This is a genomic window from Xanthomonas sp. WHRI 6106, assembly GCF_040202405.1.
Taxonomy (GTDB): Bacteria; Pseudomonadota; Gammaproteobacteria; order Xanthomonadales; family Xanthomonadaceae; genus Xanthomonas; species Xanthomonas cannabis.
Window position 1 is genome coordinate 485894 of the sequence record NZ_JBEGFC010000001.1, and the last position, 113156, is coordinate 599049.

Annotated in this window: 103 protein-coding genes, 1 tRNA gene and 1 other RNA gene (2 of these 105 running past the window's edge); 62 read left to right on the forward strand and 43 right to left on the reverse strand. The window is 63.4% G+C overall.

Going from position 1 to position 113156, the window contains the following annotated elements:
* The 6 genes in view from ABQZ09_RS02185 to ABQZ09_RS02210 are tightly spaced (at most 48 nt apart) and all read right to left on the reverse strand, a layout consistent with a single transcriptional unit that may run on beyond the window.
* Positions 1–100 carry the start of a fimbrial biogenesis chaperone gene (locus ABQZ09_RS02185; RefSeq protein ID WP_349776000.1) on the reverse strand. Its footprint begins 608 nt before the window's first position, so 100 of the gene's 708 nt are visible here — the first part of the coding sequence; its start codon is at positions 98–100; its stop codon lies off the left edge, out of view.
* A gap of 2 nt (positions 101–102) precedes the next feature.
* Positions 103–429, reverse strand: coding sequence for a hypothetical protein (locus tag ABQZ09_RS02190; RefSeq protein ID WP_184554025.1), 327 nt, complete (start codon positions 427–429; stop codon positions 103–105).
* 48 nt (positions 430–477) lie between these two features.
* Positions 478–1512, reverse strand: a complete 1035-nt coding sequence (locus ABQZ09_RS02195; RefSeq protein ID WP_349776001.1) for a Csu type fimbrial protein — start codon at positions 1510–1512, stop codon at positions 478–480.
* Entirely contained in the window at positions 1509–3857 is a 2349-nt protein-coding gene (locus ABQZ09_RS02200; RefSeq protein ID WP_349776002.1) for a fimbria/pilus outer membrane usher protein, read from the reverse strand. Before ABQZ09_RS02200 ends, ABQZ09_RS02195 begins: the two co-directional genes overlap by 4 nt.
* A gap of 16 nt (positions 3858–3873) precedes the next feature.
* Entirely contained in the window at positions 3874–4638 is a 765-nt protein-coding gene (locus ABQZ09_RS02205; protein ID WP_349776003.1) for a fimbrial biogenesis chaperone, read from the reverse strand.
* Positions 4639–4646: 8 nt separating this feature from the next.
* On the reverse strand, positions 4647–5171 hold the full coding sequence (locus tag ABQZ09_RS02210; RefSeq protein WP_039410351.1) for a Csu type fimbrial protein: 525 nt from the start codon (positions 5169–5171) through the stop codon (positions 4647–4649).
* A 317-nt stretch (positions 5172–5488) separates the two neighbouring features.
* Between ABQZ09_RS02210 and map the strand changes: the two genes are divergently transcribed.
* From map to dapE, 5 genes are all read left to right on the forward strand, one after another.
* Positions 5489–6265, forward strand: coding sequence for a type I methionyl aminopeptidase (map, locus tag ABQZ09_RS02215; protein WP_039410342.1), 777 nt, complete (start codon positions 5489–5491; stop codon positions 6263–6265).
* Entirely contained in the window at positions 6262–8871 is a 2610-nt protein-coding gene (locus ABQZ09_RS02220; RefSeq protein WP_349776004.1) for a [protein-PII] uridylyltransferase, read from the forward strand. The genes map and ABQZ09_RS02220 overlap by 4 nt, the downstream gene beginning before the upstream one ends.
* A gap of 17 nt (positions 8872–8888) precedes the next feature.
* The gene (gene dapD, locus ABQZ09_RS02225) at positions 8889–10034 is read left to right on the forward strand and encodes a 2,3,4,5-tetrahydropyridine-2,6-dicarboxylate N-succinyltransferase (RefSeq protein WP_349776005.1); all 1146 of its coding nucleotides are present in this window, start codon (positions 8889–8891) and stop codon (positions 10032–10034) included.
* Positions 10035–10431: 397 nt separating this feature from the next.
* Complete coding sequence (locus ABQZ09_RS02230; RefSeq protein ID WP_349776006.1) at positions 10432–10788, forward strand: arsenate reductase; 357 nt, start codon at positions 10432–10434, stop codon at positions 10786–10788.
* Positions 10789–11029: 241 nt separating this feature from the next.
* Entirely contained in the window at positions 11030–12157 is a 1128-nt protein-coding gene (dapE, locus tag ABQZ09_RS02235) for a succinyl-diaminopimelate desuccinylase (RefSeq protein ID WP_349776007.1), read from the forward strand.
* Between the two features lie 158 nt (positions 12158–12315).
* On the opposite strand, the gene ABQZ09_RS02240 is transcribed toward dapE, so the two are convergent.
* Positions 12316–13185 (reverse strand): tetratricopeptide repeat protein, encoded by an 870-nt coding sequence (locus tag ABQZ09_RS02240; RefSeq protein ID WP_349776008.1) that lies wholly within the window; start codon positions 13183–13185, stop codon positions 12316–12318.
* A 351-nt stretch (positions 13186–13536) separates the two neighbouring features.
* Between ABQZ09_RS02240 and asnB (ABQZ09_RS02245) the strand changes: the two genes are divergently transcribed.
* On the forward strand, positions 13537–15231 hold the full coding sequence (gene asnB, locus ABQZ09_RS02245) for an asparagine synthase B (RefSeq protein WP_349776009.1): 1695 nt from the start codon (positions 13537–13539) through the stop codon (positions 15229–15231).
* A 54-nt stretch (positions 15232–15285) separates the two neighbouring features.
* On the opposite strand, the gene hpaM is transcribed toward asnB (ABQZ09_RS02245), so the two are convergent.
* The 3 genes from hpaM to ABQZ09_RS02260 form a co-directional block, all read right to left on the reverse strand.
* A complete protein-coding gene (hpaM, locus tag ABQZ09_RS02250; protein WP_349776010.1) occupies positions 15286–16338 on the reverse strand; it encodes a type III secretion-associated outer membrane-bound protein HpaM in 1053 nt (350 codons plus the stop codon).
* A gap of 296 nt (positions 16339–16634) precedes the next feature.
* On the reverse strand, positions 16635–18773 hold the full coding sequence (locus tag ABQZ09_RS02255) for a TonB-dependent siderophore receptor (protein ID WP_349776011.1): 2139 nt from the start codon (positions 18771–18773) through the stop codon (positions 16635–16637).
* A gap of 485 nt (positions 18774–19258) precedes the next feature.
* Positions 19259–21652 carry a penicillin acylase family protein gene (locus ABQZ09_RS02260; RefSeq protein ID WP_349776012.1) on the reverse strand — a complete coding sequence of 798 codons (2394 nt, stop codon included), beginning with the start codon at positions 21650–21652 and terminating at the stop codon, positions 19259–19261.
* Between the two features lie 257 nt (positions 21653–21909).
* Here ABQZ09_RS02260 and bfr point away from each other — a divergent pair, with 257 nt between their 5' ends.
* Positions 21910–22395: a bacterioferritin gene (bfr, locus tag ABQZ09_RS02265; RefSeq protein ID WP_068835680.1), complete on the forward strand. Its 486-nt coding sequence runs from the start codon at positions 21910–21912 to the stop codon at positions 22393–22395.
* Between the two features lie 86 nt (positions 22396–22481).
* Here the strand turns inward: bfr and ABQZ09_RS02270 are convergent, their stop codons facing one another.
* The 3 genes from ABQZ09_RS02270 to ABQZ09_RS02280 all read right to left on the reverse strand — a co-directional run bounded on the left by ABQZ09_RS02270 (position 22482) and on the right by ABQZ09_RS02280 (position 26773).
* Positions 22482–23138, reverse strand: coding sequence for a thiopurine S-methyltransferase (locus ABQZ09_RS02270; RefSeq protein ID WP_349776013.1), 657 nt, complete (start codon positions 23136–23138; stop codon positions 22482–22484).
* Positions 23139–23617: 479 nt separating this feature from the next.
* Positions 23618–25861, reverse strand: coding sequence for a DNA topoisomerase IV subunit A (gene parC, locus ABQZ09_RS02275; RefSeq protein ID WP_349776014.1), 2244 nt, complete (start codon positions 25859–25861; stop codon positions 23618–23620).
* A 60-nt stretch (positions 25862–25921) separates the two neighbouring features.
* Complete coding sequence (locus ABQZ09_RS02280) at positions 25922–26773, reverse strand: AraC family transcriptional regulator (protein WP_039563972.1); 852 nt, start codon at positions 26771–26773, stop codon at positions 25922–25924.
* Positions 26774–26895: 122 nt separating this feature from the next.
* Between ABQZ09_RS02280 and ABQZ09_RS02285 the strand changes: the two genes are divergently transcribed.
* The 4 genes from ABQZ09_RS02285 to ABQZ09_RS02300 are packed head-to-tail and all read left to right on the forward strand — an operon-like array spanning position 26896 to position 31638.
* The gene (locus ABQZ09_RS02285) at positions 26896–27336 is read left to right on the forward strand and encodes a MarR family winged helix-turn-helix transcriptional regulator (protein WP_039410307.1); all 441 of its coding nucleotides are present in this window, start codon (positions 26896–26898) and stop codon (positions 27334–27336) included.
* The gene (locus ABQZ09_RS02290) at positions 27333–28847 is read left to right on the forward strand and encodes an AdeC/AdeK/OprM family multidrug efflux complex outer membrane factor (RefSeq protein WP_349776015.1); all 1515 of its coding nucleotides are present in this window, start codon (positions 27333–27335) and stop codon (positions 28845–28847) included. The genes ABQZ09_RS02285 and ABQZ09_RS02290 overlap by 4 nt, the downstream gene beginning before the upstream one ends.
* A 10-nt stretch (positions 28848–28857) precedes the next feature.
* Positions 28858–30051 carry an HlyD family secretion protein gene (locus ABQZ09_RS02295; RefSeq protein ID WP_184386946.1) on the forward strand — a complete coding sequence of 398 codons (1194 nt, stop codon included), beginning with the start codon at positions 28858–28860 and terminating at the stop codon, positions 30049–30051.
* A gap of 6 nt (positions 30052–30057) precedes the next feature.
* Positions 30058–31638, forward strand: coding sequence for a DHA2 family efflux MFS transporter permease subunit (locus tag ABQZ09_RS02300; protein ID WP_047693582.1), 1581 nt, complete (start codon positions 30058–30060; stop codon positions 31636–31638).
* Positions 31639–31857: 219 nt separating this feature from the next.
* Here ABQZ09_RS02300 and ABQZ09_RS02305 read toward each other — a convergent pair.
* From ABQZ09_RS02305 to ABQZ09_RS02315, 3 genes are all read right to left on the reverse strand, one after another.
* A tRNA-Leu gene (locus ABQZ09_RS02305) sits at positions 31858–31944 on the reverse strand.
* A gap of 140 nt (positions 31945–32084) precedes the next feature.
* On the reverse strand, positions 32085–34331 hold the full coding sequence (locus tag ABQZ09_RS02310) for a beta-glucosidase family protein (protein WP_349776016.1): 2247 nt from the start codon (positions 34329–34331) through the stop codon (positions 32085–32087).
* A 123-nt stretch (positions 34332–34454) separates the two neighbouring features.
* Positions 34455–36224 carry a M14 family metallopeptidase gene (locus ABQZ09_RS02315; RefSeq protein ID WP_349776017.1) on the reverse strand — a complete coding sequence of 590 codons (1770 nt, stop codon included), beginning with the start codon at positions 36222–36224 and terminating at the stop codon, positions 34455–34457.
* 282 nt (positions 36225–36506) lie between these two features.
* Here ABQZ09_RS02315 and ABQZ09_RS02320 point away from each other — a divergent pair, with 282 nt between their 5' ends.
* A complete protein-coding gene (locus ABQZ09_RS02320; RefSeq protein WP_349776018.1) occupies positions 36507–38072 on the forward strand; it encodes a POT-type proton-dependent oligopeptide transporter in 1566 nt (521 codons plus the stop codon).
* Positions 38073–38079: 7 nt separating this feature from the next.
* Complete coding sequence (locus ABQZ09_RS02325) at positions 38080–38688, forward strand: rhomboid family intramembrane serine protease (protein WP_039414461.1); 609 nt, start codon at positions 38080–38082, stop codon at positions 38686–38688.
* Between the two features lie 142 nt (positions 38689–38830).
* On the opposite strand, the gene ABQZ09_RS02330 is transcribed toward ABQZ09_RS02325, so the two are convergent.
* Positions 38831–39037: a hypothetical protein gene (locus tag ABQZ09_RS02330; protein WP_039414464.1), complete on the reverse strand. Its 207-nt coding sequence runs from the start codon at positions 39035–39037 to the stop codon at positions 38831–38833.
* Positions 39038–39247: 210 nt separating this feature from the next.
* Between ABQZ09_RS02330 and ABQZ09_RS02335 the strand changes: the two genes are divergently transcribed.
* The 3 genes from ABQZ09_RS02335 to ABQZ09_RS02345 all read left to right on the forward strand — a co-directional run bounded on the left by ABQZ09_RS02335 (position 39248) and on the right by ABQZ09_RS02345 (position 40985).
* Entirely contained in the window at positions 39248–39532 is a 285-nt protein-coding gene (locus ABQZ09_RS02335) for a GNAT family N-acetyltransferase (RefSeq protein WP_349776019.1), read from the forward strand.
* Between the two features lie 40 nt (positions 39533–39572).
* Positions 39573–40418, forward strand: coding sequence for a DUF3298 and DUF4163 domain-containing protein (locus ABQZ09_RS02340; protein WP_039414470.1), 846 nt, complete (start codon positions 39573–39575; stop codon positions 40416–40418).
* 66 nt (positions 40419–40484) lie between these two features.
* Positions 40485–40985, forward strand: coding sequence for a MarR family winged helix-turn-helix transcriptional regulator (locus ABQZ09_RS02345; protein WP_039414474.1), 501 nt, complete (start codon positions 40485–40487; stop codon positions 40983–40985).
* Positions 40986–41076: 91 nt separating this feature from the next.
* Here ABQZ09_RS02345 and ABQZ09_RS02350 read toward each other — a convergent pair whose 3' ends face one another.
* Positions 41077–43275 carry a M3 family metallopeptidase gene (locus ABQZ09_RS02350; protein ID WP_184552202.1) on the reverse strand — a complete coding sequence of 733 codons (2199 nt, stop codon included), beginning with the start codon at positions 43273–43275 and terminating at the stop codon, positions 41077–41079.
* A 475-nt stretch (positions 43276–43750) separates the two neighbouring features.
* Between ABQZ09_RS02350 and ABQZ09_RS02355 the strand changes: the two genes are divergently transcribed.
* On the forward strand, positions 43751–44239 hold the full coding sequence (locus ABQZ09_RS02355) for a glutathione peroxidase (protein WP_039414480.1): 489 nt from the start codon (positions 43751–43753) through the stop codon (positions 44237–44239).
* Between the two features lie 129 nt (positions 44240–44368).
* On the opposite strand, the gene ABQZ09_RS02360 is transcribed toward ABQZ09_RS02355, so the two are convergent.
* From ABQZ09_RS02360 to ABQZ09_RS02370, 3 genes are all read right to left on the reverse strand, one after another.
* Positions 44369–45148: a ferredoxin--NADP reductase gene (locus ABQZ09_RS02360; protein ID WP_039414483.1), complete on the reverse strand. Its 780-nt coding sequence runs from the start codon at positions 45146–45148 to the stop codon at positions 44369–44371.
* A 201-nt stretch (positions 45149–45349) separates the two neighbouring features.
* On the reverse strand, positions 45350–47230 hold the full coding sequence (locus tag ABQZ09_RS02365) for an ABC transporter ATP-binding protein (protein ID WP_349776020.1): 1881 nt from the start codon (positions 47228–47230) through the stop codon (positions 45350–45352).
* A 91-nt stretch (positions 47231–47321) separates the two neighbouring features.
* The gene (locus ABQZ09_RS02370) at positions 47322–47711 is read right to left on the reverse strand and encodes a MarR family winged helix-turn-helix transcriptional regulator (protein ID WP_349776021.1); all 390 of its coding nucleotides are present in this window, start codon (positions 47709–47711) and stop codon (positions 47322–47324) included.
* Positions 47712–47839: 128 nt separating this feature from the next.
* Here ABQZ09_RS02370 and ABQZ09_RS02375 point away from each other — a divergent pair, with 128 nt between their 5' ends.
* The 5 genes from ABQZ09_RS02375 to ABQZ09_RS02395 all read left to right on the forward strand — a co-directional run bounded on the left by ABQZ09_RS02375 (position 47840) and on the right by ABQZ09_RS02395 (position 52276).
* Positions 47840–48211 (forward strand): VOC family protein, encoded by a 372-nt coding sequence (locus ABQZ09_RS02375; protein WP_228313673.1) that lies wholly within the window; start codon positions 47840–47842, stop codon positions 48209–48211.
* A 276-nt stretch (positions 48212–48487) separates the two neighbouring features.
* Positions 48488–50005, forward strand: coding sequence for a fumarate hydratase (locus ABQZ09_RS02380; RefSeq protein WP_184552192.1), 1518 nt, complete (start codon positions 48488–48490; stop codon positions 50003–50005).
* Between the two features lie 218 nt (positions 50006–50223).
* Complete coding sequence (locus ABQZ09_RS02385) at positions 50224–50661, forward strand: hypothetical protein (RefSeq protein ID WP_349776022.1); 438 nt, start codon at positions 50224–50226, stop codon at positions 50659–50661.
* 153 nt (positions 50662–50814) lie between these two features.
* Positions 50815–51450, forward strand: coding sequence for a glutathione S-transferase family protein (locus tag ABQZ09_RS02390; protein WP_349776023.1), 636 nt, complete (start codon positions 50815–50817; stop codon positions 51448–51450).
* Between the two features lie 112 nt (positions 51451–51562).
* Positions 51563–52276, forward strand: coding sequence for a carbonic anhydrase (locus tag ABQZ09_RS02395; RefSeq protein WP_039403438.1), 714 nt, complete (start codon positions 51563–51565; stop codon positions 52274–52276).
* A gap of 221 nt (positions 52277–52497) precedes the next feature.
* Here the strand turns inward: ABQZ09_RS02395 and ABQZ09_RS02400 are convergent, their stop codons facing one another.
* Together ABQZ09_RS02400 and ABQZ09_RS02405 are read right to left on the reverse strand one after the other, a co-directional pair.
* The gene (locus tag ABQZ09_RS02400; RefSeq protein ID WP_349776024.1) at positions 52498–53628 is read right to left on the reverse strand and encodes a phospholipase A; all 1131 of its coding nucleotides are present in this window, start codon (positions 53626–53628) and stop codon (positions 52498–52500) included.
* A gap of 286 nt (positions 53629–53914) precedes the next feature.
* A complete protein-coding gene (locus tag ABQZ09_RS02405) occupies positions 53915–54400 on the reverse strand; it encodes a DUF456 domain-containing protein (protein ID WP_039403432.1) in 486 nt (161 codons plus the stop codon).
* 228 nt (positions 54401–54628) lie between these two features.
* On the opposite strand from ABQZ09_RS02405, the gene ABQZ09_RS02410 reads away from it, so the two are divergent.
* The gene (locus ABQZ09_RS02410; RefSeq protein WP_003483561.1) at positions 54629–54844 is read left to right on the forward strand and encodes a cold-shock protein; all 216 of its coding nucleotides are present in this window, start codon (positions 54629–54631) and stop codon (positions 54842–54844) included.
* An 89-nt stretch (positions 54845–54933) separates the two neighbouring features.
* Here ABQZ09_RS02410 and ABQZ09_RS02415 read toward each other — a convergent pair whose 3' ends face one another.
* Together ABQZ09_RS02415 and ABQZ09_RS02420 are read right to left on the reverse strand one after the other, a co-directional pair.
* The gene (locus ABQZ09_RS02415) at positions 54934–55416 is read right to left on the reverse strand and encodes a glycine zipper 2TM domain-containing protein (protein ID WP_039403373.1); all 483 of its coding nucleotides are present in this window, start codon (positions 55414–55416) and stop codon (positions 54934–54936) included.
* A 120-nt stretch (positions 55417–55536) separates the two neighbouring features.
* The gene (locus ABQZ09_RS02420) at positions 55537–55965 is read right to left on the reverse strand and encodes a hypothetical protein (RefSeq protein WP_349776025.1); all 429 of its coding nucleotides are present in this window, start codon (positions 55963–55965) and stop codon (positions 55537–55539) included.
* Between the two features lie 70 nt (positions 55966–56035).
* Here ABQZ09_RS02420 and ABQZ09_RS02425 point away from each other — a divergent pair, with 70 nt between their 5' ends.
* Positions 56036–56866, forward strand: coding sequence for a tRNA threonylcarbamoyladenosine dehydratase (locus ABQZ09_RS02425; RefSeq protein WP_228333039.1), 831 nt, complete (start codon positions 56036–56038; stop codon positions 56864–56866).
* Between the two features lie 3 nt (positions 56867–56869).
* On the opposite strand, the gene ABQZ09_RS02430 is transcribed toward ABQZ09_RS02425, so the two are convergent.
* Together ABQZ09_RS02430 and ABQZ09_RS02435 are read right to left on the reverse strand one after the other, a co-directional pair.
* Positions 56870–57673, reverse strand: coding sequence for a TatD family hydrolase (locus ABQZ09_RS02430; protein WP_349776026.1), 804 nt, complete (start codon positions 57671–57673; stop codon positions 56870–56872).
* Positions 57673–57888 (reverse strand): DUF6116 family protein, encoded by a 216-nt coding sequence (locus ABQZ09_RS02435; protein WP_184552176.1) that lies wholly within the window; start codon positions 57886–57888, stop codon positions 57673–57675. Before ABQZ09_RS02435 ends, ABQZ09_RS02430 begins: the two co-directional genes overlap by 1 nt.
* Before the next feature lie 144 nt (positions 57889–58032).
* Here ABQZ09_RS02435 and ABQZ09_RS02440 point away from each other — a divergent pair, with 144 nt between their 5' ends.
* The 9 genes from ABQZ09_RS02440 to ABQZ09_RS02480 all read left to right on the forward strand — a co-directional run bounded on the left by ABQZ09_RS02440 (position 58033) and on the right by ABQZ09_RS02480 (position 70607).
* Positions 58033–58824: a glycine zipper 2TM domain-containing protein gene (locus tag ABQZ09_RS02440; RefSeq protein ID WP_039403357.1), complete on the forward strand. Its 792-nt coding sequence runs from the start codon at positions 58033–58035 to the stop codon at positions 58822–58824.
* 119 nt (positions 58825–58943) lie between these two features.
* Positions 58944–60119, forward strand: coding sequence for an acyl-CoA dehydrogenase family protein (locus ABQZ09_RS02445; protein ID WP_349776027.1), 1176 nt, complete (start codon positions 58944–58946; stop codon positions 60117–60119).
* A gap of 58 nt (positions 60120–60177) precedes the next feature.
* Positions 60178–62751 (forward strand): DUF3857 domain-containing transglutaminase family protein, encoded by a 2574-nt coding sequence (locus ABQZ09_RS02450; RefSeq protein WP_349776106.1) that lies wholly within the window; start codon positions 60178–60180, stop codon positions 62749–62751.
* Between the two features lie 152 nt (positions 62752–62903).
* Positions 62904–63542: a glutathione S-transferase family protein gene (locus ABQZ09_RS02455; protein WP_047693556.1), complete on the forward strand. Its 639-nt coding sequence runs from the start codon at positions 62904–62906 to the stop codon at positions 63540–63542.
* Positions 63543–63717: 175 nt separating this feature from the next.
* Positions 63718–65658, forward strand: a complete 1941-nt coding sequence (gene asnB, locus ABQZ09_RS02460) for an asparagine synthase (glutamine-hydrolyzing) (RefSeq protein WP_349776028.1) — start codon at positions 63718–63720, stop codon at positions 65656–65658.
* 78 nt (positions 65659–65736) lie between these two features.
* Positions 65737–66291 carry an NADPH-dependent FMN reductase gene (locus ABQZ09_RS02465; RefSeq protein WP_349776029.1) on the forward strand — a complete coding sequence of 185 codons (555 nt, stop codon included), beginning with the start codon at positions 65737–65739 and terminating at the stop codon, positions 66289–66291.
* 221 nt (positions 66292–66512) lie between these two features.
* Complete coding sequence (locus ABQZ09_RS02470) at positions 66513–67943, forward strand: replicative DNA helicase (protein ID WP_039403345.1); 1431 nt, start codon at positions 66513–66515, stop codon at positions 67941–67943.
* A gap of 251 nt (positions 67944–68194) precedes the next feature.
* Positions 68195–69613, forward strand: coding sequence for a cryptochrome/photolyase family protein (locus ABQZ09_RS02475; RefSeq protein ID WP_349776030.1), 1419 nt, complete (start codon positions 68195–68197; stop codon positions 69611–69613).
* Between the two features lie 268 nt (positions 69614–69881).
* A complete protein-coding gene (locus tag ABQZ09_RS02480; RefSeq protein ID WP_039403338.1) occupies positions 69882–70607 on the forward strand; it encodes a YiaD family glycine zipper/OmpA-like lipoprotein in 726 nt (241 codons plus the stop codon).
* Between the two features lie 924 nt (positions 70608–71531).
* On the opposite strand, the gene ABQZ09_RS02485 is transcribed toward ABQZ09_RS02480, so the two are convergent.
* Complete coding sequence (locus ABQZ09_RS02485; RefSeq protein ID WP_039403332.1) at positions 71532–72566, reverse strand: XC_2801 family transcriptional regulator; 1035 nt, start codon at positions 72564–72566, stop codon at positions 71532–71534.
* 129 nt (positions 72567–72695) lie between these two features.
* On the opposite strand from ABQZ09_RS02485, the gene ABQZ09_RS02490 reads away from it, so the two are divergent.
* From ABQZ09_RS02490 to ABQZ09_RS02515, 6 genes are all read left to right on the forward strand, one after another.
* Entirely contained in the window at positions 72696–72923 is a 228-nt protein-coding gene (locus ABQZ09_RS02490; protein WP_228313663.1) for a hypothetical protein, read from the forward strand.
* Positions 72920–73693 (forward strand): SDR family oxidoreductase, encoded by a 774-nt coding sequence (locus ABQZ09_RS02495; protein WP_349776031.1) that lies wholly within the window; start codon positions 72920–72922, stop codon positions 73691–73693. The genes ABQZ09_RS02490 and ABQZ09_RS02495 overlap by 4 nt, the downstream gene beginning before the upstream one ends.
* On the forward strand, positions 73690–74886 hold the full coding sequence (locus ABQZ09_RS02500) for an efflux RND transporter periplasmic adaptor subunit (RefSeq protein ID WP_039403326.1): 1197 nt from the start codon (positions 73690–73692) through the stop codon (positions 74884–74886). Before ABQZ09_RS02495 ends, ABQZ09_RS02500 begins: the two co-directional genes overlap by 4 nt.
* Before the next feature lie 106 nt (positions 74887–74992).
* Positions 74993–78163 (forward strand): efflux RND transporter permease subunit, encoded by a 3171-nt coding sequence (locus tag ABQZ09_RS02505; RefSeq protein WP_349776032.1) that lies wholly within the window; start codon positions 74993–74995, stop codon positions 78161–78163.
* 36 nt (positions 78164–78199) lie between these two features.
* The gene (locus ABQZ09_RS02510; RefSeq protein WP_184385130.1) at positions 78200–78931 is read left to right on the forward strand and encodes an SDR family oxidoreductase; all 732 of its coding nucleotides are present in this window, start codon (positions 78200–78202) and stop codon (positions 78929–78931) included.
* On the forward strand, positions 78925–80349 hold the full coding sequence (locus ABQZ09_RS02515) for an efflux transporter outer membrane subunit (protein WP_228313661.1): 1425 nt from the start codon (positions 78925–78927) through the stop codon (positions 80347–80349). The genes ABQZ09_RS02510 and ABQZ09_RS02515 overlap by 7 nt, the downstream gene beginning before the upstream one ends.
* A 122-nt stretch (positions 80350–80471) precedes the next feature.
* Here ABQZ09_RS02515 and ABQZ09_RS02520 read toward each other — a convergent pair whose 3' ends face one another.
* Complete coding sequence (locus ABQZ09_RS02520) at positions 80472–81446, reverse strand: GGDEF domain-containing protein (protein WP_184552160.1); 975 nt, start codon at positions 81444–81446, stop codon at positions 80472–80474.
* Positions 81447–81540: 94 nt separating this feature from the next.
* Here ABQZ09_RS02520 and ABQZ09_RS02525 point away from each other — a divergent pair, with 94 nt between their 5' ends.
* A complete protein-coding gene (locus ABQZ09_RS02525; protein WP_139051320.1) occupies positions 81541–81846 on the forward strand; it encodes a hypothetical protein in 306 nt (101 codons plus the stop codon).
* Between the two features lie 249 nt (positions 81847–82095).
* Here the strand turns inward: ABQZ09_RS02525 and ABQZ09_RS02530 are convergent, their stop codons facing one another.
* Positions 82096–83811 (reverse strand): sensor domain-containing diguanylate cyclase, encoded by a 1716-nt coding sequence (locus ABQZ09_RS02530; RefSeq protein ID WP_349776033.1) that lies wholly within the window; start codon positions 83809–83811, stop codon positions 82096–82098.
* A 143-nt stretch (positions 83812–83954) separates the two neighbouring features.
* Between ABQZ09_RS02530 and ABQZ09_RS02535 the strand changes: the two genes are divergently transcribed.
* The 7 genes from ABQZ09_RS02535 (at position 83955) to ABQZ09_RS02565 (ending at position 88042) form a co-directional block, all read left to right on the forward strand.
* Positions 83955–84206: a hypothetical protein gene (locus tag ABQZ09_RS02535; protein ID WP_039403307.1), complete on the forward strand. Its 252-nt coding sequence runs from the start codon at positions 83955–83957 to the stop codon at positions 84204–84206.
* 220 nt (positions 84207–84426) lie between these two features.
* Positions 84427–84594, forward strand: a complete 168-nt coding sequence (locus ABQZ09_RS02540) for a hypothetical protein (protein ID WP_184552153.1) — start codon at positions 84427–84429, stop codon at positions 84592–84594.
* Positions 84595–85046: 452 nt separating this feature from the next.
* Positions 85047–85739, forward strand: coding sequence for a toll/interleukin-1 receptor domain-containing protein (locus ABQZ09_RS02545; protein ID WP_349776034.1), 693 nt, complete (start codon positions 85047–85049; stop codon positions 85737–85739).
* Positions 85740–85754: 15 nt separating this feature from the next.
* Positions 85755–86264, forward strand: coding sequence for a TIR domain-containing protein (locus tag ABQZ09_RS02550; protein ID WP_279584353.1), 510 nt, complete (start codon positions 85755–85757; stop codon positions 86262–86264).
* Between the two features lie 15 nt (positions 86265–86279).
* Complete coding sequence (locus ABQZ09_RS02555; RefSeq protein WP_279584354.1) at positions 86280–87134, forward strand: macro domain-containing protein; 855 nt, start codon at positions 86280–86282, stop codon at positions 87132–87134.
* A complete protein-coding gene (locus tag ABQZ09_RS02560) occupies positions 87134–87571 on the forward strand; it encodes an HIT family protein (RefSeq protein ID WP_349776035.1) in 438 nt (145 codons plus the stop codon). Before ABQZ09_RS02555 ends, ABQZ09_RS02560 begins: the two co-directional genes overlap by 1 nt.
* A gap of 66 nt (positions 87572–87637) precedes the next feature.
* Complete coding sequence (locus ABQZ09_RS02565) at positions 87638–88042, forward strand: H-NS histone family protein (RefSeq protein ID WP_279584356.1); 405 nt, start codon at positions 87638–87640, stop codon at positions 88040–88042.
* A 27-nt stretch (positions 88043–88069) separates the two neighbouring features.
* On the opposite strand, the gene ABQZ09_RS02570 is transcribed toward ABQZ09_RS02565, so the two are convergent.
* The 3 genes from ABQZ09_RS02570 to ABQZ09_RS02580 all read right to left on the reverse strand — a co-directional run bounded on the left by ABQZ09_RS02570 (position 88070) and on the right by ABQZ09_RS02580 (position 90104).
* On the reverse strand, positions 88070–89407 hold the full coding sequence (locus tag ABQZ09_RS02570; RefSeq protein WP_349776036.1) for a site-specific integrase: 1338 nt from the start codon (positions 89405–89407) through the stop codon (positions 88070–88072).
* 183 nt (positions 89408–89590) lie between these two features.
* A complete protein-coding gene (locus ABQZ09_RS02575; protein ID WP_349776037.1) occupies positions 89591–89782 on the reverse strand; it encodes a hypothetical protein in 192 nt (63 codons plus the stop codon).
* Positions 89783–89879: 97 nt separating this feature from the next.
* On the reverse strand, positions 89880–90104 hold the full coding sequence (locus ABQZ09_RS02580) for a hypothetical protein (RefSeq protein ID WP_210762126.1): 225 nt from the start codon (positions 90102–90104) through the stop codon (positions 89880–89882).
* Positions 90105–90240: 136 nt separating this feature from the next.
* Here ABQZ09_RS02580 and ABQZ09_RS02585 point away from each other — a divergent pair, with 136 nt between their 5' ends.
* Positions 90241–90951, forward strand: coding sequence for a hypothetical protein (locus ABQZ09_RS02585; RefSeq protein ID WP_349776038.1), 711 nt, complete (start codon positions 90241–90243; stop codon positions 90949–90951).
* 77 nt (positions 90952–91028) lie between these two features.
* Here the strand turns inward: ABQZ09_RS02585 and ABQZ09_RS02590 are convergent, their stop codons facing one another.
* Positions 91029–91421: a hypothetical protein gene (locus ABQZ09_RS02590; RefSeq protein ID WP_349776039.1), complete on the reverse strand. Its 393-nt coding sequence runs from the start codon at positions 91419–91421 to the stop codon at positions 91029–91031.
* A gap of 43 nt (positions 91422–91464) precedes the next feature.
* Positions 91465–91776, reverse strand: coding sequence for a hypothetical protein (locus ABQZ09_RS02595; RefSeq protein ID WP_349776040.1), 312 nt, complete (start codon positions 91774–91776; stop codon positions 91465–91467).
* A 171-nt stretch (positions 91777–91947) separates the two neighbouring features.
* Here ABQZ09_RS02595 and ABQZ09_RS02600 point away from each other — a divergent pair, with 171 nt between their 5' ends.
* From ABQZ09_RS02600 to ABQZ09_RS02615, 4 genes are all read left to right on the forward strand, one after another.
* Positions 91948–92244 carry a helix-turn-helix domain-containing protein gene (locus ABQZ09_RS02600; RefSeq protein WP_349776107.1) on the forward strand — a complete coding sequence of 99 codons (297 nt, stop codon included), beginning with the start codon at positions 91948–91950 and terminating at the stop codon, positions 92242–92244.
* Positions 92245–92412: 168 nt separating this feature from the next.
* On the forward strand, positions 92413–93456 hold the full coding sequence (locus ABQZ09_RS02605; protein WP_349776041.1) for a Fic family protein: 1044 nt from the start codon (positions 92413–92415) through the stop codon (positions 93454–93456).
* Positions 93443–94336 (forward strand): hypothetical protein, encoded by an 894-nt coding sequence (locus ABQZ09_RS02610; protein ID WP_349776042.1) that lies wholly within the window; start codon positions 93443–93445, stop codon positions 94334–94336. Before ABQZ09_RS02605 ends, ABQZ09_RS02610 begins: the two co-directional genes overlap by 14 nt.
* 11 nt (positions 94337–94347) lie before the next feature.
* On the forward strand, positions 94348–95061 hold the full coding sequence (locus ABQZ09_RS02615; RefSeq protein WP_349776043.1) for a hypothetical protein: 714 nt from the start codon (positions 94348–94350) through the stop codon (positions 95059–95061).
* 71 nt (positions 95062–95132) lie between these two features.
* On the opposite strand, the gene ABQZ09_RS02620 is transcribed toward ABQZ09_RS02615, so the two are convergent.
* Positions 95133–95945, reverse strand: coding sequence for a DUF6216 family protein (locus ABQZ09_RS02620; RefSeq protein ID WP_349776044.1), 813 nt, complete (start codon positions 95943–95945; stop codon positions 95133–95135).
* 353 nt (positions 95946–96298) lie between these two features.
* Between ABQZ09_RS02620 and ABQZ09_RS02625 the strand changes: the two genes are divergently transcribed.
* From ABQZ09_RS02625 to ABQZ09_RS02635, 3 genes are all read left to right on the forward strand, one after another.
* Positions 96299–97621 (forward strand): MobA/MobL family protein, encoded by a 1323-nt coding sequence (locus tag ABQZ09_RS02625; RefSeq protein ID WP_349776045.1) that lies wholly within the window; start codon positions 96299–96301, stop codon positions 97619–97621.
* 21 nt (positions 97622–97642) lie between these two features.
* Positions 97643–97978 carry a hypothetical protein gene (locus ABQZ09_RS02630; RefSeq protein ID WP_349776046.1) on the forward strand — a complete coding sequence of 112 codons (336 nt, stop codon included), beginning with the start codon at positions 97643–97645 and terminating at the stop codon, positions 97976–97978.
* A 181-nt stretch (positions 97979–98159) separates the two neighbouring features.
* Positions 98160–98486, forward strand: a complete 327-nt coding sequence (locus ABQZ09_RS02635) for a hypothetical protein (protein WP_349776047.1) — start codon at positions 98160–98162, stop codon at positions 98484–98486.
* Here ABQZ09_RS02635 and ABQZ09_RS02640 read toward each other — a convergent pair.
* The 4 genes from ABQZ09_RS02640 to ssrA all read right to left on the reverse strand — a co-directional run bounded on the left by ABQZ09_RS02640 (position 98483) and on the right by ssrA (position 103469).
* A complete protein-coding gene (locus ABQZ09_RS02640; protein ID WP_150117886.1) occupies positions 98483–99475 on the reverse strand; it encodes a hypothetical protein in 993 nt (330 codons plus the stop codon). The genes ABQZ09_RS02635 and ABQZ09_RS02640 overlap by 4 nt on opposite strands.
* A gap of 27 nt (positions 99476–99502) precedes the next feature.
* Positions 99503–101416, reverse strand: coding sequence for a DUF7380 domain-containing protein (locus tag ABQZ09_RS02645; protein ID WP_349776048.1), 1914 nt, complete (start codon positions 101414–101416; stop codon positions 99503–99505).
* 16 nt (positions 101417–101432) lie between these two features.
* Positions 101433–102965, reverse strand: coding sequence for a tyrosine-type recombinase/integrase (locus ABQZ09_RS02650; protein ID WP_349776049.1), 1533 nt, complete (start codon positions 102963–102965; stop codon positions 101433–101435).
* Positions 102966–103071: 106 nt separating this feature from the next.
* Positions 103072–103469, reverse strand: a transfer-messenger RNA (tmRNA) gene (gene ssrA, locus ABQZ09_RS02655).
* 133 nt (positions 103470–103602) lie between these two features.
* On the opposite strand from ssrA, the gene ABQZ09_RS02660 reads away from it, so the two are divergent.
* Positions 103603–106050 carry a S8 family peptidase gene (locus ABQZ09_RS02660; RefSeq protein ID WP_349776050.1) on the forward strand — a complete coding sequence of 816 codons (2448 nt, stop codon included), beginning with the start codon at positions 103603–103605 and terminating at the stop codon, positions 106048–106050.
* A gap of 209 nt (positions 106051–106259) precedes the next feature.
* Here the strand turns inward: ABQZ09_RS02660 and smpB are convergent, their stop codons facing one another.
* Complete coding sequence (smpB, locus tag ABQZ09_RS02665; protein ID WP_005988385.1) at positions 106260–106763, reverse strand: SsrA-binding protein SmpB; 504 nt, start codon at positions 106761–106763, stop codon at positions 106260–106262.
* A 60-nt stretch (positions 106764–106823) separates the two neighbouring features.
* Here smpB and ABQZ09_RS02670 point away from each other — a divergent pair, with 60 nt between their 5' ends.
* Positions 106824–107255 (forward strand): type II toxin-antitoxin system RatA family toxin, encoded by a 432-nt coding sequence (locus ABQZ09_RS02670; protein ID WP_184552149.1) that lies wholly within the window; start codon positions 106824–106826, stop codon positions 107253–107255.
* Positions 107252–107533: an RnfH family protein gene (locus ABQZ09_RS02675; protein WP_039403296.1), complete on the forward strand. Its 282-nt coding sequence runs from the start codon at positions 107252–107254 to the stop codon at positions 107531–107533. Before ABQZ09_RS02670 ends, ABQZ09_RS02675 begins: the two co-directional genes overlap by 4 nt.
* 141 nt (positions 107534–107674) lie before the next feature.
* Here ABQZ09_RS02675 and ABQZ09_RS02680 read toward each other — a convergent pair whose 3' ends face one another.
* The gene (locus ABQZ09_RS02680) at positions 107675–108070 is read right to left on the reverse strand and encodes an outer membrane protein assembly factor BamE (RefSeq protein WP_039403293.1); all 396 of its coding nucleotides are present in this window, start codon (positions 108068–108070) and stop codon (positions 107675–107677) included.
* A gap of 104 nt (positions 108071–108174) precedes the next feature.
* On the opposite strand from ABQZ09_RS02680, the gene fur reads away from it, so the two are divergent.
* Positions 108175–108585, forward strand: a complete 411-nt coding sequence (gene fur, locus ABQZ09_RS02685; RefSeq protein ID WP_005988392.1) for a ferric iron uptake transcriptional regulator — start codon at positions 108175–108177, stop codon at positions 108583–108585.
* A 503-nt stretch (positions 108586–109088) separates the two neighbouring features.
* On the opposite strand, the gene recN is transcribed toward fur, so the two are convergent.
* Complete coding sequence (gene recN / locus ABQZ09_RS02690; RefSeq protein ID WP_349776051.1) at positions 109089–110753, reverse strand: DNA repair protein RecN; 1665 nt, start codon at positions 110751–110753, stop codon at positions 109089–109091.
* A 137-nt stretch (positions 110754–110890) separates the two neighbouring features.
* Between recN and hrcA the strand changes: the two genes are divergently transcribed.
* From hrcA to dnaK, 3 genes are all read left to right on the forward strand, one after another.
* Positions 110891–111922, forward strand: coding sequence for a heat-inducible transcriptional repressor HrcA (hrcA, locus tag ABQZ09_RS02695; RefSeq protein ID WP_039403282.1), 1032 nt, complete (start codon positions 110891–110893; stop codon positions 111920–111922).
* Between the two features lie 98 nt (positions 111923–112020).
* Positions 112021–112539 (forward strand): nucleotide exchange factor GrpE, encoded by a 519-nt coding sequence (grpE, locus tag ABQZ09_RS02700; RefSeq protein WP_047696740.1) that lies wholly within the window; start codon positions 112021–112023, stop codon positions 112537–112539.
* 142 nt (positions 112540–112681) lie between these two features.
* Positions 112682–113156, forward strand: the start of a protein-coding gene (gene dnaK, locus ABQZ09_RS02705; RefSeq protein WP_166750366.1) for a molecular chaperone DnaK. It continues 1451 nt past the right edge of the window; 475 of the gene's 1926 nt are visible here — the first part of the coding sequence; the start codon lies at positions 112682–112684; the stop codon falls past the right edge of the window.

The following is a 113156-nucleotide window of genomic DNA, read 5'->3' on the forward strand; positions in this document are numbered from 1 at the left end:
TCGGTGCGATGGCGATTTCGGCGCCGGCGGCGCTGCCGCTGGTTGCCAGGATGGTCAGGCCCAGCACCAGCCAGACCCGACGGAAGCAGGACGTGGCCATGGTCAAAACGCAATGGTGGTGATGCGCGCGGCGCCGCTGGGCGCAGGCCCGGCGAGGGCGCTGGCGTCCTGGCCGGTGCTGGCAAGCGGCGGCGTCCCGGCGCTCGGCGCTGGTTGGGCGATCGCGACCGGGGTGCCGCGCGAGCAGCTGGCGCGTGGCGGTGTGGTGCGCAGCTCGCAACCGCTGAGCAGGCGCAGGCCGATGTGCAGGGTGGAGTTTTCAGGGCCGCGGTTGCCGGCCGCGCTCGCGATGGAGGCGCTGCAAGCGAGGGCAAGCAAAAGCACGCACTTCGGCAAGGTGACCGGCATCATGAAGGCAATCGTTTGCAGCGGAGACGTAACAGATAGCGACGTGCCCCAAACGAACTTTATTAACTGTCAGTAAGTGATCGAGACCGTCACCGTGTCGTTGTAGGCGCCCGCGATAGGCAGCTGCGGAGCCGGGGCGCGTCCGTAGACGGTGACGGTTTGCGCCACCCCGTTGCCGGTGCCGGCCAGGGTGTCGACCCCGATGGTGGTGCCCCAGCGGCTGCTGCGGCCGGGGTCCTTGTAGAGCTCGTAGGTGATGTAGTTGGCGCTGCTGGCGTGGCGCATGCGGCGGGTGCTGCCACTGGCGTTGACGCCGACATCCAGGCCGATGTTCCAGGCGGTGCGGTTGGTGCAGGCCAGGCTGATGATGGAGCTGCGGTCGATGGCGGTGGCGATGCTGCCGGCGATGCTGCCGAAATCCAGGTCGGTGGTGACATAGGTATTGCAGCGCGCCGGGACGCTGGCCGACGCGGTGAAGGGGAATGCATTGCTGGCGGTCTTGGCGCCGCTGCCGCCGGTGGTGCAATTGGCCGGAACCGGCGGGACGCCAATGATGCTTTCGTTGTAGGCGTAGCGCAGCACGGTATCGGCACCGCCAAAGTTGCTGGTGTGATTGCCGGTCGACAGGATTTGGTTGGCGGGAATGCGCCCGTACAGCGTGATGCTGGTCGTCTGCGAGCCGCCGGTGATCACCGGAACGCCGTACGACAGCGTCAGCAGGCCCGGCGACGGGCTTGCCGACCCGGTGGCTCCCCAGATCTGGGTGCGTGCGGCGTCCTTGTAGATCTGGAAGTCCAGGCTGTCGCCGGTGGCGTTGAGCATGCGGCGCGGGGCATACAGCCCATTGCTTGCGCTGCCCGGTCCCAGATCCAGGCACAGGCTCACCTGGGCGTACCCCAGAACGCTGAGTGCGGCGGTCGCGCACGTGACGTTGAGCGTGGCAACCGCATCGGTCGTGCCATTGGCCGCGACATTGCCGAAGGCCATGGGCGTTCCCAGCGTGACCGTGCAGGTGGTGTCGGCGCGCGCGTGCTGGCTCGGTGCCAGCCACAGGCTGCAGAGCGCCAATGCAAGCAGGAGTGGCCAGCGCATCGTTGGTGTCATGGCGCGGGCTCTGTCGTGCAGCGCAGCGGGCCGACCCGCGGAATGCCGCCGGCCTCGGCCGGGTACGCGAACTGCGCCACGCAACGGCCCTGCGGCAGATCGACCAGGATGCGGTTGTCGGCCTGCAGATTGTCCAGATAGGTTTCGCCGTCGTAGCCGACCACCACCCGTTCGGCGTTCCCCTCGCGCTGTGCCACGCTGCCCACCGGCAATGCAGCGCCATTGGCATCGTGCAGGACGATCACCGCAGCGCGCACGCGGGTGATGCCGAAGCGCACGGCCACACCGGACTGCTGGCGCGGGGTCACCGTGGTGTCGACGCGGTCCACGCGCAGCTCCGCGGGCAGGTTCAAGGTGTCGATCGACAACTGATTGCGCTGCCACGACTGCAGCGGCGTCACTAGCAAAGTGCCGCGTGCATCGGTGACGCCGATCAGGCGGTTTTCCAGCCGGACTGGAATGCCGGCCTGGCCGTCGGTGGAGACCACCGCAAACGCATCCTGGACGTCGCGCGCCGCAAAGCTCCGTCCATCCATCCAAACCAGGCTGCCGCTGGCGCTGGCATAGCCGAAGGTAGCGCCATCCTGGCTGGCCGCACCGAAGTTGTAGCGGCCGACCCGGTTCAGCCAGCCCAGTTCGGCCAGCCCGCCACTGGCGTCGTCGCCGGCGCGTGCCTGCAGCCGCCAGCCAATGCCGCCCAGGTCGCCGTCGCCAGGCAGCGGCTGGCTGACATCGGCGACAAAGCCGGTGCGGTTGCCATTGCGCTGCATCGAGGCACTGGCCTGGCGCAACTGGCCGAAGGTGGTCGACAGCGACAGATACAGGCTGCGATCGCTGCGCTCGTCCAGATTCTGGTTGCCGGACAGGTTGGCGGCCCAGTTGCGCCCGAAGCTGCGCGACCAGAACACGCTGGCATAGCGCGAGGTGTCGCCTTGCGGGTAGCTCAGGCGCACGTAGCTGGTGCCCAGCGAGCCGATCGGGTCGACATTGACGCCGAACGCGGCGCGGTCGCTGACGCGCGCCGGCAGGCTGCCTTGCAGCGCCCCCAGGTCGCGGTAGTCGCCGTGGGTGCGCTGGGTGCCCAGGTTGACGTTGAAGCGCCGGTTGTTCCAGGCGTAGCCCAGCACGTACTGTCCGCCGCGCACCTCATGCATCCGGCTGTGGGCGTAGGCAGCGTTGACCACCCCGCCTGCACCCAGCAACCACACTCCGCCCGCGCCGGCATTGATCACGCTGCCGCCGGCTTCGGCATGCGCCTCGACGGTGAAATCGTCGCGCACTCCCTTGCGCAAGGTGGCGCTGGCGATCGGCTGCGAGGCATAGGAAAACGAGCGCACCCCGTAGTCGCGACGCAGGTGGCCGATGCCGGCCGACCATTCGGAAATGCCGCGCGCCAGCAGTTGCGGCGTGCCGTAAAACGCGAAATTCAGCTGGCGCACGCGACCGAAGGCGTCGGTCACCACGATCTGCGCCTGGCCGGTGCCGCTGATGCCCGGTTGCGCGGCCAGCTGGAACGGACCGGCCGGCACCTGACCGCTGTATTGACGCAGGCCATCGACGTAGAGCTCCACCGTGGAAGGCACCGCTGCTTCGCCCAGAAAACTGGGCGTCGGCATCAGTACGCGATACGGCTGCAGCGCGTAATTGCGGCCGATCTGCACGCCCCCCAGCCGCAGCGAGCGGCTCCAGTCGACGAAGCCGCTGTAGAAGTCGCCCACCGTCAGGCTGGTGGCGCTATCGGGGAAATCCATTTGCCAGGCGCTGTCCAGACGCACCGCTTCACTGCGCCAGCGTTCGTCCTGCGGGCGGTCGTAGGCCAGAAACACCGCCGTGGTGTCGAACATGCCGCGGCCGATGCCGAAGCCACGCAGTTCGGTTGCCAGCGACACGTTGCTGGCACCGGTGGTGCGCGTGGCATACAGGTCGTAGTTGAGCAGGACGCCGGGCGAGGCGGTGGCGCTGGGTGGGGCGGCTTCTTCGGGCTTGAGCACGGTGGTGGACAGCGCCAGCTGCGCCACCGGCACCTGCAGCGCGAGCCGCTGCAGGGCGGCGTCGTAGCGCACTTCCACGTCGGGCAGGCGATCCAGATCGACCGACTGACCCGGCACGCGGTCGGCCAGGATAAAGCCAAGCTTGCGCAACGTATCCACCGAGGCCCGCAAATGGCCGTCGACCAGCTCGAACGGCGTCAGACCGCGCTCGGCCTGATTCAGGGTGACCTCCAGATACAGCGTCTGCGGCTGCCCGGTGGCGGGTTGTGCGGTCTGGTCGGGCAAGGCGTCGATCTCGGCGAGGTCGCCGGCCGTCGCATCTGCCCACCCGGTGGCGGCCGCCAGCAGCGTCATCGCCAGCCGGGCCACATCACGGCGCTGTCGGCGCGGCCAACAGGGTACGTTCGTCAGCCTCACCATTGATCCTTGCGATGATGGCGCCGCGGGCGAACTGGGCCAGCGGTGCGCCCAGCGACCAGCGCATGGTCTGCCCCGGCAGCACATAGCCGACCAGCCCGTTCAAGGCGGTCTTGGTGGCGCCGTCGACCCGGTGCTGCAGATCGGCGACCTGTGCATGCCCGCTGCCGGTATTGCTGATCTGGATCTGCGCAGTGCCGTCGCTGCCGGCCACCACCTGCGCGCTCAGGGTCGGGGTGGGCGCGGCCTTGCCGGGCGGCAGCACGAAGATTGGTACCGAGTAGCGCAGCACGAACTGCATGCCCTTGCGGTCGGCATCGGCGCCGGGCAGTTCGTCGACGATGATGCGGTAGCAGGCTTCCTGGCTGCCGGGTGCGGGACCGGCACGGATCACCCGGATCAACTGGCGCTCGCCGGCGGCCAGGGTGCGCATCGGCGGGCTGATCAGCAGCTCCTGGGTCGGTGCGAGCTGGTCCTGGCCCTCGCGCTGGGTCCAGCGGTAGGCGCGGGTCTGCACCTGTACCGGCGCGCCGCCACTATTGCTCAGCCACAGTCCATCGGCGTTCTGTTCGGCGCTCAGGGTCAGCGAGGTCGGGGCCAGCTGCAGGCTGGCCGCCTGTGCGGCGGGCAGCGTCCAGGCACTGCCCAACAGGCCCAGGGCCAGTCCAGTCAGGACCAGCCGTGCGCGCACAGGAAACCGCAGGGGAGGCAAGGGCATGCGTGGTCTCAATAGACGATCGTCGCGGTGATCGTGTCCAGGTAACTACCGGTGGCGGCATTGGCGACCGACGGATTGGTCACGCGGCCGTAGACCGGATAGACCTGGTTGAGGCCGGTGGCGGTCCGGCTCAGGGTATTGGTGCCGGTGGTGCTGCCCCACACCGAGCTGCGCGCCAGGTCCTGGTAGAGCTGGTAGGAAATGAAGTTGTTGGTGGTCACCAGCGGGTCGGCGTTCTTCATCCGGCGGGTGGTCACGTCATTGGCGGTGCCGGCGTTGCTGCCTGCGCTCAGCGCGATGTTGTAGGGGGTCAGTGCGGTGCACTGGGCGGTCACGCTGCCGTTGGCGTCGACATTGGCGGTCGAGGTGGACAGCACCGAGCCGAAGTCGACGTCCGTGGCAGAGGCGGCAGTGATCGTGCAGGCCTTGGTCACGGCGATCTTGACGTTGAAGGTGGTGGTGTCTGCAGCAGTCGCCATACCGATGGTCGAGAGCAGGCCGAAGGACAGCAGGACAGGGCGGACAGTACGCATGGACATTTCCTTGACCGGTCGGGTCAGCAGTGACGCGACAACATGTCGCCCTCCCTGCAATGCATCAGCTGTGCCAAACATAACGACGATTGCGCCGGCTATCCAGCTGTTTTCGAAGGCCGATCTGGCGAATATGCGATGTCCTGCGGATGACTCCGTTCACGCCAACTTTGACGCGCCTGGGACTGCGTCACACATGAATGGGCGGGCGGCGGCGGTTTTCTGTTGCCCCGTCCGTTTGTGCGACGGCAATGCGTCCTGAAAAAAGCCGGGCATGGGTCGTTCAGATTCAGCCCGGATCGGCGATAATCCGGGCCATGAGCGTCAATCTGAAAACCAAAGAAGAAATCGAACTGATGCGTATCGCCGGCCGTCTGGCCGCCGAGGTGCTCGATATCGTGGGCCCGCACGTCAAGCCGGGCGTCACCACGGCCGAGCTGGACCGCATCTGCCATGACCATATCGTCAATGTGCAGGGAACCATTCCTGCCAATGTCGGCTACCGCGGCTTCCCGAAGAGCGTGTGCACCTCGGTCAACAACGTGATCTGTCACGGCATCCCGAGCGCGGCCAAGGTCCTGAAGGATGGCGACATCGTCAATATCGATGTCACCGTCATCAAGGATGGCTGGCATGGCGACACCAGCCGCATGTATTACGTGGGCACTCCCTCGGTGATGGCCAAGCGCCTGGTGGACACCACCTACGAGGCCATGTGGCGCGGCATCCGCGCGGTCAAGCCGGGTGCGACGCTGGGCGATGTGGGCCATGCGATCCAGAAGTTCGCCGAGGCCGAGCGCTTCAGCGTGGTGCGTGACTATTGCGGCCATGGCATCGGCAAGGTCTACCACGACGAACCGCAGGTGATGCATTACGGCCGTCCGGGCGAAGGGCTGGTGCTCAAGCCGGGCATGACCTTCACCATCGAGCCGATGATCAACGAAGGCACCTACCACCATAAGACCTTGCCCGACGGCTGGACCGTGGTCACCAAGGATCGCAAGCTGTCCGCGCAGTGGGAGCACATGGTGGCGGTGACCGAGGACGGCGTGGATGTGCTGACGCTGTCGGCCAACTCTCCCGCGCCGGTATGACGGCCACGCCGGCGGATCGACCCGACCCGGGCGTCGCCGGCGACGCGGACTGGGCCGCGCAGGCCCGTCCGCTGTTGGTGCACGCCGACATGCGGCTGTGCAAACGCTTCGATCAGGGCGAGCCGATGGAGCGGCTGGTGGCGCTGCGCGCACGCGCAGTCGATCAACTGATGCGCAATGCCTGGACGCGCTGCATTCCAGCCGACAGTGGCCTGGCGCTGCACGCGGTCGGCGGCTATGGGCGCGGTGAGTTGTTCCCGCGCTCGGACGTGGATGTACTGGTGCTGGGCGACACCGCTGCGCAGCAGGGCCACGAGCAGGCGCTGGCGCGGCTGTTCGCGCTGTTGTGGGATGTGGGCCTGCCGATCAGTCATGCGGTGCGCTCGCCTGCGCAGTGCACGGCCGCAGCGGCCGATCAGACCGTGCTCACCGCGCTGATCGAATCGCGCGCGCTGGTGGCCGATGGCGCGGCGCGCGCGGCGCTGGCAGCGGCCATCGCGCCGCAACAGGTATGGCCGCCGCGCGACTTCTTCCAGGCCAAGCGCGAGGAGCTGCTGGCACGGCACGAGCGCTTCGGCGATACCGCCGACAACCTCGAACCCGACATCAAGGATGGCCCGGGCGGTCTGCGCGACCTGCAGACCCTGGGCTGGATGGCGTTGCGCGCGTTCGGAGTGAAGGATCTGGACGCGCTGGTCGGGCTGGGGCATGTGGGCCTGGACGAAGCGGCGGCGCTGCGGCGCGAACGAGGGGAACTGGCGCGGCTGCGCTTTGGCCTGCATATCGTTGCCAACCGACCCGAGGAACGCCTGCGTTTCGATTACCAGAAGACCCTGGCGCAGCGTCTGGGATTTGCCGACGACCCGGAAAGCCTGGGCGTCGAAAAGATGATGCAGCGCTTCTACCGCAGCGCGGCGCTGATCCGCCGCATCAGCGACCGGCTGCTGCAGCGTTTCGAAGAACAGTTTGATGGCGAAGCGGTGCCGGAGCCGATCGGCGACGGGTTCAGCCTGCGCCGTGGCTATCTTGCCGCCGATGCGCAGACCTGGCCGAATGGCGACGTGCTGCAGATCTTTGCGCTGTTTGCGCAATGGGCGGCGCATCGCGAGGTGCGCGGGCTGCATTCGTTGACCGCGCGTGCGCTGGCCGAGGTCCTGCACGAGCTGCCGGCCTACGAGGTGGCCGACGCGACGGCACGCGAGCGTTTCATGGCGCTGCTGCGCGGCCCGCGCGCGGTGGAAACGCTCAATCGCATGGCGCGGCTGGGCGTGCTCGGGCAGTGGATTCCGGCGTTTGCCAGCGTCTCCGGGCGCATGCAGTTCGACCTGTTCCATGTCTACACGGTGGATCAGCACACCTTGATGGTGCTGCGGAACATCGCGCTGTTTGCGGCCGGCCGTGCCGATGAGCGTTTTTCGATCACCCATGAAGTCTGGCCGCGCCTGCGCAAGCCCGAGCTGCTGCTGCTGGCCGGCCTGTTCCATGACATTGCCAAGGGCCGTGGCGGCGATCATTCCGAACTGGGCGCGGTCGACGCACGTGCGTTCTGCCTGGCGCATCGCCTGAGCGAAGGCGATACCGAGCTGGTGACCTGGCTGGTGGAGCAACACCTGCGCATGTCGGTCACCGCGCAAAAGCAGGACATCTCCGACCCGGAGGTGATCCATCGCTTCGCCACGCTGGTGGGTACGCGTGAGCGGCTGGATTATCTGTACCTGTTGACCTGCGCCGACATCGCCGGCACCAGCCCCAAGCTGTGGAATGCGTGGAAGGACCGGCTGCTGGCAGACCTGTACTTCGCGGCGCGGCGCGCCTTGCGCGAAGGCCTGGAGCATCCGCCACCGCGCGAGGAGCGTCTGCGCGAAGCGCGCGACTCCGCGCGCGCGCTGATGCAGGCGCAAGGGCACGACGACCCCACCATCGACCGCCAGTTTGCCGGCATGCCGGACGAAAACTTCCTGCGCTTCCGCCCCGAGCAACTGGCCTGGCAGGCCGCATCGCTGATCGAAGTGGAGATCGGCCAGACCCTGGTCAAGGCGCGCCGTGCGGTGCCGGACAACGACGCGCTGGAAGTGTTCGTGTATTCGCCCGACCGCGACGGCCTGTTTGCGGCGATCGTGGCCACGCTGGACCGCAAGGGCTATGGCATCCACCGCGCCCGCGTGCTGGACGCTCCGCACGATGCCATCTTCGACGTGTTCGAAGTGCTGCCGCAGGAAAGTTTTGCCGACGGCGACCCGCAGCGGCTCGCCGCGGTGCTGCGCCAGGTGCTTGCCGGCGATCTGCAGAAAGTGCGCCCCTCGCGGCGCGCAGTGCCGCGCCAGTTGCGCCATTTCCGTTTTGCCCCGCGCGTGGAATTCAGCGAAAGTGCCGGCGGCCGGCGCACCCGCATCAGTTTGGTCGCGCCCGATCGCCCCGGCCTGCTGGCCGATGTCGCGCATGTCCTGCGCATCCAGCACCTGCGTGTGCACGACGCGCGTATCGCCACGTTTGGCGAGCGTGCCGAAGATCAGTTCCAGATCACCGACGAGCACGATCGCCCGTTGTCCGAATCCGCCCGGCAGGCGCTGCGCGATGCGCTGTGCGCCTGTCTCGATCCCGCCTAGTCCGTCCGGAGACCCCCATGGCCACCCCCAAGAAGACCACGCGCAAGCCCGGCGCCGTCACTCCCGCCAGCAAGCGTGCAGCCACGCCTGCCGGCAAGCCCGCCAAGGCCGCTGCGGCGGCCAATGCCAAGCCGCCGGCAAGCGCCGCCGGCAGGCGCGATGCCAAGACGGCTGTTGCCAGGAAAGCGCCGGCAAAGAAAGTCGCCAGTGCTGCACGTGTGGCCAAGCAGGCCACCCGCGTGGTCTCGGCACCGGCCGCCAGGAAGGCCGCAGCAGCCAAGAAGTTGCCGATCGCCGAGCAGGCCGTGCAGCGCGCAACGGCGCATGTGAGCAAGGACGAATTGAAGCTTGGTATCGAAAGCGCCTTCGAGCGCCGCGCCAGCCTGACGGTGGACGAGATCGAGGGCTCCACGCGTGCGATCGTCACGCGTGTGATCGACGGCCTGGAAAGCGGCGAATTCCGCGTTGCCGAGCCGGACGGGCAGGGTGGCTGGACGGTCAACGAGTGGTTGAAGAAAGCCGTGCTGCTGTATTTCCGCGTCAACGAGATGGCGGTGATCGACGCGCAGCCGGCGCCGTTCTGGGACAAGGTGGAATCGCGTTTTGCCGATTTCCACGAAGCCGACTTCCGCAAGGCCGGCGTGCGCGTGGTGCCGGGTGCGGTGGCGCGTCGCGGCAGCTATTTCGGCAAGGACGTGGTGCTGATGCCGAGCTTCACCAACATCGGTGCCTACGTGGGCGAAGGCACCATGGTCGATACCTGGGCCACGGTGGGGTCGTGCGCGCAAATCGGCGCGCACTGCCATCTGTCCGGCGGCGCCGGCATCGGCGGCGTGCTCGAACCGCTGCAGGCCAGCCCCACCATCATCGAAGATCACTGCTTCATCGGTGCGCGCTCGGAAGTGGTGGAAGGCGTGGTCATCGGCCATCACAGCGTGATCGGCATGGGCGTGTTCATCAGCCAGAGCACGCGCATCTACAACCGGGCCACCGGCGAGATTTCCTACGGCTACGTGCCGCCGTACAGCGTGGTGGTGTCCGGCCAGCTGCCGTCCAAGGACGGCTCGCATTCGTTGTACTGCGCGGTGATCGTCAAGCAGGTGGATGCGAAAACGCGCAGCAAGACCAGCGTGAACGAATTGCTGCGCGGGCTGGCGGATTGATCCATCGTGCATCGGGACGAGGCTTGCGAGTTGCTCGAGCGCTGGCCGCATGCTTCCCTTCTCCCATCGGGAGAAGGTGGCGCGAAGCGCCGGATGAGGGTACGAGCGAAGCCTGATGCGCGTGCTGTAAGAGGCTTCGCCCGTACCCTCGCCCCAACCCCTCTCCCGGTGGGAGAGGGGCTTTGCAAGATTCTCGCGCTAAAGGAGGCAAGATGCTCGTGCTGTGGGAGAGTACTTGTGCCTTCCTTCTCCCACCGGGAGAAGGTGGCGCAAAGCGCCGGATGAGGGTACGGGCGAAGCCTGATGCGCGTGCTGTACGAGGCTTCGCCCGTAGGCTCACCCCCAGCCCCTCTCCCGGTAGGAGAGGGGCGTTATAGGCCGATTTTCCGGGATACAGATGACGACGCTCTACGGATTGAAGAACTGCGACACCTGCAAGAAGGCCACCAAATGGCTGGACCGCTTCGCTGTCGCCTATACGTTTGTGGATTACCGGGACAACACGCCGTCGCCGGAGACGCTGCTGGAGTGGGCCGGCAAGGCGGGTGGATTCGAGGCCTTGATCAACAAGTCGTCCACCACCTGGCGGCAGTTGCCCGACAACAAGAAGGCGCCCGGTTCGGATGCGGAGTGGAAGCTGCTGCTGCGCGAGTACCCGCAGTTGATCCGCCGCCCGCTGGTGGTGACCGACGACGGCGAGCTGAGTCAGGGCTTTTCCGATAACGGCTTCAAGAAGCGGTTCGGCATCGGCTGAGCGACTGCGGTTCCGATAGCGATGCCGGAGCGCGCTGTAACTGGTGTCGTTACTGCCATTGGTTCGCCGAGCGCCTGTTCGTTCATCCGTCCATCCGCTCGGCAAGCCGGTCGAGGTAGCGTTGGCAATGGCTCCCGGCAGCAAGGCAATCCGACTGCGACCGCGATCGACCACGCCGATCGATGCAAACCCGCTCCATTCCATCAACGCCGCTGATGCGGCTCCACTGCGGTGACGTTTCATGAGCGATGTGCTGGATCTGACCTGTGACCTCATTGCACGTGCCTCGGTAACGCCGGTGGATGCCGGATGTCAGGCAGCGATCGCGCAGCGCCTGGGCGCGGCTGGATTCGCCTGCGAGCACTTGCGCCTGGGCGAGGTCGACAACCTGTGGGCCACGCATGGCAGCGGCGCGCCGGTGCTGGTGCTGCTCGGCCATACCGATGTGGTGCCGCCGGGCCCGCGCGAGGCGTGGACCAGCGATCCGTTCGCGCCGCAGATCCGCGACGGCGTGCTGTACGGCCGTGGCGCCGCGGACATGAAAGGCAGCGTCGCGGCATTTGCAATTGCCGCCGAGCAGTTCGTTGCCGCCCATCCCGGGCATCCCGGCACGCTGGCAGTGTTGCTGACGTCCGATGAAGAGGGCGATGCCATCGACGGCGTGCGCCATGTCGCACGGCTGTTCGCCGAGCGCGGCCAGCAGATCGATTGGTGCATCACCGGCGAACCGTCGTCCACCGAGCGGTTGGGCGATCTACTGCGTGTGGGCCGGCGCGGCAGCCTTTCCTGCATGCTGACGGTGAAGGGCGTGCAAGGGCATGTGGCGTATCCGCACAAAGCACGCAACCCGATCCACCAGGCCGCACCGGCGCTGGCCGAACTGGTGGCGCGGCAGTGGGACGAGGGCTTCGAGAGTTTTCCGCCGACCAGCCTGCAACTCTCCAACATCCACGCCGGCACCGGTGCCAACAACGTGATCCCCGGCGAGCTGCAAGTGGCCTTTAACCTGCGCTACACCCCGCACTGGGATGCGCCGCGGCTGGAAGCGCAGATCACTGCATTGCTGGATCGGCATGCGCTGGATTACACGCTGCAGTGGCATCGCAGCGGCGAACCGTTCTACACCCCGGAAGGCCGCCTGCGCAGCGTCGCGCGCGCGGTGCTGGGCGAGTTCGCCGGTGCGCCGCCGGAAGAGAGCACCGGCGGCGGCACCTCCGACGCGCGCTTCATCGCGCCGCTGGGGGCGCAATGCATCGAAGTCGGCCCGGTCAATGCCAGCATCCACCAGGTCGACGAGCATGTGCGCGTGGCCGATCTGGAAGCACTGCCGGCGCTGTATCGCACCCTGATCGAGCGTTTGCTGACCTGACTTGTGGAATGATCCAGTCAGGCGCCGGCCGGTGGATTGCGAAGCCAGCGCCACCGAGTGCATCGACCAGCGCCTTAGCGATTTTGCTCCGAGCAGCATGCATCGCCGTGCCGTCGGAACCGCATTGCTACATGGCATGACCGAACAGGTAGCGCCGGCTACTCGAACGTCCAGAAGGGTGGTTTGATCGCCTCGCGCCAATATGCTTCGTCGGCCATGTAAAACGTTTGTGCGGAGGCCTTGGCAAACCAGACTGCCGCCGCATCCACATCGCGCGTCACCCCGCTACTGCCGCGCCCGAGCAACAGGCCGGTGAAGTACTGACCATACACATTGCCCTGGTCCGCCGCACGCTGGTACCAACGGAGTGCCTCGGCTCCATCGCTGGCCACACCCAATCCCTTTTCATAGAGCGCGCCAAGATCGACCTGCGCCTCGGCATCGCCCCTGTGCGCGCGCCGCTGGATGTCGCGCACCAACGGGTGCACCTCGCCGTTACGCGGCGCCACCGCATCGGGAAGACCGGAAGAGCCGGACCAATATCGGTGGTAGACGGTAGCGCGTAGATCCCAGCGCAATGCAGCGGCGGCGTTTCCGCGGTCACGGTGGAACTTGGCGAGTTCGGCGATGGCGTAGGGGTTGGCGTGCATGGCGGCCGCCAGGTACCAGCGCTCGGCTTTGGGCGGCGACGCGCGCAGTGCAGCGCGCTGGTCGATATATGGGCTATCGGAGTGGGACAGTGTCCCGCTCGCCCAGATCCGTCCCAGCGCCAGTTCGGCGCGGGTGTTGTGGAACGTCCACGGGGTGGTCGCGGCGGCGCGCTCGTACCAGTGGATGGCTCGCGGATCGTTGCGTGCCTCCAGGCGTTCGGCCGCATTCCACGCGCTGTCGAAACTTCCATCAGATGCCTGTTGTTCCAGCTGTTGCAGGTAGGCGGGATCGGTGCGCGGTGGGTTGCTGCTGCAGGCCTGCAGCAACAAGGCAAGCAACAGGGCCAGGGGCGGCATGCGTCCGATGCGTGGGGTCATTCCAATACTGCCGAGTGCGGGGCGGTCATTATCCTCGCAATGCGCTCGTGCGACCGCGCGGCGTGCTGCGCCGCTGGCTTGGTTGCCATCGCAACAGTTGCGCCACCGGCGAAAGCGGGATACGGTCAGGCCATGACATCGCCCCTGTCCAACGTCAATAACGCCACCCGCAACACGCTGCGCGCGAATAATCGTGTGCGGCCGATGCGGGTCTGCGACTAGGCGAATTTCACCCAAACGCCCAGGAATCAGAGAACCCGCATCGGCCGATGCGGGTTTTTTTATGGGTGTCGTTTCGTGCCGCACGCGTGTCCACCGGCCACCAATCCCGCAGTTCATCAGGAGTTTTCCATGTGTTCCATCTTCGGTATTTTCGGGCTGCAACCCGGTGACGATCTGCAGGCGTTACGCCGGCAGGCTCTGGAATGTTCGCAGCGTCAGCGCCATCGTGGCCCGGACTGGAGCGGCGTGTATGTCGATGGTGGTGCGATCCTGGTGCACGAGCGCCTGGCCATCGTCGACCCGGCCGGTGGCGCACAGCCGTTGCTGTCCGAAGATGGGCAACTGGTGTTGGCGGTGAATGGCGAAATCTACAACCATCGCGAAATCAAGCAGGAACTGCAGCAGGCCTACGCGTTCCAGACCGGCTCCGATTGCGAAGTGATCAATGCGCTGTATCGCGAAGATGCGCCGGCGTCCTATCTCAATCGCCTCAACGGCATCTTTGCCTTTGCGTTGTGGGACAAGGCCGCCGGTCGCGTGATCATTGCGCGCGATCCGATCGGGGTGGTGCCGCTGTACTGGGGCCACGACCGCGAGGGCCGCCTGCGGGTGGCGTCGGAACTGAAGTCGCTGGTGGACGAGTGCGCCGACGCCGCGCAATTTCCGCCGGGGCACTGGTACGACAGCGCCACCGGCGAGCTGAGCCGTTACTACGAGCGTGCCTGGCGCGAATACGCCGAAGTGGAAGGCGTGCAGGTGCAGCTGCAGGAATTGCGCGAAGCCTTCGAGCGTGCCGTGCACCGCCAGCTGATGACCGATGTGCCGTACGGCGTGCTGCTGTCCGGCGGACTGGACTCGTCATTGGTCGCAGCCGTGGCTGCGCGTTATGCACGCCATCGCATCGAAGAAAACGACACCACCGAAGCATGGTGGCCGCGGCTGCATTCGTTTGCGATCGGCTTGAAGGGGTCGCCCGATCTTGCCGCCGCAGAAGTCGCGGCGGCGGCGCTGGGCACGGTGCACCACGGCTTCGAATACACCTTCGAAGAAGGGCTGGATGCGTTGCCGGAAGTGATTCGCCATATCGAGACCTACGACGTCACCACCATCCGGGCATCGACACCGATGTTCCTGCTGGCACGGCGGATCAAGGCGATGGGCGTCAAGATGGTGCTGTCGGGCGAAGGCAGCGACGAAATCTTCGGTGGCTACCTGTATTTCCACAAGGCGCCCAATGCGCGCGAGTTCCACGAAGAACTAGTGCGCAAGCTCGATGCGCTGAACAACTACGATTGCCTGCGTGCCAACAAGTCGATGATGGCCTGGGGCGTGGAGCCGCGGGTGCCGTTCCTGGACCGCGAGTTCCTGGATGTGGCCATGCGCATGGACGCCAGTTTCAAGATGATCGACAAGACCAGCACGGGCGCCACGCGCATGGAAAAGGGCGTGTTACGCGAGGCCTTTGCCGGCTATCTGCCCGACTCGATCCTGTGGCGGCAGAAGGAGCAATTCAGCGACGGCGTCGGCTACGGCTGGATCGACGGGCTCAAGGCGCACGCCGCCTCGCACGTCAGCGATCGCGAGCTGACTGCGGCCGACAAGCGCTTCCCGGTCAATCCGCCGCAGACCAAGGAAGCGTATTTCTATCGCAGTGTGTTCGAGCAGTTCTTCCCGAGCCAGGCGGCGGCGGAGACGGTGCCCGGCGGCAAGTCCATTGCCTGCTCGTCGCCCACCGCGATTGCCTGGGATGCGAGTTTTGCCGCGATGGCCGACCCATCCGGCCGGGCGATCGCAGGCGTGCACGCACAGGCGCTGGCGTCCTGAGGCAGTGGGCTTGCAGCGGCCGGCACGCGCCAACGCGTGGCCGGCCGCCTCGTCTTATTGTTCGTGGCGCACGCAATAACCGTAGCGCTGCGGCTCGATATCCACGCCCGCTACATCGGCCTGGTTGTTGCGCCACAGGTTGGGCTTGAAGTCGGCCGCCGTGCAATTGGCCGCGCGGTCCACGCCGATGGTGTAGGTGAACGGCGTATTGGAGAAGCGGTTGTTCTCGAACACGTTGTCCTGGCTCATGCTGTTGTCCCAGCACAGGATTTCCGGCGTGCGATAGCGGATGGCACAAGCCAGGAATACGCCGGCGACCTTGTTGCCGTCGAACTGGTTGTTGCTGAAGCGGTTGCGCCGCGCATCGGATAGGTAGATGCCCTGGCTGCCATTGCGCTCGAAACGGTTGTTGCGGATCTCGCTGTCTTCCAGATGCTCGGTGGTCAGGCCTGCAGCCACGTTGTCGTGGATGTAGTTGTTGACCATGGTCACCTTGGCGGTGCGGTTGAACGACACGCCGTCCCAGATGGCGCCGGAGACATCGTTGTTTTCGATGGTGATCTCGCGGGTGTCGTACTCGCTCAGCAGGCAGGCACTACGGCATTTATTGACCTGCAGACCGGCGAGCCGGATGCCCTGGCCGGAGCGCACCACCACCGCGCTGTTGCTCAGGTACGGGCGCTCGGGCATGAACTCCTTGTCGCCGGTGCTGGCCACGATCTGCATGTCTTCGATGCTGACGTTGCGGATCACCCCGGTGGGCTGCTGGTTTTCGTAGTCGCCTACTACCAGCACAGGCTGTTGCACGCCGTCGGCCATGCGTAGCACCGTCCCCGGACCCTTGCCGCGCAGGGTCAGGTTGCCACGATGGATCGACACCAGGCCGTTGAGCGGAAATTCGCCTTTTTCCAGACACAGCACGGCCGGCGTGTCGCCCAGCGGCAATTTGTCGATGGCTTTTTGCAGATCCTGCCCTGGCTTCACCTTGGCGGTGCAACTGGCCACAGGCGCGGCTAGTGGGCCCGGAGTGGTTGGTGGCGCGGCCGAACAGGCGGCCGAGAACAGCAGGGGCAACAGGGCGGAAACGGAGCGGGCAAGCTGAGGCATGCGGATTCCGGTCAGTGAGGGGGAGGAGGGCGATGTGCGGTAGCTCTCTACCGATCGCGACGGCCTCTAGTGTGTCCCACCGAACGTTAAGTTCCAGCCCATGCATGCCCGCGCGATTCGGCGCAGGTTCATTGCGCGGCCATCGCTACCGCCGCAACCGTGCGTTGTTGCACAGTTGCCATCGCCGCACGCAGACGCGTGGCAGCGATGGCGATGGCGATGGCGCGGGCTGAATCACAGGATCCGCACTCCGCGCTCCGCACGCATGCAGCAGTGCGCACCACTGCGTGCGGCGATCAGAAGCTGTAGGCCAGTTGTGCGTAGATGCGTCGCGGCTCGCCCGGGAAGTGACCGCCGCGTGCATTGAAACCGCTCACCGCGTACACCTTGTCGAACAGGTTCTTGACGTTGATCTGCAGCTTCCATGCGTCCCACTGCGTTTGCCAGCTGATGTCGTAGATGGCGTACGGTTTGACCCGCTGGCCTTCGAGGCTGACCCGCTCGCCCACGTAGTCGGCGCCGAACGCGACCGCCGAGCGCCATGCCGGCAGGTCGTAGCGGGTCCATAGCCCGAAGGTGTTGCGTGGTGCGTTGGCGAAGCGATCGCCGGAGGCATTGGTGATGCCATTGGTCCCCGCGTCCAGCACGCGTGCATCGTTGTACGCATAGGTCAGGTTGAGCACCCAGCGCTCGGTGAGGTCGGCCAGCAGGTCCACCTCCAGCCCCTCGCTGCGCACCAGTCCAAGCGCAGACAGCTGATTGACCCCATCGACGACAGCCCCGTTGGCCTGCACGATGTTGCTGCGTTCGATGCGATACAGCGCGGTGTTGAGGGTCAGCCCGCCATCGTTGAGCGCGGTTTTCAGGCCAAGCTCCCACTGCGTGCTGCGTTCCGGATCGAATGGCCCGCCCACGCTGGCATCCTGATTGGCCGCATCCTGCGGCAGGAAACCGCTGGCATAACTGGCGTAGGCATTGACGCCATCGCGCAGCACCACGGTGCTGCCCACGCGCCAGCTGAGGTCGTTGCCGGTGATGCGCGAATCGTCCAGCAGGTTGTCGTCCTTGAAGCCGTCCCAGCGCACGCCGGCCATTGCATGCCAGCGCGGCGTCAGCGTGAGTTCGTCCTGCAGGTACGCGCCATAGCGCTGGCTGCGCGTGCTGGTGGCGCGCCAGGGCAGCGTGTCCAGCCCGTAGTCGTAGAAGCCGCTGCGCCCGTACACCGGGTTGAACAGATCGATACCCGGCACCGGCCCGCGCACGCGCCCGGTATCGGCGGTGTTGGCGGTCTGTGCACGGAAATCGGCATCCAGACGGTAGTAATCGGTGCCCATCAGCAGCTTGTGCTCGATCGCGCCGGTGCTGGTGCGGAACACCGCGTTGACGTTGCTGGAAATCGCATCGTTGTCGCGGTACTGGTTGCGCAACTGGCGCGTCATCCACTCGGCCGTGCCGTCGCGATCGCGGTCGATCAGGCCCATCGGCTCGTGATAGATCTGATGTTCGTCGTTTTTGAACCAGCGCACCGCCATGTCCACGTCCCACGCGCTGGATGGCGCAAACCGGTACTGCGCGAACGCCACCTTGGCGCGCATGTCGAGAAAGTCGGTGGGCTCGTTGTGGTTCCAACGGCGGTCGGTGAGGAAGTTGCCGTCGTCATCCACCGGCACCCCGCGCAGGCGGTTGCCGCCCAGGTTCTGGGTGATGTCGGTGTACTGCAGGGTGAGCTCGCCGGTGTCGCCGATATCGAAGGCCACCGACGCATCGCCGATCTGGCTTTGACTGTCGGTGTTCCAGCGAAAGCCGTCCTCGCCATCGGCATAGGCGCCGACGCGGTAGCGGATGCGGCCGTCGGCGCGCGCGGGGCCGGTGGCTTCGAACGAGGCCGCGCCGAAGGACTGATTGCCCACCTGCAACTCGACCCGGCGCTGTGCCTGATGCGCCGGCTTGCGGGTGACATAGTTGATGACACCGCCCGGCTCGCCGCCGCCATACAGCGCGCCCGCCGGACCCTTGAGCACTTCCACGCGTTCGATGTTGAACAGCTGCGGCACCGAGAAGCCGGCGTACGGGTCGCCGCGCAGTCCGTCGTAGAGCACGTTTTCCTGGCGGAAACCGCGCAAGGTCACGCCGGCGTAGCTGAAGAAACTGATCCCGCTGATGCTGCGATACAGATCGGTGATCTGACGCGCGGCCTGGTCGTCGATCAACTCGCGCGGCAGGACCTGCACCGATTGCGGCACCAGTGCCAGCGGTGTGTCGGTCCGCGTGGCCACGGCGGCGTCGTCGGATTTGTAGAGGGTCTGCGCGCGGCCGACGACATTCACGCCATCCAGCTCGGTCAAGGCTGGAGGGGCGCCGTGTTGAGCCAAAGCAGGCAGGGCAGGTAGAGCGAGCGCAGCGGAGAGCGCGGTGACAAGGAGCGTGGGGCGCATTGGTCACTAATGGGAATGGTTATCAAATGCATCTTAGCACGATGTGATTGGCCAATTGCAGAGGTCGCTGCGGAGGGGCGAAGCGTGTGGGCGTGGTTGTGTGATTTGCTTGTGTGCGTGTGAGGATGCGTGCGCGGATGCAGTCACGCGAGCTGCGAGCTGCGAGCTGCGAAGGCAGAAGGCAGAAGACAGAAGACGCCCCGCCGGGGGAGCGGCTTCAGAACATGGCGGCCATGCCCGCATTCCCTTCTCCCACCGGGAGAAGGTGCCCGGAGGGCGGATGAGGGTGGTGCCGCTGGATGCTGCCGGTGGCCGGACTCGCCTCGGCTCTGGCTGATCCATAGGGATGAAGCCCGTGCCCTCACCCCAACCCCTCTCCCGCGGGGAGAGGGGCTTTGCAGCGGGAGAGGGGCTTTGCATGGCGGCGATGCTTGATGGTTCTTGTTTTTCTTCCGTAGCCGCTATGTAGCAGCGTTGCAGCGCTTTTACTGCGGACGCAATTGCAGCGTGTAGCGCGTGGCAGTGGGCAGAAAAGGTGTGGGTCGTCCATGCACCCAATCGTCGTGGCCCGCGCCCCAGTACGGTGACAGCGGGTGGCCGCTCTGGCCGCCGGGCATGTGCACGATGCCGTCCTGCTCGTGCCCGGGAGACACCACCATGCGCTCGGAGGCACCGAACGCCGGGCCTTGCACGCGTGGCATGTCGCGGTCGCCCGGCAGTTGGTCCGGTGGCATGCACAGCCAGCGGCTGGCCAGCGCCGGCAACGCGCGGGCGATCGGATGGCAGATGGCAGCAGTGTTGCGCTCGCCCCAGGTACGCTTGCCCAGTGGTTCGCCGGGCGCTGCCTGTGCGGCCAGCTCACGCTGCGCGCTACGGGCAGCGTCGCCAAGCAACTGGTCCCAGCTCGTGTAGCTTGGTGGCAGCAGAGGCGCCGGGCGCTGTTGCAGAAGCGGCCACACGACGCCTTCCAGTTGCGCGCGACGTGGCGGCAGAAAGTCATCGCCAAGCGCAGCTTTCCCGGGGGCAAGCAGGCCGGCTTGCACCGCAGCGATGGTATTGCTGCGGAACTCGCGCACGATGCGATAGCTGGCCGAATCGGTGGAGGCATGCCCACTCCACCGCCGCGTTGCCACCTCGATTTGCTGCAAGGCCGGGTCGTTGCTGTGCGCGACCACGCCGCGCAGCACCTGCCACCAACGTGTCAGCAACACCGCGCGATCGTCCAGCTGGATCGCCAGCAGATCGCGCTCGGTGAAGCGCTGCCTGGCGAACAGGGCGTCGCGGATTTGCTGGGCACGTGCGCCCAGGTCGTAGCCGGCATTGCCCAGCGTGGCCAGTTGCTGCGCGTCGACAACCCGGCTGTTGGCGGTCCAGAGCCGATGCGAGGGCGGGTCGATCAGCGCGGGCGCTGCGTCGCTGCGCAGCGACCACGGTGTGCAAGCGGCCGGCGGCGTGGTAGCCGGCGCTGGCGGGGCGGTCTGTGGTGAGGCTGCAAGGTCGACAATGCCGGTCGGGCTGCAGCCGGGGGGGCGTGCAGGGCGCGCGCCGATCAGTCGCCAGCCGATGCGCCCGCTGCGGTCGGCGACCACCAGGTTCTGCGCAGGAATGCCGGAGCGGTCCGCTACCGCAAAGGCGTCCTGCAGGTCGCGTGCGCGGCTCATCTGCGCAAAGTCCAGGCGGATGGCGCCGGGCAATTGCGCGGCCCAGCGCAGCGCCAGCACGCTGCCATCTGCATTTTCGTGCAGGATCGGCCCCCATGCCGCTTCGCGCACCTCAAAGCGCACCGGTGCCGCGCCGGCGACGCGGATCGTTTCGACATGCGTGGTCAGTGCCTGCGGGTGATCCGGCGTCGCCGGCGCGAGACGCGCGAAGTCGGCGGTGTCGATGTAGCTGTTGGTGAAGGCCCAGGCCACGTGGCCATTGCTGCCGACCACCACCGCCGGCAGGCCGGGCAGGGTGAAGCCGCTGACATCCACCTTGCCATCGGCTGCGGCCGTGTCGGGGTAGCGCAGCCGCGCGCGGAACCAGATGTTGGGGGCGCGCAGGCCCAGGTGCATGTCGTCGGCCACGATGGCGCGGCCGTCGGCGGTCAGGCGGCCATCCACCGCAAAATTATTGCTGCCCGGCGTGGGCTGCTCGGCCTGCGGTGCGGCGGGTGGATGCGGCAGGCGGCGCAGATCCAGCGTCCCCGCATCCGGCAGCACCGCATCGCCCTGTGCCGGGCCGAACAGCGGCGCATCCCAGCTGGAACCCTGGTGATCGAGCAAGGCCGCCAGTGCCGGTGGCACCACCGTGCGCAGACGCGCGGCGGCCAGTTCGGTCTGGTTGTCGCTGTCCTGCAGGTCGGCGTACATCGCCATGCCGGTCAGGATCGAATCTTCCAGGGTCCAGGCACGCGGCGTCTGGCGCAGCAGCAGGTACGGCCAGGGGCGCACCGGCAGCGCGGCCAGCCCCGCGTTCACACCGTCGGTATATGCCTGCAGCGCGGCACGCTCGCTGCCGGCTGCAATCTGCAGGCTGGCCTGCACGCGTGCGCGCAGCCGGTGGACGCGGTTGCGCTTGTCCAGGTCCACCGCCTTGGCGCCGAACAACTCCGACAGCTCGCCGGCGGGCGCACGGCGCATCAGGTCCATCTCGAAATAGCGCTCCTGAGCATGCACGTAGCCGAGTGCGCGCATCGCATCGATCTGGCTGGCCGCATCCAGCGTGACCACGCCGTTCCGGTCGCGCTGGACGCTCACTGGCGCGCGCAGCCCGGCCAGAGCGGTGCCGCCATCCAGCTGTGGCAGGCTGCCGCGCAGCAGCAGATACAGGACCACGCCGGCTGCCAGGGCCAGCACCACGATTGCCACTGTCAGCCGGCCCAGCCATTTGCGCATTTTCATGTCCCTGAGTGTGGATTGCTGACAGACCGCGATGCCGTGGCGACGGACTGCGCGGCGCGGGGATCATCGCTCCGCAGGCCGGCCGCGCCCGCATCGCGGCATGCAGCGTCGATCTGGTCGCCACTGTCGAGTGTGCCTGTGGCGCATGACCGCGATGGGTCTGGCCGCAAGCGCAACTGAAAGTGATTCCGATTAGATCATTGCCCGCCGGCTTAGGGCACCATGCGCGCATTGCGTCACTGGAGCACAGCATGAAAGGCCATCCCGAAGTCGTCGAATACCTCAAACAGCTGCTACGCGGCGAACTGGCGGCACGCGACCAGTATTTCCTGCACTCGCGCCGCTACGAGGATCAGGGCCTGATGGCGCTGTACGAGCGCATCAATCATGAAATGGAAGAGGAAACCGAGCACGCCGATGCGTTGCTGCGGCGCATCCTGTTCCTGGAAGGCGACCCGGACATGCGGCCGGCCGAGTTTGCGCCGGGCAAGACGGTGGTGGAAATGCTCGAGCGCGATCTGGTCGTCGAATACGAAGTGCGCGCAGCATTGGCTGCCGGCATGAAGCTGTGCGAAGCGCACGGCGACTATGTCAGCCGCGACGTGCTGCTCAAGCAGCTGCAGGACACCGAAGAAGATCATGCCTGGTGGCTGGAGCAGCAGCTCGGCCTGATCAAGCGGATCGGCCTGGAGTTGTACCAGACCTCGAAGATCGACAAGGGCCCTGTGGCCGGTTGATCGCCGCGGCTGCAGGAACGCGCGGTGCAAGGCCGCGCGCAGCAGCCAGCGTGTGTTGCGGCCAGGCGGTGCCTGGCCGGCCGCCATCAGCCGCGTTGCAGGCGATAGACGGCGGTGGTCAGTACGGTGACGCCATCAGCGCGAAAGCGCGGCTCCTGATCGAGGATGTCGCGCCGTTCCAGCACTTCCACCTGCCAGTTGGTGTCCAGCAACGCGTGTACCTGCGCGGCGTCCACCGAAAACGGCGGGCCGGCTTTCTCGGCTTGCGGATACTCCAGCGTGATCAGCAGGCCGCGGCAGTCTGCCGGCAGGCGCGCGTACGTCGTATCCAGATAGCGTTGACGCAGGTCCTCCGGTAATGCGACCAGCGCTGCGCGGTCGTACACCGCCCCGCAGTCGGCGAGCAGGCTCGCCTCCAGGGCAAATGCATCGCCACAAATGATTTCGATGGGACCGGCGACAAAATGCTCGCCGGCAGCGCTGATGCGACGCTGCGGTTGCAGGCCGGCTTCGTCGAAAAACTGCATCACTGCCAGTGGCGACAACTCCACGCCCAGCACCCGATGGCCTTGTGCGGCCAGCCAGTGCATGTCCATCGTCTTGCCGCATAGCGGCACCAGCACGCGGGTGTCGGTGGGCACCTGCAGCGCGGGCCAGTGCTTGCGCAGCAAGGGCATGACCTCCTGCTGGTGGAAGCCGATCTGTCCGTGCTGCCAGCGTTGCAACCAGAAATCTGTGTCCATGGAAACGTCGTGTCCTTGCGCGGCATGCGCAGCGCGCGCCGCTCGATTGATATGTCGATTACAGCGTTGGCACTACAGCTGACGCAGCTCGATCAGCCAACGCGGCGGCGCCGATCGCACCGCCGCGCGGGCATATGGCGAAGCCGCGTTACTGCACTTCCAACCGCGCCTCGGTCGCCTGAGGCGACCGCAGTCCCAGTCGCACCACTGCGCGCCGGATAGGTGAACAACCGTTACTACACTTCCAACCGCGCCTCAGTCGCCTGAGGCGACCGCAGTCTCAGTCGCGCCGCTGCGCGCCGGATGGGTGAACAACCGTTACTGCACTTCCAACCCGCGCCTCAGTCGCCTGAAGCGACCGCAGTCCCAGGCGCGCCGCATGGGTGAACAACCGTACTGCACTTCCAGCCCGCGCCTCGGTCGCCTGAGGCGACCGCAGTTCCAGCCGCGCCGCTGCGCGCCGGATGGGTGAACCCCCGTTACTGCACTTCCAACCCATCCACCTTCTGCCACCCACGCGGCAACAACGACCCACGGCTCGCGCGCGCACCCACATACGTGTCCAGATCCCTGAACGACAGGCTCATGGTGCGGGCGCCGCTGCGCACCAGCAGGGTATTGCCCGGAGCGACCGCCACCACCGCCACCACACGCTCGGTGCCGAGCTTGGCCTTGGGGATCTCGATGATCTTGTTGCCCTTGCCCTTGTCCAGCTCGGGCACCTCGGTCGCCGGCACCGCCAGCAGGTTGCCGGCGCTGGTCACCGCGACAATCCGGTCGGTCTGCGGGTCGCTCACCTGCGCCGGCGTCAGCACGTGCGAGCCGGCGGTGAGGTTGAGCATCGCCTTGCCGGCCTTGTTGCGGCCGGTGAGGTTTTCGAAACGGGTGACGAAACCGTAGCCGTGCGAGGACGCCAGCACGAAGCGGGTGGCGTTGTCCGCACTGGCCATGACCTGGAACGCGGCGCCGGAGGCCGGCGAGAAGCGCCCGGTCAGCGGTTCGCCATTGCCACGCGCGGAGGGCAGGGTGTGCACGGCGGTGGAATAGGCGCGGCCATCGGAATCCAGGAACGCCACCTGGTGGGTGCTGCGGCTGCGCACTGCCGCCCGCAGGCCATCGCCTTCGCGATACGACATGCCGGCCGGATCGACCTCGTGGCCCTTGGCGGCACGCACCCAGCCCTTTTCCGACAGCACCACGGTCATCGGTTCGCTGGCGACCATCTCGGTTTCGTCGATGGCCTGCGCGGCGCCGCGCTGCACCAGCGGCGAACGGCGCGCATCGCCGAACTTCTTGGCATCGGCGGTGAGCTCGTCCTTGATCAGCTTCTTCAGCTTGGGCTTGCTGTCCAGGATGGCCATGATCTGCGCGCGTTCCTTGGCGAGGGCATCCTGCTCGCCGCGGATCTTCATTTCTTCCAGGCGCGCCAGCTGGCGCAGCTTGGTTTCCAGGATGTATTCGGCCTGTTCCTCGCTCAGCGCGAAGCGCGCGATCAGCACCGGCTTGGGTTCGTCTTCGCTGCGGACGATGCGGATCACTTCGTCCAGGTTGAGGAAGGCGATCAACAGGCCTTCCAACAGGTGCAGACGGCGCTCGACCTTTTGCAGGCGATGGTTGAGGCGGCGGGTGACCGTGTCGCTGCGGAAGGTCAGCCATTCGCTCAGCAGGTGCTTGAGGTTCTTGACCTGCGGACGGCCATCCAGGCCGATCACGTTGAGGTTGACGCGATAGCTGCGTTCCAGGTCGGTGGTGACGAACAGGTGGCCCATCAGCTGCTCGGCATCCACGCGATTGGAGCGCGGCACCAGCACCACCCGCACCGGACTGGTGTGGTCGGATTCGTCGCGGATGTCCTCCAGCCATGGCAGCTTCTTGGCGCGCATCTGCTGGGCGATCTGCTCGATCACCTTGGACGGCGACACCTGGTACGGCAGCGCGTCGATGACGATGTTGGCGTGTTCTTTCTTGTAGGTGGCACGTGCGCGCACGCTGCCGTGGCCGGTCTCGTAGATGTTCCGCAGGTCCGCAGCCGGGGTGATGATCTCGGCGGTGGTCGGGTAGTCCGGGCCCAGCACGTGCTCGCACAAGTCGGCGACCGTGGCATCGGGGTCGTCGAGCAGGCGCAGCAGCGCGCTCACGATCTCGTTGAGGTTGTGCGGCGGCACATCGGTGGCCATGCCGACGGCGATGCCGGTGGTGCCATTGAGCAGCAGGTGCGGCAGGCGGGCCGGCAGCCAGGTGGGTTCTTCCAGGGTGCCGTCGAAGTTGGCTGCCCAATCGGTGGTGCCCTGGCTGATTTCGCCCAGCAACACTTCGGCGATCGGGGTCAGCTTGGATTCGGTGTAGCGCATCGCCGCGAACGACTTGGGGTCGTCGGTCGAGCCGAAGTTGCCCTGGCCTTCGATCAGCGGGTAACGGTACGAGAACGGCTGGGCCATCAGCACCAGTGCCTCGTAGCAGGCGCTGTCGCCATGCGGGTGGTACTTACCGATCACATCGCCCACGGTGCGCGCGGATTTCTTCGGCTTGGCGGCGGCATTCAGGCCCAGCTCGCTCATGGCGAAGATGATGCGCCGCTGCACCGGCTTCAGGCCATCGCCCAGGAATGGCAGGGCGCGGTCGAGCACCACGTACATCGAATAGTCGAGATAGGCGCGTTCGGCGTACTCGCGCAGCGGCAGCTGCTCGAAGCCGTGGAAGGTGGGACGGGTCAGATCGGTCATGTAAAGCCAGGTCCTGCGTAAGAGGAACCCGCACCAGGGCGCGGACTCGAAGAGCGCCGATTATCCGGATGCGGCGGGGGATGCCAAGCCGCGCGCATGGCCGGCGGCCAGATAACGGGTGGGCGGGGCACCGAAATGGCGGTGGAACACACTGACGAAGGCACTGGGGCTGCTATAGCCCAGCTGGTCGGCCACCTGCGCCACCGGGCTGCCCTGGCTGAGCCGGCGCAGGCCTTCGGCCAGCCGCGCCTGCTGCCGCCATTGCGCAAAACTCAGCCCGGTCTCGGCACGGAAATGCCGGCTCAGGCTGCGCGGCGATAGCCCGCCCCAGTCGGCCCAGGCTTCGAGCGGGCGCGGGTCGGCCGGGGTGTCGAGCAGCTGGCGGGCGATGCGCAGCAGCCGGCGGTCGGCCGGCATGGGCAGGTGCAGGTGGTCGATCTGCACCTGGCACAGTTCGTCCAGCAGCACTGCGGCCAGCCGTTGCTGGGCAGCGTCTAGCGGCTGATCCAGCGGCCAGCTGGCGGCACGCATGATCGCTTCGCGTGCCAGCCCGGTCAGGCGGATCACGCCGCCCTGTGCGGGCAGGGCATGGCAGGCATCGGGCCGCACCACCACGCCCCATCCGCGCATCGGCCCGGCCAGCTCCACGGTGTGCTGTCGGCCGGGCGGCATCCAGCCGGCGCAGCCGGGTGGCAGCGACAGCGTGCCCTGTTCGGTGTGCACGGTGAGCACCCCCTGTTCGACAAACATCAGCTGGCCGCGCACGTGGGAATGCCAGGCGGTTTCCGGTGCCCACACCGCACGCAGGTCGGCCAGGAACGCGATCAGCACCGGCCCGTGTGCCCACTCGAAACTGGCCCGGATGCCGGGTGGCAACGCATCGATCGTGGTTGGCGGGTTTTCGATAGTCATTGGCGCAATTGTATTACCGGGCCAGCAACCTCGGCGCGTATCGTGGCGATCCTTGCGCGCGGTTTAATACCGTATAAGATATTTGCGTTGACAAATATATTTTTCGGAACAAAATGTCTGGCATGGACCTACCGCCCACCGCCTCGCCGTCGTTCGGCCTGCTGTTGCGCCAGGTGCGCGACGCGCTGATGCGCCAACTCGACGCCGAGATGAAGGGCGAGCTGCCCGACTTCGGCTTCAGCCACTACGTGGGGCTGAAGGTCCTGGCAGTGCGTTCGCCCTGCACGGCCAACGAGTTGGCGCTGGCCCTGGACCAGACCCCGAGCGCGGTCACCCGCCTGCTCGACAAGCTCGAAGCGCTCGGCGCGGTGCGGCGCGAGCCGCATGCGCAGGACCGCCGCGCGCTGCAGATCGTCATGACCGACCAAGGCCTGGCGCTGTGGGAGCGGCTGCGCGCGCGTGGCGAGCGTGCCATCGAGCACGGCCTGCGCGACCTGTCGGCGCCCGAGCGCGAGCAACTCACCTCTCTTCTCATCCGTGTCCGCGATGCACTCAACTCATGAACGCTGCTAGTTCCCTTCTCCAGACGCTGCGCCCGCGCTCGACGCGCCTGGCGCGGCCGCTCGTCCTCACCGCGCTGAGCCTGGCGCTGGCTGCATGTGCCAGCAGCCGTGGCCTGGCACCGCAAGGCACCGTGCTGCAGCCCGGCGACGTGCATGCCGAGCGCACCCTGACGCAGGCCGGCTTGAGTTCCGCCGCATGGCCGGCCAGCGACTGGTGGCGTGCGCTGGGCGATGCGCAGCTGGATGCCCTGATTGCCGAAGGCCTGCAGCACAGCCCCAGCCTTGCCGCAGCCGATGCGCGGCTGCGGCAGGCGCAGGCGCGCATCGGTTCGGCCCAGGCCGACCGTGGCCCCAGCCTGTCGGTGTCCGGCGGCTATACCGGGTTGCAGTTGCCCGAATCGATGGTCGGCGAGGAACTGGGCGGCAGTTACGGCGGCAGCGCGCAGGTGGTGCTGGATTTCCGTTATGGCGTGGATCTGTGGGGCGGCAAGCGCAGCGCCTGGGAAGCGGCGGTGGACCAGGCACATGCGGCCGAGGTAGATGCGCAGGCGGCGCGGCTGAACCTGTCGGCGGCGATCGCCGAAGGCTATGCGCAACTGGCCTATGCGTGGAGCCTGCACGATGTGGCCAACGATGAGCTGGGCCGCGCGCAGAAGACCCTGGAGCTGACCCGGCAACGCCGCAGCGCCGGCATCGATAGCGAGCTGCAGGTGCGCCAGGCGCAGGCGCGCGTGCCGGCCGCGCAGCAGCAGGTGCAATCCGCGCAGCAGCAGATCGATGAGGCGCGCACTGCGCTGGCCGCGTTGGTCGGGCAGGGGCCGGATCGCGGGCTGGACATCGCACGGCCTGCCATCGCCGCATCGATCGCCATGCAGCTGCCGGGCAACCTGCCGGCCGATCTGCTGGGTCGTCGCCCCGACGTAGTGGCCGCGCGCTGGCGCGTGGAGGCCGCCGACAAGGACATCGCGGTGGCCAAGACGCGCTTCTATCCCAGCCTCAACCTCACCGCGCTCGGTGGGGCGGTCAATCCGGATATCGGCAAGCTGCTGGAAAGCGGCTCGGTGTTCGGATTGGTGGCGCCGGCATTGAGCCTGCCAATCTTCGACGGCGGCAAGCTGCGCGCCAATCTGGCCGGCAGCGATGCGCAGTACGACCTGGCCGTGGCCGATTACAACCAGAAGGTGATTGCCGCGCTGCGCGAAGTGGCCGACCAGGTCAACGCGGTGCGCTCGCTGCAGCAGCGCGTGCAGGCGCAGGACGAGGCCGTGCAGACGGTCAACGCCGCGTTCGGGCTGGCGCAGCAGCGTTACCGCGCCGGCATCGGCAGCTATCTGGAAGTGCTCAGCGTGCAGGAGCAGTTGCTCGTCGCACGCCAGCGCATGGCCGGGCTGCAGTCGCAACAACTCCTGGCCTCGGTGAGGTTGCAGCGTGCGCTGGGCGGCGGATTCACGCCGGAGCCCGCACGCGACACCGCACGCACCGCGACCACCTCCGCACAACCGAATTCCTGAGACAGCGACGATGAGCCAGAGCACTCCAACTTCTTCCCAACCCGCGCCGGCTGCGCCCAGCAAGCGCCGTGCGGCGCTGCGCATCGTGGCCATTCTGGTGATCGTGGCGATCATCGGTCTGGTGGCGTGGTACTTCCTGGTCGGCCGTTGGCACGAAGACACCGACGACGCCTACGTGCAGGGCAACCAGGTGCAGATCACCCCGATGGTGGGCGGCACCGTGGTCAGCATCGGCGCCGAAGACGGCATGCGCGTGGAGCGCGGCCAGTTGCTGGTGCAGCTGGACCCGGCCGACACCGCCGTGGCACTGCAGCAGGCCGAAGCCAACCTGGCCAAGACCGTGCGCCAGGTGCGCGGTCTGTACCGCAGCGTGGAAGGTGCGCAGGCCGAAGTGTCTGCGCGCGAAGTGACGCTGCGCAGCGCCCGCGCCGACTTTGCGCGACGCAGGAATCTGGCCGCCAGCGGTGCCATTTCCAACGAAGAACTGGCGCATGCCCGCGAAGAACTGGCGGCTGCCGAGGCCGCGGTGAGCGGCTCGCGCGAGAGCTTCGAGCGTAATCGCGCGCTGGTGGACGACAGCGACCTGGCCAGCCAGCCGGACGTTCAGACCGCCGCAGCGCAGGTGCGCCAGGCCTATCTCAACCACGCGCGTACCGGCGTGGTGGCACCGGTGTCCGGTTATGTCGCGCGGCGTTCGGCGCAGGTTGGCCAGCGCGTGCAGCCCGGCAGCGTGCTGATGGCGGTGGTGCCGCTGGAGCAGGTGTGGGTGGAAGCCAACTTCAAGGAAACCCAGCTCAAGCACATGCGCCTGGGCCAGGAAGTGGAGCTGCGCTCGGATCTGTACGGCGGTGGCGTGGATTACACCGGCCGCATCGAAAGCCTGGGCCTGGGCACCGGCAGCGCGTTCTCGCTGTTGCCGGCGCAGAACGCCAGCGGCAACTGGATCAAGATCGTGCAGCGCGTGCCGGTGCGCATTGCGGTGGACAGCAAGCAGTTGGCAGGCAATCCATTGCGCATCGGCCTGTCGATGAAGGTCGAGGTCAATCTGCACGACCAGCAGGGCAGCGTGCTGCCGACCAAGCCTGCGACCGGCGCGGTGTTCTCCACCGACGTGTATGCGCAGCAGTTGCAGGCCGCCGACGCCGACATCCATCGCATCATCCAGGACAACCTGCCGTCGCAGGCTGCCACCAAGGCGGGCTGAGCCACCATGTCTTCGCAAGCTCCCACCGCGCCCGGCGGCCCGGCGGCGCCAGCGCCCGCCGCCGGCTTTCGCCCGGCCAGCGTGGCGCTGTGCACCGTGGGCCTGGCCATGGCCTCGTTCATGCAGGTGCTGGACACCACCATCGCCAACGTCTCGCTGCCGACCATCGCCGGCAATCTCGGCGCCAGTTCGCAGCAGGCCACCTGGGTCATCACCTCGTTCGCGGTCAGCACCGCGATCGCCTTGCCGCTCACCGGCTGGCTGAGCCGTCGGTTTGGCGAGACCAAATTGTTCGTGTGGTCCACGCTGGCCTTCACCATCGCCTCGCTGCTGTGCGGCCTGGCGCAGAGCATGGGCATGCTGGTGGTGTCGCGTGCACTGCAGGGCTTCGTGGCCGGGCCGATGTACCCGATCACCCAGAGCTTGCTGGTGTCGATCTACCCACGCGAAAAACGCGGGCAGGCGCTCGCCCTGCTGGCGATGATCACCGTGGTGGCGCCGATCGCCGGCCCGATCCTGGGTGGCTGGATCACCGACAACTACAGCTGGGAATGGATCTTCCTGATCAACGTGCCGCTGGGCATCATCGCCAGCAGTATCGTGGGCTCGCAGTTGCGCAATCGCCCCGAGCAACTCGAAAAGCCGCGCATGGACTACATCGGCCTGATCCTGCTGGTGGTCGGCGTGGGCGCGCTGCAGCTGGTGCTGGATCTGGGCAATGACGAAGACTGGTTCTCGTCCGACAAGATCGTGGTGCTGGCCTGCGTCGCTGCGGTGGCGCTGGTGGTGTTTGTGATCTGGGAACTCACCGACAAGGACCCCATCGTCGACCTCAAGCTGTTCCGGCATCGCAACTTCCGCGCCGGCACGCTGGCCATGGTGGTGGCGTATGCGGCGTTCTTCAGTGTCAGCCTGCTGATCCCGCAATGGCTGCAACGCGACATGGGCTACACCGCGATCTGGGCCGGCCTGGCGACCGCGCCGATCGGCATCCTGCCGGTATTGATGACGCCGTTCGTGGGCAAGTACGCGCTGCGTTTTGACTTGCGCATGCTCGCCACCATCGCCTTCGTCTTCATGTCGTTCACCAGCTTCTTCCGCTCCAACTTCAACCTGCAGGTGGACTTCGGCCACGTTGCGACCATTCAGCTGGTGATGGGCGTGGGCGTCGCGTTGTTCTTCATGCCGGTGCTGCAAATCCTGTTGTCGGATCTGGATGGGCGCGAGATTGCTGCGGGCTCCGGCCTGGCGACATTTCTGCGCACGCTGGGCGGCAGCTTTGCCGCATCGTTGACCACCTATCTGTGGGCACGCCGGACCCAGGTGCACCACGCGCACATCACCGAACACATCTCGGTCTACACGCCGGGCATGCAGGAGCAGGTCACCGCAATGGGGCAGGGCGACCTGCAGCGCGGCGCGGCCTCGCTCAACAATATGATCAACCACCAGGCCTCGCAGATGGGCTTCAACGACATCTTCTACCTGCTCGGCTGGACCTTCCTGGCCATCATCTTCTTCCTATGGCTGGCCAAGCCCCCGTTCGGTGCGGGTGCCGGTGGCGCGGCGGCGGCTGGCGGGCATTGAGCGCTGAGCGCGGCAGTGGGCTGAGCATGAAAAACCCCGCTGAAATGCGGGGTTTTTCTTCATTCGGGATTTAGCGTTGGCCGACTGCCGCAGCGCCAAGCAGTTCGATGCGATGCATGGCCTGACGCAGGCCTTGGCAAATGAAGACCTCGCAACACTGATGCCCCAAACGCAAAAAACCCCGCCGAAGCGAGGTTTTTTACGATCTACCGTGAGTCGTGGTGCCCAGGAGAGGACTCGAACCTCCACGAAGTTGCCCCCGCTAGCACCTGAAGCTAGTGCGTCTACCAATTCCGCCACCTGGGCGACTCAGGGGGCGAATTGTGCAAGCTACGTGCGTGGCTGTCAACGCATCTTTTGCAAAATTTTAGCGTCGCTTGCGATGCGCGTGACCAGAGCGGCGGCGGGGCGGCGGATGCGCGCAGCACGCGTCCGCCACGGGCCGCTCACGGCAACTGGGTGGCCTCCAGGGCGACCTCCACGCTCTGCACCGGTTCGCTCGCCGAGCGCGCCAGTTGCACGCGGTAGGTGCCCGCCGCAATCGTCCAGTGACGTGCCTTGGCATCGAAGTCGGCCAACGTCTTCGGCTCGGCCACCACCTGCACGCGGCGCTTTTCGCCTGGCTTGAGCGTGAGCTTCTGCCAGCCGATCAGCCGCAGCGGGGTGGCGTGGCCGTCGGGCAGGGTGACGTAGAGCTGCGGCACCGCGGCACCTTCACGCTGGCCGATGTTTTCCACCTCGAAGCTGGCGGTGAGCTGGCTGCCGTTGGCGTCCACGCGCAGCCCGCCCATGCGGAACTGGGTGTACGACAGGCCGTGGCCGAACGGATAGCGCGGGGTGAGATTGCGCGCGGCGAACCACTTGTAGCCGACGTTGGCGCCTTCGATGGCGTAGTCGATGCTGTCTTCGCCCGGCTTGGCCGGCTTGAAGCCCAGGCCCGGAATCGAGGGGCGCGGCAGCTGCGACTCGTTCACCGGCCAGGTCACCGGCAGGTGGCCGGACGGGTTCACCGCACCGGTCAGCAGGTTGGCGATCGCTTCGCCGCCACCGATGCCCGGGTACCACGCCTGCAGCACCGCCGGCACGCGCTCGGCCCACGGCATGCGCACCGGTCCGTTGGTTTCCAGCACCACGGTGGTCTTGGGGTTGGCCTTGGCCACCGCTTCGATCAAGGCGTCCTGGTTGTCGGGCAGGCGCATGTCCGGCAGATCCACCGATTCGGCGGCCCACTGGGTGGCGAACACGATCGCCACATCGGCGGTCTTCGCCGCGCGTGCGGCCGCTGCACGGTCCTTGCCGTTCACGTAATCGATCTGCGCATTCGGCAACGCGGCGCGCAGCGCCTGCAACGGCGAAGACGGGTGGATGATCACCGGGCCGGGCCACGTGGTCGGCGTGATGCCCGGTACCGCGTTGCCGCCGTTGATGGTGTAGTCCACGCGCGAGGAGCCGCCGCCGGACATCACGCCCTTGTCGGCGTAGCCGCCGATCACGGCAATGCGGCGCACGTCTCTGGACAGCGGCAAGGTGGCCTGCTCGTTACGCAGCAACACGCTGCCTTCCTCGGCCACATGCTGCGCAGCCAAGAGGCCGGCCTTGCCGTCGATCGGCTGGCGCTGGGTCGGGTGATCGAACGCGCCATGCGCGAACAGGCTGCGCAACACGCGCTTGACCATGTCGTCGAAACGCGCGCGCGGCACCACGCCGGCCGACACCGCCATGCGCAACGGCGCATCGAAGAACACCGCCGCGTCGAACACTTCGCCGGCCGATTGCTGATCCAGCCCGGCCAACGCCGCCTTGGAGCCGCTGTGCACGCCGCCCCAGTCGGACATCACGTAACCGGGGTATTTCCATTCCTGCTTGAGCACCTGGTTGAGCAGGTAATCGTGCTCGCAGCCATAGATGCCGTTGATCTTGTTGTACGAACACATCACCGAGGCCGGGTCGCCGACCTTCAATGCGATCTCGAAGGCCAGCAGATCCGATTCGTGCATCGCCTGCTCGCCGATGTCGGCGCTGTGGAAGTTGCGCCGCGTCTCCATGTCGTTGAGCGCGTAGTGCTTCATCGTCGACAACACATGTTCGCTCTGCACGCCGCGGATCGATTCGCCGACCATGGTGCCGGCCAGCAACGGATCTTCGCCGGCATATTCGAAATTACGCCCGTTACGCGGGTCGCGCTGCAGATTGACGCTGCCGGCCAGCAACACGTTGAAGCCCTGCTGCCAGGATTCGCGGCCCATGGTCTTGCCGCCGGCGTACGCCAACTGCGGGTTCCAGCTCGATGCAGTGGACGGACCTGATGGCATGGCGGTGGCGAAGTCGCCCTTGCGGATGCCACCCGGGTTGGTCACGCCCACGCCTGCATCGGCGAGCTGCTGCGCGGGGATGCCCAGGCGCGGAACGCCAGGCACGTAACCGGCCGAGCCCAGCGCACCTTCAGGCTTGGGGATCTTGTCGGTGCCCAGGCCGAAATAGCTGCGCAGCATCTGGAATTTTTCGTCGTCGGTCATCTGCGCCAGCAGGCGATCGGCGCGCTGGTCCGCCGTCAATGCGGTGTCCATCCACGGCTGCGACGACGGCGCGCCTTGTGCGACAACCAGCGGTGCAGCCAGGGCGATGCCCAGGCCCATGACTACCGCCAGGACCAGGGGGCGCGGGCGTTTCTGGTGGTGTGTAAACGTTTTCATATCGAGGTGTGGCACGGGGTGTCCTTGTAGTGCTGGGTCGTAACGAACTTGTGGGCACCGAAGTGCCCGAATCGGGTGGACGCGGCTATGCCGCGCTGCCGCCTGCCGGAATCGGCGTGGCGGTTAGAAGCCGGTCTGCGCGGTGCGCAGGACCGGGTAAAGCTGATAGCGCTCATCCCAGGAAGAATGGCGCTTGGCGAAGAATTCCAGCCGTGCCTGCGGATCCTTGGCAAAGTCCGGGTCGCTGGCGATGCGCTGTTCGAATTGCGCCTTCAATGCGGCATCGCTGGCGAGCATGTCGCGCGCCACCTCTTCGGCGACGTAGGCTTCCATGTATTCCTTGCGCTCGAACGCGGTGTTGAAAAAGCCCCACTGCAGCAGCGAGTCCGGCGCCTGCGGTTCCAGCATCGCCATCACCAGGCGTGCCTTGGGTTGGGCGATTGGCACGAACAGCGAGCCAGCCGGCACATCGCGGCTTTCATCGCGCCATTGCCCAACGAGGTCGAGCGCCTGGTGACCTTCATTCGAGCGCGCGGCAAAGCTGGCCTTGTCGGCGCGGAAGGTTTGCACCGGACGCTTGGCCGCACTGCCGATGGTCTGGAAGTCGATGCCGTGCAGGCGCAGTTTTTCGCCCACCAGGACGGCTTGCGCGGCCGGCACCAGGTAGCCGCCGCGCGGCGCATCCACCACCACATCAGGCTTGATCTGGTCGCGCAGCGGCACTTTCCAGATGTGCGGTGTGCGCTCGTCGTAGTGCGTCATCAACGCGCCGGAAATCGGCGACGGTGTGCGTGTGTATGCATAGCCGCGAAACGCGACCGTGCGCGCCTGCGGGCCGGCGGCAAAGCTCAACGGCTCGGATGTGCCAGCCAGCTGCATGGCGCGTTGGTCGGCGGCCAGTGCATCGGCGCGCCACTGCGCGCCATTGCGTGCAGTCTGCTGCAGCACCGACACGATGGCATTACGGGTCACCCGCACGCGTGTGGGGTAGTCCTTCCACGAATGCGTTTCCACCAGCATGCCGAAGCGGTTGCGCAGCAGGAAATACCCGTGCGAGAAGCGTGGCGGCGAGACATCGTCGGCAAAACCGGAGGCAGGGTCGTCCTCGTGTACGAAGGACGGGTAGTAGGGCAGCGGCAGCGAGCCCTGTTTTTTCAGATCCGCCAGTACCGCGTCGCGCCAGCGCGTGCCGTCGCGCTGCAAGGTCGCATCGCCGGCATGCACCGGCTCCACCTGCACCGACACGTCGTGCTCGAACTTGGCGCCATCGGTGACGTGCAGGTCCACATACATCAGCGGGTCCCACTGCTGCACCAGGCGCAGCATGGCCTGCATCTCGGGTGCGTCGGCCTTGACGTAATCGCGGTTGAGGTTGAGGTTCTGCGCGGTGGTGCGCCAGCCCATCTGCTCGGGGCCGCGCTGGTTGGGCCGGTTCCAGGCGCCAAAGCGCTCATGCCCGTCCACGTTGAACACCGGCACGAATACCCACACCAGTTTGTCGAGCACGCCTTTACCGGCCTTGCCGTCGAGCAGTTCGCGCAATGCCAGGAAGCCCGCGTCCTTGCCGTCGATCTCGCCGGCGTGGATACCGCCCTGGATCAACACCACCGGCAGCTTGCGCTGCGCGGCCGACTGCGCGTCGAGCGCGCCACTGGTGGAGACGACCAAGGCCTTCATCGGCCGGCCTTCCGGCGTGGTGCCGAACTCTTCGCAGCGCACCGCCTGCGGGTAGCGCTGCGCGAAGGCATCGCACAGCGCGATGACTTCGTCATAGCGGCCGGTCTGCACGAACCCGCTGCGCTCGGCCTGCGTGGTCAGTGGTGTGGCGGCAAGCGCGGCAGGGGGGGAAGTCAGCAGCAACAGGCTCAGGGCCAGGCGGGTGAAGCGGGGCATCCAGCGGTCCAGTGTTCCAGGAAAACGTTTGCAATGTAGCCGAGCCGAGCGGGCAGGCCAATCTGCACTGCGGCATGGGCAGCGGTCAGCAGCGAGCGCGAGCGCCCGGTCGGTGCTGCATTTCGCTGCGCCTCCATGCGCAATGCCCAGGCGTTTGATGGCATCGAACGCACCGGTGCCCTGCGCGTTAGCCGTGCGGTGCGCTGCGCACGGCAGGACCATGGCCGGCGACGTCCTGGCGCCGGTACGATAGCGCCTGTCTACCGCTCGACCGGACCGCCTTTGACCACCTCCACCTTGCCGGGCCCTACCGCCGGTGCGCGCCTGCCGCGCCAGATTCCTTTCATCATCGGCAACGAAGCCTGCGAGCGTTTCAGCTTCTACGGGATGCGCAACATCCTGGTGCAGTTCCTGATCACCTCACTGCTGCTGCAGGAGGTTGGCGCGCCGGGCCGCGAGGCCGAAGCCAAGCACATCCTGCACAGCTTCATGATCGGGGTGTATTTCTTCCCGCTGCTGGGGGGCTGGCTGGCCGATCGCTTCTTCGGCAAATACAACACCATCCTGTGGTTCAGCCTGGTGTACTGCGCCGGGCATGCCTGTCTTGCGGCGTTCGAAGGCAGCCGCAGCGGGTTCTTTGTCGGGCTGGGCTTGATCGCGCTGGGCGCGGGCGGCATCAAGCCGCTGGTGGCCTCGTTCATGGGCGACCAGTTCGACCAGTCCAACAAGCACCTGGCCAAGGTGGTGTTCGACGCCTTTTACTGGATCATCAATTTCGGCTCGCTGTTCGCCTCGCTGCTGATTCCGTTGGCCTTGAAAAATCTGGGTCCGTCCTGGGCGTTCGGCATCCCCGGCATCCTGATGTTCGTGGCCACGCTGGTGTTCTGGCTGGGCCGCAGCCGCTACGTGCGGGTGCCGCTGCCGCCGAAAGATCCGCACGGGTTCGGTGCGGTGGTGCGGACGGCGTTGTTGGCACGCGCGGCGGGGCAGGGGCGGCCCGGCCTGGTGCTGGCCGTCCTCTCGGTGGTGGCTGCACTGGCCTGCCTGGCGCTGGTGGCGCCGCTGGGCATCGTGATCTGCCTGTGCATGGCGCTGGTGCTGCTGCTGGCCGGGATCGGCGGCGGTACCTGGTGGCAGCTGGAGCGTGCACGCGGTACGCATCCGGACGCGGCCGTGGAAGGTGTGCGTGCCTTGCTGCGCGTGCTGGTGATCTTCGCGCTGGTGACGCCGTTCTTTTCCCTGTTCGATCAGAAGGCCTCCACCTGGGTGCTGCAGGGACGCGAAATGACCATGCCGGCCTGGTTCACCGCCTCGCAGATGCAGGCGCTCAATCCGTTGCTGGTGATGCTGCTGATTCCCTTCAACAACCTGGTGCTGTACCCGCTGCTGCGCCGTGGCGGCTGGGAGCCGACGCCGTTGCGTCGCATGACCAGCGGCATTGCCTTCAGTGGCGTGGCGTGGATTGCGGTCGGGGCGATCCAGGTGGTCATGGACGGCGGCGAGCCGATGCACATCGCCTGGCAGATCCTGCCCTATGCCTTGCTCACTTTCGGCGAGGTGCTGGTGTCGGCCACCGGCATCGAGTTCGCCTACAGCCAGGCACCGGCATCGATGAAGGGCGTTGTGATGAGTTTCTGGTATCTCACCACCACCGTCGGCAACCTGTGGGTGCTGCTATCGAACGTGGCGGTGCGCAACGCGACGGTGACCTCGCAGATCGCCGATACTGGGCTGAGCGAGGCGGCATTTCTGATGTTCTTCTTCGCGGCGTTTGCGTTTCTGGCGGCGCTGGCCTTCGGCCTGTACGCGCGCCGTTATCGCATGGTCGACAATTACCGTTCTGCCTGAGGTCTGCATGATTACCCTGATCCTGATCGCCATCACCGGCATCGTCTCGTGGATGGCGTTCAACAACCGCAAGCTGGCCGACCGGCTGATCCTGTGGCCGCCGGCGCTGGACAAGAACCGGCAGTACGACCGGCTGGTGACCTACGGTTTCATTCATGCCGACCTGGGCCACCTGGTCTTCAACATGATCACGCTGTTCTTTTTCGGCCGGGTGATCGAGAACGTGATGACACAGCTGACCGGCAGCGTGCTGACTTATCCGCTGTTCTATCTGGCCGCGTTGGTGGTGTCGATCCTGCCCAGCTACCTGAAGAACCAGCACAACCCCAACTATTTGAGTCTGGGTGCGTCCGGTGCGGTGTCGGCGGTGTTGTTCGCCTTCATCCTGCTGCAGCCGTGGACGATCATCCTGGTGCTGTTCATTCCGGCACCGGCGATCATCTATGCGGTGTTCTATGTGGGCTACAGCCTGTGGATGGACCGCCGCGGCGGCGACCGCATCAACCACAGCGCGCACCTGGCCGGCGCGGCGTTCGGGGTGATGTTCATGCTGATCATGGAGCCGCGTGTGTGGCAGGTCTTTCTGGAGCAGCTGTCCAATCCGCGCTTTGGCTGAGTGTCCGGCGGCGGCAGCGAGGCGTCCGCCAGGCGGCGGTAGCCACGCACGTTGCAGCGGTGCCAATCGGCGGATCCCGCGGACGGCGCCAGGGCCGGCACGATGGCGTCGCCAGCCCCGGCAGATGTAGCGACGCTGGCCTTTAAGCCGCGTTGCGTTCCTGATCGGTGGTGCTACCGATCGCTGCACCCGAGGTCGCGCCATAGGCCTGCTGCAGGCGCTGGTAGACGGTATCGTTGAGCTGGGCGAAATCGGGGTTATGGGTGTCGCCGGTGATGGCGAACTGGAACAGGCCCTCGAGCAACGAGCTGTCGCTGTCTGCGGTGTGTCCGGCCGAATCGTTGTGCATGCGGTGACTCCTCGTAGGTAAGAAGGATCTGGCCATGCCGGAGACCGGTTGCAGCGAGCGCCTTCGAGTCAGCTATCGGCGTTGCCTGAGCGAACTTGAGAACAGGTTTGCCAGGCCGCGCGGGCGGTCACAGCGTGGATTCATTTTCACGCAGGCGCGGCGTCGCGCTGGTCACACTGGGCAAACACTTACTGCCAGGCGCAGACCACGATGGAGGCAGCGACAGTGCACGCCGTACACGAACCGGGTCAGCAGCAATTCGTTGTAGACACCGATGGACAACGTGCCGAGCTGATCTATGACCGCGACGGCACGCGCATGACCATTACGCACACGTTGGTCCCGGACGCGATCGCAGGGCGAGGCATTGCCGCCACGCTGGTCGAGGCCGCTTTGAACTTCGCGCGCGAAGACGGGCTGACGGTGGTGCCGGCTTGCAGCTACGCCGCAGCGTATGTCCGCCGACACCAACAATTTCAGGATCTGCTGGCCTGAGTGCCGGCAGCGGATGGTTCGATCAGGGGAGCAGGTGGGAATGGGGCGGTTGCTTGCAGTAAATGGTGTACGGGGCCTGCTGTTGCTGGCGCTGTTGGCGGGTTGTACCCAGCGCGAACCCGCCACGCCCGAACCCGCCGAACCGGCGGCCGATGCGGCCGCGAGCGCAACGCCCGCGCAGGAGCCTTTGCTGGTGCAGAGCGGCCCGCTGGAAGATGTGATCGAGCAAACGCCTGCCTACATGGTGGGCATCAGCTACCCGCGTGGGCTGGATGCGTATCCGGAACTGACCGCACTGATCCGCAACTATGCAAATGCCGCCCGCGGCGAGTTGATGGAGGCGGTGTCCGGCTTGGGTAACGACAAGCCTGCAGCGCCTTACGAGCTGTCGCTGGCTTTCGAAACGCTCGTGCAGACGGCCGATCTGATCGTCGTCTCCGCCGATGGCAGCCGCTACACCGGCGGCGCACACGGCGACCCCTTGGTGGCCCGCTTTGTGTGGTTGGTCAAGGAGCGCAGGCAATTGACGGCGCAGGCCATGGTTCCCGATCCGGCGGGCTGGGAAAAGATCGGCCGCGACGTCGCCGCGCAGCTGCATGCCGCCGCAACCCAGCGCGTGGAAGCCGATCGTGTACCGGTGGAAGAACAGGCCGAGCAGGTGGCCTCTGCCGATCGCATGATTGCCGAGGGCACTGCCGCGCAGGTGGACAACTTCGCGCAGTTCGTGCCGGTGTTGAATGCCACCGGGCAGATCGCTGCAGTGCGCTTCGTGTTTCCGCCGTATCAGGTTGGCCCTTATTCGGATGGCACACAAACGGCCGAGGTGGCTGCATCTACACTCTTGCCGTGGGTCGCGCCGGAATATGCACATCTTTTCGCTCACTGAGCCGTTGCCCTGCAACCGATGTGATTGAATGGCCTGGCCATTCAGTAATGTAATCAAACGGGTGATATGAGCAGTTTCGATCAAACCGCGAACCGCGTGGACCACACCTGCGCGCGCTATCCAGCCTTTCCGCGGGAGCCGGCTGTCCTGGTGAGGTTGATCAAGCATCTCTACAAGCGCCTGCACACGCAGAGTTGCGTGCGGCTCAAGCCCTATGGGATCAGTCCGCCGGAGTACGAGATCCTGATGATGTTGTACGGCACGCCGGAGCAGGCGATCACACCGACCGAAGTGGCCGAGGCGGCCAGCGAAAAGCCTGCCAACATCACGCGCCTGACCGACCAGCTGTGCGAGAAGGGATTGATCGCGCGCGGCAACAGCCCGGACGATCGACGCAAGATCGTGCTGACCCTGCAGCCGGCAGGCCTGGCGCTGATCGAAAGCCTGCTGCCCGACGCATGTACGTTGTTGCATGCAGAAACCGCAGGCATGAGCGAACCCGAACAGGTACGCCTGGAAAAGCTGTTGAAGAAGTTGCTCGATGGAGTGGACGCAGTCGAGCTCTGATCAGGCAGCGTCGCGTTCGCACCCGACATCGCCAGAAACGACAACGCCGCCCGGATCGCTCCGGGCGGCGTCGTTGCCTATGCAGCGGCCATTACGGCTTGGACTGCGGCGCTTCCGGGGTGGCGCCATCGCCGCCTTGCGCGCTCAGGCCACGCTTTTCGAGCAGTGGCTCGATCTGCGGTGCATGGCCGGCAAAGTTCTGGAATAGCTCCATCGCATCCACGCTGCCGCCGCGCGAGAGCAGGGTCTTGCGGAAGCGATCGCCGTTGGCGCGGCTCAGCCCGCCGTGCTGCTTGAACCACTGCTGGGTGTTGGCATCGAGCACTTCCGACCAGATGTAGGCGTAATAGCCGGCCGCGTAACCGCCCATGATGTGGCTGAAATACGGGGTCTTGTAGCGCGGCGGCACCGGCGGATAGGCGATACCGTCCTGCTGCAGTGCCTTGGCCTCGAACGCCATCACGCCGGCGGCGTCCGGCACCTGGTTGGCGCTGACCTGATGCCAGTTCTGGTCCAGCATCGCCGCACCCAGATACTCGGTGGTAGCAAAGCCCTGGTTGAACTTGGACGCGGCGATCACCTTGTCCAGCAGCGCCTGCGGCATCGGCGTGCCGTTCTGATAATGCTTGGCGTAGTTCTTCAGGATCGACGGCTCGTCGGCCCACATCTCGTTGACCTGCGAGGGAAACTCGACGAAGTCACGCGGCACGCTGGTGCCGGAGAAATACGGGTATTTGACGTCGGAGAACATGCCGTGCAGCGCATGCCCGAACTCATGGAACATGGTGGTCACCTCGTCCCAGGTCAGCAGGGTCGGCTGGCCAGCCGGCGGCTTGGGAATGTTGAGGTGGTTGGCCACCACCGGCTTGAACCCGGTCAGCTCGGACTGCGACACGTAGGAGTTCATCCAGGCGCCACCACGCTTGGATTCGCGCGCATACATGTCGGCAATGAAGATCGCCAGCTGCTTGCCGTCGGCATCGAATACGTCATAGACGGTGATGTCGTCGCGATAGGTGGGCAGGTCGGTGCGCTGCTTGAAGGTCAGGCCGTATTCCTGGTTGGCCGCATAGAACACGCCGTTTTCCAGCACGTTCTTCAGCTCGAAATACGGCTTGAGCTGCGACTCGTCGAAGTTGTACTTGGCCTGGCGTACCTTCTCGCTGTAGTAGGCCCAATCCCAGGCTTCCAGTTTGAACGTGGGCTTGCGCGCGGCCTTTTGTTCCTTGTCGATCATCGCCTGCAGATCGGCGGCTTCGCGCTTGGCGTTGGCCACGGCGGCCGGTGCCAGCTTGCCGAGCATCGCGTTGACCGCTTCGGGCGTCTTGGCGGTCTGGTTTTCCAGCGAGTAGGCGGCATAGGTGGGGAAGCCGAGCAGCTTGGCCTTGTCGGCGCGCAGCTTCATGATGCGCGACACCAGCGCGGTGTTGTCGTACTGGCCGCCATGGCTGCCGCGCGATACCGAGGCGTCGTAGATCCTCTTGCGCAGCTCGCGGTTCTTCAACTGGGTCAGCGGTGGCTGGCCGGTCGTGTTGAGCAGGGCGATCACATACTTGCCGTCGAGCTTGCGCGCCTTGGCGGCTTCGGCGGCAGCGGCAATCTGCTCCTCGGACAGCCCGTCGAGCTGCTTGACGTCATCGACGACCACCGCAGCGGCATTCACCTCGGCCAGCACGTTCTGGCTGAAGGTAGTGCCCAGGTTGGCCAGCTCGGCGTTCATCGCCTTGAGCGTGGTCTTGTCCGCGTCCGACAGCTTGGCGCCATCGCGCACGAAATCGCTGTAGTACTTCTCGACCAGGCGCACGCCTTGCGCGTCCAGGCCCAGCTTGGCACGTTGGTCGTACAGGCTCTGGATGCGTGCGAACAGCTTGCCGTTGAGCGAAATCGCATCGCGGTGCGCAGCGAACTTCGCCGAATAGTCGGCCTGCAACTTCTTGCGTGCGTCGTTGGTGTCGGCACCGACCAGGTTGAAGAACACCGTGGTGGCGCGATCCAGCGTGGCGCCGCTCTTTTCCAGCGCAACGATGGTGTTGTCGAAGCTCGGCTTGGCCTTCTGGTTGGCGATCTTGTCCACTTCCTTCAGTTGCTCGGCCATGCCGGCGTCGAAGGCGGGGGCGAAGTCGCTGTCGGTGATCTTGTCGAACTGCGGGTAATGCAGCGGCAGCGTGCTGTCGGCAAAGAAGGGGTTGGCCTGGGTGGCGGCCTGCGTGGTGGCGGGGGCGGCGATGCTGTAGGAGGGCATGGCAAGTCCCAGGGAAGCGGCCAGGGCAAAGGCGAGACGGGTGGTCAAGAGGATGGCTCCAAAGTGCGAACCGCCGAGGCTACCCCAGCCGGGCAGGACAGGCGTGTGACAAAAGGCATGGCCGGCAGGGCCATTGCGCAGTCACTGACGGACGCGGCCGGTTTGAGCCCGCTGGCCAGTCGACGTGATCGCAGGCTCGGCGCCTGGTTGGCGCTGCCGGACCGCGCTCGCAAGGGCGCTGTGCCGGGGCGGCAATCAGTATGCACGCGCCGCAACGCGGTGCGGACCCTGTACTGGTCGGGCGATGACGTGCTAGAGGCTGTGTTCGCTCGCCGGGCTTGTCTGGTGTGGCTGCTCGGGCGCCGATGCGGATCTGCTGAAAGGCCGACACAGGTGCACGGCCCCGCCATCGCGGCGCCGTGCTTCGCACTTGCAAGGGAAGCGCCGAGCCGTCCGTGCCGCTGCCGTGCTGCACAGCCACAGCTGCGCTACGCTGCCGCTTCCCTGCGCATCCGAGCACGCCATGAGCGACCTTGCCACGTTTGAATTCACCGACCTGGACGGTCGCACCCAATCGATGCGCGACTACGTCGGCAGCGTGGTGCTGGTGGTCAATGTCGCGTCCAAATGTGGGTTTACCCCGCAGTACGCGGGCTTGCAGGCGCTGTGGCAGCGGTATCGCGAACGTGGGTTGGTGGTGATCGGCTTTCCGTGCGATCAGTTCGGGCATCAGGAACCTGGCGATGCGGCGCAGATCCGCCAGTTTTGTTCGCTGGATTACGCAGTGGATTTTCCGCTGTCGTCGAAGATCGAGGTCAACGGCAACGGCGCGCATCCGCTGTGGCAATGGCTCAAGCGCGAACAACGCGGCGTGCTCGGGTCCGAGGCGGTCAAGTGGAATTTCACCAAGTTCCTGATCGGCCGCGACGGCCACGTGCTGGAGCGCTATGCGCCAACCACCAAGCCGGAGGCCCTGGCCGCGGACATCGAGCGCGCATTAGTTGAACCGTAGGAGCGCACCTGGGCGCGATGAGGCATTACCGGGAACGCTTCATCGCGCCCGGGTGCGCTCCTACGACCGTGCATGCGGCGTCGCGGCTGCGTAAACGCCGCATCGCGCTGACGTCTCACGCGCGTCGCATCACTTCTCGACGAACGCGCGCTCGAACACGTAATGCCCTGGCGTGCCGATGCGCGGCGAGGTCTGGAAGCCACGTGCATCCAGCAGGGTGCGCAGATCGGCCAGCATCTGCGGGCTGCCGCAGATCATGAAGCGGTCGTTGGCCGGATCCAGGGTCGGCAGACCCAGGGTCTGCTGCATGCGGCCATCGGCCATCAGCTCGGTCAGACGGCCCTGATTGGCGAAGGTTTCGCGGGTCACCGCCGGGTAGTACAGCAGCTTGTCGCGCAGCAGGTCGCCAAGGAATTCGTGCTGCGGCAGCTCGCGTTCGAAGTAGTCGCGATAGGCCAGATCCTGCACGAAACGCACGCCCTGGGTCAGGATCACCTTGTCGAAACGCTCGTAGGTTTCCGGGTCCTTGATGATCGACAGCCACGGCGCCAGGCCGGTGCCGGTGCCCAGCAGGTACAGGTTGCGGCCGGGATGCAGGTCGCTGATCAGCAGCGTGCCGGTGGGCTTCTTGCCGACCAGCACCTTGTCGCCCGGCTGGATGTGTTGCAGGCGCGAGGTCAACGGGCCGTCCGGCACCTTGATGCTGAAGAACTCCAGATGTTCTTCCCAATTGGCGCTGGCGATCGAGTAGGCCCGCAACAGCGGGCGGGTCTCGGTCTCCAGCCCGATCATCACGAACTGCCCGTTCTCGAAGCGGAAACCGGCATCGCGGGTGGTGGTGAAGCTGAAGTAGGCATCGGTCCAGTGACGGACCTCAAGCACCGTTTCGGCGCCGAAAGCGGAAGACATACCGGTGAGTGTCGTGGGAGGAATACCCGGCAATTCTACCTCAAGCCAGCCAAATGAGATGAACTCTCATTTGGCTGGCCGGGATTCGTGAGTCGGGATTGGGGATTCGCAAGAGCAGATCCTGGGTTCTGGAGTCATAGGGGCTTGCGGATGAACCGGCAGCTCTTACCAATCCCCAATCCCGACTCCCGAATCCCGGCCTCATCGATACCCCGCCGCCTGCAGCTCGAACAGCTCCGCATAACGCCCGCCCTGCGCCATCAGCTCGGCATGGGTGCCGGCCGCTTCGATGCGGCCGGCGGCCAGCACCAGGATGCGGTCGGCCATGCGCACGCTGGAGAAGCGGTGCGAGATCAGCACCGCGGTGCGGTTGTCCGACAGCTCCTTGAAGCGCTGGAACACCTCGAACTCGCTGCGCGCATCCAGTGCGGCGGTGGGTTCGTCCAGGATCATCAGCTGCGCATCACGCATGTAGGCGCGCGCAATCGCGATCTTCTGCCACTGGCCCCCGGACAGGTCCACGCTGTTCTTGAAACGGCGTCCGATCAGCTGCTCGTAGCGCTCGGGTAGGCTGTCGATCAGCGCGCCGGCCATCGCGCGCTGCGCAGCCGCACGGATGCGCGGCGCATCGTCCATTGCCTCGACCTGGCCGACGCCGATGTTCTCGCCCACGCTCAGGTGATAGCGCACGAAATCCTGGAAGATCACCCCCAGGTTGGCGCGCACATCGTCCAGGTCGTAGTCGCGCAGGTCCTGGCCATCGAGCAGGATGCGGCCCTCGTCGGGGTCGTACAGCCGCGCCAGCAGCTTGACCAGGGTGGTCTTGCCGGCGCCGTTTTCGCCAACCAGCGCCAGCACTTCGCCGGCACGCAGTTCGAAATCCAGATGCCGCACCGTCCACTGCTCGGCATCCGGGTAGCGGAAGCCCACGTCCTCGAACACGAAGCCCTGGCGGATCGGGCGCGGCACCGGCAGCGCGTTCGGGCGCGAGCGGATCTCCGGCACGATGTTGAAGAACGAGTACAGATCGTCCAGATACAAGGCCTGGCCGGCGACCTGCGAAAAGCCGATCAACAATCCTTCCAGCAACTGGCGCAGGCGCAGGAAGCTGCCGGCCAGGAAGGTCAGGTCGCCGATGCTGAAATCGCCGCGCACCGTGCGCCAGGCGATGTAGCCATAGGCCATGTAGTAGCCCAGCGTGCCCAATGCCGCCAGCAGCGCACCCCACAACGCACGCTTGCGCGCCAGTGCGCGGTTGGCCTGGAAGAACTTGTCGGCCAGCCGACGGTAGCGCGCGATCAGGAAGCGGTGCAGGTTGAGGATCTTGACTTCCTTGGCCGTCTCCACGCTGGCGCCGACCTGGCGCAGGTAATCGAGCTGGCGCCGCTCCGGCGTCCACTGGAAGTTGAGCGAATAGCCCAGCGCATTGAAGTGCGCTTCGCCGATGAAGGCCGGGATCAGCGCCACCGCCAGCAGCACGATCAACCACGGCGCATACACCACCAGGCCCACCGCCAGGCTGATCACGGTGATGGCGTCCTGCACCTGGCCGAACAACTGGCTCATCAGGTTCATGCGGTTCATGGTCTGGCGCCGCGCGCGATCCAGCTTGTCCTGCCGGTCGGGGTCTTCGAAATCCTCCAGATCCAGCTGCGCGGCGTGCTCCATCAGGCGCACGCTGGCGGCGTTGTTGAACAATTCCGACAGCAGCGCATCGGCGTAGCCGACCAGCCGGCCGAGCAGGTCCGAGCCGACCGCCAGCGCCAGTTCCAGCGCCAGCAGTTCCAGCAGGCGGTTCAGACGGCCGCTGCCCAAGGCCTGGGCGAACGACTCGAATGCCGGCGGCTGGCCGACCAGGTGGATCGCCTCGTCGATGATCAATTTGCCGATATACAGCGAGGCCACCGGCATCAACGCGCGCAGCACGCGCAGGCCGATGCTGCTTGCGCTCAGCCAACGGCTGGTCTGCCAGATCTGGCGCAGGAACGGTGGCAGGTTGCGCAGCGCATCCAGGCGTTCGCGCAGGGTAGGGCCGGTACGGGGAGCGGCGGGCGCAGAGGCGCCGGAACGGGAAGCTGACATCGTATGAGTGTGCAGCGCTTCGCGTCGGCGCGGGGTGTTGGAGTACTCGCCGGGCAGGACCCGCCCTGCCGCTGGCCGACAAGCTGCACGGTCAGCGCAATGCCTCGGCCAGCCGCAACAGCAGTGTCGACACCGCCTGCGGGTCGAGCGGGGCCGCGGCGGCCCGCAGGCGCGTTTCTGCAGTGGCGACGATGCCGGAGGCCTTTTTCAGGGCGGCGCGGCCTTTGGACGTGAGTTCGGTCTTCTGTACGCGGCCGTGCTCAGGATGCGGCATGCGTGCGATGAAATCGGCGCGTTCGAGCGTTACCAAAATCGCCTGCATGGTCTGCGGGGTCACGAACGCGCGCCGGGCGAGGGCAGCGTTCGATGCGCCCGGCTCGCCTTTCAAATAGGTGAGCACCGCATATTGGGGCGTGGTCAGGCCGATGTTGCGCAGGTCGGTATCCATGCGCGTGCGCAGGGCCTGCTGTGCCAGCTTCAACGCATAGCCAATAGTGGCGTATGGGTCGCTCATCTGCGGCTCACTTCCGGGATCTGGCATATCAGTGCCCTTACATAATTGTCAGTGTGCTGATATTTTAGGCCTTCCCAATCGCAGTGCGTCCAGCCATGCCCCATCTAATAGGCCCCGACTTCGTCGGCATTCAAACCCCGGATCTTGACGCAGCACGCAGCTTCTACACCGAGGTGGTCGGGCTCACGCCTGCGGCCCACAGCCCACCGGGCGCGGTGGTGTTCGACAGCCGGCCGATCCCGTTTGCCATCCGCACGCCGGTGGCCGAGCTGACCAACACCGACCGGCTGGGCGAGGGCATCGCGCTCTGGTTCGGCTGCGATGATGCCGACGCCTTGCATGCGCATCTTGCCGACCACGGCATAGACATCGCGTTTGCGCCAAAGGACGGGCCATTTGGCCGGTATTTCGCGTTCCGCGATCCGTTCGGCTACACCATCACCGCTCACAATGTGGCGCACGGCTGAGCACGCGCGGTTGGCGCGACCAGAGCATCACTGCGTGTTTTGCAGCGTGTGCCAACCGAGCAGGCGGGCAGAGTTGCGGCCTGGCATGGCGCGCGTGGCAGTACCGCGGTGAGGCGGCCATTGCGGTCCGCACTCCCTGCGTCACCGTGCCATCCCGCTACCCGGCAAGCCGCAACGCATGCTTCGGTCAATCGTTTCCATAGACGCCACATCCGGCTGCGCCCGCGGTTTGCTCTAAAATGCCCGCATTGCCCCCCGCCAGCCGTAGAGCCAGCCGTGACCTCGATCAAGCAGGAAGACCTCATCCAGTCCGTCGCCGATGCGCTGCAGTACATCAGCTACTACCACCCGGTCGACTACATCAAGAATCTGTCCGCTGCCTATGAGCGCGAGGAATCGCCGGCCGCCAAGGACGCCATTGCGCAGATCCTGATCAATTCGCGCATGTGCGCCGAAGGCCACCGCCCGATTTGCCAGGACACCGGCATCGTCACCGTGTTCCTGGAAATCGGCATGAACGTACGCTGGGACGACGCCACCATGGGCGTGGAAGACATGGTCAACGAAGGCGTGCGCCGCGCCTACAACCACCCCGACAACAAGCTGCGCGCCAGCGTGCTGGCCGACCCGGCCGGCAAGCGCGCCAATACCCGCGACAACACCCCGGCGGTGGTCAACACCAAGATCGTGCCCGGCCACCATGTCGAGGTGATCGTCGCGGCCAAGGGCGGCGGTTCGGAAGCCAAGAGCAAGTTCGCCATGCTCAATCCGTCCGATTCCATCGTCGATTGGGTGCTCAAGACGGTGCCGACCATGGGCGCCGGCTGGTGCCCGCCGGGCATGCTCGGTATCGGCATCGGCGGCACCGCCGAAAAGGCGATGCTGCTGGCCAAGGAGGCGCTGATGGAACCGATCGACATCGTCGACCTGCAGGCGCGTGGTGCCTCCAACCGCGCCGAAGAGCTGCGCCTGGAGTTGTACGAAAAGGTCAACGCGCTCGGCATCGGCGCGCAGGGCCTGGGCGGCCTGACCACCGTGCTGGACATCAAGGTCAAGGATTACCCGACCCATGCCGCCAACCTGCCGGTGGCGCTGATCCCCAACTGCGCGGCCACCCGCCACGCGCATTTCACCCTGGACGGCAGCGGCCCGGTGATGCTGGACCCGCCGTCGCTGGAAGACTGGCCCAAGCTCACCTACAACCCGACCAATGCGCGCCGGGTGAACCTGGACACCATCACCCGCGAAGAGGTCGCCAGCTTCAAGCCGGGCGAGGTGATCCTGCTCAACGGCAAGCTGCTGACCGGCCGCGACGCCGCGCACAAGCGCATGATCGACATGCTCAACCGCGGCGAATCGCTGCCGGTGGATTTCACCAACCGCTTCATCTACTACGTCGGCCCGGTCGACCCGGTGCGCGACGAAGTGGTGGGCCCGGCCGGCCCGACCACCGCCACCCGCATGGACAAGTTCACCCGCCAGATGCTCGAACAGACCGGGTTGCTGGGCATGGTCGGCAAGTCCGAGCGCGGCGACGCCGCCATCGATGCGATCCGCGACAATAAGGCCGTCTACCTGATGGCGGTCGGCGGCTCGGCGTACCTGGTGTCCAAGGCGATCAAGGCCGCGCGCGTTCTGGCGTTTGAAGATCTTGGCATGGAGGCGATCTACGAATTCGAGGTCAAGGACATGCCGGTCACCGTGGCGGTGGACTCCAGCGGCGAGTCGGTGCACAAGACCGGCCCGCGGCTATGGCAGTCGCGGATCGGCAAGATTCCGGTCGTGGTCGAGTAAGCACCGCCAGGAAGCGGCCATGCGCACCGCATTGCCGCTTCCGCCGGTATGCCCCCGCATGGGGCTGACTGTCGTTGCGAACATGTGTGTGTGACGCTGCGTTCGCATCGATGCGACCGCAGCGGGCATGACGCGGATTCGCCATCACCGCAGGCGTACCGCCAGGCCGGAAGCGGCTATGCTCGACCTTCGATTGCCGATGTCCAGGGAGAACAGGAATGCTCCGACGTCTGTGCCTGATCATGGCGCTGTGCGCCAGTGTTGACGCAGCCGCGCAGCAAAAGGCCGCGCCCACGGTGCTGTTTCCTTCGGGCAACTACTCGCCGCCGCCCACCGCACCGGCGCCGTTCGCCGAACCCACGCCACTCGAACCGAGCGCGACCTCGACACGCTTCAGCGGGCCGACGGCGGGCGAACGCTGCATCACCCAGTGCAACGACAGTGCCAGGCAGTGTCGTGCCAACCGCCCAAGCGAGAGCAGCTGCCGCGCGTCGATAGCGCCACGGGGAAAGCGCTGCGACGACGCGCAAAACCCGGCGCAGCGGGCCAACTGCATGGCGCAGGTCTTCGATTGCAGCCAGCAGAGCGACGACAGCCGCTGCGAACCGCGCAAGCTTGCCTGCCTGCGTGCCTGTACCGACAACAGCGGCCAATGAACATCGCAGGCGGCTGTCGTGTGCGTGTGGACGGCGCGCAGGTGTCGCCTCGAATGGACCAATCGCACCGACGGCGGACGCCGGCAACGCCTGCCCGATGATCGCCCCTTCGTTTCGTGACCTCAGCTGACCTCATCTCACCCGGGAATCCGCATGACCACCACGCTGTACCACACCCCCAGCACCGCCGCCCTGGTCGTGCATTGGCTGCTGATCGAACTGGATGTTGCCCACGTGCTGCATCCACTGGATTTCGAGCGTGGCGAGCATAAACAAGCCGATTACCTGGCACTCAATCCCGCCGGCGTGGTGCCGACCCTGGTGCTGGATGGACAGGTCCTGACCGAGGCGGCAGCGATCGTGCTGCACCTGGCCGACCTTTATCCGCAGGCCGGGCTGGCACCTCCGGTGGGCACCCCGGAGCGTGCGGCCTATTACAAGTGGATGTTCTTCTGCGCCAATACCCTGCAGCCGGCCTACCGCGCCTGGTTCTACCCGCACGAACCGGCCGGCGCCGCCCACACCGACAGCGCGCAGGCACAGGCGCGCGAGAAGGTGGAAACCGCCTGGGCCCAGGTCGACACGCATCTGCAGGCGGGCGGGCCCTACCTGCTCGGGAACACGCTGTCGGCTGCCGATTTCATGCTGACCATGATGATGCGCTGGTCGCGCAACATGCCGCGGCCGAGCGACACCTGGCCGGCCCTCAAAGCGCATGCGCAGTGTATGAAAGCGCGCCCCGCGTTTCAGGAAACCTATCGCCGCGAGGGCCTGGCGGACTGGACCTGAACCGGCGGCACGCGGCTGCGAACTCCTGTGCGCATAACCCCGGCCGGAGCGGTTTTGTCACGCTTGCCACATAGTACGATCGCGACACCAACCAGAGAGCAGGGGCTCGTCCATGTCGCATTCCGCATCCCGTCGAAAATTGCTGCAGGGCGCCTGTTGCGCACCGATCGCCGCCGCTGCCGGCTCGCTCCCGTTCGCGGTGCGCGCGGCGCCATCGAAAAAGACCGACCTGACCGCCGAGCAGGCACTGCAGGTCCTGCGCGACGGCAATGCCGCCTTCGTCGAGAACCGCCCCAAGAAGGTGATCTCCGACAGCAAGCGCCGGCTGGAGCTGGCCTTGGGCCAGACCCCGTTCGTGATCCTGGTGTCGTGCTCGGACTCGCGGGTTCCGCCGGAGCTGCTGTTCGGCCGTGGGCTCGGTGAAATGTTCATCGTCCGCAACGCCGGTAACACCGTGGACACCACCGCGCTGGGCTCGATCGAATATGCAGTGAGCCAGCTGGGCGTACCGCTGGTGGTGGTGATGGGGCACGAGAGCTGCGGCGCCGTGGCAGCAGCGGTATCGGTAGTGGAGCAGAACGCGTTCTTCCCGGGTGCCATCGGCGCCATGATCGAGCCCATCGTCCCGGCGGTGCTGACCGCCAAGAGCAAGGGTGGCGATGATCTGCTGGGCGCGTCGGTGAAGGCCAACGTCAAGCGCACCGTCGATCGCCTGCGCGCTGCCTCCGAACCTGCGTTGCTCGAACCCCTGCGCGCCGGTGCCTGCAAGGTCGTGGGTGCCTATTACACGCTGAAAGACGGCAAGGTGGATTTCTTCGACGTGTGATCCGCCGGCCTGCGGCACGCGATGCACGCTGCACGGCTGTGCCGCCTGCATCGTGTAAGCCGCTGTCATCGGCAATGCATGACTGCGCCATGCAGACGCAAAAAAAAAGCCGGCAGCAATGCCGGCTTTTCGCGTTGCGTTTCGCGCGTGCGACAGGGCTGCAGCCGCGCGGCCCTGCATTCAATCGCGTGCGGTGCGCCGCCCGGGCGCACCGCCAGGACTCAGAACCACTCCAGCAACGACACGCCCAGGCCGATGTAGGTGGCCTTGTGGTTGTAGTCGATCAGGCTTTCGCCGTAGCCGTCGAACACCTGCACATGGCCACGCAGCAGGTTGGTGATCGGAAAGCCGTAATCCAGCTGCACCGAACCGTGCGAACGGTCGCCGCCGCGCAGCGAATGGCGTGCGATCAAGGCGAATTCGTGGCCGTCCTTGTTGTAGACCAGGGTGGCATCGCCACGGCCCATGTAATCCTCGATGTCGGGATTATTGTCGTCGGCGCGGTCTTCCTTGATGCGGAACCACGGACGCAGGCTGAGTGCCCAATTCTCGCGATCCAGCCCGAAATTGAGGATCACCCGGTTCCAGGAGCGCGACAGCGGATCGGCGCGGCCGTTGGACATGTGATTGAGGCTGATGCCGCTCATGCGGCCCTTCCAGCCGAAGATGCTGTAGTTGTTGCGGAACACCAGCATCGCTTCGGGTTCGTAGTTGGTTTCGCGGAACGGGCGCGAGGCATCGGAGTTGTACGCCTGCCAGCGCGAACTCTGGGTGTACCCCATCCAGATGTCCCCATTGTCGCCAAACAGGTCTTCGGCCACCTTGGTCTTGAAGCTGAGCTGGAACTTCAGCTCCGCGCTGTCCAGCTGTTGCGGCGTATTGACCGAGTTGGCAGGGTTGGGCGACTGCGGGGTGCGGTTGCTGTCGCTGGTCCAGAACGCCGGCAGCAGGTAGACCGGCTTGTAGCCGCGCAACTGAAACGTGCCCAGCTTGGAATCCTTGGCAAGCTCCCAGCGGCTGTCCAGCAGCGAGCCACGCCCGGCATTGGCAACGGCTTCTTCCTTCGACGGGTCCTGGCCGTCGGCACGGAAGAAATCGCCCACCCGGCTGAGCTTGCGGGCGTCATCCGGCTTGTCGGCCTGCTTGGCCAGTTGCGCTGCGGCATCTGCCTCCTGCACGGCCTGCGGGGTATGGCCCAGGGCCTGGTCGTAGCAGGCCAGGCGCGCCGCGTCCGAGGTCATCGAGGTGCAGGCCTGCGGTGAAGCCGGTTGCGGGGCGATTTCCTGCGCCTGCGCCAGCGGCGCAGCGGCCAGGGCGATCAGCATCAAAGGGCGGGTGCGGTGCTTGGACATGGTCAGTCTGGCCGAGGTGTTGCGCCAGGCAGGCGCAGAGATGTGTAGCTTAATGGTCGCGTCTGCATACGCGATGTGTACACGGCCATAACATTCGTCGGTGCGATGTGGCATCGCACGCGGTGTTGCGTCTTGCCAGGATGCGTGGACACGCCGCCACGGTCGGATGGACGCCGGCAGTGGGCAGCGCGGCTGCCAGCACGGCGCTTGCCAGGCATGTCATCGCCGCAGCCGGTCAGGCGTGGCGAGTAGACGTTTGCCGAACCGCTGCAGCGATCGCCAGGCGCTAGAAGAACCAGGCGATCGCAAACACGCCGAGCATGCACAGCCCCAATGCCAGTTTGGTCGCCGCGCCGAGCATGATGCCCAGCCAGGTACCGACGCCGACCTTGGTGGCCTGGCCGCTCTTGCGGGTCTGGTAGTACTCGCCAAGCCAGGCCCCGGCAAACGGCCCGACGAACAACCCGATCGGCATGAAGAAGATGCCGGCGATGGCGCCGATCACCGAGCCCCACAGCGCCGTCTTGCTGGCGCCCACGCGCTGGGCACCGTAGGCGGTCGCCAGAAAATCGATCAGGAAGGAGCCGGCCGTGATCAAGCCCAGGATCACCAGCGCAATCCACCCCACATGAGTGAAGCCATCGGCCCAGGCGGCGACCAGCAGCCCGGCAAATACCAGCGGCAGGCCGGGCAGGGCAGGCAGGATCACCCCGGCCAGGCCGATCAGCACGAGCGCTCCGGCCAACACGTAGTAAACGACGGTGGTGTCCATGATGGTTTAGAAATGTCCTATTTCAGGCTTGACAAAAATGCGCAAGGGGTGCTTGAAAATTCGTTTTGCGCGGGTTAAGTTGCAGCCGCTGCTGTTTGCAAAGGTCACCGTGAATCGTGGCCTGATGCGGTAGATCGTTCGATCCGCTACATCCATGTACCTCGCTTCCTCCTTGCAATCACAGCCACCACCGCCAGTCCATCACAGTGTCGTAGGGAGTCAGTCGAGATGTCCAACATCGAACGCGAGAATGGTGTCGTGAAGTGGTTCAACGATGCCAAGGGCTTTGGGTTCATCAGCCGCGAAAATGGCGAGGACGTGTTCGTCCATTTCCGCGCGATCCAGATCCAGGGCTTCAAGAGTCTCAAGGAGGGGCAGAAGGTCAGCTTTACCGTCGTGCAGGGTCAGAAAGGTCTGCAGGCCGACGCGGTGCAGGTGGTCTAAGCGCCACAGCGTGCCAGCACGTTGCACGGACAGCAGAAAGGCCCGTCACCGGGCCTTTCTGCTGTCTGCCGCCTGGAGACCTGCGCCGGTCAGCGCAGCACCACGCGGCCGTTGACCACGCGCACGTAGGCGTTTTCGCGGACACCCGCCAGATCGCGCTGGTTCACCACGATCACCCGGCCATCGTCCATGCGCACCTGCACGTCGAAGCTGTCGCTGGTGACGTTGTTCTGGATGGCGTTGCCGGCAAGCGCGCCGGCGGCGGCACCGGCCACGGCCGACACGTTCTTGTTGCCCTTGCTGCCGCCGGTTTCCTTGGAAATCTGGCGGCCGGCGACGGCACCGACAATGCCGCCAAGCACGGCACCGGTGCCGGTCGGCGCGGTGCGGGTCGGGCCCACCGCGTCGATGCGGGTGACGATGCCGCAATCAACGCAGCGCGGCGCCGGCTGCGAATAGCCCTGATCGTAACCGCGGTCGCCGCGATAGCTGCCGTACTGGGGCTGGGAGGTGGCGCAACCGACCAGGGTTGCCGTTGCAGCCAGGCCGATAACGAGCAGTCGGGTCTTCATGAGGTGTCTCCGGATGGTTCTGAAGGCGGTCGGGGCCGCGGCGATGTCATCCTGGGATGGTCCAGGTGAACAGTCTGCCAACTGCATCACTCCAGGCTTAACGAAACCCGAGCGCCCTATTCATCGAAAGTCACGGTGACAGGCATCGCAGGCGTGGGCGATGTGCATTCCCGATTCGGCAACTGCCGCGCAGTCGGTGGCCGGCGCGGGTTGCGCGCGGTCCAGTGTCGCGCGCAGCGCGTCGGCATGTTCGACGAAGCGGCGGTCCTCGCCGAGGTTTCCGAATGCGGGCTCCAGTTCGTCGGCGAGCAGGCGTAGCGAGCGCAACCGCGCGCGTTGCTGCGCCAGGGTGCAGGTTGCAGTGGGCGGCGCTTGCAGGGCGCGCAGTTGGTAGGCCATGACCTGCATCAGGCTGCCCGGGACCGGGTCGCGTCTGGCCTGCAGCACACGCGCCACCATCACCGTGGCCACCAGTCCGATCAATCCCCCCAGGACCAGCATGAAGCCGTAACGCGCCGTGCGCGATTGATTGGGAGGGGAGTCGGTCATGACGCGTGCTCCGGCAGCGAGGTCTGGCGTTGGGCGGACGCGCGGTGGATGGCACGCGTAAAATAGGGTGATGAAAGCACAATGGCGTGAACGCTTTGCCGGTATCGACCGGCTATACGGGGTCGGCACGGTAGAGCGCCTGGCCGCCTGTCGCGTGGCGGTGGTCGGCATGGGCGGGGTGGGATCGTGGGTGGTGGAAGCGCTGGCGCGTACCGGCGTCGGCCACATCCGCCTGATCGATGCCGACGACCTGTGCGTGTCCAACACCAACCGGCAATTGCCGGCGCTGGCCGGGCAGTACGGACGCAACAAGGCGCGCGCGATGGCCGAGCGTTGCATGGCGATCAACCCGGAGATCGAGGCCGATGCGGTGGAGGCGTTTCTCACTTCCGGCAATATCGAAACGCTGCTGGGCGATGGGTTCGATCTGGTGATCGATGCCTGCGACAGTTTCCGGGTCAAGGTGGAAACCATCGCCTGGTGCCGCCGACGCAAGCTGCCGTTGCTGACCGTCGGCGCCGCCGGCGGGCGTACCGATCCCACCCTGGTGCGCGTGCGCGATGTCTCGCGGACCGAACACGATGCGATGCTGGCGCTGATCCGCAAGAAGCTGCGCAGCGAGTTCAATTTCCCCAAGAATGCGCAGCGCTACTTCGGCGTGCCGGCGGTGTACTCGCTGGAAAACGTCAAGTATCCGCAAGCCGACGGCAGCGTGTGCGGGATTCGCCCCCAGCTCGATGCCGACGCCACCCTCAAGCTGGACTGCGGCGCCGGGCTGGGGGCAGCTACCCACATCACCGGCACCTTCGCATTCGTGGCAGTGGGCAAGGCGTTGGAGATGTTACTCAAGCCCAGGACCACCGCGTCCAAGCCGGTGGCCGAGGCTGCAGCGGCGCCGTGAGCATCAGCGGCGTTGCGGCAGTGCGCTGCGCGGACCAGGCCAGGCCGGCAAACCGAACAGGCGGCACGCGTTGGCCGTGGTCTGCTCGGCAATGACGGCGGCATCTTCGCCCCGCAGCTGCGCGATGCAGTCCAGCACCGTGCGCAGCAATGCCGGCTCGTTGCGCTGGCCGCGGATGCTGGCGTCGGGCTGATCCGGTGCGTCGGTTTCCAGCAGCAGCTGTTGCAGCGGCATGCGTGCGGCAAGGCCGCGCAGGCGATTGGCGCGCGGGTAGGTGACCGGGCCGCCCAGGCCGATCAGGAAATCCAGTTTCCATAACTGCTGCGCCTGCTCGGGGCTGCCGGCAAAGCTATGCACCACGCCACGTAGGCCACCGACTGCCTTGATGCGGGCGATGACTTCTTCGGTGGCCCGGCGTGCATGCACGATCACCGGCAGGTCGAAGCGCTTGGCCAGGCGCAATTGCCCATCGAAATAGTCGCGCTGCGCGCCTGCGTCCAGGCCGTCCAGATAGAAATCCAGACCGCACTCGCCGATGGCGCAGGGGCGCTCGCGCGTGATCCACTCGGCCAGCAGCTCCAGATGGCCGGGCTGGTGCTGGCCTAGAAAGATCGGGTGCAGGCCGTAGGCCGGATGCAGTCCCGGCGCCTGGGAACAGGCCTCGCGCAGGCCCGGCCAGCTGGCGGCAGTGATCGCCGGCACCACCTGCTGCAGGATGCCGGCCGCGCGTGCGCGCGCAATCACCTCGGCGCGGTCATGATCGAATTCGCTCGCGTCCAGATGGCAGTGGCTGTCGATCAGCTGCATCAGTCGCGGCGCACCGATGCCGGCAGCGGCGCCTTCCGGGTTTTCCAGTTCGCCAGCAGCAGCGTGGTCAGCCCGAACAGCAGTTCGTCCACAAATGGCACGACATCCGGCACCAGCACATCCACCACAAACAGCGTAGCTGCCAGCTTGAACAATGTGGGGTACCGCAGCCTGGCCGCCCATTCCAGGGCACGTGCAGTGAGAGGATTTCGCATGCGAGAGCTCCGCCTGTTAGATGTGCATGAAGTAACCGCTAGCTGAACTTAACCGAGTCGTTCATGAGCGAGGGCGTTTTCGTTCAGGGTTCACATGCTGGAATCACGCCGTCAACAACGCGGTGCGTCCGCAGGGAGCTGGTGATGAAGAGCAATACGACAACTATACTGGTCGCTGCTGGTGCCTTGCTGGTTGGAGGCGTGGCTACGGCCGCCTTCATGAATAATCGTCCGTCGTCGGGCGACTTCGTGGCAAACGGCCAACCGGCGCCGCGCGGCCTGGAATACGCCGACGTGGTTCGGGTGGCTCCGATCACCCAGCGCGAACCGCAGTACGCCCAGGTCATCAACAGCAACGCCATCCGTGAAACCACCACCAGCTCTTCGCCGCGCGAAGTGTGCCGCGACGTCGTGGTGCAGGAGCGCCTGCCCGAGCGCGACGGCAACGTCGGCGGCACCGTGGCCGGCGCGGTCATCGGTGGCCTGCTCGGTAACCAGGTCGGTGGCGGCAACGGCCGCAAGCTGGCCACGGCCGCAGGTGCGGTGGGCGGCGGCTTCATCGGCAACCGCGTGGACCGCAACCATGTCGGCGGCCGCGTGGTGGATCGCACCGAGCGCCAGTGCCACACCGAAAATGCCAACTCCTCGTCTTCGCGCGTGGTTGGGTATGACGTGACCTACCGCAATGCCGATGGCACCACCGGCACCATGCGCATGGACAACAAGCCGGGCGAGCGCATTTCGCTGGGCGATGCCGACAACGTGGTGGCCTACGACGTGACGTATCGCTACGACGGGTTCGAAAAGACCGTGCGCATGAACGACAAGCCGGCGAGCGATCGCCTCGCGGTCGTCGATGGTCAGTTGGTGACCCAGACCGCCTCGACCGCGGGAGACGCGGGCATCCGTCAGGACGGCATGAGCAGCCGCCAGTGATGGGCTGAGCCGCCTGCGTCAACGAGAGCCGGCATCGCCGGCTCTTTTTTTGCCCGCGCCCCTGCGCAACGAGGCCGCGTACGCCCAGCAACTGACGGATACTTGCCACAACTCCCTGCTTGGAAGCGGCGATGCCGGTGCGTGCCGATGATCTGTTCGATGTGCGTGGGCTGCTCACCGACGACGAGCGGGCGGTGCAGGATGCGGTGGCGCGCTTCACCGACAGCCGCGTGCTGCCTGCCATCGGCGATGCCTTCGACGCGGCGCGGTTTCCACGTGAATGGGTGCCGGAATTGGCGGGCCTGGGCGTGCTGGGCGCAAGCCTTCCGGTGGACGATGGGGGTGCGGGCCTGGGCGCGGTGGCGTATGGGCTGATCTGCCAGGAACTGGAGCGTGGCGACAGCGGGGTGCGCAGTTTTGTCAGCGTGCAGTCCTCGCTGTGCATGTATCCGATCCATGCCTATGGCAGCGAGGCGCAACGTCGGCGCTGGCTGCCGGAGATGGCTGCCGGCCGGGTGATCGGCTGCTTCGGGCTGAGCGAGGCGCAAGGGGGTTCGGACCCGGCTGCCATGACCACGCGCGCGGTGCGCGAGGGCGACGGCTGGCGCTTGAACGGTGCCAAGCTGTGGATCACCAACGGCAACATTGCCGGTCTGGCCGTCATCTGGGCGCAGACCGATGATGGTGTATGCGGGTTTCTGGTGGAGACCGATAGCCCCGGTTTCGGCGCGCAAGACATCTCGCACAAGATGAGCCTGCGTGCGTCGGTCACGTCGGCGTTGTTTCTGGACAACGTATTCGTGCCGGAACCCATGCGGCTACCGAACGCGGCCGGGCTGAAGGCGCCGCTGGGCTGCCTCAACCAGGCCCGCTACGGCATCGCCTGGGGCGCGATCGGCGCGGCGGTGGCCTGCCTGCGCGAGGCGCTGGCCTACAGCGGCGAGCGCATCCTGTTCGGCCGGCCCCTTGCGGCCACCCAGAGCGCGCAGATCAAGCTGGCCGACATGGCGCGGCGCATTGCCACCGCCCAGTTGCTGGCGCTGCAGTTGGGGCGGCTGAAGGACGCCGGCACTGTGCGACCGGAGCAGATCTCGCTGGCAAAGTGGAATAATTGCCGCATGGCGCTGGACGTGGCGCGCGAATGCCGCGAGCTGCTGGGCGCGGCGGGCATCACCACCAAGCATGCGGCGATCCGGCATGCACTGAACCTGGAATCGGTGATCACCTACGAGGGCACCGAAACCGTGCATCAGCTGGTGGTGGGGCGTGCGTTGACGGGGCTCAACGCGTTTTGACGAGGAGCGGGTGTTGATCGGCAAGGATGGGGTGGGACGCTTGCGTGGCGTGGTCTGGATGGTGTGGGTGTGGTGTGCGATCAGCGCCGCGGTGGTCGTACCGGCGCAGGCCAGCGAGGCGCCCACGATGGCGCCGGTGCCGGCATGGGTGGTGGCCGATGCGGTGCCCGAGCATGTGCCGGGCGCGAGCGGGCTGCGCTATGAGCTGGTGTCCGACCAGGTCGATCTCACCGGACGCGCGCCGCGCGCCTACCGGCGATTGAGCTACACGGTGCAACGTGCCAAGAGCCTGGACGAGGCCGGCCAGATTTCCGTCGACTATCAGCCGCAGTACCAGACGCTGGAGCTCAACAGCCTGGACGTGTGGCGCGACGGCAAGCGCATCGACATGCGCGGCCGGGCCCACTACGCGCGCCTGCGCCGCGAAAGCGGGCTGGAAGATGGCCTGATCGATGGCGCGTTGACCCTGTCGATCACCCTCCCGGATCTGCGCGTGGGCGATCGGGTCGATTATGGCGTGACCGTCACCGGCAGCAATCCGGTCTTCGGCAAGGGCTATCACGACGTGTTCGATGCACGCTATGGGGTGCCGCTGGGCGAACGTCGGGTCCGCGTGCGTTACCCCGCCGCGATGGCGTTGCAGTGGCGCATCAGCGCGCCAGGCTTCAGCCGAAACGTCAGCACCGCGGACGGGGTCACGCTGTTGAACATCGGCGCACGCACGATCGCCGCCGTGCAGCCGGAAAAGGACGCTCCCGACGATGTCGATCCATACGGGTTGATCGAGATCTCCACCGCCGGCAACTGGGCGGCGGTCGCGGCGTGGGCGGCGCAGCTGTATCCGGATGCATTCAAGGACGCGCAGGTGGCCGCCGGCATGGCGCAGAGCCTGCGGCTGCGCAGCGACGATCCACAGGGCGCGTTGCTGCGCGCGGTGGCGTTCGTGCAGGGCGAGATCCGTTACGTCGGGCTGGACATGGGCGAGAACTCGCACGCCCCGCATGCGCCGGAAGTGACCTTGCGCAACCGCTATGGCGATTGCAAGGATAAGGCGACCTTGTTGATTGCGCTGCTGCAGCTGGCCGGCATCCGCGCCGAGCCGGTGCTGGTCAGCAGCGACAAGGGCGGCACGCTGGATCAGCGCCTGCCCAGTCCGTACGCGTTCAATCATGTGGTGGTGCGTGCGCATCTGCCCCAGGGCGAGATCTGGGTGGATGCCACGCGCGACCGCGAGGACGGTGCGCTTGCGCAGCGCCAGCCACTGCCGTTCGTGCGCGGATTGCCGGTGCTGGCCGGGCAGGACGCCCTGGTGGCGGTGCCGGCGCCGATGCCGACGTTGCCGCAGGTCGAGGTGGTCGAGGACGTGGTCGTGTCGCTGCGCAAGCCGCAGCGCGTGGCGCGCTTTGCGGTGGACACCATCTACCGGCAGGGGCGCGGGGAGCAGGTGGCGTCGGGTTTCGAAACCAATGGTGCGCCCGCTGTGGGCGAGCACTATCTGGAGTTCATGCAGCACTACTACACCGCGCTGACCCAGGTGAGCGAGCCGACCATCGACGCTGCCGATGCGCTGAACGTGCGCACCCACGAAACCTATCGGCTGGAGTGGCCGGCCAGGGAAGGCGACGAGCTTGGCTTCCCGTTGTTCCAGCTCGGCGAGTGGATGCAGGCCTTGCCCGCGCAGGCGCGCAAGAGCCCGCTGGCGCTGGGCGGACCGCAGCTGGCACGGCAGACCGTGCGCGTGCAGGCCGACCCGGCGGTAACCGTTGAAAGCGACACGCAGATCGTGGCCAACCCCTGGTTCCGCTTCTCGCGCACGATCGCAGTACGCGATGACCGCCTGGTCATCGTGGGTGAATGGCAGCGTTTTACCGATCGCATTCCTGCCGGGGAGGTGGCACGTGCATCGGCCGACATGGAGCGTGCGCGCGACCTGCTGTACTTCAATCACGATCTCAAGCCGCAGCGGCGCTCGCAGCCACCGGACTGGCGTGCGCTGGGCGATCCGTTGGCCGGGCTGCTGGCGCTGATCGTGCTGGTACTGGCGTGCCTGCCGTGGTGGCGTGCTGGCGGATTGGGCGGGATGCTGTTCAACCCGCATGGCACGGCGCAACGCATGCCGCAACAACGCCGGTTGCGCATGAGCGCGTGGGCCGTGTTCGCCGTGACCACGCTGGTGTCGACATGGATGTGGCTGCACGCGCTGCCGTGGTGGATGCAGCTGGCGGGCGTCGTTGCCGTCGGTGCGCTGCTGCCGCTGGGCTGCGTGCTGCTCACGTTGCTGTTGCGCTGGATGGGCAGCGCTGCGCGTTTCGATCGCCTGCTGCCGGCGATGGCCGGCAGTGTGCTGCCATGGTTGGTGTGCGTGCTCGCCGCGCTGGTGGCGCTCAAGGGCAGGGTGGAGCTGCTGCGCGCCGGGGCCAGCGACCCGGCCGGCATGGCGCAGCTGTCGGTGTGCGTGCTGCTGCTGATGCTCGGGGCGGTGTGGTGGTCGATCAGCGCAATCCAGTCGGTGGCCGGCACGACCGGCTGTGCGCGCAGCCGCGCGTTCGGTGCCTGGGCGTTGACGCTGTCGCTGCTGGGCGTGCTGCTGGCGGTGCTGGGGGTGCCGGTCGCCATCGTGGCGATGGGCTGAGGCGGGATGCGGCCCACCTTGGCTGCAGGCTCCTGCGCTGGCAGCGCGCACTCCACCGGCGATGGCCGGCCGGCACCCTGCGCAGGGCTTTGCAAAGCCGCAAAGGGCTGTGACACTGCCAGCCCCCTCGTTGTTGCCGCGGAGCCAGTGTGATGTCGACCGTGCGTCCCCCGTTGACCGTGCATGGCATGTCCAGCTCCGGTAATTGCTACAAGGTGCGCCTGCTGCTGGAGCAGCTGGGCAGCCGATATCACTGGGTCGAAGTGGACAGCGTGGCAGGGCAGAGCCGCACGCCCGAGTATCTGGCCAAGAACCCCAACGGCAAGGTGCCGATGGTGGAGCGCGACGACGGCCGCGTGCTCACCGAATCCAACGCGATCCTGTTCTGGCTGGCCGAAGGCACGCCGTACCTGCCCACCGATGCCTGGCAGCGCGCGCAGGCCCTGAGCTGGATGTTCTTCGAGCAGTACAGCCATGAGCCGTATGTGGCGGTGGCGCGTTTCATCAGCCTGTGGACCCCGCGCGATGCGTCGCGCCGCGCGGAACTGCCGCAGCTGCGCGCGCGCGGCGAACAGGCCCTGGCGGTGATGGAACAGCACCTGCAGCAGCACGCCTGGTTCACCGGCGCCGACTACGGCATTGCCGACATCGCCTTGTTTGCCTATACCCATTGCGCGGCAGATGGCGGCTTCGATCTGGAGCGTTGGCCGGCGATCGGTGCTTGGCTGCAACGCGTGCAGGCGCTGCCTGGATTCGTGCCGATGCCGACCCCCGCGGCGGTGGCGGCATGAGCGGCGCACGCTGCGTGCGGGTGGCCGATTCTGCTGCAGCCAACTGCGGAGCAGGTGAGGGCGGGCAGGGCGCTGGATCGGCCCCCGCGCACTTGCGCCAAGGCCGGCACGCCGGCAGTGCGCGGTGTGCCGGCGCTTCTCGCCCGGCCACCGTCATGTCGCAGGGGCGCTGAGGATGTGCGGATTGGCAGGATTGCTGCTGGCCTCGCCGCGCTTGCACGGCGAGCAGCTCGACGCGCTGGTGCGCCCCATGGGTGCGGCCGTGCGTCATCGCGGCCCCGACGATGCCGGCACCTGGTGCGATGCGCAGGCCGGCGTGGCGCTGGCGCACCAGCGGCTGAGCATCCTGGATCTGTCGCCGCTGGGACATCAGCCGATGCGCTCGGCCGACGGCCGCTATGTGCTGGCCTACAACGGCGAGGTCTACAACTTCGCGCAGTTGCGCGCGGCCCTGGCGGCGCTGGGGCATCGTTTCCGCGGTCATTCCGATACCGAGGTGCTGTTGGCGGCGGTGGTGGAGTGGGGCCTGGACGACACCCTGTCCCGCTGCAACGGCATGTTCGCCATCGCGCTGTGGGACGAGCGCGACAACTGTCTGTTTCTTGCACGCGACCGGGTGGGCAAAAAGCCCCTGTACTACGGCTGGGCCGGCGACACCCTGGTGTTCGGTTCCGAACTGAAGGCGTTGTGGCAGCACCCGGATTTCGACAATGGCGTCGATCGCAACGCGCTGACCTTGCTGCTGCGTCTGGGCTATATCCCGGCCCCGGCCTGCATCCACGAGCACACCTTCAAGCTGATGCCCGGCCGGGTGCTGCGCATGGACGCGCAGACCGTGGCGGCGGGCGCTGCCGCGCACCGGCCCGACCAGGCGCAGCAGCCGTTCTGGAATGCGCGCGAAGCGATGCAGCGCGCACTGGCAGCGCCGTTCACCGGCACCGATGCGCAGGCCGAAGAGCAACTGGACAGCGTGTTGCGCGATGCGGTGGCGCTGCGCATGGTGGCCGACGTGCCGGTGGGCGTGTTCCTGTCCGGCGGTACCGATTCGTCGATCGTGACCGCGATGATGCAGGCGCAGAGCGCCCAGCCGGTGCACACCTTCAGCATTGGGTTCGAAGGCTCGCATCACGACGAAGCGCCGCTGGCGCGCGAAGTGGCCACCCATCTGCACACCGACCACACCGAGCTGTATGTCAGCGGCGCCGATGCGCTGGCGGTGGTGCCGACCTTGCCGGACATGTTCGACGAACCGTTTGCCGATGCCTCGCAGGTGCCGACCGCGCTGGTGGCGCGGCTTGCACGCGGTGGGGTGACGGTGGCGCTGTCCGGCGACGGGGGCGACGAACTGTTCTTCGGCTACGGCCGCTACCAGCGCGCGCTGCGCAACTGGCGCATGCACGGCCTGGTGCCGGGCCCACTGCGCCGGCTGATGGCGGTGGCGGCGCGCAGCAACGGCGAGTCCTCGCGCACCGGCGGGCTGGCCGCGCTGGTGGCCGAGGCCGGCGCGCGTGGCATCGGCGACATCTACCGCAACCGCATCTCGCGTTGGCGCGATCCGGCCGCAGTGGTGCTGGGCGCCACCGAGCCGGACTGTTTCTACAGCCTGGCCGACCCGCTGCACGGCTCGGGCACGCCGGCCGACGCGATGATGCTGGCCGATTTCGCCGCCTACCTGCCCGACGATCTGTTGTGCAAGGTGGATCGCACCACCATGGCAGTGGGGCTGGAAGCGCGCGCGCCGTTGCTGGACTGGCGCGTGGCCGAATTCGCCTGGTCGTTGCCGTTGTCGCTCAAGTACCGCGATGGCGTCAGCAAGTACCTGCTCAAGCGCGTGCTGTGCCGCTACCTGCCCGACCCGATGGTGTACCGCGGCAAGCGCGGCTTCGGCGCGCCGGTCAGTGCGTGGTTGCGCGGCGATCTGCACGGCTGGGCGGACGATCTGCTGGCGCATGGCACGCTGGAGCGCGAGGGCGTGTTTGCCGCCGATACCGTGGCCGGACTCTGGCGCGCCTTCAACGGCGGCGAGCGCAAATGGCATACGCACCTGTGGACGGTGCTGATGTTCCAGGCATGGCAGGCGCATTGGCGCGCGCAGCGGGCGGCGCTGAGCCGCTGAGGCGGCGCGGGCGTTTCACCGGGTGTGCGCGTCGGGCTGACTAGAGTCGGGCACTGGTTTCCCCAATGGAGCGTTCCCATGAGCAAGTTCACCATCGCCGTCCTCGTCGGCAGCCTGCGCGCAGCGTCGTACAACCGTCAGCTGGCACGCGCGCTGGAGCATCTGGCCGGCGACAAGGCCGTGTTCGAGTACGTGGAAATCGGGGATATCCCGTTGTACAACCAGGATCGCGATGGCGATTTCCCGGCCGAAGGCACGCGCCTGAAACAGCAGATCCGCGCTGCCGATGCGGTGTTGTTCGTGACCCCCGAATACAACCGCTCGATCCCCGGCGTGCTCAAGAACGCGCTGGACACCGGCTCGCGCCCGTATGGCGACAGCGCGTTTTCCGGCAAGCCGGCAGCGGTGGTCGGCATCTCGGTCGGCGCCATCGGCACCGCCACCGCTCAGCAGCACCTGCGCAACGTGCTGGCCTACCTGAACATGCATGTGCTCGGCCAGCCGGAGGTGTTCCTGCAGTACAAGGACGGCCTGTTCGGACCGGACGACCAGCTCGCCAACGCCGACAGCCGCACGTTCCTGCAGGGCTTCATCGACGCCTTCCTGGGCCTGATCGAGCGCACCAAGCGCTGAGTTGACCACAGCGATTCCCGGCCCGGCCCAGGCCTGCCGGACGAGCCGGGGGCATGCCGCAAACCCAGGCGGCGCGGGCGTCTCGGCCGCTGCGACAGCGCTGGCGTACAACGCTGATGCACCGGCTGTCCACCAGTTATCCACAGAGTTGTGCATGGTCGTCGGCGCCGCCGATGACTATGCTTCCTGCCCTCGTCTCCCCGCGTCAGGTCTGTTCGTCCATGTCTGCTCGTCCTGGTTTCCGTTCCAAGCGCAATCGCGATCGCGACGACGACGATTACGATCGTCCCGAGCCGCGTCTGGACCAGTTGCGGGTACCGCCGCATTCGGTGGAGGCCGAACAGGCGGTGCTGGGCGGGCTGATGCTGGCGCCGGACGCGTTCGACCGGGTCAACGACCAGCTCACCGAAAACGATTTCTACCGGCGCGATCACCGGCTGATCTACCGCGCCATCCGCGAATTGAACGAGAAGGACCGCCCGTTCGATGCGGTGACCCTGGGCGAGTGGTTCGAGTCGCAGGGCAAGCTGGAGCAGGTGGGCGATGGTGCCTACCTGATCGAGCTGGCCAGCACCACGCCGTCGGCGGCCAACATCGCCGCGTATGCGGAAATCGTGCGCGACAAGGCGGTGCTGCGGCAACTGATCGAGGTGGGGACCACCATCGTCAACGATGGCTTCCAGCCGGAAGGCCGCGAGAGCGTTGAATTGCTGTCGGCCGCGGAAAAAGCCGTATTCAAGATCGCCGAAGCCGGCGCGCGCGGCCGCACCGATTTCGTTGCGATGCCGGGCGCGCTGAAGGATGCCTTCGAAGAGCTGCGCAACCGGTTTGAAAACGGCGGCAACATCACCGGCCTTCCCACCGGTTACACCGATTTCGACGCGATGACCGCCGGCCTGCAGCCGACCGACCTGATCATCCTGGCGGCACGTCCGGCCATGGGCAAGACCACCTTTGCGCTAAACATCGCCGAATACGCCGCGATCAAATCCAAGAAAGGCGTGGCGGTATTTTCGATGGAAATGTCGGCCTCGCAACTGGCGATGCGCCTGATCTCGTCGAACGGCCGCATCAACGCGCAGCGTCTGCGTACCGGCGCGCTGGAAGACGAGGATTGGGCGCGCGTGACCGGCGCGATCAAGATGCTGAAGGAGACCAAGATCTTCATCGACGACACGCCTGGCGTGTCGCCGGAGGTGCTGCGGTCCAAGTGTCGCCGGCTCAAGCGCGAACACGATCTGGGCCTGATCGTGATCGATTACCTGCAGCTGATGTCGGTGCCGGGCAACAGCGAGAACCGCGCAACGGAAATCTCGGAAATCTCGCGTGGACTCAAGGGCCTGGCCAAGGAACTCAACGTGCCGGTGATCGCGCTGTCGCAGCTCAACCGCTCGCTGGAAACGCGCACCGACAAGCGCCCGGTGATGGCCGACCTGCGCGAATCGGGCGCAATCGAGCAGGACGCGGACATGATCGTCTTCATTTACCGCGACGATTACTACAACAAGGAAAATTCGCCGGACAAGGGCTTGGCCGAGATCATCATCGGCAAGCACCGCGGCGGGCCGACCGGGGCGTGCAAGCTCAAGTTCTTCGGTGAATACACCCGCTTCGACAATCTGGCGCACGATTCGGTGGGCAGCTTCGAGTAATAGGCGCGCGGCCGGTGCCCGCGCGCGTGGAGGGCATTGGACGGTGGTAGCGCGGCATGCCCCGCGTCGCCTGCTAGGCGTAGGCGCGTAATGATGGCGATGGCACTTGCGCAGTGATTGCGGCACGCGGTCTGCCAGTGCGCATGCGCAGCATGCTGATCGCATGCAGGCAATGAACGCCGGCCGGCGTCGCGCCATCGTTGCGTTTGCTGGCTTATGCTGCGCAGCCTCACCGCCGCTGCCGAGTCCGCATGTCATACGCCATCGTCTGGTTCCGTCGCGATCTGCGCCTGGAGGACAACCCGGCCCTGCGTGCCGCACTCGATGCCGGGCACCATCCGATCCCGCTGTATATCGATGCGCCGCACGAAGAAGGCGAATGGACACCCGGTGCGGCCTCGCGCAGCTGGCGGCATCACTCGCTCGCAGCGCTGGACGCATCGTTGCGCGCGCTGGGCAGTGAGCTGGTCGTGCGGACCGGCAGCAGCGAGCAGGTGCTGGAGGAGGTGGTCGCCCAGACCGGTGCGGTGGCGGTGTACTGGAACCGCAAATACGAGCCGGCGACCCAGTCGCGTGATGCCCAGATCAAGCGCAACCTGCGCGAGCGCGGCATCGACGTGCAGAGCTGCAATGCATCGCTGTTGTTCGAGCCATGGCAGCTGTCCACGCAGCAGGGCGGGCCGTACAAGGTGTTCACCCCGTTCTGGCGCAATGCGCTGACGCAGCTGCAGCTGCCGGCCGCGGTGGCGGCACCGCGCAGCCTGCCGCCATTGCCGGCAACGCTGCCGTCCGTTGCGCTGGAGTCGCTGGCGCTGCGCCCGGACCTGAAGTGGGACACCGGCTTCTGGGAGCACTGGCAGCCTGGCGAGACTGGTGCGCACGAAATGCTGGAGATCTTCATCGACGGCGCGCTCAACGGGTATCGCGACAATCGCGACCGCCCCGATCGTGTCGGCACCTCGCAACTGTCGCCGCATCTGCACTTTGGCGAGATCGCGCCGTGGCGGATTGCCGCCACCCTGGAAGCGCATCGCAATGCGCGCAACAGTGCCGAAATCGACGGCTACATCCGCCAGTTGGGTTGGCGCGATTTTGCGTATCACCTGCTGCATCATTTCCCGGACACCACCAACCGGAATCTCAATCCGCGTTTCGAAGGCTTCGCGTGGGCAAAGGCCGATCCGGTGGTCCTGCAGGCCTGGCAACGTGGCCGCACCGGCATTCCGATCGTCGATGCCGGCATGCGGCAACTCTGGCACACCGGCTGGATGCACAACCGCGTTCGCATGATCGTGGCCAGCCTGCTGTGCAAGCATCTGCGCGTGCACTGGGTCGAAGGCGCGCGTTGGTTCTGGGACACGCTGGTGGATGCAGACCTGGCCAACAACACCATGGGGTGGCAATGGGTGGCCGGCACCGGCGCCGATGCCGCACCGTATTTCCGCGTGTTCAATCCGGTGACGCAAGCAGAAAAGTTCGATCCGCAAGCGGCCTACATCACCCGCTGGGTGCCCGAGCTCGGCAAGCTTGCAGTGAAGGAGCGCTTCGCTCCGTGGCTGCATCCGCTGTCGCTGGCGCGGCTTGCGCCGGAGTATCCGCGATCGCCCATCATCGGGCTGGCCGAAGGACGTGACGCCGCACTGGCGGCGTATGCAAAGACGCGCGGCTGACCACTGACGACAGCAATGCATTTTGGTCTGCGTGCTGCTGCAATGTGGCGCTTTTCAAGTACGGCACGCGTCATCCTGGTGCTGCTGCGCGGCCAGCGGGTCGGCACGCAACGATGCGTTGCCATGATGCGCGCGAGAAAACGTTTTCCTGAATGGACAACCCGCTGCGCGTCGCCGCCGCCCGCTTTCATCATGCGCCAGTCGCGTTGGTCTGTTTATCCTCGCGCACACGATTGAGCGCCGGATGGTCCGGCGATAGGAGAACACCATGTCCCCAGCAGCCACCAAGAGCCTCGCCGTTGCACTGGCCAGCGCCATCGCGCTGTCAGCCTGCGCGACCGGCGGCTCGTATGTGCAGCGCGATCAATACGGCGAGCAGACGCAACAGCAGAACCGCACCGGCCGCAATGCGCTGATCGGTACCGCCATCGGGGTAGCTGCAGGTCTGCTGACCGGCGACAGCGCCACCGAGCGTCGCCAGCATGCCATGGTCGGTGCCGGCATCGGCGCGCTGAGTGGTGCAGCAGTCGGCCAGTACCAGGACCGCCAGGAACGCGCACTGCGCGAGCGCACCGCCAATACCGGTATCGAAGTGCAGCGTCAGGGCGACAACATCACCTTGAACCTGCCCGACGGGATCACCTTCGACTTCGGCAAGTCCGCGTTGAAGCCGCAGTTCTACAGCGCGCTCAATGGGGTCGCGTCCACGCTGCGCGAGTACAACCAGACCATGGTGGAAGTGGTTGGGCACACCGACAGCGTTGGTAGCGATGCGGTCAATCAGCGCCTGTCCGAAGAACGCGCCGGTGCCGTGGCGCAATACCTGACCGCGCAGGGCGTGCAACGCGAGCGCATGGAAACCATGGGCGCCGGCAAGCGTTACCCGATTGCCGACAACAGCACCGATGCCGGCCGCGCACAGAACCGTCGCGTCGAAATTCGCCTGATTCCGTTGCGCGCCGAAGGCGCCGCCAGCAATACCGGCATGCGGTGAGTGTGCTGCATTGAATCGTGGGTCGGTCGATTCGACTGGCACGCGATGTACTGACGACAGGCCGCGGAAGCGGCCTGTTTTCTTGCACTGCATGTCTGATGGTCAAAAGCGGCTGATCTGCGTTTTTGCTGCAAGGCTCTTGCCCGAGCATCATCGCGGGACACGCTGCAAGTACGTCTTTCTAAGCTCTGGCGCGGCATCCATGCAGCTCAAGGTCCCGCGACGGTGAGCGGGCAAGGTCCAGCCGAGATGGTCGGTCTGCATGTATCTCAACCAGCGACTAACAAGCTGGCGGCACGGTGTCTTTACTCTTCAACAAAACCGCCAGTCCACTGTCTGGCGTGGTGTCCTCGCCGAGTGCGGGACCGTTGGCGGCATGGATGCCGCCAACGAGCCCCATGGACGGGTTGACGGCGTGTCCCGCGAGCGGCGAGGGCACCGCGCACCCGACGCTGCGCCTTTGCTGCAGGGCCCTTGCCCGCCCACCATCGCGGGACACGCTGCAAGTACGTCCATGTAGCTCTGGCGCGGCATCCATGCCGCTCAAGGTCCCGCGACGGTGGGCGGGCAAGGACCAGTCAAGTTGGTCGGTGTGCAGAGCTATCAATAAACAGCCAGCCAACTCTCTGGTGCGGTGTCCTCGCCGATTGCGGGACCGTTGGCGGCATGGATGCCGCCACCGAGCCCCCATGGACGGGTTAACGGCGTGTCCCGCGAGCGGCGAGGGCACCGCGCCCTCGACTAACTAAGCTTCTGATCTAAATGTTCCGGAACGGTCTTGCTCTGAGGCTTGGCGCTACATCGCTTTGACGCCAACACGCATCGGCATTCAACCATCGCTCGCAGACATACCCTCATCCGCCCATTGGGCACCTTCTCCCGAGGGGAGAGGATTACTCCATTGGGCGACTGCTTGAAGCGGTCTTACGCCGTGACGTTTTCCAGGATGCGCTTGCCCTCGGCGCGCAGTTCCGCTTCTGCGCCCACTTCGACCTTCGCATCGTGGTCGGCCTTTTGCGCAGCCAGACGGGCAGGGCATTGCGCCATCATGTAGTCGGCATCGAAATTCATGCGCGTCACCAAAAAGTCCACGAATGCGCGCACCTTTGGCGAGACCAGTCGCCCACCGGCAAATACCGCATTGAAATCCACTTCCGGCCCGGTCCAGCCAGCGAGCACGCGGCGTACCAGACCCGATTGCACGAACGGCTTGGCCATCACATCGCCGGTGAGCAGCAAGCCTTCACCGCATAACACCGCACCGTTCAGCGCCGCCGGGTCGTTGGCCACCATCAGCGGATTGACCGGGAAATCGCGGATGTCGCTGCCATCGCTCAGCGACCAGAAGAAACGGTTGTTATGCACATTGCGGTTCTTGCGCAACGCCAAGGTGCGATGGAATTGCAGCTCGTCCGGATGCAGCGGCTCACCATAACGCTCGATATAGGACGGACTGGCGAATACCTGCGTGCGTAGGCTGCCCAGCTTGCGCGCGACCAGATTCGAATCGGGCAGGGCGCCGACGCGCAGCGCCAGATCGGCTTCGCCGCCGATCAGGTCCAGCTTCTCGTTGCCTAGATGCATGTCCAGCTGGATTTCCGGATATTGCGCGTGGAATTCACCCAGCAATGGCGCAATCCAGGTGATGCCCAGCGAATACGGCACGGTGAAGCGCAACCAGCCGCGCGGGCCCGATTGCAGTTGCCCCACCGCGCTTTCGGCTTCTTCCAGCTCGCGGGCAATGCGCTGGCAATGCTCGTGGTACACCGAGCCGGCTTCGGTCAGGCCGATGCGACGCGTGGTCCGGTGCAGCAGGCGCGCACCCAGGCGCGTTTCCAGTTCCTGCACCTTGCGGCTGACGGTGGTCTTGGGCAGGCCGAGCGCGTTGGCGGCGGCGATGAAGCTGCCCTGTTCGACCACCTTGACGAAGATCAGGGTGTCGTTGAGATCGTGTGTCATGGGACTGCCTTCCGAGGGTCAGGAGGGATTAGACCGCTTGCGGGACGATTATTCCCCTAAATCCGGACTAATCAAGTGCTGCTTTGAGGCCTAGCTTATGCGGCATCCCCTCCATGCAGGAGCACGGCCATGTGGTTGTGCGATGTCTTCGGTTTGTCTTCCGCGTCCCGCAGCGCCATCGAAAGCGCGTTCGATCCGGTGGTTTCTTCGGCAAAAAGCCAGCGCGCCAGCGTTTCGCGTGCGTTTTCCGCATCGCCGAAACGGCAGGCCGGCGGCGCGCCCGCGCGGCGGACTGGACTGCCGACGCGCTGGGCACAGCGTGGAATTGTCCCGATGTCGGGAGTGAAAGTCCCATGACCGGGATGGTCCAATCCGAGACGGCGGTCATCGGCGGTGCGGGCAGCGTGGGCGCGGGCATCGTCGCCGCGCTGCTCGACGCCGGCATGCCGGTGCTGGTGATTGGACGTGATGCCGCCAAGCTGGCGGCGCTGCGGGCCGAGCATGGCGATTCGCCGTTGCTGGATACCTTGCGCGGCTCGGTCGCCGACGATGCGTCCGCGCTGGCCCTGGCCACCGAGCTGGCCCAGCGCCCCCGTCCGCTGGGCGCGGTGATCGCCAGCCTGGGTAGCCCGCCCAAGGCCGGGCGCCTGCTGGACCGGCCGGTGGCGGCATTGCGCCGCCGCCTGGAGCGCGACGTGCTGCCGCATCTGGCTGCCGCCCGCCACCTGCTGCCGCTACTGGCCGAGGCCGACGGTGGCGGCCGCTATCTGTTGCTCGGCAGCCCCTGCGCGCTGCGTGCCTGGTCGGCGCATGGCGACCGCTCGGTCGCCGCCGCCGCCACCCGCATGCTGGCGCAGGTGCTGCATGAAGAAGCCAAGTCGCTGGGCGTGCGCGTTCACCTGCTCTCGGTCGAGCAACCGGTGTGTACGCCCGGCCGCGCCAAGGAGGCCTGTCCGGAATGGATTCGCGCCGTGGATGTCGGGCGCGCCGCCGTCTCCCTGATCGCCGGGCCCGGCCAGCCCGGACAACCCATCGTGACCGTCAGCCGTCGTCTGCCCTCCGCCCCGTCGGTGGACCGGTTGGCCGGTCTGCATTTGCCTATCCCCACTCGAGAGATGTCTCCATGACCCCGAACGCCACCCCGTTCCGTTTCCCCATGCGTCCCGTGCTGACGGCCGCCGTGCTCGCGGTGGTGCTTGCCGCCTGTGGCGGCGGCGCTGCGCAGACCGGCGCACCGCCACCGCCCAGCGTCAGTGTCGCCCCGGTGCTGATCAAGGAAATCAGCCAGTGGGACGAATTCAGCGGCCGGATCGAGCCGGTGGAAAGCGTCGAGCTGCGCCCGCGCGTGTCCGGCTACATCGACAAGGTCAACTACACCGAAGGTGCGGAAGTGAAGAAGGGCGATGTGCTCTTCAGCATCGACGACCGTAGCTATCGCGCCGATTTCGCCCGCGCCAATGCCGCGCTGGTGCGGGCCCGCACCCAGGCCACGCTGGCGCGCAGCGAAGCCGCGCGTGCACGCAAACTCTCCGACCAGCAGGCCATTTCCACCGAAACCTGGGAGCAGCGCCGCGCCGCCGCCGATCAGGCCGATGCCGATCTGCTGGCCGCACAGGCCGCGGTGGACACCGCCAGGCTCAACCTGGACTGGAGCCGCGTGCGTGCGCCGATCGACGGCCGCGCCGGTCGGGCGATGGTCACCGCCGGCAACCTGGTCACCGCCGGCGACAGCGCCAGCGTGCTGACCACGCTGGTGTCGCTGGACAAGGTGTTTGTCTATTTCGATGCCGACGAAGGCACCTTCCTGCGCTATTCGCAGATGGCCCGCAACGGCGAGCGTCCGGACGAACGTGGCGGTCAGTTGCCGGTGCGCATCGGCCTGGTCGGCGAGCAGGGCTTTCCGCACGAAGGGCGGGTGGATTTCCTGGACAACCAGGTGACCCGCAGCACCGGCACCATCCGCGTGCGTGCGGTGCTGGACAACGCACAGCGGCAGTTCACGCCGGGCCTGTACGCCCACGTACAGCTGCTGGGCAGCGGCCAGTTCAAGGCCATGCTGGTCGACGAAAAGGCCGTGCTGACCGACCAGGACCGCAAGTACGTCTATGTGGTCGACAAGGACGGCAAGGCGCAGCGGCGCGATGTGGAGCTCGGCCGCGCTGCCGATGGTCTGCGCATCGTGCGCAAGGGCCTGGCGGCCGGTGACCGTGTTGTGGTCGACGGCGTGCAGAAGATCTTCATGCCCGGCATGCCGGTCGATGCCAAGGCCGTGGCCATGGCATCGGCGCCGGCAGCGGACAAACGCACCGCTTCGAACTGATTCATCGCTGCAGCGCAGCCCATGAACGCCGGCCTTTCCATCGGGCCGGCTCGGGGCCGCCGTGCCGCGCCGCCACCCGGCGGCAACCTCCTTCAGGACCACCCCAATGGACTTTTCCCGTTTTTTCATCGACCGGCCGATCTTTGCCGCGGTGCTGTCGATCATCATCTTCGCGGCCGGCCTGATCGCCATGCCGCTGCTGCCGATCAGCGAATACCCCGAAGTGGTACCGCCGAGCGTGCAGGTGCGCGCGGTGTATCCGGGCGCCAATCCCAAGGTCATCGCCGAGACCGTCGCCACGCCGCTTGAGGAAGCCATCAACGGCGTGGAAAACATGATGTACATGAAGTCGGTCGCCGGCTCGGACGGCGTGCTGATGGTCACCGTGACCTTCAAGCCGGGCACCGACCCGGACCAGGCGCAGGTGCAGGTGCAGAACCGCGTCAGCCAGGCGCAGGCGCGTCTGCCCGAGGACGTGCGCCGCCAGGGCGTGACCACGCAGAAGCAGTCACCCACGCTGACGATGGTGGTGCATCTGACCTCGCCCAAGGGCAAGTACGACTCGCTGTACCTGAGCAACTACGCCACCTTGAAGGTCAAGGACGAGTTGTCGCGCCTGCCTGGCGTGGGCCAGATCCGCGTGTTCGGTGCCGGCGATTACGCCATGCGCATCTGGTTGAACCCGGACAAGGTGGCCGCGCGCGGCCTGACCGCCAGCGATGTGGTTGCCGCCATCCGCGAGCAGAACGTGCAGGTCTCCGCCGGCCAGCTCGGCGCAGAACCCATGCCCAACAAGAGCGATTTCCTGCTCTCGATCAATGCGCAGGGTCGCCTCACCACCGAGGAAGAGTTCGGCAACATCGTCATCCGCAGCGGCAACAGCGGCGAGATCGTGCGGCTGAGCGACGTGGCGCGCCTGGAGCTGGGCGCCGGTAACTACACGTTGCGTTCGCAGCTGGACAACCAGAACGCGGTGGGCATGGGCGTGTTCCAGTCGCCCGGTGCCAACGCGATCGAACTGTCGGACGCGGTACGCGCCAAGATGGCCGAGCTGGAAAAGCAGTTCCCGCAGGACATGGCCTGGTCGGCGGCCTATGACCCCACCGTGTTCGTGCGTGACTCGATCAGTGCGGTGGTGCACACCTTGCTGGAAGCGGTGCTGCTGGTGGTACTGGTGGTGATCCTGTTCCTGCAGACCTGGCGCGCGTCGATCATTCCGTTGCTGGCGGTGCCGGTGTCGGTGGTCGGTACGTTTGCCGCGCTGTATCTGCTGGGCTTTTCGATCAACACGCTGAGCCTGTTCGGGCTGGTGCTGGCGATCGGCATCGTGGTCGACGACGCGATCGTGGTGGTGGAAAACGTCGAGCGCAACATCGAAGAAGGGTTGAGTCCGCTGGCGGCCGCGCATCAGGCCATGCGCGAAGTGTCCGGGCCGATCATCGCCATCGCGCTGGTGCTGTGCGCGGTGTTCGTGCCGATGGCGTTCCTGTCGGGCGTGACCGGCCAGTTCTACAAGCAGTTCGCGGTGACCATCGCCATTTCCACGGTGATTTCGGCGATCAACTCGCTGACCTTGTCGCCGGCACTGGCGGCCATGCTACTCAAGGCGCACGACGCGCCGAAGGACGGCCCGTCGCGATTGATCGACCGTCTGTTCGGCTGGCTGTTCCGTCCGTTCAACCGTTTCTTCAACAGCAGCTCGCACAAATATCAGGGCGCGGTGTCGCGTACCTTGAGCAAGCGCGGTGCGGTGTTCATGGTGTATCTGCTGCTGCTGGTCGGCACCGGTTTCATGTTCAAGCTGGTGCCGGGCGGCTTCATTCCGACCCAGGACAAGCTGTACCTGATTGCCGGTACCAAACTGCCGGAAGGCGCCTCGCTGGAACGTACCAATGAGGTGATCCGCCAGATCAGCCAGATCGCAATGCAGACCGAAGGCGTGGATCACACCATCGCGTTCCCCGGCCTGAATCCGCTGCAGTTCACCAACACGCCCAACACCGGCACGGTGTTTATCACGCTCAAGCCGTTTAGTCAGCGCAGCCGCAGCGCGGTGCAGATCAACGCCGAGCTCAATGCACGCATCAGCCAGATCCAGCAGGGCTTTGCGTTCGCCTTCATGCCGCCGCCGATCCTGGGGTTGGGTCAGGGCTCGGGCTACTCGCTGTACATCCAGGACCGTGCGGGTCTGGGCTATGGCCAGCTGCAGAGCGCGGTCAATGCGATGTCCGGTGCGATCTCGCAGACGCCGGGCATGCAGTTCCCGATCGGTACCTACCAGGCCAACGTGCCGCAGCTCGATGCCAAGGTCGACCGCGACAAGGCCAAGGCGCAGGGCGTGCCGCTGACCAACCTGTTCGACACGCTGCAGACCTACCTGGGCTCGTCGTACATCAACGACTTCAATCGCTTCGGTCGCACCTATCAGGTGATTGCCCAGGCCGATGGACAGTTCCGCGACAGCGTCGAAGACATCGCCAACCTGCGTACCCGTAACGCCAATGGCGAAATGGTGCCGATCGGCAGCATGGTCACGCTGGGCCAGACCTATGGCCCCGACCCGGTGATCCGCTACAACGGCTACCCGGCCGCCGACCTCATCGGCGAAGCGGACCCGCGCGTGCTCTCGTCCACCGAAGCGATGCAGAAGCTGGCCGGCATGGCACCGCAGGTGTTGCCCAATGGCATGAACATCGAGTGGACCGACCTGAGTTATCAGCAGTCCACGCAGGGCAACTCGGCGTTGATCGTGTTCCCGATGGCGGTGCTGCTGGCGTTCCTGGTGCTGGCCGCGTTGTACGAGAGCTGGACCTTGCCGCTGGCGGTGATCCTGATCGTGCCGATGACCTTGCTGTCTGCCTTGTTCGGTGTGTGGCTGACCGGTGGCGACAACAACGTGTTCGTGCAGGTGGGTCTGGTGGTGTTGATGGGCCTGGCGTGCAAGAACGCGATCCTGATCGTGGAATTCGCCCGCGAACTCGAAATGCACGGCAAGGGCATCGTGGAAGCCGCACTGGAAGCCTGCCGCCTGCGTCTGCGCCCGATCGTGATGACCTCCATTGCCTTCATCGCCGGCACCGTGCCGCTGGTGTTCGGCCATGGTGCCGGCGCCGAAGTGCGCTCGGTCACCGGCATCACCGTGTTCGCCGGCATGTTGGGTGTGACCCTGTTCGGTCTGTTCTTGACCCCGGTGTTTTATGTGGCACTGCGCAAGTGGGTGACCCGCCGCGGTCCCGCTGCACCGGCTGCCGTTTCGCATGACGCCGTCGAGGCGTAAGCCCTGCACTTCCCCCAATTAAAGAGGATTCACCACATGAGCAACACCAAGATCGCACTGGTCACCGGCGCCACCCGGGGCATCGGCCTTGAAACCGTTCGGCAACTGGCCCAGGCCGGCGTGCACACGCTGCTGGCCGGCCGCAAGCGCGACGACGCCGTCGCCGCCGCCCTCAAGCTGCAGGCCGAAGGCCTGCCGGTGGAAGCGATTCAACTGGACGTCAACGACGACATCAGCATCGCCGCTGCCGTCGGCACGGTGGAGCAGCGCCATGGCCATCTGGACATCCTGGTCAACAACGCCGGCATCATGGTCGAAGACATCCAGCGCAAGCCCTCCGAGCAGAGCCTGGATGCGTGGAAGCGGACCTTCGACACCAACCTGTTCGCGGTGGTCGGCGTGACCAAGGCGTTCCTGCCACTGCTGCGTCGTTCGCTGGCTGGGCGCATCGTCAACGTGTCGAGCATCCTCGGCTCGTTGACCTTGCACAGCCAGCCCGGCTCGCCGATCTATGACTTCAAGGTGCCGGCCTACAACGCCTCCAAGAGCGCGTTGAACAGCTGGACCGTGCATCTGGCCTACGAACTGCGCGACACCCCGATCAAGGTCAACACCGTGCATCCGGGCTACGTCAAGACAGACATGAACGGTGGCGGCGGCGAGATCGAGGTGGAGCAGGGCGCGCACAGCAGCGTGCAGATGGCGCTGCTGGACGCACACGGCCCCACCGGCAGCTACACCCACCTGGGAGAGACCTTGCCATGGTAAGAACATTGCTCGGCGCGGCACTGGCCGCGCTGGTGCTCAGCGGTTGCGCGGTGGGGCCGGATTACCGGCCCGACCCGCCCGCCTCGGTGACGCTGCAGGGCGCGCAGGACGCCGCCTTCAGCGCCGAATCGCCGGTCGGCAACTGGTGGTCGCAATTCGACGACCCGGTGCTGGAGCAACTGGTGCGCGATGCGCTGTTCGCCAACCACGACCTGCGCATTGCGGTGTCGCGGGTGAAGCAGGCACGCGCGGTGTTTGTGGAGCGCCGTCTCGACCAGGCCCCGCACATCACCGCACAAGGCAGCTTCGATCGCCGCGAGCAGCAGCAGGTGATCGCCGGCAATCAGCGCTTCCTCACCGAGCAGACCACGCTCGGTCTGGATGCGGCCTGGGAGCTGGACCTGTTCGGTCGCCAGCGTCGCGCATCGGAAGCCGCACGTGCCGATCTGGACGCAGAGCAGGCCAACCTGCAGGACGTGCAGGTCACGGTCGCCGCGGAAGTGGCACGCAATTACTTCGAATTGCGCGGCACCCAGAAGCAGCTGGACGTCTCCAAGCGCACCCTGGCCAATCTGCGCGACACCCAGAAACTCACGCAGACGCGCTGGGACCTGGGCGCCGGCAGCGAGCTGGATGTGCAGAGCAGCCTGGCGCGGTTGAAGGCGATCGAAGCGGATATTCCGTTGCTGGAAACCGCAGAAGCGCAGTACCGCCATCGTCTGGCAGTGTTGCTGGGGCAACAGCCCGACGCGCTGGATGCCACCCTGGTGGCGCGCAGCATGCCGGCGTTCGCACGCCCGTTGCCGCTGGGCGACACCGCCGGCCTGCTGCGTCAGCGTCCGGATGTGCGCAGCGCCGAACGCCGGCTGGCGGCGGCCACCGCGCAGGTCGGCGTGGCCACGGCGGATCTGTTCCCGCGCATCAGCGTGAGTGGGTTTGTCGGCTTCCTGTCCGGCGATGCCGCCAGGTTGACCGAGGGCAATGCCAAGGCCTGGTCGATCACCCCGTCGATCAGCTGGGCGGCGTTCGACTTCGGCACCGTGCGTGCGCGCCTGCGTGCGAGCAAGGCGCAGGCCGAGGGCGCGTTGGCGCAGTACCAGCAGGCCGTCCTGCTGGCACTGGAAGACACCGAAAACGCCTTGATCGGGTACGGCCGCCAGCAGGCACGTCTGGCGATCGTCGTGGAGCAGGCCAACGCCGCGCGGCGAGCCGAGCAGCTGGCGCAGATCCGCTATCGCGAGGGCTCGGAGGACTTCCTCACCCTGCTGGATGCACAGCGCACCCAGCTGGCGGCGGACGATGCCCTGGCGCGGGCCGAGGCGGCGGTCAATGTCGGTGTGGTCGGGGTGTACAAGGCGCTTGGCGGCTGGAAGCAGGGCGAAGCACCCGCCGCTCCGGTGGCGGTGGTCAAGCGTTGATGGACGAGCGGGGCGGTCAGTGGGCCGCCCCGTCGCGACCGCAGTGGGGCATCCCGCTCAGGGATGCGCCATTGGCAGGCAGATGGCGCGCGTGCCACCGTCCGGGTTGGCGGGCGCTGCGCTCAGTCGGCCACCCGCACGCTGTCGCGGCCACTGTTCTTGGCCAGGTACAGCGCCGCATCGGCGCGCGAAAACCAGTCCTGCCAGTGGGTCTCGCCATCGTGGCGCGCCGCTCCCAGCGACACCGTGATCCGTCCGCCCGGGCCACGCAGTCCGTTACGGATCACCTTGCGCAGGCGCTCGGTAGCCGCTTCCAGTTCGGCCAGCGAGCCGGCACGCAGCAGCACCACGAACTCTTCGCCACCGAAGCGGAAGACCTGGTGCGGCTCGCGCACTTCGTAGCGCAGGATGGTCGCCAGGTCCGACAGCGCCGCATCGCCGGCGGCGTGCCCGTAGAGATCGTTGACCTCCTTGAAATGATCCAGGTCGAGAATGATCAGGCTGTTCAGCCGCTCCTGCGGCTGGCGCTGGTCGATCTGGTGGGAGAGCGCGCGTTCGAGCATGCGCCGGTTGGGCAACCCGGTCAGCGCGTCCAGCGAGGCCAATTCTTCCAGATGCACGCGGTCGTCCTGCATGCGCAGCGAGAACGCGTAGCCCACCGCCAGCGTCACCAGCGTCACCACCACCGTCGACACGCCCTGGCCGGGGCTGACGATCAGCCCGGGCAAGAACAAGAGCGCTGCCATCAACGGTAGGCTCAGCAACACCGCGCGTTGTGGCCCGCACAAGAAGTAATTGGTCGCCAGCACCGGAAACAGCCAGGGCAGGGCACCGTCGCCCCCGGTCCAGCAGGCTACCAGGCAGCCGGCGACATTGATCGACGCCAGCCAGACCCCTCCGGTGCCGGTCTGTTCGGCATCGCGCATCTGCCAGCCGCGCCAGATCGCCAACGCGCCCACGACCGCAGTGATCAGGCACGCAGCCACCTGGCCGGTCATGGCCAGGTACACCGCATAGAGGCAAAGCAACAGCGCGGTGATTGGCCCGAGCATCTTGACGATGCCGAGGCGGAAATCCCGCCGCAGGTGGAGGATCACATGGAGGGTTCTGTAGGAGTCGGCACCATTATCGGCCGGGCCCTGACAAAGTTGAGTATGCGAACACCACCGCAATGGGTAGGAAAATGAAGCGTTGCACGGCAGGGCTTCGCACATTCTTGACGGCCTTGCCGCAACCGTATGGCCTTTGTCGTTGGAGTCCGCCATGCCTAGCCGCGAAGATCTCGATACCCGCCTGGATGCACTGCAGGACGAACTGCCACACCTGGCTGCCGACGACGACGCGGACTTCGACTACCTGGATTTTCAGGCGCGCGCTGAAGCGTTGCTGCGCAGTGCCGAGCCCGAGGACGCGGCGTATGTCCGCACCCGCGTCGACGGCATGCTGGCGGGCGCCGGGCTGATTCCCACCGATGAAGACGGGCACGCCTGTCGCTGAGGCTGCGCCGTCGCAGCGGGTGCGCTGTACCTGGCGTTGCTGCGGGGTGCGAGTGCCGTGTGCCGGATTGAGATGCAGCGGTTGCATCGCACGCCGTGTCGTATGCCACAGCCGCCCGACCATCAGCAGCCTGCCACCAGCTGGCGTGTCGCCAGCCGCTATAACTAATGACGAAGAATTCCAGAAGGTCGGCCATCCATCACCGCCTGGCAGCGCCGGGCTGATCGCCGCTGCCGAGCAGCGTATCGATCAGAGCAGCCGGGCCGGCTCTGCACGCGCCAGCACCGCGGCGCCCACCACCTGATTGCGTCCGGCCTGCTTGGCCCGATACAACGCCTCGTCTGCGCGCCGCAGCAGTTGCGCGGCATTGCCTGCATGCTCGGGAAAGCTCGCCACACCGAACGATGCGGTGATCTTCGGCAGCGACACGCCATCGGCCATCACCTGCAGGGCCTCGATGCCGGCACGCAGCTTCTCGGCCATCATGCACGCCACCGGCAGGTCCGCCTCGGGGAGGATGATCGTCAATTCCTCGCCGCCGTAACGGCAGCAGATGTCTTCGCCGCGCGTCTGCGCCAGCAGCAGCTCGCCGATCGCCGCCAGCACCCGATCGCCGCCGCTGTGGCCGTGCAGGTCGTTGAACCGCTTGAAATGGTCCACATCCAGCATCAGCACCGAGAGCGGTTGCACCCGGCGTGTGCAGCGCGCCAGTTCGTGGTTGAGCGCTTCTTCCAGATAGCGTCGGTTGTACAGGCCGGTGAGCGGGTCGCGGATCGACTGCTGGCGCAGCGTCTCGCGCAGACGCAGGCTGTGCAGCACCAGCGAGAGCTGTTCGGCCGCCGCTTCGGCCACCGTCAACGTGGCCAGGCCGCCGGGGTCGTCGCTGCGCAGTGCCAGCATGCCCAACTGTGTGCCCTGGGCCGACAACGGAATGCACACCGTACTGGCATGCGCCGGAAGATTGGCGTCGGCGTGGCGGCACAGCATGCCGGCGCTGGCGTCGTCCACCACATGGGTACGGTCGCGACGCAGCGCCCAGCAGCTCTCCGGCGCAATGCTCGGGCTGTCGCCGTCGGCCATTGCGCCCCAGGCCACCACCTGCTCGGCGCGATCGCGCGATGCGCGCAGCAGGTAGACCGCCCCTGCGGCGCCGGGAATCAGGGGCGCAATCGTGCGTGCGGTGATTTCCAGCGCTTCCTCGGCGTCACGGCAGTTCTGCAGCAGGCCCGAATACCGCGCCAGCGCTTCCAGGCCGGCAGACGTGCGCTCCAGGGCCGCGAACGATTCGACCAGGCGCTCGCTGGTATGGCTGGCAGCGTCTTCGGCATGCACCCGCCGCTGTAGCTCGCGCGCCAGCAGGCGGTAGGCCAGCAGCATCACCAGTAGCCCGCTGACGATGCCGATCACGGTCATGCGCAGCACCCACTGCGCGCTGCTGGTGTTGGCCTCGGTGCGTTTGACCAGCTCATGGCGTTCCAGCTCGGTCATGGTCTGCACCTGCCGCCGCAGGGCCGCGGAGGTCTGGAACACGCCCCGCGCGATCGACCCGCGCGCCCCATCCAGTCCATGCGCACGATAGCTGTGCAGCAGGTCGTTGATCTGCACCAGTCGCTTGTCCACCAGTTGCCCCAGCGCACGCGCGTTGCGCCTCTGCACCGGGTTGTCCTGGACCAGGGCATCCAGCCGCACGATGCGCTCGGGCAGGCGCCCGATCGCATCGGCGTACACCCCCAGAAATGCCTCGTTGTCGGTGAGCACGTAGCCGCGTACCGACGACTCTGCCGACAGCAGGCCCGCCTGGATCTCGTCGATGCCGGCCAATACCTCCTGCGTATGCGTCACCCAGCCGGCATCGGACAGCGAACGCTGGGTGGTGAAGTAACCGCCCAGGCCGATCAGGACGAAGATGGCCCCGCCGAGCAGCAAGGCTCCGGCGGCACGGCGTTTTGCTTTTCTGGTCAACACCGTGTTCCCCAACACCGATAGTCTGGTTGAGTCCGATGCAAGCCGCGTGCCCAGGTGGGGCAGTCAGCTGGCAGACGGGGCAGCACTCGTCGTCGCCACACCGTGCCGGTATGCTCGTGACGAACCGTCGAGCCGAGCACACATTGGTCATTTTTCTTGGACGCTACCAGTTGACCTGCCACGCATCGCGCAGTGGCGATGCCGCCGAGTCCTGGAGCGCGGATTGGAACATCGAGCAGATCGGCACCGGCAAGGCGAGCGGCGAGCTTGCAGGCGCCAGGCTGTCGCCGACATTCCCGGACCACCGCAGCGCCATGTCGGCCGCCCGCGTCGCCGGCATGGTGACGCTGGAAGCCATGCACGCCGAAGCACAGCGGCAGCTCGAATACACCTGAGCGGCTATCGTTTCGCTCCTGACCCACGGCTGCTCCGCTGCCGCAGGTTGAGGGTGCCGCTGTCTTCCTGCTGCTGATCGGGGGGCTTCTTCCGCAAGTGTCATTGCGCGAGGTGGACCAACGACTGAGCCCACGCGTCGCCCCTGCCGGCATTGCCACGCTGGCACGCAGTTTGCGTCGGTTGCCGCAGGGCGCTGGGGAGCGTCGTCGGAGCGATGCAGTGGAAGAGCCCAACAAGAGCGCCCTGGTCCTGCTGCAGCAGGAAGCCACCGAACTGCTCGCGCTGTTCGATCAACTCCGCGGTGAGGCGGCTCTCAATACGGACGCCGATCCCTGCCTGCAGCCGCGCGGCACGGGCGCCGAACCGACGGTGCGCGTCACTAACTGACACGCCTGGTGGCGCACTGTCCACCGCTGCGTCCCGCCTGCAGCGCAAACGCATCGACCGCCCATGAAAAAGGCCGGGAGCCCTTCATGGAAGGATTCCCGGCCTTGGTCGGTCGTCTTAGGACCGTGGTGTGGTGGAGGTGGGCGGAGCCTGTAAACGCCCTCAAACAACCCATTGATCCTAAAGAAATTGGAACTCAATGGATGGGTTTGCTTTGATACCTCGAATGATACCTCGATCCCTGAGATTTGGGTCGGGCATAGGTCAATGTATGAGAATTACCATCCCAATGAACGCTTTGTTCAGGTAGCATCTGGCTTGGGCGAAAAGCACTGCCAAGCTTCATAGGGGGAACGATGCACCGTGGTTTTCAAATCGAAGGTCTCTCGCAAAACTTCGGGTATTCCTTTGCCTCTCTTGGGAGGTTACTCCAAGAAGAGCATGCATCGGCAATGAAAAGCTCGCTCGAAGGATATCTTAACGAAGATGGCAAGCTAGATGCGCAGGCTTTAAGCAAAGCTTGGTTTCCGGCTATTAACGCAGATGTATTTATTTCTCACTCCCACAACGACGAAGCCAAGGCACTACGCCTAGCCGGTTGGCTAAAAGAGTGCTTTGATTTGACAGCATTCATTGACTCTACTGTTTGGAATAGCGCAGACGCGCTGATCAGAATGATAGATAATCGATATTGTCTTCACGATAACGGTGTGAATTATAATTACGATAAGCGAAATCTCTCAACCAGTCACGTCCATGTAATGCTAATGATGGCGATTACAGAGATGATTGATCGTTGTGAGTGTCTTTTTTTTCTGAACACGCCTGAATCAATATGGCCCGGTAAAACAATAAAGGATGGGAGCACATCTTCTCCTTGGATATACGCCGAAATTGCCATTGCCAAGACCATTCGAAAGAAAACTCTGCCCACTGCACGTCAAAACAGGCGTGCTGTCGCATACGACTCTGCATTCATGGAATCTGATGGTTCCATCCCTCTTATCCATAAATTAGATGTATCCCATCTTTCCAAGATAGATGAAGTGCGATTGTTGGCTTGGAAAATTCGTTACGATTCTGGCGTTGCCACAAGTCCGTTGGACGAGTTGTATGATTTGCTTCCGGAGCGGCACCATCTTTAATAAATGGAGCTTGAAATGAGCTATCGAAATAAAACTTATATCGCGTTTGCGAGCGAAGATATTAGATCCTATCGTTTGATGGAAGCTTGGAGAGACAACGATAAGATCGATTTCAACTTCTACGACGCTCACGATCTGTTTGAGGCCAGAGACACAAGTAAGCCGGAGACTATCAAGCGAAACCTTAGGGAACGCCTCAAAAATGCCAAGCAGGTTGTGCTGCTTGGAAGCTCACACGCGAAAAGGAAGGGCGGCGATGGAGCCTCCTTCTTGGCACATGAAGTTGAAGTGATCAAAGAGTTCGATCTGCCGGTTGTTGTTGCCAACTTGGACGGTGACCGTCAAATTGACGAGGGCTTCATACCTAAGCCATTCCTGGAAGCCAACTACTACACAATGTCGGTGTCATTTCAGATGAAAATCATAAGGTTTGCTTTGGATAATTACGTTGGCTTTTACCCATCTAAAAAAGGACAGGGGCCACACTATTATAAATCAAGCGCCTATGAAGGCCTAGGTCTTTGATTAACCGGAACCTCAATGCACGAGTTATTACAGGACATTAGAACTTGGCGCTTCTGGCGCCACTATTTTACCAAATCCTTTGCGGTGCTGGGAACCATTGTAGCAATTATTAGGATCTGGCTTCTTTTCTATCCAGGGCAATTAAATGTTCTTGGGGAAAAGGGGTTTGTTGCAGTTATTATAATATCCGCAGGATCTGGCTTATTTCTAACATGGCCTAGGCCTATTGAATGCGAGTATTCGTCGCCTGAAACTAAGATTAGAATCAAGAAGGGTGACATATTTGACCAGCGTGATCACTTGGTCATTGGTATCTGTAACACCTTTGACACGAAAATCCCAGACATAATCGATAAGAATAGCTTGCTTGGTCAAACAATTGAAAAGCTTTACGGATCCAACTACGAGAGGCTTGATTTAGAGTTGGAAAAGGCTCTTGCCAATAAAGTAGTAGTGGGTAAGTTGTATAAGCCTGGAAAGCAAGATGTTTATGAAATTGGAACAGTCGCAGTCGTGAATGATCAGGCGCGAAAAATATTCTTCTCCGCATATGCGGAGATGGATAAGGATAACTCCGCAAGCTCCGAGATCGATACATTGACCAAAAGCTTGTTTGATCTCTGGGTTGAAGTTGTCGCAAGAGGAAACTGCCAACATATCTCAATTACGCCCTGGGGTGGCGGTCCGTCAAGAATTTCAAGCATTCTTCCTGCGCAGGATTCAATTAGACTTATCGTTCTATCTTTCATGTTTGCCTCGCGAAAGAAAAAGGTCTCCGACCAACTCACAGTGGTCATTCCTCCAAAAATTTTCAAAAAGCTAGATCGCCTGGAATTGCAGGCATTTCTCTCTTCTTTGAGGAGTTCGTAATGGCTCAAAATAGTATTGAGCTTCCTGACGATGGCGCATGTGCTTTTTGTGCATATTTAAGAGGGGACAGGCCTTACACAATCTTGCGGCGCGATGCACTTACAGCAACGCTTGTAACTCGTGAACAAAGGGGTATCCCGCACTTGTTGGTCATCCCCATTGCCCATCGACCAACACTGCTGGAATTAGACGATAGTGAGGCCCTTGCATTAATGACAGCTGTTCGTGATGCAGCGCGTCTCATTGATCAAGCGTATGAGAGGCCGGGCATCGCGGTGTGGCAAAATAACGGTAAGGATGCGAATCAGGCCATAAGCCACCTTCATTTTCACGTTGCAGGAACGCTTGATGAGGGGGGCACAGAGTGGGGGAAGGTGGCAGAGATCTCGGTGGCTGAGACGGATAAAATCGCTCACAGGCTCACAGAGCATCAGTAGAAGCGAAGCTACGACGCTCCTTTAGTTTGTTATAATGAATTCCCTTTCAATTAGACCACTGGCCAGATGAGTAAATCGACCCTTGATTCAATCGCAGCAGCCAAAGCGAAACTCGCTGAAGAAATAAAGAAGTTGGAAGAACAAGAAGCCAGCTTGTTGGAAGAAGAAGCATCGAATGCTTTCCAGCAAGTGTCAGATCTGCTGAGCCGCTTCGTCCAGCACTTTACCGCCAAGCAGAAAGCAGATCTCGCAGCTCAGCTTGGAGCTTCTGCTGGCGGACCTGGTCGTCTGAAGAAAGCAGCTGGCACTCGTAAGGAAGTGGCTCCCAAGTATTGGCTTCCCCACACGCAAGAAACTTGGTCTGGTCGTGGTAGGACGCCACGTGCTTTTGCAGCTTACGAAGGATCGGCGGCTTACAAAGAGTGGAAGGCCAAGCATCCGAATGAGAAGTTTCCGAAATATCCAGGTTGAAAAGGAGCCCCACATGTTGGGGCTCTTTTATTTATTAAACTTGTCTTTTTTCGAGAAGGCTTTTGCAAATTGTCCAGGCGTGTAAGCAGGTAACTCAACGCCCGGATTAAACTGAGAAATGGTTGCGTAGATTGCTCGAAGCTCAGGAGGGCACTCATTCCGATCAATATAGGTTTGCAAGCCGGGCACATGCACACTATCCGGCTTTGCACCTAGGATAGTGTGCCCAGTGATTAGAGCAACATCGGCAACGCCAATCCCATGTTTGGTCAGATTGGTGGAGAAGGTATGACGGAAAGCATGAGATCCGACGCCCTTCTCAAATCCCATTTCTTTTAGCCGTTTGCAAAAATCGTGAATGATCTTCTCCCCGTAGCCTCGATAGTAAGCGTCACCCTGATAGAGGGTGTGGCCGGCTGCCAAGTGAGGAAAAAGACGTTGGTGTCCCGTAGCCGTGACTTCTTCCACATAGGTCAAAAATCCTGCATCGATGAGGGGCTTCGCCAAGGGGATGACGCGTGTCGCAGATTTATTTTTGACCTTCTGTCCCTTTTGGGTCACCCGGATGGTGATGCAACTTATCCCATCGATAGTTGCGATATCCGACAATTTTAGCTGAGCAATTTCATTGGCTCGCGCGCCTGTGTATAGGCAAAGCTGCGGAACCCACCAACGCTCAGGTCGCTGTTTGACCCACTTTTTAAATTCCTCTGGATTAAAAATGGCAGCAAGTTCAGCAGCCCGTAGCGGCCTGCGATTGGATTGCGTTGTGGAGGTGTTGATCCGCGTGCTAACGCCCTTGCAGGGTGAGCTTTCAATGATGTCCATGTCGTCAAGACGGCTAAAGAATGCGCAGATACGGGCCAGATGGTTGTTGTAGGTGCTTGCTGCGATCTCGACCGGAGGGCGTGTCCTGCCGATGTTCAAGATTTCAGTGACGGTCAAGCCCCGGAACTCTTTCGTTGCTTTGGCATTGCTTGGCCACCATCGAAAGCTATCGAGAGTGGCGCGGATATGGTCTTGGTTGATCTGGGTGACCGGTATGTTGCCAACTACGCTTGCTAAGATCGAAAGGGTGCGTGTCACAGCAATAATGCCGCGCAGATCTTGGCGCTCCCTCTTGATGTCTTCCCGGTATTTTTCAATCGCGTCCTCTAGGAGGAGAGGGGCGTGACCAGGGTTATCGAAGGAAGACGCTGAGCTTGATAGATTTTGTTTTCTAGAAAGTTGTCTAAGGATTTTCAGGAAATGCTTTTCCGCATTAGGTCCTTCGACAGTCAGGCCTTCAAGCACAACATTGCCGGCGATGATGCGTTTAACGGAATATTGGAGCTTAGGGTTGTCGTCGTTGTTGATTACTTTCATGCACCACCTTTGCTACCCAACCTAATAGCTCATCGAGGGGTGTCAATAGTGCGCGAACATTTTGATGAAACTAGGTAATTCAATTGTGTTTTATTTTATAACCATACTGGTCCCCTTATTAGGCTGAGTGAAGGTTCGAGGCATTTTGCATGATTAATCATCCTATTCTATGATTTTCTAATTTCAGTGGAAGGCGTCAACGGCAAGGAGTTCTTCGAGCTGCTCGCCGTTAATTTCTCCTGAGAGGAAGAGCTTGGTTAAATGGTCAATTCTAGGCGAGACCGTTCCTCCTTCTTCCCCAAACATCTCTTTCGCCTCTCGGATTAGCTCTTGGCGTCTAAATTTTTCTTCTAGACTCATTTCATGGTCTGCCATTTGGATTCCTCCTGCGAATCGCCTTGTTTCAATAGTTATAATGCGAAATTACGCTCGGTCAACTATAGCCTAGTGGTTGGTTTTTTGCGCTGTTCAATCACTTAGAAACGCGAGCGTTCAAGAGTGCGTTTAGCTCGTTATCGCTAATTAGGCCATCGACATAGAGTTGGGAGAGGTGCTTCACGCGCTTAGGCGGGCGGACCTTGTTGGCCTTGAGGACTTGATAAGTTGTTTCTACCATTTTAGTGCGGAATGCGCGCTCTTCTTCATCAAGAAGATGCTCGGCGAGGTGATAATCGGTGGATGTTGTTTTTTTGCCCATGCCACATTTATAATCGGGAATCAACTTCAGTCAAGGTGATTCCTGAGCCAGTATAAGAATCGCGGGTAAGCAGCACGCCCAACCTGATTCTTATGGATTAGGTATCATTTACGGCCCTCTACGGAGCTTTCAGATCTTGGATACCCCGCGCTCCCTTTATCAATTTCTTGAAGCTGCTTCCGATTGCGCAAAAGACGCAATTCAATCGAATGCAAGCGCCGTAAGGCGATGCGCTGAGCTGGACGCCTTCATTGAGAAGTCAGCAGTAGCTCGTTTGCAAGTGCCCATTGCGGCCCTTCTGCGGTTGAGTGCCAGAGGCATGTTCTGTGCATCGGTCAACACTGCTCTCATTGGATACCGTGCAGCGATCTTTCCGACTCTCAGAGCGTGTCTTGAAGCGGCCTGCTACGCACAACTTATCGAACAGAAGCCAGAGCTTGGCGACGTATGGGTTAAACGGCATCGAGACCAGGATGCTCGAAAAAGGTGCCGAGTTGAGTTTAACGATGCAGTCAAGAAAACATGCAAGCGTTTCAGTAAGTTGATGCCAGAAAATGCGGGTCTCATCACTGTCATGTATGACTCAATGATCGATGACGGTGCTCATCCTAATGTCAGGTCGATCGTTCCGTCCATTAAAATGGAGGAAACAGACACACATTTTGAAGTAGGGCTTGGCTTAGTTTTGCCTAGTAGAGTTGAGACTTCTCTCTTCTGCTGCTTTGAGATTGGCCTGTTTACATCATGGCTTATGACCGATTTGGACGTGATAGACGAGGAATTTTGGATCGAAGCTGCAAATTTAAACGAAATGAAGAATGAGTGGGAGAGGGAGATTTCTGATTAGCCGTGCGGGTTGACGAACTTATTTAAATTAAAAGAAAGGCCCCGACTGGGGCCCATTTTTTATTGCGTCAATTTAAATTAAAGCTTCAAGCCTTCATTGACGGCTTGTCGAATAAGCTCATACCACTTGTCCATCTCGCGCTCATTTCCAAAACTGATCGTCCAATTCGGGTGGTCAATGTCTCGAACACTCACTCTGATCGTTCCCTCATGCTTCGATCGGTGCCAATGTTTATCCCAGGAACGAACATCTGAGAATTGGTAGGGCTTGGTGGCGCTGCCCATTTTTAATTTAATGGATGAGCGAGTTGTGGAGATGGCAATGGCAGTGCGCTTATTAAAATGGAACCGCTGATAATTTTCCTTAAAAGCTGCACGCTCACTGTGCAGCTTCAAGGTCACAAGAGATCCAACCACAATAAAAAGGGCACCACCAACCAACAGAAGAGTAAGGAAATTCCAGACCGTCATTGAAGCTCCAAAGCGGAGGAGGGGGATACCAATGAGAAGAGGATTACTGGATGCGGCCAGTGACCTTCCAAACTCCGCCAATTTCCGAAAAGGTATAGACGCCGTCCATCTCACGGCCGAATTTTCGTCCCATGGCTGTGACTTCTGCACTTACGTCACAGACATAGCTCGGAGCGCCTTCTGCCTTCGTGCATTTGCCACTCTTGAAGTCTTCAATCCGGGCGTCGTCACTGCCGTTGTCTTTCACATATTGCAGGAACGCATGCTCTCTCTCCGTCTGAGCCGGGCCGTCTGCTGAGCAAGCTGCCAGCCCGGCGATGAGCAGGATGATGAGTGCGACACGACGCTTCGACATGGTTGGGTCCTTAGCCTTGGGTGGGTGCAACCACCAGGGTTGCAATGAGCAAAAAGATACGCTAAACGTAAGATACGGGCAACGTAATTTACGAACAACGTAGCTTACGTTCATCCTTGGGGCATGACTTCTCCCAACGCCCGCAGTGTTCGTGTCGTCTTCGCCGCCCGCATGAAGAAGCGGAGGAAGACGCTTCGGCTCAGTCAGAAGGCCTTAGGAGTGCTCATGGGACTACCAGAAGATGTCGCAGGCGTTCGAATCAATCGATACGAGCGGGCAGTGCACGAATGCGACAGTGAGACCGCCCAGAAGATGGCTGACGCTCTTGGGGTCTCGCTTGCCTACCTTTATGCAGAGACAGACGAACTGGCAGAACTCATCCAGGAGTTCACGCAGCTTCCTGCCAAAGAACAGCACGCGCTCTTGGCTGACATCAAGTCACGCTCTAAGACCAAGCGAGTGCGTTAACTGGCACAAAGTTTGTCGGTGAAAGACGTGATCGATGTAAGGGTTTTCTGATAATTATCAGATTTGCGCCATTTATGTGACGTGCATCACTTCATCTTCGATTTTTGCCTTGATTTGACATAGTTGTCAGGGCATGTTGCTTGGGCTCCGTCAGTGCGTCGAAATTTTATGGATGGAAATTTTGAGTTAGCGCCCCTTGATTTGGCTTTTGCGCCACTTCCAGGACGACGCGATGCGCCTAATGCTTCTGTTTGGCTCGATGCATCGTTTTCGGTCTATACGCCAGCGTTGTTAGAGCCGCCACTTCGAACCTATGAAAAAATAGGGGATTACCAACGGTTTGAGTCAGATGCTCAATGCGTTGGCTACCTTTCAGCTCTGTCTTCTCGGTTAGTGCATGTATGCAGAGGAACCTGGAAGTTCTCTGGCATCCCTGATTTGAGGGCAAATCGCTATGCGACATCAGCCATCAATGCATCCCTTAAAGCAGGGCTTCCAGATGCGCATGGCGTTTTAAATTGGTCCTTGAATTTAGCAAAAAATTTGGGCAATAGCCAAGTTAAGAGCCGCACGGATAATGCATGGGTCGGTGGAAAAAAACCGTCAGAAGCCTGGCTTGTTTTACCGCAGGCAGATCAACTGCCTTATCTTCTGAGAAACCTCGAAGATTTGCTACAAGGAAAGATCGCCCAGCCGATCAACTGTGCTTTTTTCGAAGCCATTGCGTATCAGATGATCTGCATCCATCCACTTAGTGATACTAATGGACGGGTAACCCGCACTCTCCTGATAAATTTGGCGGGACGCTATCGAAATCTTTATCCGCTCTATATTGCGCATTGCCTAAGCTTTGCTAAACAGCGAACAGGTCAAAGCTGGATGCAGGCATCTTCGACTGCCACAAGCCCAGATCTCAGCAATTCAGAGGTGTGGTTAGATCACATCAAGTTGATTTTGCAAAAAATATCTGATCTCGCCACGGCTGGCTTAGATCCAAGAGTGTTGTGGTCACTTCTTTCAAACGGATATGTGTCCGAACACACGCTTCGTGCTGGAAAAAATGCATGCAGTCCAGCGCTTGCTGCAAAAATTATGGGGCGTCTGCCGACGCTATTGGAACAGGAACAGGGGATGTTTTACTCAGCCGAGCTTGAAATCCTGATCATCGGAATTGATCGCTCTATTAATAAGGATAGTTATGAAATTGAATGAGTCGCAAGACGGCAAGCCCAAGCAGCTCAAAGCTGCGATCAGGCGAACCATTTATCTGACCTTGGTGCTAGCAGGGGTTGCCAGCGTCTTATCGCCATTGGCAACAGCCTCCGATACCGAGGGGACCACGACAATGCCGCCTGTCGAAGTGCCGCCTCCCTATATCCCGCCGCCGATTGAAAATCCGCCACCGCCTTACTACCCAGATCCGGGCGACGGCGGCGGTGACAATGGTGGGGGCGGGGGTGGTCCGGACGAACGCGAGATTGTTTGCGAAAACCTTAGGGCAACCAAACCTGCAATGTGTCCTAATCCAATACCCCTCCCGGAAGGCGGGACATATGCCCAAGACAAACTACCTGGGGCGAGCATCCATGGAAAGTCAACGGTGTTAATGGCGATTGGCTACTCGCAAGGTAGAACATTCGGGCCCAACGGAACCACAGCTCCACCAGACGGAGCCACTGCGTGGTGGATGGATTTTATTTTAAATAAGCAAACGGCAAATTATGCCAACCCTGGCATGTCGTTTAAGGACGCAACCAAGATTTTTCGTGACGACTTGGCATGGGTGTGCGAGGAGCAGACAAAAGAGTCAAATAAATATCGCATCCCAGGTCAGTTGACGGTTCCGGAGTATTACTGCTTCGAAATCATGAAGGCGCTCGACATCGAAGCTGATGATCAGATGAACTTTGTCCAATTTTTTATCGATTGGTCTAAGCGTTATGCGGTTAATCTCGAAAGCTATGTGCCGGGAGAGGTTCTCAGTTCTGGAAGTCTGGATAACTCAATTGGCGTTAAATGGAAAGTCACATCAGCAGATGCGTCTTGTTCGAGATGGTGGACCAACTTCCAGCAGAATCAGTGCAGTCTATAATGGATAGAACTATGAAAGCCAAAATAATCTTGTCCATGGCGCTGCTTTCCGGTGCGCTTGCTGCGTGCGGAAAAGCCGACAAGCCAGCGGAAGACACCAATACGGCGTCTTCCCAGGCTGAAACTTCTGCGACGGCAAGCCCTGAGCACAGCGCAGCTGCGAATGGAGCGGAGCAAAAGGCAAAGTTAGCAACGCCTAGCGGCGTGCAAGATGCTAAGCAGTATTTGTGTCAAGGTGGCGGGAGCGCCTGCAAGGCAAGTGGCCCGCTGGTGGCTAACTCGGATGCCGAGGCAAAGTGGCTTTTGTCTAACGGCTATCCGACTGAGGCCGAACTTGCACGACTGGACAAACTGTCTTTGGATCAGCTGAAAGCAGAGTCGCAGGCAGGCAACAAGGCCGCAACTGTCATCTATGGAAAGAAGACGGCAACGAGTGGCCACTTCCAGGAGGGGCTTGGCATTTTGAGGAATGCAGCATCCTCTGGAAACTTGTATTCGTATTATGGACTGTCGGATATCTATGCCAGCGAGACAAAAGATAAAAATCTGATCGATAGTGCCGCATATCTACGATTGGCATATCTGTTGGGAGACGGGAAAGCATCTGCCGACATTGCATTGAGGGGGCTGAGTAGTGTTGAAAGTGTTGCTGCTGATGAGCGTGCAGCTTCGCTTTATAAAACATTCTCCAAATATCAACGTCCGTCCCCGAGGCCTGTTGAGTAAAATAATTTAGCGAATAAGCAAAAATGAGGAGGCGAAACCTCCTCATTTTTGTGTGAATTTAAGTTGTGATGCTACGCATTTGCGCTTATCTGGCGTTCGTCAAGGATGGCTTTGAGCATGTTCGCCGAGAGCAGCTCTCTGAATACTGTGTAGAACTGCCAGGCGCACCACAATGCGAAAAGAAAACCTGCCAGTGATGCAGCTCTCTGCTTAGGCACCTCTTTTGCCAAATGCGATTTTAGAGCGGGATCCTGCCAAACTTGGCAGAGAATTTTAAGGTCTCGTGGGTCGAATGTAGATGGGATAACTTGTTTGTTGGCGGTGTTGCACTGTTCAACTGTCAAAGTGTCGCTTCTAACGGAGAAAAGCGTTTGGGTTCTCGCCTCAGTTTCCGAGACAAAGATACTGGTGTGTGTTTCTTTCAAAGTCACTAACAAACTGTCGTTAGCGGCGATTGCACCAAGTATTGCGGCGAGAACAATAAGCACTGCAACAGCGATGAAGGGTAAAATCAGCCACCACTTAGAATGAACCCGCTTCGGGTGGATAACATGATTTTTGAGGTCAAAGGCCCAGCCTGCATGTCCAATGAGTTTGAGTGGGATATTGTGTAAGTCCGAAAATCCGATGAGGGCTTTCGCATCTTTTAGCGTTTGGACGCGGATCTGGTGTGCCATTCGAAACGCAGCCAAAGCAGAATGATCTGCCAAGTTCTTGCGAATGACCGTGTCTTCAATATCGTCTTTGCTGATAAATAATCGCAAGACACGCGTGTTGATGGGATGTAGAGAACCCGTGCGCCAACACGTGAGTGCGGCAGCCAAGAGAAACACAATGAGCGAGCCAGCAGCGATCTCGCCTGTTAGAAATTTAAGCCATTCCATTTTTTTGTAGCTGCCTTCTGGTTGCGATTGGCGGTCTTTGTTTGCCGTTTGATTGCGGCATCTGGGATCGCATTATACCCAGTTCGTACAGGTTTTGTTCATGTTCATTCGACCGTGGGCACTGGCCATCTGCACCCTGCAAAATATGTTTTAAATTCACACCTAATATTCCCTAGGGAAAATACCTAAAAAAGAGAAGGTCAAGGGCCCACATATGGTTGTTTGCTCCGCAAAAACCGTGGGCATCGCTTTCGCAATGAAAAGCCGCTGCTTGCGCATCGGGTAGGGCTAGAAGCTCTGCCTGGAAATGACACAAACCCCGTGATTTATCTCTCAAAAATGGGTCAAGTGGTTTGATCTGGACAAAAGAAAGTTTAGCCATTTTGTTATTCCCACTATCAACCAATCTCAACCGGGAAAAATTAATGGCAATTTATCATGTCAGCATCAAATCGTTTAGTCGTGGAAAAGGTCAATCATCAGTCGCAGCGGCTGCTTATCGTGCAGGGATCAATCTGCGGGATACAACTCACAAGACGACGCACAAATATGGGAAAAGATCGGGCGTTGTCTCACAGCAAATGCTTGCGCCCAATGGGGCGCCCAGATGGTGTTTCGATGTTCGAAGCTTCTGGGATATTAATGAGCAGCAAGAAACGAGAGCAAATGCTCGCGTTGCGAGGGAAGTCGAAGTTTCCTTACCCAACAGTCTAGATGCCCTGCAACGCAATGCGCTTGCCCTCGATCTTGGTCAGCTTCTTGTCGACCGTTATCAAGCGGCTGTGCTGGTGGCTGTTCACTCACCTGGTCGAAGAGGGGACCAGCGCAATCATCATGTGCATCTACTCATCTCTGCCAGGAAGGTCGATGCCTCAGGGCTAGGGGAGCGAGCTTGTGCTGAGTTCGATGCAAGGCAGGGAGCAGGGGCAACGGAGATGAAAGTCCTGCGTGGGAAGATCGCATCAGTGATCAATGCGCATCTCATCATGGCCGGCGTTGACGCACGAGTGGACCACAGAACATTGAGGGCCCAAGCGCAAGATGCGTTCAAGCAAGGAGATTTTGAAAAGGCCGGGGCGCTCACCAGAGCACCCAAGAAGCGCATTTCGCGGGGTGAATTCTTCCAAGCCAAGCGCCATCCTAAAGCCGTGCCTTTGGGTGAAGTCACATCAGCGGATCGACATTTTGCTCAAATTTTAAAGGAGCGTCGAGAAGCTCAGCAGGGGAGGGATATTCATGGGGTCCCAGCAAGCCACAGTCATGAAGCAGCGCTTCGGGATCGAGCCAGGGAGAAAGGGCGGGGGAGCTTTGCCCCTCAGGAGAGTCGTCGTTTTGATGATCAATTGTGTCCTCATGGACAGAGACCAAGTCAGCAGACTTTAAATCGCATCCATACTCAATACAGCCCATTGACCAGACAAGCCAGCAAGGTCACACGCTTGGCGAGAGCGACCGGAAAAGATGCAGAGGTTTTAAATCAAGAAGCAGAACTGATTGAGCAATGGTTGGAAGCGCAGCATGAAACCGCTCGGCAAGCTTTGGATATCCTCAACAGCATTCCAGGGATTCAAATTGAAGAGTGCTTTAACCAAGCGTATGACGCCTTGATGTGCCGGAGAGTGGATCATTATGCGACCAAGCCGTTTCTGTTCGAAGACACTGAGCAGCTGGGCTGATGCATGGTGCGATACGCACGCATGCTGGTGAGTCCCTACCGTGCGCAGTGTGATCACCTCGCTACAAAGGCAAAGCTTTCCGAGTTTGAAGGAGCGACGCCAACGGCTGTGTCAGCCTTGGCTGCACGTCAAGCTCAGAAAGCAAAACACATGGTCTCAAAGCGAGTGATGAAGTTGAGGCAATGGCGGATTGATCAAGCTCGAAATGCCATGGATGAAGCGAGAGGCACTTTTGAGAAGAATTTTAAGCTGGATGTGCCAACAGCGCCGAGCCCACAACATGATTATTCGAATGAAGAGTCGAATTCTAACGACTCGGGTCGGTGGCAACTTAAATTTAAGTCGCCGAGCTTGTGAGCAAAAGTGAAAGCTGAGGTCCGCAAATTATTTCCATCAAAATAATTCAGGATTCACCGATAGCTTTTGGCTGATTGCAAGCACCATCTAGTCGGTAAAGCCACTTCAACTGCAAGTGAAGCCTTGTTTGACATATTTAAATATTTGTCTAGATTGGTATTCTCAAGTGCGAGGTGGGATTATGAAAAGAAAGAAGGCGCTGAGAACGATATGGTTTGCTTGCTACGCTAATGCAATAAAGACGCAATCTCCCGAGGATTCATCCTCGATTGCCGATCGTGCTGTGTCAACTTATTTAGAAAGAGAGAAAGAAGGATTTCGTGCTGCATTAGAGCCCTCTTTGAAGAGAGGGCATGAGCCTAGCCGCAAGCCTTGGGAACCAGCTGATTACGATAAAATTCGTCACCTTGTTCCAGACGGCGTCGATCCTGATGAATATAATAAATTTATCGACGCTTGTATTGCATCAAGAATGCGCGCACGCGCCTCACAATTGCGTTTTTATTAGGATAGGCCAGAGCTTTTTTGCTTTGGTTTGCCATTGAGCGAAGGGTCCGGTTTCGGTTTATCTGCCTGCGGGCGCCGTGTAGCGCGATGAATATGCTTTTTCGCGCCGCTAGGAGATGAGTTGGGGTCAGGAGCGTCTGGTAGCATGCGGGGTCGGATGGCTTTTATAAGAGTGAGCAGGTCGATAGTATCGACGATATGCGCGAAAATTTTGCCGCTGCTGGATAATAATACGCAATTCGTTTTGTAAGATGTGCCGCCGCAAAGTTGTTGCACATAGCTATCAAATTCTTCAAATGGTAAACCGAGAAACTGCCACAAGGGGTTTTTACTATTAGCCTCGGTAATTAAGCGTGCTGAGCGATCGTTTAGCATTTCAGGCTGAATGAATCGTATGCTAGTGTAATAAATTGGGAGTGAGTCATCTTGCGAGGGTGGTGATAAACTTGCTCCTAATTCATTGGTGTCAAGCTCATTTAACGCAAAGGATAATTTATTGATGGCTATCTGGCATTTTTTAAGCTGCGCAGTTGATAGTCCATTTTTTCTCTCGCAGCCAAAATAATATGGTTCAATCTGAAAGTGGCTGGTGACTTCATTCCAGTAAAGGAAATGATGGCATGCAATCGAAAAATTGATGAAATTAAGCGCCTCTTCTAATGTGGCTGCGTTTTTAACGGTTCCATTTGCGCTGTATGATTTTCCAAGGTCATCCAGAATTTGGCAATGCTTGGTAAAAAGCACCTTTGGTTTTGGTATTTGTTTTTTATAATCCCATTTGTTCCATTCCTCACATATCGTATCTTCAGTGGATTTAACTTCAAAAAGAAAGAATCGCTCTCCCGCAGATATCTGTAAGTCACCCAGCATTGATTCTGGATTTCCCTCCATGACGATCATGAGCGGTGGGACTGTTGCGTCAGCAGTCCGGTTTAGCCACTGCCAGTCCCGAAATGCTATAACAACTGAACTTTCAGCTAAACGTGCCATTAGTTCCTCTCATCATTTGAGTGGGTTTTATTCGCCAGGTTGCTTTTGAGTGGGCGCTGCTAATGATTCTGAGAATGTAATTAATCGATGGCGATAGGGCCACATGATCAACCGCAGCAATGTCCACCAAAGCACGATGGTTGCCGTTGAAGAAAGGTGCTCGTCTTTAATTAGCCCATGGCCAAAGAGGTTTCTGAGGTTATGGCCCGATCGGTGCGTGAGAATAGCTTTTAGCTCGATTACAATGTCTTCGTGAAACACCTGATTGATGTCTTCATGGCCTAATAACTCACTCAGAGATTTCTCTTCCTCTATCCCATCCTTGACGGCCAGTGTGTTGATGTTTCTGCGTTTAAAGGCTGCACGCACGAATGGCTCAGCTTGTGGGATAAGAAAGATGGCTGCTTCTTCCCAATCGTGTTCCAGTCCTGCGAGCAGGCCCCTTGCCATGGACCACTCATGCCCCTCTGGAACCACCGGAGAAGCATGAGTGAGTGCCAAGAGATCATTGAGTGTGGGCTCACACCGATCGCGAACCAAGCTGGTGGCATACATGACAGCAACATTGGCTAGCAATGGATGATGAAAACGACAAATGTTTTCGATCATATGCTGTTCTAAATTGCTTGGATCGTTGGCATCGAATGCATCCCCTCGTTCGACTGGCACACCTTCATCGTTATAGACGACCCTCGCAAAAAGATGCTGGAAAACATATTTCTTGGACGTCTCGATGACTTCTGCTCTGATTTGCTCGACCGAGGTAAATGTCGAGAATGCAAAAGCGAGTTGGAAAAGTGCCGTAGGCAGTTCTGTGCTTGTGACTTTTTGCTCGATGAAGGCAATCAGATCTCTGGTGTCGATCTCGTGGCTGACTGAGTGCATCTCGTCCGAAATGGTCCTTCGGATTTCAGCTAACTCTGATTGCAGCTCTTTAATTTTGGTTCGATCACCTCTGTGCTGGCGAAGCAAAGCGATGCCTTTTGCCATCCAATCCGCTCGCACCATGGCCTGTCGGTCGCCACGAGCTTTTTTTATCAGGGCATCGGCTGCTTTGTGATAGCACGCCTCAGATCGAGCAGCGTCCTTGGCTGCATGCCACAGTCTTGCAGCTTTTTTATAGAAGCTTGGAATGTTATCGACAACTTCCTCTTGGTCATCACCAGACCATGAGTCGGCAGCTTTTTCCAATTTTTCAGCGGTCGTTCCCGCTAATGAATGTTGTCTTTGGATAATCTCTTCTGCGAGTATGGAAATTATACCAAATCTTTTTTTATCAATTGCATGATCGATTGCATTGGTTGCCGTCATCCACACCTCTTCTCGGAACGCGTCATCCTTTCGACGGTATTTCCAACCCAAATGCATCGCTCGTTGCAAGCACTCCACAGAGTCCATCGCTCTGAGAGGTTCATCCCCTGTGAGAAATTTCTTGGCATGATCGAGGTAAGCTCGGGCTGCTAATGCTCCCATTTTTCCCATTCCCCGGCCCTTTAAGCCAACCGATGGCCCTGCTACGCAGGCCACATCCGCCAAGCGGGCTTTAAGCCAAGCATTTCTCGCGGAATTGGCCATGGCTTGAAGAAACTGCACATCCAGTTGTCCAAGGTGCTGCGGAGCGGGTGTGCATCGATTACCATCCTGCCACATCGGTCCAAATGGCTCTGGCAAGTTTCCACGGAAGTGCATTGATATGACCGCACTAAGCAACTTCAAAACCAATGCTTCTTGTTCGTGGCCTTCCTCGGCCAAATTTTTAGATCTTTGATCCGTCAGTTGGGATGCACCCCAGCGGTGATTTGTCCAATCGTGATCGGCGAGATGGGCCTCCCAATCCAGATCATCCAAGATTGTCAGCGGAACAGGCTTGTCGATGATTGATGGCAGTGTCTCGGATGCGCTTGCAGCTTCCTCTTTTGCCGCCTGATCTTGACCTTCCATGCGCAAATCCTCGTGTCTAATTTTTCCAGCCAGTTTTATTTTTCACCGCAACTGCCTCTTGCTTTGCAGTCTTCCGTCGCCGTTCCATGTGGCGAACCTGTTTAAGCGAAAGAGTAAATTGCCTGGGCTGATAAGCTGGCAAATCGACAGGCGGGCCAAACTTCTCCAAGGCTTGCAACCTGGCTGGAACCGTGGGCGGATCAACATAATGTTTCAGCCCAGGTGGGAGTGTCAGATCATGCCCTGTAATTTGCTGAGCAGTCATCACCGAAACACCATGCTCATTGATCAACGCATTGGACAAGGTGTGGCGGAAGCAATGGAAGCTTTTGAGTCGTTGCGTCAATCCGCATTTCTTGGCATAAGTCCGGAATTGGTCTCCCAACGCATCCCCGTAGCCATGTTCACTGTGATACGGCAGATGTGGAAACAGTCTGTCAAAGCCAGCTGCGTTGACCTCATTGCGATAGACCAAAATTCCTGCTTCAATCAATGCAGAGGGAAGGGGCACAAAGCGGGAAGAATGCGGATTTTTCAAGCGCTGATCGGCTCGTGTCGCACGAATGTGGATGCCCCAACATCCTCCCACTTGATCAATATCATCCACATAAAGTTGTGCAACTTCATTGATGCGGGCACCTGTGGTCAATCCCAACAAGGTGCCGAACCAACGATGGGGATACTTCGAAGCCCACATTTTAAATGTTGAAGGCTCAAACAAGGCATTGAGTTCATCTTTCGAAAATGGATTGCGACTTGGCTCATCGGTAGTTGCCTTCGACCGATTGATGATGGCCTTATGAGGAGCTTTGCTGATCAGATCTTCGCTGGCCAACGCATTAAAAAATGCTGCCAAACGATCTCGATGCTTTTCCTTCGTGCGCATTCCAAGCTTGGCGTAATTGCCTTTTTGGGCTTTCTTCAAAATGTCAGCAGGGGCCAGCCCCGCAAACTCTGCCTTTTTGCTCGCGTTGCTGGGGTAGTGCTCGATGGCTTCCAGGAAGCTCCGCACATCGTCCGCTTTGTAGTCTTCCACAGGCTTGTCACCGACCAATGCAACGAACAATCCGAGGCTGTATTCGGTGTCGAAGATGTTGGTGGCACTTCGACCGACGCGTTTCATCTCACGAACATGGATGGCTGCGCGTTCAGAAAACAACGGCCCGGCCTTCTTCCTCACTTCGGTGGAAGAGGGCAGCGGGAGATTTTTCAACGCTTCGAGCAGCCGAGCATGGTCTTCGGCTCCGTCAGCAGACAGTTCCATCCCACCCACCTTGATGGTGTAGGGCTGAGCTTCGTTGCCTTGCAATGCGGCCAAAGCCTGGCTCAGCAAATCGTTCTTCATGCTGCTTGCCCCCCGCCGCATCCGATCGAATGCTTCCGAGAGTGCCACAGCAGTTCGAGCTACGGCCAGTCGGGCAGCATCACCCAGGGACAAGCGAACGGGACGGACAAGGTAGCGCGAGCCAATGATGGCTTGCAGGTCGGTCGGGACGAAGAAGCGCACATAGAGCCCAGCAGGGCGGCGCAGAAAATAAGGCTTCGGCACGGGGTTTGATACCTCGTTTGATACCTAACGCAGGCTCAAACTGAACATCAAACCCCGGGCCTAACCTTCGCGAAATCAAGCACTTACTGCTATTTTTCGCGCTCATTGGTGGAGGTGGGCGGAATCGAACCGCCGTCCGGAAGCACTCCATCCCCGGCACTACATGCTTATCCCTCCGTTAGATCTCGTTCCCAGGCAGCACGGCGGGCAAAGCGCACCTGGAAACCAGCCTGCTTGATCTAGCCGGCAGCTGACAGGCAGCCACTACCGGCGGTTCCGTGATAATGACCCTACATCTACGAGCACGGGCACAAGTAGGTTCGGGGGTTCGCCTTAGGCGGCTGTAGAACTAACAACTAAAGCCAATTAAGCGGCGATAGCGTAGTCCGAACCGTAGTTGTCGTCGTTGGCAACTAAAAGTTTGCTGCTGGATTAACGAGGAAAGCTGCCCCCTCGGCATGCGCCAAGCGACTTCGCGACCCCCGTCGAAACCAGTGCACCCCCGGGGAAAGCATCAAACGCTGACCACATCAGTGTAGGGATCGGCGCTCCCTGTCACAAGTGTTGAGATGGGCTGCGCTTACAGTGGCTTCAGGCGGTACCGAACCGAACAGTCTGCAAGCGAAGGAGCGAAGCGATGGCGACAGGCAAGCCCCCACGTTCACGCACGCGGCGCGCCATGTCGCGCACGGCCGGCGACACCGAACCCGCACCGTCGCGCCAGCGAGCGCAACGCACCCGGCAGGCGAATGAGCCGGCTGTTGCCGCCACGCGCGTGCAGGGCAAGGCGCGCACCGTGATCTATATCCATGGCATCGGTAACAAGCCGCCGGCCGAGGTGTTGCGGTGCCAGTGGGACAAGGCGCTGTTCGGGCGGCCGATGGGGGAGCGCACCCGGCTCGCGTACTGGGTCAATCGCGAGCGCTATCCGGTTGCCGAGCCGGGCACTTGCGATGCGCGCGATGTGGGGCCGGCGCTCAATCAGGGCGTGCAGCGCGCATTGAGCACGCTGGGGGTGGTGCCGGGCGAGCAGGATCTGCATCTGCTTGCAGACGCCCTGGCGCAGGGCGAACAGGAGCGGTCTGATCTGCATCGCCTGCTCGACGAGCTGGATGGCAAAAGCGGCGCGGGCAGCGTGCAGGCCAAGGGGCCGGTCGATGTGGTCAACCGGGTCCTGCTGCGGCTGATCTCCGCTGCGCTGCTGCAGGACGTACATGAATTTTTTTTCGTACCGGAACGTGCCGCATTGATGCGCGACAGCCTGGTGCAGCGGTTGCGCTCGGGCGGCGGGCCGTTTGTGGTGGTCGCACACAGCCAGGGCTCGATGATTGCCTACGACGTGTTGCGGCAACTGCGCGCCGCCGACTGTGAGGTGACGCTATTTTTAACCCTGGGATCACCGCTGGGGTTGCCGCAGGTGCGCAGCATGTTCAAGCGCTGGACCGGCACCCGCAAGCTGCCGTTTCCCGACTGCGTCCGGCAGTGGATCAACGTGGCCGAAACGCGCGACCCGATCGCGCTGGACCCGGATCTCACCGATGACATCGCCAATGCCAAGGGACGTTTTGACAACCTGGCCGGCGCGCGGCTGAATCCGGACTGGCAGCACAACGCCCACTCGGGCTCGGGCTATCTGTCGATCCCGCAGGTGCGCGCCGCCGTGCGTCAGGCGGTTGGCGTCGGCTTCGATCAACCGGTGTCCAACGCGGTGTTGATCAAGGATCTCAGTGAGCAGCTCGAAGCGCATGGCCCCGACCATCGGCACGAGGTACTGATCGAGCTGGATCGGCGGCTGTCGGGGCACGACCCGGGCAGCGTGCGTGCGCTGCTGCTGCACCAGCTGCGTGAGACCGCCGCACGCAGCACCGGCCTGACAGGCGATGCCCTGGATGAAGCGATCGAACTGGAAGATGGCCTGCAGCGGTTCGTCTCGGCCCGGCTGACCCGTTTCGAAATCGAATCGCTGCAGGACCGCTATCGCGCATTGGGGTTTCGCCGGGTGTGGCGTGATGCCGGCAAGCGCGCGCTGATTCACGTCTCCGGCAACGTGCTGCACGCCGATGCCGCACGCACGGCGTATCGCGCGCGCGGGCAGGAGATCGGCTGGGCAGTCCTGGATACCGGCATCGCGGCCGGGCATCCGCATTTCTTCGCCAAGGGGCAGCGCGACAACGTGGTGGCGCAATGGGATTGCACGCGGCGCGGCGCGCCCCGGCAACTGACGCGCGCCGATGGCGAAGCGTTCACCCGGCTCGATCGGCATGGGCACGGCACGCACATTGCCGGCATCATCGCCGGCCAATGTCAGGCGGTGATTGCCGATGCGCACGGCACGCCCGGTCGCCCGCTCGAGTTTGCCGGCATGGCGCCGGACGCCCGGCTGTATGGTTTCAAGGTGCTCGACGATGCCGGCGACGGCCGCGACTCGTGGATGATCAAGGCGGTGCAGCAGGTGGCCGCGATCAACGAACGCGCTGGCGAACTGGTCATCCACGGCGTCAATCTGAGCCTGGGCGGCTACTTCGACCCGGAAAGCTATGGCTGCGGCTTTACCCCGCTGTGCAACGAATTGCGGCGGTTATGGCGACAAGGCGTGCTGGTGGTGGTGGCCGCCGGTAACGAAGGGCTGGCGTGGTTGATGGGCAAGGATGGCGATGCCTATCCGGCCAACATGGACCTGTCGATCAGCGATCCGGGCAATCTGGAAGAGGCCATCGTGGTGGGCTCGGTGCACAAGAGCAGCCCGCACAACTATGGCGTGTCGTATTTCTCTTCGCGCGGGCCCACCGCCGATGGCCGCGGCAAACCCGACGTGGTGGCGCCGGGCGAAAAGATCGTGTCGGCTTACTACGACTTCGACCCGAAAGACCCGGCCAGCCTGATGGTGGAAATGAGCGGCACCAGCATGGCTGCCCCGCATGTCTCGGGCGTTCTGGCCGGGTTTTTATCGGCGCGCCGCGAGTTCATCGGCTTCCCCGACCGGGTCAAGCAACTGCTGCTGGACACCAGCACCGACCTGCAGCGCGACCGCTACGTACAGGGCAGGGGAGTGCCGAATTTGATGCGCATGCTTGGAAAGACGTGATTCGGGAGTCGGGATTCGGGATTCGGGAATCGGGATTCGGGAATCGGGATTCGGGAATCGGGATTCGGGAATCGGGAATCGGGAATCGGGAATCGGGAATCGTAAAAGCGTGCCTGGTCGTGCGATGCGGCAGCTAGACTCGCGGCAAGTCAGTCGAAGCAGCCCCCGCTGTTGCGATTCCCGATTCCCGATTCCCGAATCCCGGCCCCTCAGGCATCACGATTATGCCGCCGCATCACGCGCTGCTTGTCGCGTTGCCAGTCGCGGTCCTTGGCGGCGTCGCGCTTGTCGTGATTCTGCTTGCCCTTGGCCAGGGCAATTTCCAGCTTGACCTTGTTGCTGCTCCAGTACAGCGCGGTGGGCACCAGGGTGTAGCCCTCGCGCTCGACGCGGGTGAGCACCTTGTCGATCTCGGCCCGGTGCAGCAGCAGTTTGCGGTCGCGTCGTTCCACCGGCACCGTGTGCGTGGAGGCCTGGATCAACGGGGTGATCTGGGCGCCGATCAGGTAGATCTCGCCGGAACGGACATATGCGTAACCGTCGACGATATTGGCGCGGCCGGCACGGATCGCCTTGATCTCCCAGCCCTGCAGCGCCAGGCCGGCTTCGTAGCGTTCTTCCAGGTGGTATTCGTGGCGCGCACGCTTGTTCAGCGCGATGGTTTTCGTGGCCTTCGCGCCGTTTGCTTTATCCTTGGATGGTTTCTTGCTCATGCCGCCATTGTCGCCGATTCGGTGTCGTCAAACGATCTTCCGTCTTTCACAAGTTAGCGAATGCCTATCATCCGTCGCAGCGCCCTGGTCGAACACAGCGCCTCCCGCATGTTCGACCTGGTCAATGATGTCGCCGCCTATCCGCGCCGCTTCGGCTGGTGCGACGCTGCCCACGTGCTCGAGCAGGACGATGCGCGCATCGTGGCGCGCCTGGATCTGGGCTTGGGCTCGTTCCGCACCTGGTTCACCACCGAGAACATCCTCGAACGCCCCGAGCGCATCGTGATGCATCTGCGCGACGGGCCGTTCAAGCGCCTGGAAGGCCTGTGGGAATTTCAGGCCCTGGGCGAGAACGCGTGCAAGGTCAGCCTGACCCTCGAAGTGGAGACCAGCTCGCGTCTGCTGGGCCCGGCGCTGGCGCTGGGCTTCCAGGGCCTGGCCGATCGCATGGTCAACGACTTCGTGCGCGTCGCCGACCGCGGCGACGTATGACGGTGCAGGTCGAGGTCGTCCTGGCCTGGCCTGACCGCTACAGCAGCGTGCAGCTGGAGGTGCCGCAGGGTACGACGGTTGCCGAGGCGGTGGCCTCCTCCGGGCTGACGCGGGACTGCACGCCCGCCGCGCTGGCGATTCACGGCGTGGTGGTGCGGCCGGAGCAGGCACTGCGCGCGGGCGACCGGATCGAACTGCTCAGGCCGCTGCTGCTGGACCCCAAGGAAGCGCGTCGTCGGCGGGCTGTGCCCGACCGGAAGAGCGGATCCGGCACGTAGTTGCACGGTTGTCCCTCGTCGTCAGGCGAAGTGTTGTTGAGCGAACTGTTCCGCACAGATGAAACAAAAAAACCGGCATCACTGGCCGGTTTTCAAGGCGCTGCATAGGGCCGGGCAATCGCCCGACCTGCAACCGGGCCATCAACGGCCGCGTTGCTTCTTCTTGTCGCGGGCCAGGTTGCGGCCGAACTGCTTGGGCGCGGACTTGGCCAGCTGCTCGTCCTGCGACGGGAAATAATCGCCTTCCCAACGCGTCACCTGATCGTTCTCGAAGAACACGGTGAAATTCTTGACTTCGGTATGCGCCAGGCGGTCGACGCGCTGGGTGGACGTGTAGTCCCAACGCTGCGCATGGAACGGGTCGGGGATCGATGGCGTGCCCAGCAATGCGCTGACCTGCTGCTTGCTCTGGCCTACCTGCAGTTGCTCCACGGCGTTCTGCTTGATCAGATTGCCCTGGTAGATCGGCTGCTTGTAGATGATGCCGCAGCCAGCGGTGGAAAGAGCAATGGCGGCGACCAGCAGGAGATTGCGCATCGGGGAGTAAGTGCTGAGGAAATCACGCCGATGATACACTCCCGCCGGTCGCCGCGACCCGTTTGATGGCAGCTGGCGCTAAATCGCCAATGAACGGAGAACATATGGAAACCCACGACCTGCGCAAAGTCGGGCTCAAGGTGACCCATCCGCGCATGCGGATCCTGGAGTTGCTCGAACAGAAGAGCAACCAGCATCACCTCAGCGCAGAAGACATCTACCGGCAGCTGCTCGATCACGGCGACGAGATCGGCCTGGCCACGGTGTATCGCGTGCTCACGCAGTTCGAAGCCGCCGGCTTGGTGCTCAAGCACAATTTCGAGGGCGGGCAGGCCGTATACGAACTCGATCGCGGCGGCCACCACGACCATATGGTCGATGTGGATACCGGCCACGTCATCGAGTTCGAAAGTGAGGAGATCGAAGCGCTGCAGCGCCAGATTGCGGCCAAGCACGGCTACGAGCTGGAAGAGCATTCGCTGGTGCTGTACGTGCGCAAGAAGCGCCCGCGCTGAGCCAGGTGTATCGCAGGGGCGAATGACAAGGCGGCTTCGGCCGCCTTGTGCGTTCTGGGGCGTGATGTTGGATTTGATGCACGGGCTTGCCCCCATCCGCCCTTCGGGCACCTTCCCCCGCGGGCGGGGGAAGGAAGCTTTGCCAGTGAAGAAGTGACAGGGCACCTTCCCCCGCAGGCAGGGGGGAGGGAGCGGCGGGTGGTCAGTTGCAGTGCAATCGGCAGATCACGCGCAGCCAGACATCCCTTCTCCCGCTGGCGGGAGAAGGTGGCGCGCAGCGCCGGATGAGGGGCGACACCGTGTACGGCTGTCGCGCCTGTCGTAGTCGCGTCGCAGCGATGTCGCTCCCATCCGCCCTTTGGGCAGCTTCCCCCGCAGGCGGGGGAAGGGAGCCTCGTCAGTGGAAAGGAGCTCTCGCAAGCGTACGAAGGTCGTGCTGCCACGCGTCATCTCTGCCGCCGCCGTCGCACCGGCGTAGCGGCACTAGGCGCTGCCGGCCCCGATCAGGCGCTCTGCAACAGCTTGCGGGCAGCCGCGCGGGCTTCCTTGCTCACTTCCACGCCGCCGAGCATGCGCGCCAGTTCCTCCTGGCGGGCCTGCGGGCCGAGCAGTTCCACCGCGCTCTGGGTCATGCCGTCCACCGGTGCCTTGCTGACCCGGTAATGCGCGTGGCCCTTGGCCGCAACCTGCGGCAGGTGGGTCACGCACAGCACCTGGCGTTCTTCGCCCAGTGCGCGCAGCTTTTGCCCGACGATATCGGCCACCGCGCCGCCGATGCCCGAATCCACTTCGTCGAACACCATGGTCGGCACGCTGTCCAGGCCGAGCGCGGCCACCTCGATGGCCAGCGAAATGCGTGACAGTTCGCCGCCGGAGGCGACCTTGCGCAGGGCGCGCGGGGGCTGCCCGGCGTTGGCGGCCACCAGGAACTCCACCCGCTCGGCGCCGTTGGGGTCCGGCCGGGCGCTGTCGTGCGGCTGCAGCTGGATCAGGAATTGCCCACCGCCCATGCCCAGCTCACCGATCAGGGTGGTGGCGGAGGCCGACAGGGCCTCTGCGGCGCTCTGGCGGCTGGCGCTGAGCACGCTGGCCGCACTGCGCCAGACGCCGGTGGCGGTGTCGATGTGCTTGTCCAGCTGCTGCAGGCGTTCGTCGGCACCGCGCAGGCTCTCCACTTCGGCGCTCAGGTGGTCGCGGTGGGCGGCCAGCTCGTCCGGGGCGACGCGATGTTTGCGCGCCAGGTCATGCAACCGGCCGAGGCGGCGTTCCATGGCCTCGAACTGGGCCGGGTCGGCGTCCAGGTCGTCGCGCACGCGGTCGAGCAGGGCCAGCGCTTCTTCGATCTGGATCACGGCGCTGTCCAGCAGTGCGTCCACCTCGCCCAGGCGCGGTTCGTGCTCGGCCACGCGGGCCAGATCGTGTCGACTGTCCTGCAACAGGCCCAGCGCGCTGGCGCCGTCGTCGCCGTTGAGCTGTTGGGCCACGCTGTCGCAGGCGCCGATCAGCGCGGTGGCATGGGCCTGGCGGCGGTGATTGACGTCCAGGGCGGCGATCGCGGCCGGGTCCAGGTCCTCGCGTTCCAGCTCGGCCAGTTGGTGCTCGAGGAAGCCGATGCGGTCAGAGACATCGCCCTGCGCCGACAGCGCGTCGCGCTCGTCCAGCAGTGCCTGCCAGCGCTGGCTGGCCTGGCGCACCTGCTCGCGCTGGGCGCTGTTACGGGCATAGGCGTCGAGCAGGGCGAGCTGGCTGTGGCGGGCCATCAGGGCCTGGTGTTCGTGCTGGCCATGGATTTCCACCAGCCGGGAGGCCAGCTCGGCCAGTTGCGAGGAGGTAACCGGGCGGCCGTTGATCCAGGCACGCGAGCCGCCGTCGGCGCGGATGATCCGGCGCAGCTGGCACTGGGCGTCGTCATCCAGTTCGTTGTCGGCCAGCCAGGCCAGGCCGGGGTGCTCGGCCGGCAGCTGGAATTCGGCCGACAGTTCGGCGCGATCGGCGCCGTGGCGCACCACGCCGCTGTCGGCGCGCAGGCCGGACAGAAAGCCCAGCGCGTCCACCATCAGCGACTTGCCGGCGCCGGTTTCGCCCGACACCACGGTCATGCCCGGCCCGAATTCCAGTTCGGTGGCACGGACAACGGCGAAATCCTTGATCGAGAGGTGTCTGAGCATGAGGTCGAGTGTGAACGCTTTGGGGAAGCTTAGGGTGGGAGGGGCAGACGGGGAATCAGGCGCTTGCCATCCCCGGGGCCAGACATTATCTATGCCCAGTCTCACCGGATGATCCCATGCGCGCGTCCCAGTCCCCAATGCTCGATCCCCGCGCCCGCCAGTTGCTGCGCACGCTGATCGCGCGCTACATCCGCGACGGCGAGCCGGTGGGGTCCAAGACCCTGGCCCAGCATGCCGGGCTGGATGTCAGCCCGGCCACCATCCGCAACATTCTTGCCGACCTGGAAGACGTGGGCCTGCTCAGCTCGCCGCACACCTCGGCCGGGCGTATTCCGACTGCGCATGGCTACCGGGTATTCGTCGACAGCCTGGTGCAGATGCAGCCGCCCGGCGAAGACGAAGTGCGCCGCCTGCGCGCCGAGCTCGCCAGCGGCAACGGCACCCAGTCGTTGCTCGGCAGCGCCTCGCAGATGCTGTCGGCGATGAGTCACTTCGTCGGGGTGGTCAGTGCGCCGCGGCGCGAGCAGTTTGCGTTCCGGCATATCGATTTCGTGGCGCTGGACGCGCGCCGGGTGCTGGCGATCCTGGTGTTTGCCGACAACGAGGTGCAGAACCGGGTGATCGAGCCGCGCCGCGCCTACGAGCCCGCCGAGCTGGAACGGGTGGCCAATTACCTCAATGCGCAGTTCGCCGGGCGCGCGCTGTCGGACATCCGCGTCAGCCTGCTGCGCGAGCTGCGCATGGCCAAGAGCGAGATGGAGCAGCTGCTGGCGCACAGCGTGGACCTGGCCAGCGAGGCGCTGGTGCCAGCCGATGCCGACGACATGGTGATGGCCGGGCAGACCCGCCTGATGGGCGTGCAGGACCTTTCGGACCTGGACCGGCTGCGCGAGCTGTTCGAGGCCTTCGCCAGCAAGCGCGAGATCCTGCAGTTGCTCGAACGCACCATCCAGGCGCCGGGCGTGCGCATCTTCATCGGCGAGGAAACCGGCATGGTGTCGCTGGACGATGTCTCGCTGGTCACCGCGCCATACACCGCCAACGGACAGGTGCTGGGCGTGCTGGGGGTGATCGGGCCCAAACGCATGGCCTACGACCGGGTGATTCCGCTGGTGCAGACCGCCGCCGAGGTGCTGGGCGCGGCCATGGAGCCGCCCGGCGCGCGATAACCGGCGGCGATCGGCGCGATTGTTTGCTTGAAACGCGCGCGAGCGCCCACATACGGGGTGACGTTGGGGCGGGCGTTCCGCTTGCCCGGGAACTGCACATGAACCAAGACCACCCCGAATTCGACTCCGAAGACCTGTCCCAGAACCCACCCGAGACCGATCCGCTCAAGGCCGAGATCGAGTCGCTGCGCAGCGAGATCGCCTTGGTCAAGGCCGACGCCCTGCGCGAGCGCGCCGACCTGGAAAACCAGCGCAAGCGCATCGCGCGCGATGTCGAAAACGCCCGCAAGTTCGCCAACGAGAAGCTGCTGGGCGAGCTGCTGCCGGTGTTCGACAGCCTGGACGCCGGGTTGACCGCCGCCGGCAGCGAGCCCAGCCCGCTGCGCGATGGCCTGGACATGACCTACAAGCAATTGCTCAAGGTCGCTGCCGACAACGGCCTGACCCTGCTCGACCCGGTCGGCCAGCCGTTCAACCCCGACCAGCACCAGGCGATCAGCCAGGGCGAGGCCGAAGGCATTGCGCCCGGCCACATCGTGCAGGTGTTCCAGAAGGGCTACCTGCTCAACGACCGCCTGCTGCGCCCGGCCCTGGTGGTCGTGGCCAAGCACGACTGACCGGCAGCGCCCGGCTGAACTGCCAGGCGCGCCGGTGAAACACAGATGCGCACGGATGGCTTGAACACCTGCGCACCACCCCCACATCTCAGCCAGACCCGGCGTCGCCGGACACAGCTACAGAATCATCAGGAGCGTATCCATGGGCAAGATCATTGGTATTGACCTCGGCACCACGAACTCGTGCGTGGCGATCATGGACGGCGGCAAGGCCCGCGTCATCGAAAATTCCGAAGGCGATCGCACCACGCCCTCGATCGTCGCCTACACCAAGGACGGCGAAGTGCTGGTCGGTGCCTCGGCCAAGCGCCAGGCGGTGACCAACCCGAAGAACACCTTCTACGCGGTGAAGCGCCTGATCGGCCGCAAGTTCACCGACGGCGAAGTGCAGAAGGACATCTCGCACGTGCCGTACGGCATCCTGGCGCACGACAACGGCGATGCCTGGGTGCAGACCAGCGATGGCAAGCGCATGGCGCCGCAGGAAATCTCCGCGCGCGTGCTGGAAAAGATGAAGAAGACTGCCGAAGACTTCCTCGGCGAGAAGGTCACCGAGGCGGTGATCACCGTGCCGGCGTACTTCAACGACAGCCAGCGCCAGGCCACCAAGGATGCCG

Excerpts from the sequence above, each read along its gene's own strand:
- ABQZ09_RS02660 (WP_349776050.1), top strand. The coding sequence starts at position 103,603 with ATGGCGACAGGCAAGCCCCCACGTTCACGCACGCGGCGCGCCATGTCG.
- ABQZ09_RS02440 (WP_039403357.1), top strand. The coding sequence starts at position 58,033 with ATGAAGAGCAATACGACAACTATACTGGTCGCTGCTGGTGCCTTGCTG.
- fur (WP_005988392.1), top strand. The coding sequence starts at position 108,175 with ATGGAAACCCACGACCTGCGCAAAGTCGGGCTCAAGGTGACCCATCCG.
- ABQZ09_RS02395 (WP_039403438.1), top strand. The coding sequence starts at position 51,563 with ATGTCGCATTCCGCATCCCGTCGAAAATTGCTGCAGGGCGCCTGTTGC.
- ABQZ09_RS02230 (WP_349776006.1), top strand. The coding sequence starts at position 10,432 with ATGACGACGCTCTACGGATTGAAGAACTGCGACACCTGCAAGAAGGCC.
- ABQZ09_RS02560 (WP_349776035.1), top strand. The coding sequence starts at position 87,134 with ATGGCTCAAAATAGTATTGAGCTTCCTGACGATGGCGCATGTGCTTTT.
- ABQZ09_RS02365 (WP_349776020.1), bottom strand. The coding sequence starts at position 47,230 with ATGTCAGCTTCCCGTTCCGGCGCCTCTGCGCCCGCCGCTCCCCGTACC.
- ABQZ09_RS02210 (WP_039410351.1), bottom strand. The coding sequence starts at position 5,171 with ATGCGTACTGTCCGCCCTGTCCTGCTGTCCTTCGGCCTGCTCTCGACC.
- ABQZ09_RS02410 (WP_003483561.1), top strand. The coding sequence starts at position 54,629 with ATGTCCAACATCGAACGCGAGAATGGTGTCGTGAAGTGGTTCAACGAT.
- ABQZ09_RS02270 (WP_349776013.1), bottom strand. The coding sequence starts at position 23,138 with ATGGACACAGATTTCTGGTTGCAACGCTGGCAGCACGGACAGATCGGC.
- hrcA (WP_039403282.1), top strand. The coding sequence starts at position 110,891 with ATGCTCGATCCCCGCGCCCGCCAGTTGCTGCGCACGCTGATCGCGCGC.
- ABQZ09_RS02580 (WP_210762126.1), bottom strand. The coding sequence starts at position 90,104 with ATGGGCAAAAAAACAACATCCACCGATTATCACCTCGCCGAGCATCTT.
- asnB (WP_349776028.1), top strand. The coding sequence starts at position 63,718 with ATGTGCGGATTGGCAGGATTGCTGCTGGCCTCGCCGCGCTTGCACGGC.
- ABQZ09_RS02290 (WP_349776015.1), top strand. The coding sequence starts at position 27,333 with ATGAACGCTGCTAGTTCCCTTCTCCAGACGCTGCGCCCGCGCTCGACG.
- ABQZ09_RS02630 (WP_349776046.1), top strand. The coding sequence starts at position 97,643 with ATGCTGGTGAGTCCCTACCGTGCGCAGTGTGATCACCTCGCTACAAAG.
- ABQZ09_RS02385 (WP_349776022.1), top strand. The coding sequence starts at position 50,224 with ATGCTCCGACGTCTGTGCCTGATCATGGCGCTGTGCGCCAGTGTTGAC.
- ABQZ09_RS02310 (WP_349776016.1), bottom strand. The coding sequence starts at position 34,331 with ATGAAAACGTTTACACACCACCAGAAACGCCCGCGCCCCCTGGTCCTG.
- ABQZ09_RS02340 (WP_039414470.1), top strand. The coding sequence starts at position 39,573 with ATGGGGCGGTTGCTTGCAGTAAATGGTGTACGGGGCCTGCTGTTGCTG.
- ABQZ09_RS02680 (WP_039403293.1), bottom strand. The coding sequence starts at position 108,070 with ATGCGCAATCTCCTGCTGGTCGCCGCCATTGCTCTTTCCACCGCTGGC.
- ABQZ09_RS02640 (WP_150117886.1), bottom strand. The coding sequence starts at position 99,475 with ATGGCACGTTTAGCTGAAAGTTCAGTTGTTATAGCATTTCGGGACTGG.
- ABQZ09_RS02415 (WP_039403373.1), bottom strand. The coding sequence starts at position 55,416 with ATGAAGACCCGACTGCTCGTTATCGGCCTGGCTGCAACGGCAACCCTG.
- ABQZ09_RS02550 (WP_279584353.1), top strand. The coding sequence starts at position 85,755 with ATGAGCTATCGAAATAAAACTTATATCGCGTTTGCGAGCGAAGATATT.
- ABQZ09_RS02490 (WP_228313663.1), top strand. The coding sequence starts at position 72,696 with ATGTGGTTGTGCGATGTCTTCGGTTTGTCTTCCGCGTCCCGCAGCGCC.
- ABQZ09_RS02575 (WP_349776037.1), bottom strand. The coding sequence starts at position 89,782 with ATGGCAGACCATGAAATGAGTCTAGAAGAAAAATTTAGACGCCAAGAG.
- ABQZ09_RS02280 (WP_039563972.1), bottom strand. The coding sequence starts at position 26,773 with ATGACTATCGAAAACCCGCCAACCACGATCGATGCGTTGCCACCCGGC.
- ABQZ09_RS02495 (WP_349776031.1), top strand. The coding sequence starts at position 72,920 with ATGACCGGGATGGTCCAATCCGAGACGGCGGTCATCGGCGGTGCGGGC.
- ABQZ09_RS02470 (WP_039403345.1), top strand. The coding sequence starts at position 66,513 with ATGTCTGCTCGTCCTGGTTTCCGTTCCAAGCGCAATCGCGATCGCGAC.
- asnB (WP_349776009.1), top strand. The coding sequence starts at position 13,537 with ATGTGTTCCATCTTCGGTATTTTCGGGCTGCAACCCGGTGACGATCTG.
- ABQZ09_RS02435 (WP_184552176.1), bottom strand. The coding sequence starts at position 57,888 with ATGCGAAATCCTCTCACTGCACGTGCCCTGGAATGGGCGGCCAGGCTG.
- ABQZ09_RS02595 (WP_349776040.1), bottom strand. The coding sequence starts at position 91,776 with ATGTCGAAGCGTCGTGTCGCACTCATCATCCTGCTCATCGCCGGGCTG.
- ABQZ09_RS02635 (WP_349776047.1), top strand. The coding sequence starts at position 98,160 with ATGAAAAGAAAGAAGGCGCTGAGAACGATATGGTTTGCTTGCTACGCT.
- ABQZ09_RS02315 (WP_349776017.1), bottom strand. The coding sequence starts at position 36,224 with ATGCCCCGCTTCACCCGCCTGGCCCTGAGCCTGTTGCTGCTGACTTCC.
- ABQZ09_RS02240 (WP_349776008.1), bottom strand. The coding sequence starts at position 13,185 with ATGACCCCACGCATCGGACGCATGCCGCCCCTGGCCCTGTTGCTTGCC.
- ABQZ09_RS02555 (WP_279584354.1), top strand. The coding sequence starts at position 86,280 with ATGCACGAGTTATTACAGGACATTAGAACTTGGCGCTTCTGGCGCCAC.
- ABQZ09_RS02375 (WP_228313673.1), top strand. The coding sequence starts at position 47,840 with ATGCCCCATCTAATAGGCCCCGACTTCGTCGGCATTCAAACCCCGGAT.
- ABQZ09_RS02390 (WP_349776023.1), top strand. The coding sequence starts at position 50,815 with ATGACCACCACGCTGTACCACACCCCCAGCACCGCCGCCCTGGTCGTG.
- ABQZ09_RS02300 (WP_047693582.1), top strand. The coding sequence starts at position 30,058 with ATGTCTTCGCAAGCTCCCACCGCGCCCGGCGGCCCGGCGGCGCCAGCG.
- ABQZ09_RS02195 (WP_349776001.1), bottom strand. The coding sequence starts at position 1,512 with ATGACACCAACGATGCGCTGGCCACTCCTGCTTGCATTGGCGCTCTGC.
- dapD (WP_349776005.1), top strand. The coding sequence starts at position 8,889 with ATGGCCACCCCCAAGAAGACCACGCGCAAGCCCGGCGCCGTCACTCCC.
- ABQZ09_RS02480 (WP_039403338.1), top strand. The coding sequence starts at position 69,882 with ATGTCCCCAGCAGCCACCAAGAGCCTCGCCGTTGCACTGGCCAGCGCC.
- ABQZ09_RS02590 (WP_349776039.1), bottom strand. The coding sequence starts at position 91,421 with ATGACGGTCTGGAATTTCCTTACTCTTCTGTTGGTTGGTGGTGCCCTT.
- ABQZ09_RS02200 (WP_349776002.1), bottom strand. The coding sequence starts at position 3,857 with ATGACGCTGCTGGCGGCCGCCACCGGGTGGGCAGATGCGACGGCCGGC.
- map (WP_039410342.1), top strand. The coding sequence starts at position 5,489 with ATGAGCGTCAATCTGAAAACCAAAGAAGAAATCGAACTGATGCGTATC.
- ABQZ09_RS02405 (WP_039403432.1), bottom strand. The coding sequence starts at position 54,400 with ATGGACACCACCGTCGTTTACTACGTGTTGGCCGGAGCGCTCGTGCTG.
- ABQZ09_RS02545 (WP_349776034.1), top strand. The coding sequence starts at position 85,047 with ATGAAAAGCTCGCTCGAAGGATATCTTAACGAAGATGGCAAGCTAGAT.
- ABQZ09_RS02325 (WP_039414461.1), top strand. The coding sequence starts at position 38,080 with ATGATTACCCTGATCCTGATCGCCATCACCGGCATCGTCTCGTGGATG.
- ABQZ09_RS02670 (WP_184552149.1), top strand. The coding sequence starts at position 106,824 with ATGCCTATCATCCGTCGCAGCGCCCTGGTCGAACACAGCGCCTCCCGC.
- ABQZ09_RS02425 (WP_228333039.1), top strand. The coding sequence starts at position 56,036 with ATGAAAGCACAATGGCGTGAACGCTTTGCCGGTATCGACCGGCTATAC.
- ABQZ09_RS02510 (WP_184385130.1), top strand. The coding sequence starts at position 78,200 with ATGAGCAACACCAAGATCGCACTGGTCACCGGCGCCACCCGGGGCATC.
- ABQZ09_RS02450 (WP_349776106.1), top strand. The coding sequence starts at position 60,178 with ATGGTGTGGGTGTGGTGTGCGATCAGCGCCGCGGTGGTCGTACCGGCG.
- ABQZ09_RS02260 (WP_349776012.1), bottom strand. The coding sequence starts at position 21,652 with ATGCGCAAATGGCTGGGCCGGCTGACAGTGGCAATCGTGGTGCTGGCC.
- ABQZ09_RS02500 (WP_039403326.1), top strand. The coding sequence starts at position 73,690 with ATGACCCCGAACGCCACCCCGTTCCGTTTCCCCATGCGTCCCGTGCTG.
- ABQZ09_RS02485 (WP_039403332.1), bottom strand. The coding sequence starts at position 72,566 with ATGACACACGATCTCAACGACACCCTGATCTTCGTCAAGGTGGTCGAA.
- ABQZ09_RS02565 (WP_279584356.1), top strand. The coding sequence starts at position 87,638 with ATGAGTAAATCGACCCTTGATTCAATCGCAGCAGCCAAAGCGAAACTC.
- ABQZ09_RS02505 (WP_349776032.1), top strand. The coding sequence starts at position 74,993 with ATGGACTTTTCCCGTTTTTTCATCGACCGGCCGATCTTTGCCGCGGTG.
- ABQZ09_RS02420 (WP_349776025.1), bottom strand. The coding sequence starts at position 55,965 with ATGACCGACTCCCCTCCCAATCAATCGCGCACGGCGCGTTACGGCTTC.
- ABQZ09_RS02285 (WP_039410307.1), top strand. The coding sequence starts at position 26,896 with ATGGACCTACCGCCCACCGCCTCGCCGTCGTTCGGCCTGCTGTTGCGC.
- ABQZ09_RS02330 (WP_039414464.1), bottom strand. The coding sequence starts at position 39,037 with ATGCACAACGATTCGGCCGGACACACCGCAGACAGCGACAGCTCGTTG.
- ABQZ09_RS02515 (WP_228313661.1), top strand. The coding sequence starts at position 78,925 with ATGGTAAGAACATTGCTCGGCGCGGCACTGGCCGCGCTGGTGCTCAGC.
- ABQZ09_RS02610 (WP_349776042.1), top strand. The coding sequence starts at position 93,443 with ATGAAATTGAATGAGTCGCAAGACGGCAAGCCCAAGCAGCTCAAAGCT.
- recN (WP_349776051.1), bottom strand. The coding sequence starts at position 110,753 with ATGCTCAGACACCTCTCGATCAAGGATTTCGCCGTTGTCCGTGCCACC.
- ABQZ09_RS02475 (WP_349776030.1), top strand. The coding sequence starts at position 68,195 with ATGTCATACGCCATCGTCTGGTTCCGTCGCGATCTGCGCCTGGAGGAC.
- ABQZ09_RS02605 (WP_349776041.1), top strand. The coding sequence starts at position 92,413 with ATGGATGGAAATTTTGAGTTAGCGCCCCTTGATTTGGCTTTTGCGCCA.
- ABQZ09_RS02675 (WP_039403296.1), top strand. The coding sequence starts at position 107,252 with ATGACGGTGCAGGTCGAGGTCGTCCTGGCCTGGCCTGACCGCTACAGC.
- ABQZ09_RS02455 (WP_047693556.1), top strand. The coding sequence starts at position 62,904 with ATGTCGACCGTGCGTCCCCCGTTGACCGTGCATGGCATGTCCAGCTCC.
- hpaM (WP_349776010.1), bottom strand. The coding sequence starts at position 16,338 with ATGCCTCAGCTTGCCCGCTCCGTTTCCGCCCTGTTGCCCCTGCTGTTC.
- parC (WP_349776014.1), bottom strand. The coding sequence starts at position 25,861 with ATGACCGATCTGACCCGTCCCACCTTCCACGGCTTCGAGCAGCTGCCG.
- ABQZ09_RS02360 (WP_039414483.1), bottom strand. The coding sequence starts at position 45,148 with ATGTCTTCCGCTTTCGGCGCCGAAACGGTGCTTGAGGTCCGTCACTGG.
- ABQZ09_RS02570 (WP_349776036.1), bottom strand. The coding sequence starts at position 89,407 with ATGAAAGTAATCAACAACGACGACAACCCTAAGCTCCAATATTCCGTT.
- ABQZ09_RS02345 (WP_039414474.1), top strand. The coding sequence starts at position 40,485 with ATGAGCAGTTTCGATCAAACCGCGAACCGCGTGGACCACACCTGCGCG.
- ABQZ09_RS02255 (WP_349776011.1), bottom strand. The coding sequence starts at position 18,773 with ATGCGCCCCACGCTCCTTGTCACCGCGCTCTCCGCTGCGCTCGCTCTA.
- ABQZ09_RS02205 (WP_349776003.1), bottom strand. The coding sequence starts at position 4,638 with ATGCCCTTGCCTCCCCTGCGGTTTCCTGTGCGCGCACGGCTGGTCCTG.
- ABQZ09_RS02430 (WP_349776026.1), bottom strand. The coding sequence starts at position 57,673 with ATGCAGCTGATCGACAGCCACTGCCATCTGGACGCGAGCGAATTCGAT.
- ABQZ09_RS02465 (WP_349776029.1), top strand. The coding sequence starts at position 65,737 with ATGAGCAAGTTCACCATCGCCGTCCTCGTCGGCAGCCTGCGCGCAGCG.
- ABQZ09_RS02295 (WP_184386946.1), top strand. The coding sequence starts at position 28,858 with ATGAGCCAGAGCACTCCAACTTCTTCCCAACCCGCGCCGGCTGCGCCC.
- ABQZ09_RS02400 (WP_349776024.1), bottom strand. The coding sequence starts at position 53,628 with ATGTCCAAGCACCGCACCCGCCCTTTGATGCTGATCGCCCTGGCCGCT.
- ABQZ09_RS02645 (WP_349776048.1), bottom strand. The coding sequence starts at position 101,416 with ATGGAAGGTCAAGATCAGGCGGCAAAAGAGGAAGCTGCAAGCGCATCC.
- smpB (WP_005988385.1), bottom strand. The coding sequence starts at position 106,763 with ATGAGCAAGAAACCATCCAAGGATAAAGCAAACGGCGCGAAGGCCACG.
- ABQZ09_RS02355 (WP_039414480.1), top strand. The coding sequence starts at position 43,751 with ATGAGCGACCTTGCCACGTTTGAATTCACCGACCTGGACGGTCGCACC.
- bfr (WP_068835680.1), top strand. The coding sequence starts at position 21,910 with ATGAAAGGCCATCCCGAAGTCGTCGAATACCTCAAACAGCTGCTACGC.
- dapE (WP_349776007.1), top strand. The coding sequence starts at position 11,030 with ATGAGCGATGTGCTGGATCTGACCTGTGACCTCATTGCACGTGCCTCG.
- ABQZ09_RS02620 (WP_349776044.1), bottom strand. The coding sequence starts at position 95,945 with ATGGAATGGCTTAAATTTCTAACAGGCGAGATCGCTGCTGGCTCGCTC.
- ABQZ09_RS02615 (WP_349776043.1), top strand. The coding sequence starts at position 94,348 with ATGAAAGCCAAAATAATCTTGTCCATGGCGCTGCTTTCCGGTGCGCTT.
- ABQZ09_RS02600 (WP_349776107.1), top strand. The coding sequence starts at position 91,948 with ATGAAGAAGCGGAGGAAGACGCTTCGGCTCAGTCAGAAGGCCTTAGGA.
- grpE (WP_047696740.1), top strand. The coding sequence starts at position 112,021 with ATGAACCAAGACCACCCCGAATTCGACTCCGAAGACCTGTCCCAGAAC.
- ABQZ09_RS02335 (WP_349776019.1), top strand. The coding sequence starts at position 39,248 with ATGGAGGCAGCGACAGTGCACGCCGTACACGAACCGGGTCAGCAGCAA.
- ABQZ09_RS02220 (WP_349776004.1), top strand. The coding sequence starts at position 6,262 with ATGACGGCCACGCCGGCGGATCGACCCGACCCGGGCGTCGCCGGCGAC.